General features: G+C 72.1%; 95 protein-coding genes and 1 riboswitch (2 of these 96 cut by a window edge). Of the genes, 64 read left to right on the top strand and 31 right to left on the bottom strand.

Going from position 1 to position 115,343, the window contains the following annotated elements:
- The 9 genes from ACTOQ1_RS06390 to rpe form a co-directional block, all read left to right on the top strand.
- Positions 1-1,407, top strand: the 3' portion of a protein-coding gene (locus tag ACTOQ1_RS06390) for a primosomal protein N' (protein ID WP_440065138.1). Its footprint begins 759 nt before the window's first position; only the last 1,407 of its 2,166 coding nucleotides appear in the window; its start codon lies beyond the left edge, outside the window; its stop codon occupies positions 1,405-1,407.
- Between the two features lie 64 nt (positions 1,408-1,471).
- Positions 1,472-3,115 carry a hypothetical protein gene (locus ACTOQ1_RS06385; RefSeq protein WP_440065136.1) on the top strand — a complete coding sequence of 548 codons (1,644 nt, stop codon included), beginning with the start codon at positions 1,472-1,474 and terminating at the stop codon, positions 3,113-3,115.
- 40 nt (positions 3,116-3,155) lie between these two features.
- A complete protein-coding gene (locus tag ACTOQ1_RS06380; protein ID WP_440065135.1) occupies positions 3,156-4,532 on the top strand; it encodes a hypothetical protein in 1,377 nt (458 codons plus the stop codon).
- A 250-nt stretch (positions 4,533-4,782) separates the two neighbouring features.
- Positions 4,783-5,331 (top strand): peptide deformylase, encoded by a 549-nt coding sequence (gene def / locus ACTOQ1_RS06375; protein ID WP_440065134.1) that lies wholly within the window; start codon positions 4,783-4,785, stop codon positions 5,329-5,331.
- Between the two features lie 5 nt (positions 5,332-5,336).
- Positions 5,337-6,266, top strand: a complete 930-nt coding sequence (fmt, locus tag ACTOQ1_RS06370) for a methionyl-tRNA formyltransferase (RefSeq protein ID WP_440065133.1) — start codon at positions 5,337-5,339, stop codon at positions 6,264-6,266.
- Positions 6,267-6,271: 5 nt separating this feature from the next.
- The gene (locus ACTOQ1_RS06365; RefSeq protein ID WP_440065131.1) at positions 6,272-7,885 is read left to right on the top strand and encodes an RsmB/NOP family class I SAM-dependent RNA methyltransferase; all 1,614 of its coding nucleotides are present in this window, start codon (positions 6,272-6,274) and stop codon (positions 7,883-7,885) included.
- A 168-nt stretch (positions 7,886-8,053) separates the two neighbouring features.
- Positions 8,054-9,907, top strand: coding sequence for an asparagine synthase (glutamine-hydrolyzing) (gene asnB, locus ACTOQ1_RS06360; protein WP_440065130.1), 1,854 nt, complete (start codon positions 8,054-8,056; stop codon positions 9,905-9,907).
- 114 nt (positions 9,908-10,021) lie between these two features.
- Positions 10,022-10,291: a twin-arginine translocase TatA/TatE family subunit gene (locus ACTOQ1_RS06355; protein WP_440065129.1), complete on the top strand. Its 270-nt coding sequence runs from the start codon at positions 10,022-10,024 to the stop codon at positions 10,289-10,291.
- 186 nt (positions 10,292-10,477) lie between these two features.
- A complete protein-coding gene (gene rpe / locus ACTOQ1_RS06350; protein ID WP_440065127.1) occupies positions 10,478-11,134 on the top strand; it encodes a ribulose-phosphate 3-epimerase in 657 nt (218 codons plus the stop codon).
- A gap of 226 nt (positions 11,135-11,360) precedes the next feature.
- On the opposite strand, the gene ACTOQ1_RS06345 is transcribed toward rpe, so the two are convergent.
- The 5 genes from ACTOQ1_RS06345 to ACTOQ1_RS06325 all read right to left on the bottom strand — a co-directional run bounded on the left by ACTOQ1_RS06345 (position 11,361) and on the right by ACTOQ1_RS06325 (position 17,349).
- Positions 11,361-12,419: an ABC transporter ATP-binding protein gene (locus ACTOQ1_RS06345; RefSeq protein ID WP_440065126.1), complete on the bottom strand. Its 1,059-nt coding sequence runs from the start codon at positions 12,417-12,419 to the stop codon at positions 11,361-11,363.
- Positions 12,416-13,417, bottom strand: coding sequence for an ABC transporter ATP-binding protein (locus tag ACTOQ1_RS06340; RefSeq protein WP_440065124.1), 1,002 nt, complete (start codon positions 13,415-13,417; stop codon positions 12,416-12,418). The genes ACTOQ1_RS06345 and ACTOQ1_RS06340 overlap by 4 nt, the downstream gene beginning before the upstream one ends.
- Positions 13,418-13,431: 14 nt before the next feature.
- Positions 13,432-14,412, bottom strand: coding sequence for an ABC transporter permease (locus ACTOQ1_RS06335; RefSeq protein ID WP_440065122.1), 981 nt, complete (start codon positions 14,410-14,412; stop codon positions 13,432-13,434).
- A 123-nt stretch (positions 14,413-14,535) separates the two neighbouring features.
- Positions 14,536-16,329 carry an ABC transporter substrate-binding protein gene (locus tag ACTOQ1_RS06330; protein WP_440065121.1) on the bottom strand — a complete coding sequence of 598 codons (1,794 nt, stop codon included), beginning with the start codon at positions 16,327-16,329 and terminating at the stop codon, positions 14,536-14,538.
- 18 nt (positions 16,330-16,347) lie between these two features.
- Positions 16,348-17,349 carry an ABC transporter permease gene (locus ACTOQ1_RS06325; RefSeq protein ID WP_440065119.1) on the bottom strand — a complete coding sequence of 334 codons (1,002 nt, stop codon included), beginning with the start codon at positions 17,347-17,349 and terminating at the stop codon, positions 16,348-16,350.
- Positions 17,350-17,691: 342 nt separating this feature from the next.
- Here ACTOQ1_RS06325 and ACTOQ1_RS06320 point away from each other — a divergent pair, with 342 nt between their 5' ends.
- The 6 genes from ACTOQ1_RS06320 (at position 17,692) to ACTOQ1_RS06295 (ending at position 24,906) form a co-directional block, all read left to right on the top strand.
- Positions 17,692-18,507: an oxygenase MpaB family protein gene (locus ACTOQ1_RS06320; protein ID WP_440065117.1), complete on the top strand. Its 816-nt coding sequence runs from the start codon at positions 17,692-17,694 to the stop codon at positions 18,505-18,507.
- Between the two features lie 132 nt (positions 18,508-18,639).
- Positions 18,640-18,770, top strand: a riboswitch (FMN riboswitch).
- A gap of 415 nt (positions 18,771-19,185) precedes the next feature.
- Positions 19,186-19,830: a riboflavin synthase gene (locus ACTOQ1_RS06315; protein ID WP_440065116.1), complete on the top strand. Its 645-nt coding sequence runs from the start codon at positions 19,186-19,188 to the stop codon at positions 19,828-19,830.
- 143 nt (positions 19,831-19,973) lie between these two features.
- Positions 19,974-21,191 carry a bifunctional 3,4-dihydroxy-2-butanone-4-phosphate synthase/GTP cyclohydrolase II gene (locus ACTOQ1_RS06310; protein ID WP_440065115.1) on the top strand — a complete coding sequence of 406 codons (1,218 nt, stop codon included), beginning with the start codon at positions 19,974-19,976 and terminating at the stop codon, positions 21,189-21,191.
- A gap of 58 nt (positions 21,192-21,249) precedes the next feature.
- On the top strand, positions 21,250-21,720 hold the full coding sequence (gene ribH, locus ACTOQ1_RS06305) for a 6,7-dimethyl-8-ribityllumazine synthase (RefSeq protein ID WP_440065113.1): 471 nt from the start codon (positions 21,250-21,252) through the stop codon (positions 21,718-21,720).
- Between the two features lie 134 nt (positions 21,721-21,854).
- Complete coding sequence (locus ACTOQ1_RS06300; RefSeq protein ID WP_440065112.1) at positions 21,855-22,313, top strand: PH domain-containing protein; 459 nt, start codon at positions 21,855-21,857, stop codon at positions 22,311-22,313.
- Between the two features lie 334 nt (positions 22,314-22,647).
- The gene (locus ACTOQ1_RS06295; protein ID WP_440065111.1) at positions 22,648-24,906 is read left to right on the top strand and encodes a glycoside hydrolase family 9 protein; all 2,259 of its coding nucleotides are present in this window, start codon (positions 22,648-22,650) and stop codon (positions 24,904-24,906) included.
- A 69-nt stretch (positions 24,907-24,975) separates the two neighbouring features.
- Here the strand turns inward: ACTOQ1_RS06295 and ACTOQ1_RS06290 are convergent, their stop codons facing one another.
- The gene (locus tag ACTOQ1_RS06290) at positions 24,976-25,644 is read right to left on the bottom strand and encodes a potassium channel family protein (protein ID WP_440065109.1); all 669 of its coding nucleotides are present in this window, start codon (positions 25,642-25,644) and stop codon (positions 24,976-24,978) included.
- Positions 25,637-26,977, bottom strand: a complete 1,341-nt coding sequence (locus ACTOQ1_RS06285) for a TrkH family potassium uptake protein (RefSeq protein WP_440065107.1) — start codon at positions 26,975-26,977, stop codon at positions 25,637-25,639. The genes ACTOQ1_RS06290 and ACTOQ1_RS06285 overlap by 8 nt, the downstream gene beginning before the upstream one ends.
- Before the next feature lie 206 nt (positions 26,978-27,183).
- Here ACTOQ1_RS06285 and ACTOQ1_RS06280 point away from each other — a divergent pair, with 206 nt between their 5' ends.
- The 4 genes from ACTOQ1_RS06280 to ACTOQ1_RS06265 all read left to right on the top strand — a co-directional run bounded on the left by ACTOQ1_RS06280 (position 27,184) and on the right by ACTOQ1_RS06265 (position 31,120).
- Positions 27,184-28,080 (top strand): AAA family ATPase, encoded by an 897-nt coding sequence (locus ACTOQ1_RS06280; protein WP_440065106.1) that lies wholly within the window; start codon positions 27,184-27,186, stop codon positions 28,078-28,080.
- A gap of 142 nt (positions 28,081-28,222) precedes the next feature.
- Positions 28,223-29,293, top strand: a complete 1,071-nt coding sequence (locus ACTOQ1_RS06275) for a vWA domain-containing protein (protein WP_440065463.1) — start codon at positions 28,223-28,225, stop codon at positions 29,291-29,293.
- On the top strand, positions 29,286-30,392 hold the full coding sequence (locus ACTOQ1_RS06270; protein ID WP_440065104.1) for an XdhC family protein: 1,107 nt from the start codon (positions 29,286-29,288) through the stop codon (positions 30,390-30,392). The genes ACTOQ1_RS06275 and ACTOQ1_RS06270 overlap by 8 nt, the downstream gene beginning before the upstream one ends.
- An 86-nt stretch (positions 30,393-30,478) precedes the next feature.
- Entirely contained in the window at positions 30,479-31,120 is a 642-nt protein-coding gene (locus ACTOQ1_RS06265) for a nucleotidyltransferase family protein (protein WP_440065461.1), read from the top strand.
- Here the strand turns inward: ACTOQ1_RS06265 and ACTOQ1_RS06260 are convergent.
- Positions 31,117-32,010: an endonuclease/exonuclease/phosphatase family protein gene (locus tag ACTOQ1_RS06260; RefSeq protein ID WP_440065103.1), complete on the bottom strand. Its 894-nt coding sequence runs from the start codon at positions 32,008-32,010 to the stop codon at positions 31,117-31,119. The genes ACTOQ1_RS06265 and ACTOQ1_RS06260 overlap by 4 nt on opposite strands.
- A 202-nt stretch (positions 32,011-32,212) precedes the next feature.
- On the opposite strand from ACTOQ1_RS06260, the gene ACTOQ1_RS06255 reads away from it, so the two are divergent.
- The 7 genes from ACTOQ1_RS06255 to ACTOQ1_RS06225 all read left to right on the top strand — a co-directional run bounded on the left by ACTOQ1_RS06255 (position 32,213) and on the right by ACTOQ1_RS06225 (position 38,509).
- Complete coding sequence (locus tag ACTOQ1_RS06255; protein ID WP_440065102.1) at positions 32,213-33,253, top strand: LLM class F420-dependent oxidoreductase; 1,041 nt, start codon at positions 32,213-32,215, stop codon at positions 33,251-33,253.
- 58 nt (positions 33,254-33,311) lie between these two features.
- Complete coding sequence (locus tag ACTOQ1_RS06250) at positions 33,312-34,460, top strand: M24 family metallopeptidase (protein ID WP_440065100.1); 1,149 nt, start codon at positions 33,312-33,314, stop codon at positions 34,458-34,460.
- A 25-nt stretch (positions 34,461-34,485) separates the two neighbouring features.
- Positions 34,486-35,046 (top strand): elongation factor P, encoded by a 561-nt coding sequence (efp, locus tag ACTOQ1_RS06245; protein WP_362848715.1) that lies wholly within the window; start codon positions 34,486-34,488, stop codon positions 35,044-35,046.
- Positions 35,046-35,456, top strand: coding sequence for a transcription antitermination factor NusB (gene nusB / locus ACTOQ1_RS06240; RefSeq protein WP_362676410.1), 411 nt, complete (start codon positions 35,046-35,048; stop codon positions 35,454-35,456). The genes efp and nusB overlap by 1 nt, the downstream gene beginning before the upstream one ends.
- 457 nt (positions 35,457-35,913) lie before the next feature.
- On the top strand, positions 35,914-36,672 hold the full coding sequence (locus tag ACTOQ1_RS06235) for a class I SAM-dependent methyltransferase (protein WP_440065098.1): 759 nt from the start codon (positions 35,914-35,916) through the stop codon (positions 36,670-36,672).
- 37 nt (positions 36,673-36,709) lie between these two features.
- Positions 36,710-37,948 (top strand): DNA polymerase IV, encoded by a 1,239-nt coding sequence (locus ACTOQ1_RS06230; RefSeq protein WP_440065097.1) that lies wholly within the window; start codon positions 36,710-36,712, stop codon positions 37,946-37,948.
- 147 nt (positions 37,949-38,095) lie between these two features.
- Positions 38,096-38,509 carry a DUF3040 domain-containing protein gene (locus tag ACTOQ1_RS06225; RefSeq protein ID WP_344747391.1) on the top strand — a complete coding sequence of 138 codons (414 nt, stop codon included), beginning with the start codon at positions 38,096-38,098 and terminating at the stop codon, positions 38,507-38,509.
- A 270-nt stretch (positions 38,510-38,779) separates the two neighbouring features.
- On the opposite strand, the gene ACTOQ1_RS06220 is transcribed toward ACTOQ1_RS06225, so the two are convergent.
- Genes ACTOQ1_RS06220 through ACTOQ1_RS06210 form a run of 3 tightly spaced genes read right to left on the bottom strand, consistent with a single transcriptional unit; the run spans position 38,780 to position 43,460 of the window.
- On the bottom strand, positions 38,780-41,233 hold the full coding sequence (locus ACTOQ1_RS06220) for a transglutaminase family protein (RefSeq protein WP_440065096.1): 2,454 nt from the start codon (positions 41,231-41,233) through the stop codon (positions 38,780-38,782).
- Positions 41,230-42,486, bottom strand: a complete 1,257-nt coding sequence (locus tag ACTOQ1_RS06215) for a DUF58 domain-containing protein (protein ID WP_440065094.1) — start codon at positions 42,484-42,486, stop codon at positions 41,230-41,232. Before ACTOQ1_RS06215 ends, ACTOQ1_RS06220 begins: the two co-directional genes overlap by 4 nt.
- Positions 42,483-43,460 (bottom strand): AAA family ATPase, encoded by a 978-nt coding sequence (locus tag ACTOQ1_RS06210; protein WP_350973957.1) that lies wholly within the window; start codon positions 43,458-43,460, stop codon positions 42,483-42,485. Before ACTOQ1_RS06210 ends, ACTOQ1_RS06215 begins: the two co-directional genes overlap by 4 nt.
- Positions 43,461-43,950: 490 nt before the next feature.
- Between ACTOQ1_RS06210 and mraZ the strand changes: the two genes are divergently transcribed.
- The 18 genes from mraZ (at position 43,951) to ACTOQ1_RS06120 (ending at position 65,990) form a co-directional block, all read left to right on the top strand.
- On the top strand, positions 43,951-44,382 hold the full coding sequence (mraZ, locus tag ACTOQ1_RS06205; protein WP_362848730.1) for a division/cell wall cluster transcriptional repressor MraZ: 432 nt from the start codon (positions 43,951-43,953) through the stop codon (positions 44,380-44,382).
- Positions 44,383-44,608: 226 nt separating this feature from the next.
- On the top strand, positions 44,609-45,601 hold the full coding sequence (gene rsmH, locus ACTOQ1_RS06200; protein ID WP_362676396.1) for a 16S rRNA (cytosine(1402)-N(4))-methyltransferase RsmH: 993 nt from the start codon (positions 44,609-44,611) through the stop codon (positions 45,599-45,601).
- A gap of 43 nt (positions 45,602-45,644) precedes the next feature.
- The gene (locus ACTOQ1_RS06195) at positions 45,645-46,115 is read left to right on the top strand and encodes a hypothetical protein (protein WP_440065092.1); all 471 of its coding nucleotides are present in this window, start codon (positions 45,645-45,647) and stop codon (positions 46,113-46,115) included.
- Positions 46,116-47,074: 959 nt separating this feature from the next.
- Positions 47,075-48,910: a peptidoglycan D,D-transpeptidase FtsI family protein gene (locus ACTOQ1_RS06190; RefSeq protein WP_440065091.1), complete on the top strand. Its 1,836-nt coding sequence runs from the start codon at positions 47,075-47,077 to the stop codon at positions 48,908-48,910.
- Between the two features lie 40 nt (positions 48,911-48,950).
- Entirely contained in the window at positions 48,951-50,495 is a 1,545-nt protein-coding gene (locus tag ACTOQ1_RS06185; RefSeq protein ID WP_440065089.1) for a UDP-N-acetylmuramoyl-L-alanyl-D-glutamate--2,6-diaminopimelate ligase, read from the top strand.
- Positions 50,496-50,507: 12 nt separating this feature from the next.
- Positions 50,508-52,142 (top strand): UDP-N-acetylmuramoyl-tripeptide--D-alanyl-D-alanine ligase, encoded by a 1,635-nt coding sequence (locus tag ACTOQ1_RS06180; RefSeq protein ID WP_440065088.1) that lies wholly within the window; start codon positions 50,508-50,510, stop codon positions 52,140-52,142.
- Positions 52,139-53,197, top strand: a complete 1,059-nt coding sequence (gene mraY / locus ACTOQ1_RS06175; protein ID WP_440065087.1) for a phospho-N-acetylmuramoyl-pentapeptide-transferase — start codon at positions 52,139-52,141, stop codon at positions 53,195-53,197. The genes ACTOQ1_RS06180 and mraY overlap by 4 nt, the downstream gene beginning before the upstream one ends.
- Before the next feature lie 40 nt (positions 53,198-53,237).
- The gene (gene murD, locus ACTOQ1_RS06170; protein ID WP_440065086.1) at positions 53,238-54,650 is read left to right on the top strand and encodes a UDP-N-acetylmuramoyl-L-alanine--D-glutamate ligase; all 1,413 of its coding nucleotides are present in this window, start codon (positions 53,238-53,240) and stop codon (positions 54,648-54,650) included.
- Complete coding sequence (gene ftsW / locus ACTOQ1_RS06165; RefSeq protein ID WP_440065085.1) at positions 54,647-56,017, top strand: putative lipid II flippase FtsW; 1,371 nt, start codon at positions 54,647-54,649, stop codon at positions 56,015-56,017. Before murD ends, ftsW begins: the two co-directional genes overlap by 4 nt.
- A 14-nt stretch (positions 56,018-56,031) precedes the next feature.
- Positions 56,032-57,120 carry an undecaprenyldiphospho-muramoylpentapeptide beta-N-acetylglucosaminyltransferase gene (gene murG / locus ACTOQ1_RS06160; RefSeq protein WP_440065083.1) on the top strand — a complete coding sequence of 363 codons (1,089 nt, stop codon included), beginning with the start codon at positions 56,032-56,034 and terminating at the stop codon, positions 57,118-57,120.
- A 121-nt stretch (positions 57,121-57,241) separates the two neighbouring features.
- The gene (murC, locus tag ACTOQ1_RS06155) at positions 57,242-58,648 is read left to right on the top strand and encodes a UDP-N-acetylmuramate--L-alanine ligase (RefSeq protein ID WP_440065082.1); all 1,407 of its coding nucleotides are present in this window, start codon (positions 57,242-57,244) and stop codon (positions 58,646-58,648) included.
- A 40-nt stretch (positions 58,649-58,688) separates the two neighbouring features.
- Positions 58,689-59,357 carry a cell division protein FtsQ/DivIB gene (locus ACTOQ1_RS06150; protein ID WP_440065081.1) on the top strand — a complete coding sequence of 223 codons (669 nt, stop codon included), beginning with the start codon at positions 58,689-58,691 and terminating at the stop codon, positions 59,355-59,357.
- 235 nt (positions 59,358-59,592) lie between these two features.
- Entirely contained in the window at positions 59,593-60,987 is a 1,395-nt protein-coding gene (gene ftsZ / locus ACTOQ1_RS06145; protein WP_440065080.1) for a cell division protein FtsZ, read from the top strand.
- 90 nt (positions 60,988-61,077) lie between these two features.
- A complete protein-coding gene (locus tag ACTOQ1_RS06140) occupies positions 61,078-61,782 on the top strand; it encodes a YggS family pyridoxal phosphate-dependent enzyme (protein WP_440065079.1) in 705 nt (234 codons plus the stop codon).
- A 120-nt stretch (positions 61,783-61,902) separates the two neighbouring features.
- Positions 61,903-62,406: a cell division protein SepF gene (locus tag ACTOQ1_RS06135; protein WP_329093101.1), complete on the top strand. Its 504-nt coding sequence runs from the start codon at positions 61,903-61,905 to the stop codon at positions 62,404-62,406.
- An 82-nt stretch (positions 62,407-62,488) separates the two neighbouring features.
- Positions 62,489-62,776 carry a YggT family protein gene (locus ACTOQ1_RS06130; RefSeq protein ID WP_440065077.1) on the top strand — a complete coding sequence of 96 codons (288 nt, stop codon included), beginning with the start codon at positions 62,489-62,491 and terminating at the stop codon, positions 62,774-62,776.
- Between the two features lie 49 nt (positions 62,777-62,825).
- Positions 62,826-63,683, top strand: coding sequence for a DivIVA domain-containing protein (locus ACTOQ1_RS06125; protein ID WP_329093103.1), 858 nt, complete (start codon positions 62,826-62,828; stop codon positions 63,681-63,683).
- 42 nt (positions 63,684-63,725) lie between these two features.
- The gene (locus ACTOQ1_RS06120; RefSeq protein ID WP_440065076.1) at positions 63,726-65,990 is read left to right on the top strand and encodes a hypothetical protein; all 2,265 of its coding nucleotides are present in this window, start codon (positions 63,726-63,728) and stop codon (positions 65,988-65,990) included.
- 206 nt (positions 65,991-66,196) lie between these two features.
- Here ACTOQ1_RS06120 and ileS read toward each other — a convergent pair whose 3' ends face one another.
- Positions 66,197-69,355, bottom strand: coding sequence for an isoleucine--tRNA ligase (gene ileS, locus ACTOQ1_RS06115; RefSeq protein ID WP_440065075.1), 3,159 nt, complete (start codon positions 69,353-69,355; stop codon positions 66,197-66,199).
- A 481-nt stretch (positions 69,356-69,836) separates the two neighbouring features.
- Here ileS and ACTOQ1_RS06110 point away from each other — a divergent pair, with 481 nt between their 5' ends.
- The 3 genes from ACTOQ1_RS06110 to ACTOQ1_RS06100 are packed head-to-tail and all read left to right on the top strand — an operon-like array spanning position 69,837 to position 71,786.
- The gene (locus tag ACTOQ1_RS06110) at positions 69,837-70,256 is read left to right on the top strand and encodes a TraR/DksA family transcriptional regulator (protein ID WP_362676368.1); all 420 of its coding nucleotides are present in this window, start codon (positions 69,837-69,839) and stop codon (positions 70,254-70,256) included.
- Positions 70,220-70,864 carry a signal peptidase II gene (locus tag ACTOQ1_RS06105; RefSeq protein ID WP_440065073.1) on the top strand — a complete coding sequence of 215 codons (645 nt, stop codon included), beginning with the start codon at positions 70,220-70,222 and terminating at the stop codon, positions 70,862-70,864. Before ACTOQ1_RS06110 ends, ACTOQ1_RS06105 begins: the two co-directional genes overlap by 37 nt.
- Positions 70,857-71,786 (top strand): RluA family pseudouridine synthase, encoded by a 930-nt coding sequence (locus ACTOQ1_RS06100; RefSeq protein WP_440065072.1) that lies wholly within the window; start codon positions 70,857-70,859, stop codon positions 71,784-71,786. The genes ACTOQ1_RS06105 and ACTOQ1_RS06100 overlap by 8 nt, the downstream gene beginning before the upstream one ends.
- A gap of 134 nt (positions 71,787-71,920) precedes the next feature.
- Here the strand turns inward: ACTOQ1_RS06100 and ACTOQ1_RS06095 are convergent, their stop codons facing one another.
- The 7 genes from ACTOQ1_RS06095 to ACTOQ1_RS06065 form a co-directional block, all read right to left on the bottom strand.
- On the bottom strand, positions 71,921-73,510 hold the full coding sequence (locus ACTOQ1_RS06095; protein WP_440065071.1) for a protein kinase domain-containing protein: 1,590 nt from the start codon (positions 73,508-73,510) through the stop codon (positions 71,921-71,923).
- A 43-nt stretch (positions 73,511-73,553) separates the two neighbouring features.
- Positions 73,554-74,930, bottom strand: coding sequence for an acetyl-CoA carboxylase biotin carboxylase subunit (locus ACTOQ1_RS06090; protein ID WP_440065069.1), 1,377 nt, complete (start codon positions 74,928-74,930; stop codon positions 73,554-73,556).
- The gene (locus ACTOQ1_RS06085; RefSeq protein ID WP_440065068.1) at positions 74,927-75,493 is read right to left on the bottom strand and encodes an acetyl-CoA carboxylase biotin carboxyl carrier protein; all 567 of its coding nucleotides are present in this window, start codon (positions 75,491-75,493) and stop codon (positions 74,927-74,929) included. Before ACTOQ1_RS06085 ends, ACTOQ1_RS06090 begins: the two co-directional genes overlap by 4 nt.
- Positions 75,486-77,171 carry an acetyl-CoA carboxylase carboxyltransferase subunit alpha gene (locus tag ACTOQ1_RS06080; RefSeq protein ID WP_440065066.1) on the bottom strand — a complete coding sequence of 562 codons (1,686 nt, stop codon included), beginning with the start codon at positions 77,169-77,171 and terminating at the stop codon, positions 75,486-75,488. Before ACTOQ1_RS06080 ends, ACTOQ1_RS06085 begins: the two co-directional genes overlap by 8 nt.
- Positions 77,168-77,506 (bottom strand): TcmI family type II polyketide cyclase, encoded by a 339-nt coding sequence (locus tag ACTOQ1_RS06075; RefSeq protein ID WP_440065064.1) that lies wholly within the window; start codon positions 77,504-77,506, stop codon positions 77,168-77,170. Before ACTOQ1_RS06075 ends, ACTOQ1_RS06080 begins: the two co-directional genes overlap by 4 nt.
- Before the next feature lie 366 nt (positions 77,507-77,872).
- On the bottom strand, positions 77,873-78,547 hold the full coding sequence (locus ACTOQ1_RS06070) for a response regulator (RefSeq protein ID WP_440065062.1): 675 nt from the start codon (positions 78,545-78,547) through the stop codon (positions 77,873-77,875).
- Positions 78,526-79,380 (bottom strand): sensor histidine kinase, encoded by an 855-nt coding sequence (locus ACTOQ1_RS06065; protein WP_440065060.1) that lies wholly within the window; start codon positions 79,378-79,380, stop codon positions 78,526-78,528. The genes ACTOQ1_RS06070 and ACTOQ1_RS06065 overlap by 22 nt, the downstream gene beginning before the upstream one ends.
- Before the next feature lie 647 nt (positions 79,381-80,027).
- Between ACTOQ1_RS06065 and ACTOQ1_RS06060 the strand changes: the two genes are divergently transcribed.
- From ACTOQ1_RS06060 to ACTOQ1_RS06020, 9 genes are all read left to right on the top strand, one after another.
- Positions 80,028-80,381 (top strand): SchA/CurD-like domain-containing protein, encoded by a 354-nt coding sequence (locus ACTOQ1_RS06060; protein WP_440065059.1) that lies wholly within the window; start codon positions 80,028-80,030, stop codon positions 80,379-80,381.
- Complete coding sequence (locus ACTOQ1_RS06055; protein WP_440065057.1) at positions 80,378-81,124, top strand: SDR family oxidoreductase; 747 nt, start codon at positions 80,378-80,380, stop codon at positions 81,122-81,124. The genes ACTOQ1_RS06060 and ACTOQ1_RS06055 overlap by 4 nt, the downstream gene beginning before the upstream one ends.
- On the top strand, positions 81,121-81,609 hold the full coding sequence (locus ACTOQ1_RS06050; RefSeq protein ID WP_440065055.1) for an antibiotic biosynthesis monooxygenase family protein: 489 nt from the start codon (positions 81,121-81,123) through the stop codon (positions 81,607-81,609). The genes ACTOQ1_RS06055 and ACTOQ1_RS06050 overlap by 4 nt, the downstream gene beginning before the upstream one ends.
- Positions 81,606-82,772 carry an FAD-dependent monooxygenase gene (locus tag ACTOQ1_RS06045; protein WP_440065054.1) on the top strand — a complete coding sequence of 389 codons (1,167 nt, stop codon included), beginning with the start codon at positions 81,606-81,608 and terminating at the stop codon, positions 82,770-82,772. Before ACTOQ1_RS06050 ends, ACTOQ1_RS06045 begins: the two co-directional genes overlap by 4 nt.
- On the top strand, positions 82,769-83,638 hold the full coding sequence (locus ACTOQ1_RS06040; RefSeq protein WP_440065053.1) for an SAM-dependent methyltransferase: 870 nt from the start codon (positions 82,769-82,771) through the stop codon (positions 83,636-83,638). The genes ACTOQ1_RS06045 and ACTOQ1_RS06040 overlap by 4 nt, the downstream gene beginning before the upstream one ends.
- Before the next feature lie 165 nt (positions 83,639-83,803).
- On the top strand, positions 83,804-84,049 hold the full coding sequence (locus ACTOQ1_RS06035; protein WP_440065052.1) for a phosphopantetheine-binding protein: 246 nt from the start codon (positions 83,804-83,806) through the stop codon (positions 84,047-84,049).
- A gap of 18 nt (positions 84,050-84,067) precedes the next feature.
- Positions 84,068-84,904, top strand: coding sequence for a cupin domain-containing protein (locus tag ACTOQ1_RS06030; RefSeq protein ID WP_440065051.1), 837 nt, complete (start codon positions 84,068-84,070; stop codon positions 84,902-84,904).
- Positions 84,901-86,163: a beta-ketoacyl-[acyl-carrier-protein] synthase family protein gene (locus ACTOQ1_RS06025; protein ID WP_440065049.1), complete on the top strand. Its 1,263-nt coding sequence runs from the start codon at positions 84,901-84,903 to the stop codon at positions 86,161-86,163. Before ACTOQ1_RS06030 ends, ACTOQ1_RS06025 begins: the two co-directional genes overlap by 4 nt.
- Complete coding sequence (locus ACTOQ1_RS06020; protein ID WP_440065048.1) at positions 86,160-87,431, top strand: beta-ketoacyl synthase N-terminal-like domain-containing protein; 1,272 nt, start codon at positions 86,160-86,162, stop codon at positions 87,429-87,431. Before ACTOQ1_RS06025 ends, ACTOQ1_RS06020 begins: the two co-directional genes overlap by 4 nt.
- Before the next feature lie 237 nt (positions 87,432-87,668).
- Here ACTOQ1_RS06020 and ACTOQ1_RS06015 read toward each other — a convergent pair whose 3' ends face one another.
- Complete coding sequence (locus tag ACTOQ1_RS06015) at positions 87,669-89,852, bottom strand: MMPL family transporter (protein ID WP_440065046.1); 2,184 nt, start codon at positions 89,850-89,852, stop codon at positions 87,669-87,671.
- Between the two features lie 121 nt (positions 89,853-89,973).
- Here ACTOQ1_RS06015 and ACTOQ1_RS06010 point away from each other — a divergent pair, with 121 nt between their 5' ends.
- Both ACTOQ1_RS06010 and ACTOQ1_RS06005 read left to right on the top strand, forming a co-directional pair.
- Positions 89,974-90,660, top strand: coding sequence for a response regulator transcription factor (locus ACTOQ1_RS06010; RefSeq protein ID WP_362676329.1), 687 nt, complete (start codon positions 89,974-89,976; stop codon positions 90,658-90,660).
- The gene (locus ACTOQ1_RS06005) at positions 90,660-91,832 is read left to right on the top strand and encodes a sensor histidine kinase (RefSeq protein WP_440065044.1); all 1,173 of its coding nucleotides are present in this window, start codon (positions 90,660-90,662) and stop codon (positions 91,830-91,832) included. The genes ACTOQ1_RS06010 and ACTOQ1_RS06005 overlap by 1 nt, the downstream gene beginning before the upstream one ends.
- A 73-nt stretch (positions 91,833-91,905) precedes the next feature.
- On the opposite strand, the gene ACTOQ1_RS06000 is transcribed toward ACTOQ1_RS06005, so the two are convergent.
- The 6 genes from ACTOQ1_RS06000 to ACTOQ1_RS05975 all read right to left on the bottom strand — a co-directional run bounded on the left by ACTOQ1_RS06000 (position 91,906) and on the right by ACTOQ1_RS05975 (position 98,931).
- Entirely contained in the window at positions 91,906-92,217 is a 312-nt protein-coding gene (locus ACTOQ1_RS06000) for an AzlD domain-containing protein (protein WP_440065043.1), read from the bottom strand.
- The gene (locus ACTOQ1_RS05995) at positions 92,214-92,894 is read right to left on the bottom strand and encodes an AzlC family ABC transporter permease (protein WP_440065041.1); all 681 of its coding nucleotides are present in this window, start codon (positions 92,892-92,894) and stop codon (positions 92,214-92,216) included. Before ACTOQ1_RS05995 ends, ACTOQ1_RS06000 begins: the two co-directional genes overlap by 4 nt.
- 23 nt (positions 92,895-92,917) lie before the next feature.
- A complete protein-coding gene (locus ACTOQ1_RS05990) occupies positions 92,918-93,751 on the bottom strand; it encodes an AraC family ligand binding domain-containing protein (protein WP_440065040.1) in 834 nt (277 codons plus the stop codon).
- The gene (locus ACTOQ1_RS05985; protein ID WP_440065039.1) at positions 93,748-95,727 is read right to left on the bottom strand and encodes a protein kinase domain-containing protein; all 1,980 of its coding nucleotides are present in this window, start codon (positions 95,725-95,727) and stop codon (positions 93,748-93,750) included. Before ACTOQ1_RS05985 ends, ACTOQ1_RS05990 begins: the two co-directional genes overlap by 4 nt.
- Before the next feature lie 45 nt (positions 95,728-95,772).
- Positions 95,773-98,340, bottom strand: coding sequence for a protein kinase domain-containing protein (locus tag ACTOQ1_RS05980; RefSeq protein WP_440065038.1), 2,568 nt, complete (start codon positions 98,338-98,340; stop codon positions 95,773-95,775).
- Positions 98,341-98,607: 267 nt separating this feature from the next.
- The gene (locus tag ACTOQ1_RS05975; RefSeq protein ID WP_440065036.1) at positions 98,608-98,931 is read right to left on the bottom strand and encodes a PadR family transcriptional regulator; all 324 of its coding nucleotides are present in this window, start codon (positions 98,929-98,931) and stop codon (positions 98,608-98,610) included.
- A 169-nt stretch (positions 98,932-99,100) separates the two neighbouring features.
- Here ACTOQ1_RS05975 and dnaE point away from each other — a divergent pair, with 169 nt between their 5' ends.
- Entirely contained in the window at positions 99,101-102,622 is a 3,522-nt protein-coding gene (gene dnaE / locus ACTOQ1_RS05970) for a DNA polymerase III subunit alpha (protein ID WP_440065035.1), read from the top strand.
- A gap of 149 nt (positions 102,623-102,771) precedes the next feature.
- On the opposite strand, the gene ACTOQ1_RS05965 is transcribed toward dnaE, so the two are convergent.
- Positions 102,772-103,527 (bottom strand): SDR family oxidoreductase, encoded by a 756-nt coding sequence (locus ACTOQ1_RS05965; RefSeq protein WP_440065034.1) that lies wholly within the window; start codon positions 103,525-103,527, stop codon positions 102,772-102,774.
- A gap of 681 nt (positions 103,528-104,208) precedes the next feature.
- On the opposite strand from ACTOQ1_RS05965, the gene ACTOQ1_RS05960 reads away from it, so the two are divergent.
- The gene (locus ACTOQ1_RS05960; protein ID WP_440065033.1) at positions 104,209-104,919 is read left to right on the top strand and encodes a sensor histidine kinase; all 711 of its coding nucleotides are present in this window, start codon (positions 104,209-104,211) and stop codon (positions 104,917-104,919) included.
- A gap of 28 nt (positions 104,920-104,947) precedes the next feature.
- Positions 104,948-106,153 (top strand): ATP-binding protein, encoded by a 1,206-nt coding sequence (locus ACTOQ1_RS05955; RefSeq protein ID WP_440065032.1) that lies wholly within the window; start codon positions 104,948-104,950, stop codon positions 106,151-106,153.
- 131 nt (positions 106,154-106,284) lie between these two features.
- On the opposite strand, the gene ACTOQ1_RS05950 is transcribed toward ACTOQ1_RS05955, so the two are convergent.
- Positions 106,285-108,645, bottom strand: a complete 2,361-nt coding sequence (locus tag ACTOQ1_RS05950) for a transglycosylase domain-containing protein (protein WP_440065031.1) — start codon at positions 108,643-108,645, stop codon at positions 106,285-106,287.
- A 52-nt stretch (positions 108,646-108,697) separates the two neighbouring features.
- A complete protein-coding gene (gene murA / locus ACTOQ1_RS05945) occupies positions 108,698-110,014 on the bottom strand; it encodes a UDP-N-acetylglucosamine 1-carboxyvinyltransferase (RefSeq protein WP_440065030.1) in 1,317 nt (438 codons plus the stop codon).
- Between the two features lie 107 nt (positions 110,015-110,121).
- Here murA and ACTOQ1_RS05940 point away from each other — a divergent pair, with 107 nt between their 5' ends.
- Entirely contained in the window at positions 110,122-110,673 is a 552-nt protein-coding gene (locus ACTOQ1_RS05940) for a hypothetical protein (protein WP_440065028.1), read from the top strand.
- 32 nt (positions 110,674-110,705) lie between these two features.
- On the opposite strand, the gene ACTOQ1_RS05935 is transcribed toward ACTOQ1_RS05940, so the two are convergent.
- Together ACTOQ1_RS05935 and ybaK are read right to left on the bottom strand one after the other, a co-directional pair.
- The gene (locus ACTOQ1_RS05935; RefSeq protein ID WP_440065027.1) at positions 110,706-112,094 is read right to left on the bottom strand and encodes an amidase; all 1,389 of its coding nucleotides are present in this window, start codon (positions 112,092-112,094) and stop codon (positions 110,706-110,708) included.
- Positions 112,095-112,276: 182 nt separating this feature from the next.
- The gene (gene ybaK, locus ACTOQ1_RS05930) at positions 112,277-112,777 is read right to left on the bottom strand and encodes a Cys-tRNA(Pro) deacylase (protein WP_440065026.1); all 501 of its coding nucleotides are present in this window, start codon (positions 112,775-112,777) and stop codon (positions 112,277-112,279) included.
- 99 nt (positions 112,778-112,876) lie between these two features.
- Between ybaK and hisD the strand changes: the two genes are divergently transcribed.
- Positions 112,877-114,184, top strand: a complete 1,308-nt coding sequence (gene hisD / locus ACTOQ1_RS05925) for a histidinol dehydrogenase (protein ID WP_440065025.1) — start codon at positions 112,877-112,879, stop codon at positions 114,182-114,184.
- Positions 114,185-114,316: 132 nt separating this feature from the next.
- Positions 114,317-115,343: the 5' portion of a histidinol-phosphate transaminase gene (locus ACTOQ1_RS05920; protein WP_440065023.1), read on the top strand. Its footprint extends 44 nt past the window's final position; only the first 1,027 of its 1,071 coding nucleotides appear in the window; its start codon is at positions 114,317-114,319; its stop codon lies beyond the right edge, outside the window.

The raw sequence follows: 115,343 nt of genomic DNA, 5'->3' as shown, positions 1-115,343 counted from the left end.
GGGGGCAGGGGCGCCCTCGTGGTGCTTCCCGACGGCAAGGATGTGGCCCTGCTCGACGCGGCCCTGAGCGACGTCCTGGAGCCCGGCGCGCACGTGGCGCTCACGGCCGACCTCGGGCCCGCCGAGCGCTACCGGCGGTGGCTGCGGGTGGCCAGGGGGCAGGTACGGGTCGCGGCAGGGACCAGGGGCGCGGCGTTCGCCCCGGTCAGGGACCTCGGGCTCGCGATCATCTGGGACGACGGCGACGACCTGCACTCCGAGCGGCTCGCCCCCTACCCCCACGCCAGGGAGGTCCTCGCCCTGCGCGCCCACCGGGCGCGGGCGGGCCTGCTCATCGGGGGGTACGCCCGTACGGCGGAGGCCACCCAGCTCATCGCGGCGAGCTGGGCCGGGCCCATCGTCGCGGCCCGCGGGACGGTCAGGACCAGGGCGCCGAGGGTCCGCCCGGCGGGGGAGGACGCGGAGCTGGCCAGGGACGAGGCCGCCAGGGCCGCCCGGCTGCCCAGCCTCGCCTGGCGGACCCTGCGCGCCGGGCTGGAGAGCGGCCCCGTGCTGGTTCAGGTCCCCCGGCGGGGCTACCTGCCCGCGCTGGCCTGCCAGAGCTGCCGGGCCCCCGCCCGCTGCGGGCACTGCGGCGGCCCGTTCGCGCTGCGCGCCGGCCACGTGGCCCCGTACTGCCGCTGGTGCGGCCGGATCGCCGGTGAGTGGCGCTGCCCGTCCTGCGGCGGTGCCCGGGTGCGGGCCCAGGTGGTCGGCGCCCGGCGCACCGCCGAGGAGCTGGGGCGGGCCTTCCCCTCGGTGCCGGTCAGGACGTCGGGCAGGGACGGGGTGCTCGCCACGGTCGGCGCGGGCCGCGCCCTGGTGGTGGCCACCCCGGGGGCCGAGCCGGTGCCCGAGGGAGGGTACGCGGCGGCGGTGCTGCTGGACGGCTGGGCGCTGCTCGGCCGGCCCGACCTGCGCGCCGCCGAGGAGACGCTGCGCCGGTGGATGAACGCGGCGGCCCTGCTGCGGCCCTCGGCCGAGCTGGTCGTGCTGGCCGACTCCTCGCTCGCCGCCGTACAGGCTCTGCTGCGCTGGGACCCGGTCACCCATGCCGAGAGGGAACTAGCTGACAGGACAGAACTCGGTTTCCCCCCGGCGGTGAAAATGGCGACGCTCACCGGATCCCCGGCCGCGGTCAGGGAAATGCTCGGCGAGATGACCCTGCCACCGGAGGCCCAGGTGCTCGGTCCCGTCCCGGTGGCCGCCCCCAAGGGGGATCAAGTGCGGGAACGCGCCATGGTGCGGATCGCGCGGGGCTCCGGATCGGCACTGGCCGCGGCGCTGAAAGGGGCCGCCGGAGTGCGCTCCGCACGCAAGGCTCCGGAGGTGGTCAAGGTATGCATTGACCCTCTAGATGTGATTTGAGTTGTTTCCCCGATTCGCGGTGCTGGCAGTAAGCCGTTAATTTTCCCCTGTGTCGATCGAATGGGTGAATCGGGCCGTAGACGACCTGCGCGCGTGGGGGCGTGCGCACGGCCTTGACGTTGACGTGGACGAGGTACGGCTGCTCTGCGACTACGCGAGTGACTATCTGGACGTGAACGAGCTGGGTGACTTCACCCCTGTCGCCTTCGAGGAGCTGCTGCTCAACATCTATCCGCGCAAGGTCATCGCCCCCCCGGAGAGCGCCCCGGAGACCGTCGCCGCCGCCCGTACCCTGGTCGACTTCCTGCTCGCCACCGAGGAGATCGGCGGCAAGATGGCGGTCCGGATGAGGAGCGTCCTCGACCGCATCGAGCCCGAGATGCCCATCGCCCTCGCCGACACCTCCCGGTTCGGCATGGCCAAGAGCCTCTTCAGCGCGATGGGCGCCGACTCGCTGGAGCAGGACGCCGGCAGCGCGATCCTCTCCGTCTCCGCGGTGCAGGAGGAACCCGCCGTCGAGCACTGCGACTGCCCCGGCTGCTCGCCACTCCCCGCCGTGCGCCTGGCCCCCCGCGAGGTGCTCACCCGGAGCGCCCTGCGGGTGCCGCTGATCGTCGACGCGCGCAGGCTGGTCCAGTGGATGCTCGCCGGGGGCCGCACCCCGACCGTCAAGGGCCGGCTCAGGGTCCGCGACGCCGCCGAGGCGACCGCCCAGCTCTCGGTGACCGACCCCGGCCTGCTGTGGGAGCTCGCGGTGCACACCGGCCTGGTCACGGTCGAGGGCACCGCCATCTTCGACGGCGAGGACTTCGACCCGCTCGACATCTGGGCCGCGACGGTCGAGTTCGTCGTCGAGAAGGAGACCGGCGGCGCCGTGACGGGCGACGTCTCCCTCGACGAGGAGCTCTACGGCCTGTGCGACATGCTCTACCGCCTCCAGGCGCCCGTGCCGATCCCCCTCGTCAAGGAGTACATGGAGGAGATCGGCCTGGTCGAGGGAGGCGAGATCGACATCCCCGAGGCCGTCAGGCGGCTCGCCTACTGCGGGATGGCCGAGCCGGGCGAGGAGTTGCTCGAGCTCACCCCGCTGGCCCTGTGGGGACTGCACGAGCTCTACACCGACCTGGGCATCGAGGCGCCCGAGGCGCCCGACCTGACGACCGCCGACGCGCCCGAGCTCATCGAGGGGCTGCTCTCCGGCATGCCCGCCGAGATGGCCGAGGCCGACATCGGGGGCTGGCTGGAGAACAGGACCCCGGCGCAGGCGGTCACCGAGCTGCTCGGCTCCGTCTCCGGCGCGCCCTCGGTCGCCAGGGGCGTCGCGGTGACGATCGTCGACCGTCTCGGCCCCGACGCCGAGGAGGCGGTGCGCGCCTTCCTGGAGGAGCCGGAGCTGCGCCCGCACGCCATCCACTGGCTGAGCACGCGAGGCCTGGCGGCCCCCGCCCTCACCCAGGAGGAGGTGCTCTGGATGAGCGTGGACATGCTCGCCCTGGCCATGCCCGCCGCCGAGGAGGATCCGGAGACGTTCGCCGAGAACATGTCCGCCTCCGGCCCCCCGTCACACGTGATCGAGGAGATGTGGCGGGTCGACCATCCCGAGGTCGTCGACGTCCTTGAGCTGCTCGGACGCTCCCTGAGAGATCACGGAGCGGCCAAGGCGGCCCGCAAGGCGGCTTTCAAGGCACGTTCCCGCGCCATCGGCTGAGCCGTGTATGCGTGAGGCGCGAGTGCAGTAAGTTTCACGGGTGGCAAAGAGCGGGAACAGTGGGAACGTCTTCGATATCGGCGAACTGCGCAGGCTGGTCGACGAGCTGGGAACGGCACCCCGCGAGCTGCGGGCGGCCGTTCTGGAGGAGTCCGTCACCGCCACGGGCCGCGAGTGCCCCCCGCGCGGCGACGCGCTGAGCTTCCCCCCTGTCGACCTCGCCGCCGACACGGAGCTGGCCGCGCTGGTGCCGCACGTGCCGCTGGTGATCGACGCCCAGCGCCTGGCCGCCTGGACCGGCGCCCGCCAGGTGACCCCCGAGGGCCTGCTGCCCGACCCGTTCGCGCCGTGCGCCGAGCTCGGCCTGCCGGGCCCCGCCCGGCTGCACCTGCTCTGGGTGGTCGCCGTCAACACCGGGATGCTCCGGATCTCCCGGGGCCGGGTGGCGCCCGGCCCGCTCGTGCTCTCTCCCGACCTGCCGCCCCGGACGCTGCTGGGGTTCTGGGACGGGGTGGTCATGGACGTCCTCGACCGCGCCGACGACGACCTCACCGGATCCCCGGTGATCGACGACCACCTGGCCGAGATGCTCGCCACGCTGTACGCCGTGCGCGAGGGGCTGTCCACCGCGACCCTGGTCAAGGGCATCCTGCAGTCGCACCAGGTGGCCTGCGGGGCCCGCCGGGCGGAGATGAGGGTGCTGGCCCGCGCGCTCCCGGTCCAACTGGAGTCGGCCCTGTCGCTCCTGGGCTACTGCGGGCTGGTCGAGACCTCGCGGGAGGGCCGGCCCCGGCTGACCCCGCTCGGCATGTGGGCCGTCCGCCAGGACCTGATGCGCGAGGGCCACGACGCGCCGACGGGCGCCGAGGTCGCCGTCTTCACCGACCTCGGCGCGGCCGAGCTGGTCGAGGCGATCATGAAGGGCTCGGCCGCGCCCAGCGCCGTCACCGTGTGGCTGGAGTCCCGCCATCCCGAGGCCGCCGCCCGCGAGCTGGTCAAGGTCGCCGCCTCGGGCACGGCCGGCCGCCGCGGCGCCGCGGGCACGATCCTGGAGGAGCTCGGCCCCGAGGCCGAGGCCCCGCTCAGGGAGGCGCTCTCCGAGCCCGCCATGTGGCGCTACGCCGCCTCCTGGCTGCACATCCGCGACCTGCCCGCGCCCGCCCTCACGCCCGCCGACAACACCTGGCTGGCGGTCGACTCGCTCGCCTCGCTCCTGGAGCGCGGCGACGCCTCCGAGGCGATCTGCGAGTTCGACGCCCTCGAACCCGGCGAGGACCTCGTCCGCGTGATCGAGGAGATGGCCCTGGTGGACCACCCCGACACCTTCGCCGTCCTGGACCTGCTTGGTTCCCGCCACGGCGACGCGGCGGTGGCCAAGTCCGCGCGCAAGGCAGCCATGAAGGCCCGCTCCCGCTGACCCGAACGGGTCTCCTCCCGCTCCCGGGCGGCGGCCCGCCGGGCCGGTCCCCGTGCCCGGTCCGAGAGAAGGTCCGTGCCCGGTCCGGGTGAGGATCCGGGGCCGCTCCGGGTGAAGGTCCGTGCCCGGTCCGGGTGAAGGCTCGGGGTCGATTCCGGAGAGAGCCCGTGCCCGGTCCGGGTGAAGGCCCGGGGAAGGCGGCCGCCGCCCTTAGACTGGGGCAATCCCCTGAAGCGTGAGGAGATCCCTGTTGGCCATTCAGCCGATCCGCCTTTTCGGCGATCCGGTGCTGCGCACTCCGGCCGAGCCGGTCAAGGACTTCGACAAGGAGCTGCGCAAGCTCGTCAAAGACCTCACCGACACGATGATGGACGCGCCGGGAGCCGGTCTGGCGGCGCCGCAGATCGGAGTCGGGCTGCGGGTCTTCACCTACTACGTGGACGACCAGCTCGGGCACCTGATCAATCCCAGCCTCGACCTGTCGGACGACAAGGACGAGGAGGGGGAGGAGGGCTGCCTGTCGTTCCCCGGCCTGTCCTTCCCCACGCCCCGGTCGATCCGGGCCGTGGCGACCGGTTTCACCATGCACGGCGAGCCGGTGACCCTCGAGGGCACCGACCTGATGGCCCGCTGCTTCCAGCACGAGACCGATCACCTGGACGGCGTGCTGTTCATCGACCGGCTGGACCTCAAGCAGCGCAAACTCGCCATGAAGGCGATCCGCGAGGCCGACTGGAACGGGGTGCCGGCCCCCGCGTTCAAGATCTCCCCGCACGCCACCCAAGGGAAGGCTCTGTAGGAACCTTGCGCCTGGTCTTCGCCGGAACCCCGGACACCGCCCTGCCCTCGCTGCGGGCCCTGATCGACTCGCCTCGCCACGACGTCGTCGCCGTCGTCACGCGCCCGGACGCCCAGTCGGGCCGGGGCCGCAAGGTCCATCCGAGCCCCGTCGCCGAGCTCGCCGAGGAGGCGGGCATCGAGGTGCTCAGGCCGCCCAAGGCGGGTGACCCGGAGTTCCTCGACCGGCTCAGGGAGCTCGGCCCCGACTGCTGCCCGGTGGTCGCCTACGGCGCGCTCCTGCCGCAGGCCGCCCTGGACATCCCCCGGTACGGCTGGGTCAACCTCCACTTCTCGCTGCTGCCGGCCTGGCGCGGCGCGGCACCGGTGCAGCACGCCGTGCTCCACGGTGACGCGATCACCGGCGCGGCCACCTTCCAGATCGTCAAGGAGCTGGACGCGGGCCCGGTCTACGGTGTGGTCACCGAGGAGATCCGCCCCGCCGACACCAGCGGCGGGCTGCTCGCCCGGCTCGCCGAGTCAGGCGCCGGGCTGCTGGCCGCCACCCTCGACGGGATCGAGGACGGCAAGCTGGAGGCCGTGCCGCAGCCCGCGGAGGGGGTGAGCCTCGCCCCCAAGATCGGCGTCGACGACGCGAGGATCGACTGGGCCGCGCCCGCCATGCGGGTCGACCGCCTGGTCCGTGCCTGCACCCCCGCCCCGGGGGCGTGGACCGAGTTCCGCGGCCAGCGCGTCAAGATCGGTCCGGTGCGACCGGTTCCCGACGCCTCCGGCCTGGCCCCCGGCCAGATCGCGGCGTCCAAGAACTCCGTCCTGGTGGGCACCGCCACCTACCCGGTCGAGCTGGGCGAGGTGCAGCCGCAGGGCAAGCGCCTGATGGGCGCGGGGGAGTGGGCCCGCGGCGTGCGGCCCACCGACGAGGATCGGCTGGCCTGAAGATCATGAGCAGTGGTAACGGCCGTAACGTCCCGCGCGGCGGGGATCACGGCCCGGCGGGCCGCTCACGCGGCGCCGGAGGCAGGGGCAGGGGCGGTGGCAGAGGCGGGCGCCCGCCCAAGCCGGTCCGCGACGAGGCGCGCAACGCCGCGTACGACCTGATGCGCGCCGTCGACGAGCGGGACGCCTACGCCAACCTGCTGATGCCCGCGCTGCTGCGCGAGCGCCGCCTTTCCGGGCGCGACGCGGGCCTGGCCACCGAGCTGGCCTACGGCACCCTGCGCGGCCTCGGCACCTACGACGAGATCATCGCGGCCTGCAGCGACCGGGCGCCGGAGGACGTCGACCCGCCGCTGCTCGACGCCGTCCGCCTGGGCGTGCACCAGCTGCTCAAGACGCGGGTCCCCCCGCACGCCGCCGTCGGCACCACGGTCGACCTGGTGCGGCTGCGGGTGGGCATCGGCGCCTCGAAGTACGCCAACGCCGTGCTGCGCAAGGTCTCCACCCGTTCCCTGGAGCAGTGGATCCCGATCGTGGCGCCCGACCCGGCCGACGACCCGGTCGGGCACCTGGCGGTGGCCCACAGTCACCCGAGGTGGATCGTCGACGCCCTGCGCGACGCGGTGGGCGGCGACTTCGACGAGACGGCCGCCCTGCTCGCGGCCGACAACGAGCGTCCCAAGGTGACGCTGGTCGCCCGTCCCGGCCGCTCGTCGGTGAAGGAGCTCCTCGACGCGGGCGCCGAACCCGCCAGATACTCCCCGTACGCGGCCTACCTGCCCGAGGGCGACCCCGGTGCGGTCCTCGCGGTGGCCGAGTCGCGCGCGGCCGTCCAGGACGAGGCCAGCCAGCTCGTCGCGCTCGCCCTGACGCGGGTCCCGGTGGAGGGATCCGACTCTCGCTGGCTCGACCTGTGCGCGGGTCCCGGCGGAAAGGCGGGCCTGCTCGACGCCATCGCGACCCGCGGCGACGAGGCGGGCCTGGGCGGCTCCGGTGCCGGGGTGCCCGTGCCGGCCGCGACGCCCGCCCCGGTCGCGGGTACGGCCTCGGTCACGGGCACGGTCACGGGTTCCGGCGCGCTCCCCGCCGCGGTCTCCGGTCCGGGAGCCGGGCCGGTGGCCTTCCCCGGCGGGGCGCGGCTGCTCGCCGCCGAGTTGCAGTACCACCGGGCGCGGCTGGTGTGGCAGACGACCCGGGAGGCCGCGGTGATCACCGCGGACGGCACCGCGCCCGCCTGGCGGCCAGGGGCCTTCGACCGGGTCATGCTCGACGCCCCCTGCACCGGCCTGGGCGCGCTGCGCCGCCGCCCCGAGGCCCGCTGGCGCCGCGATCCCCGGAGCCTCCCCGAGCTGGGCAGGCTCCAGCGCGCCCTGCTCGACTCGGCGATCGACGCGGTCCGGCCCGGTGGCGTCGTCGCGTACGTGACCTGCTCGCCGCACCTGGCCGAGACCGTCACCGTGGTCGGCGACGTCCTGCGCCGCCGTGACGACGTCGAGGCGCTGGACGCCCGCGACCACCTCCCCGAGGTGGAGGGGCTGGGGGAGGGGCCGTACGCGCGGTTCTGGCCGCACCGGCACGGCACCGACGCCATGTTCCTGGCCCTGCTGCGCCGCCGCTGAGCGGGGGGCGCCGGTTCCCGGACCCCGCTCCCCGGAGAGGGCCGCCGGGAGCGCCGGGAGCGCCGGGAGCATCGTCGCAGCTCAGGGCGCTCTACCTGGGCATATATGGGCACTTTGTGCTGTTCGACTGGATATAACTGCTTCCGAACGGGACGCGGGGGTGTCCAGATGTGCGGAATCTGTGGGTGGGTGGACTTCGAGCGCGATCTCCGGGAATCAGGGGCCGTCGCGCAGGCCATGACCGACACCATGGCCTGCCGCGGACCCGACGACGAGGGATTGTGGCTCGCCCCGCACGCGGCGATGGGTCACCGCCGTCTGGCCGTCATCGACATCGAGGGCGGACGCCAGCCGATGATCGCCGATGAGGACGGGCAACCGCTCGCCGTCCTCACCTACAGCGGCGAGATCTACAACTACGTCGAGTTACGCGCGGAGCTGACCGCCCACGGCCACCGCTTCCGGACGCGGAGCGACACCGAGGTCCTCCTGCGGGCCTACCTCGAATGGGGCGAGGGCCTCGCCGAACGGCTGAACGGCATGTTCGCCTTCGGGATCTGGGACACCCGCAAGGAGGAGCTGCTGCTCGTCCGGGACCGGATGGGCATCAAGCCGCTGTACTACTACCCGCTCCCGAGCGGCGTGCTGTTCGGCTCCGAGCCCAAGGCGATCCTGGCCAACCCCCTCATCGGGACGCCCACGGTCGACGCGGACGGCCTGCGCGAGCTGATCGCCTTCGTCAAGACCCCGGAACGCGCCGTCTACCAGGGCATGTACGAGGTCCGCCCCGGCCACACCGTCCGGGTGACCCGCGACTTTTTGTGCCGCCGCCCCTACTGGCGGCTGGAGGCCCACGATCATCCCGACGACCTCGCCACCACCGTCGGGACGGTGCGCGAGCTGCTGGACGACATCGTCACCCGCCAGCTCATCTCCGACGTGCCGCTGTGCACCCTGCTCTCCGGCGGCCTCGACTCCAGCGCCGTCACGGCGCTCGCCGCGCTCGGCCTGGAGGGGCACGGCGCGGGGAAGGTCCGGTCGTTCTCCGTCGACTTCACCGGATACAGCGAGAACTTCAAGCCCGACGAGCTGCGCGACACTCCCGACACGCCGTACGTGCACGACGTCGTGCGGCACATCGGCGCCGACCACACCGACATCGTCCTGGACTCCTCCGATCTCATGGACCCCGCGGTGCGCGCCGCGGTCCTGAGGGCGCGTGACCTGCCGATCGGCATCGGCGACATGGACACCTCCCTCTACCTGCTGTTCCGCGCCATCCGGGGCCATTCCACGGTGGCGCTGTCCGGCGAGTCCGCCGACGAGGTCTTCGGCGGTTACCGGTGGTTCTTCGACCCCGAGGCGGTCGCCGCCGACACCTTCCCGTGGCTGGTGTCCCCCGGGTTCGGGCGGTTCGCCGGGGTGGGGGCGCTCCTCGACGAGGACCTGACCCACAAGCTGGACATTCCCGGCTACCGCGCGGACAGCTACCGGCAGGCGCTCGACGAGGTGCCCCGGCTGCCGGGCGAGGAGGGTCTGGAGCGGCGCATGCGGGAGATCTCCTACCTGCACCTCACCCGGTTCGTGCAGATCCTGCTGGACCGCAAGGACCGCATGAGCATGGCCGTCGGGCTGGAGGTCCGGGTGCCGTTCTGCGACCACCGGCTGGTGGAGTACGTCTTCAACGCCCCCTGGGCGATGAAGACCTTCGACGGGCAGGAGAAGAGCCTGCTGCGCGCCGCCGCCGCGGACGTCCTGCCGCCCTCGGTCGTCGGGCGCCGCAAGAGCCCCTACCCCTCGACGCAGGACCCCTCATACGAGGAGGCCGTCCGCGCGGAGGCCTCCCGGCTGCTCGGCGACGGGAACCTGGCCGCCGCGCCGCTGATCGACCCGGACAAGGTACGGGCCGTGATCGACCGGCCCGAGGCGGCCGGTGGCCCCCCGGGCGGCCGGGCGTCGCTGGAGGGGCTTCTCCAGTTCAACGCCTGGCTGGAGAGGTACCGCGTCCGGGTCGACATCTGACCCGCGCCCCCAGTGCCCCCATGCCGCCCGCCCGCGGCGGCACCGCGCCGAACCCCGCCCCGGCCGGCTCCGGCCCCCGGGGACGGGGACGCACCACCGGAAGGAGGTCGCCTCATGGCCGACCTGGGACTGCCCGAGCTGCTCATCATCGTGGCGGTGTTCGTCCTGCTGTTCGGTTCCGCGAGGCTGCCCGAAGCCGCCAGATCGGTGGGCCGCTCCCTGCGCGTCTTCAAGACCGAGGTGAACAGGCCGGACGACGCTCCACCGCCTCCCGGCGAGACCGGCGAGACCGGAGAAACCGGAGAAACCGGAGAGGCCGACGAGACCGGAGAGACCGGCGGACGGGACGAGCAGCCGCTCGTTCCGCCCGCTTCCCCCGGGTGACCCCGGCCCCGGACCGTCGGCGCGGCCGGGGCGCGTGGCGGAGCCTCATCCCGTCGCGGCCAGCGGAGCCCCGGCGGGCACGGGGAGGAGGGCGACGGCGACGGCCGCGAGGTCTTCGCGCCTCGGCCCGGCTCCGCCCCACGGGGAGGACGGGCGGCGGGCCCTCGCCGCTAGAATCGGCGAATCATGGCCGTACAGATCTCGCCCAGCATCCTGTCCGCCGACTTCGCCCGCCTCGCCGAGGCGGCCGCGGCGGTGCCCAACGCCGACTGGCTGCACGTGGACGTCATGGACAACCACTTCGTGCCCAACCTGACCCTCGGGCTGCCGGTCGTCGAGTCCCTGCTCAAGGCGACCTCGACGCCACTCGACTGCCACCTCATGATCGAAGACCCGGATCGCTGGGCCCCCTCGTACGCCGAGGCGGGGGCCGGGAGCGTCACCATCCACGTGGAGGCGGCCAAGGCACCGGTTCGCACGCTGCGTCAGATCCGCCGGGCGGGCGCCCGCGCGGGCCTGGCACTGAACCCCGCCACCCCCGTCGAGCCGTACGAGGACCTGCTCGGCGAGCTCGACATGCTGCTGCTGATGACCGTCGACCCCGGTTTCGGCGGGCAGAGGTTCCTCGACATGGTGCTGCCCAAGATCCGCAGGACCCGCGAGCTCGTCGACCGGCACGGCGGCCAGGTGTGGCTCCAGGTGGACGGCGGCGTCTCCGACGAGACGATCGAGCGCTGCGCGGAGGCGGGCGCCGACGTCTTCGTGGCGGGCAACGCCGTCTACGGCGCCGAAGACCCGGCCCGCGCGGTCGACGGCCTGCGCGCCCTGGCCACCGGGAGCTGACCGGGAGGACGGGAGACCGGCCTGCGCGCCCTGGCCACCGGGAACTGACCGGGAGACCGGCCGAGCGACGATGGAACGACGAAGGGCGGGCCCGGACGGGCCCGCCCTTCGTCGTCGGAGACTCACCGCGACCTTCCGGCCCGGCGCGACCTTCGGAGGACCGCGATCGGACACGGCGGACCGGAGACGCGGGCAGGGGGACGCGGGCGGGGGCGGGGCGGCGCGGTCAGCCCTGCAGCGCCGGGTCCAGCACCACGTCCCGGCCGTGCACGGTCGGCTGCTCGGGGAAGTGGCAGGCGGTCAGGTGACCCTCCTTGTTCCCCTCCAGCCTGACCAGCGGGGGCTCCTCGGTCGCGCACTTGTCCTGGGCCTTCCAGCAGCGGGTGCGGAAGCGGCAGCCGGACGGCGGGTTGATCGGGGAGGGGACGTCCCCGGCCAGGCGGATGCGCTCGCGCGGCTCGGAGTCCTCCATCACCTCGGGCACCGCCGACAGCAGCGCGTGGGTGTAGGGGTGGCGGGGGCGCTCGTACAGGGAGGCACGGTCGGCGATCTCGACGATCTTGCCGAGATACATGACCGCGACCCGCTGGGAGAAGTGCCGCACGATCGCGAGGTCGTGCGCGATGAACAGGAACGCGATGCCCATGTCCCGCTGGAGCTGCTGGAGCAGGTTGACGACCTGCGCCTGGATGGAGACGTCGAGGGCGGAGACCGGCTCGTCCGCGATGATCAGCTTGGGGTTCAGGGAGAGCGCGCGGGCCACCCCGATGCGCTGCCGCTGGCCGCCGGAGAACTCGTGCGGGAAGCGGTTGAAGTGCTCGGGGTTGAGCCCGACGATCTCCAGGAGCTCCCGGACCCGGTTGTCCCTGCCGCCCGGGGGGTTGATGCCGTTGATCTCCATCGGGCCGCCGACGATGGTGCCCACCGTGTGCCGGGGGTTCAGCGACGAGTACGGGTCCTGGAAGATCATCTGGATCTCGGCCCGGATCGGCTTCAGTTCCTTGCGCCTGGCGTGGCCGATCTCCTGTCCGGCGTACTTGATGCTGCCCTCGGTGGGCTCCAGCAGCCGGGACGCCAGCCGTCCGGCGGTGGACTTGCCGCAGCCGGACTCGCCGACCAGGCCGAGCGTCTCGCCGGCGTGCACGGTCAGGTCGATGCCGTCCACCGCGTGGACCTTGCCGACCTGGTGCTTGAAGATGACACCGCCCATCACGGGGAAGTGCTTCTTCAGGCCGGACAGCTCCAGCAGCGCCTCGCCGCGGGGTTCACCGGTTGTCTCGCTCACTTTTGGATCTCCCTCTTCTGGGCGAGGGTCAGGTAGCACGCGTCGCCGTGGCCGCGGTGCGGGGACAGTTCGGGCCGCTCGGAGCGGCACAGCCCGGGACCGGCCAGCTCCATGTAGTCGCACCGGGGGTGGAAGGGACAGCCGGGCGGGACGTTGATCAGGCTGGGCGGGGTGCCGCGGACCGGCCGGAGCGGTATGTCCACCGAGGCGCTCAGGCGGGGCATGGAGGCCAGCAGGCCCCAGGTGTAGGGGTGGCGGGGCTCGTGGAGGACCTCCCTGACGGTCCCGCGCTCCACCGCCCGCCCGGCGTACATCACCAGCACGTCGTGCGCGGTGTTGGCGACCACGCCGAGGTCGTGGGTGATGAGGATGATCGAGGCCCCCGTCTGGTCCTGGAGCTCCTTGAGCAGGTCCAGGATCTGGGCCTGCACGGTCACGTCCAGGGCGGTGGTGGGCTCGTCGGCGATCAGCAGGTCCGGGTCGCACACCAGAGCCATCGCGATCATCGCGCGCTGCCGCATGCCGCCGGAGAACTGGTGGGGGTAGTCGTCCACCCTGGTCTTCGGCTGGGGGATGCCGACCCGCGTCAGCATCTCGATCGCGCGGTCCCTGGACTCGGCGCGGCTCGCGCCGGTGTGCTTGCGGTAGACCTCGGAGATCTGCTTGCCGATGGTGTGGTACGGCGAGAGCGAGGTCAGCGGGTCCTGGAAGATCATCGCGACCTTGTTGCCGCGCAGCTTCTCCATGGTGGACCGGGAGGCGCCGATCAGCTCCTCGCCGTCCAGCCGGATCTCCCCGCCGATCTTGGTGGTCTCCGGGTTGTGCAGGCCGAGCACGGTCAGGTTGGTCACCGACTTGCCCGAGCCGGACTCGCCGACGATGCCCAGCGTGGTGCCCTTCTCCACGTCGAAGGAGAGCCCGTCCACCGCGTGGACGACGCCGTCCTCGGTGTGGAAGTCGACGGTCAGGTCACGGACCGAGAGGAACGGAGTTGACACTTTCTTCAAGGCTCCTAGCTCAGCCGCACGCGGGGGTCGATGAAGGCGTACATGATGTCGACGATGATGTTGAAGACGACGATCGCGGCGGCCGCGACGAGCACCGTCGCCATCAGCATGGGCAGGTCGGAGTTGGTGACCGCCTTGACCGACAGCTGGCCGAGCCCCTGGAGGCCGAAGGTCTGCTCGGTGATGATCGCGCCGCCGATCAGCGCGCCGAGGTCCACGCCGAAGATCGTGATGATGGGGGTCAGCGTGCCGCGCATCGCGAAACGCATCACCACGCTGCGGCCGGACATGCCCTTGGCCCGCGCGGTGCGCACGTAGTCCTCGCTGAGCTGCTCCACCATCGTCGAGCGGGTCATGCGGGTGTAGTTGGCGGTGAAGATGATCGCCAGCACCAGCCACGGCAGCAACAGGCCGGTGGCCCAGCCGACGGGGTCCTGGGTGAACTCCACGTACTTGGGACGCCAGAAGATCTGGTTCTGGTAGACGAGGAAGTACAGGGCGAGGGTGCCGATGAAGTAGATCTGCACGGAGGCGCCGATGAGGGACGACACGCTGGCGATCTTGTCCAGCGGCTTGCCCTGCTTGAGCGCCGCGATGATGCCGGTGGCCACGCCGAAGGTGAGGAAGACGGCCGCCGCCCCGATGGTGAGCGAGATGGTCAGCGGGAGCCGGTCCAGGATCGTCTCGAACACCGGCGCGCGGTTGACGAAGGAGAAGCCGAGGCAGGGGGCGGGACAGTCCCCCAGGCCCCCGTAGTCGCGGCCGACGAAGATCCCGGCCAGCCAGGCCACGAACTGGGCGAACAGGGGCTGATCCAGTCCCAGGTTGTGCCGCGCCTGCTCCAGCAGCTCCGGCGGGCAGACCTTGCCGCAGGCGAGTCTCGCCGGGTCGGCGGGCACGGCGAAGAAGAGGAAGAACGTGACCGCGGAGATGATCACGAGGGTGACCGCGGCGCCGAGCATGCGGCGAGTGATGAATGGAAGCATTGCCTGTTTTCCCGAGGTGGCTGGGACCGCTGGGGCCGGGGAGGCCCCTGGCCGCGGCCTCGCGGGGATGTCGTCATCCCCGCGAGACCACGGCCGCCGGTTCTCCTACGGTTTCGTGAGCCGCTACGGCTTCACGAAGATGGTGTTGGGCGAGACGACCCACGACTGCGGGTCGATCTCGGCGCCGCCGACCTTGGAGCCGTGCAGGGTGTTGGCGATCCGGTTCTCGGCGACGACCAGCGGGGTGATCGTCTCCTGGATCTTCTTGTCCAGCGCCATCCACGCCTTGTTCTGGGCGTCGATGTCGGTCATGGCGGTGATCTCCTCCATCTCCTTGGTGATGGCCTCGTCCTTCAGGTGCGAGTAGTTCGGCGCACCGTCGGCGATCGGGCCGAAGATGACGGGCAGGACCGTCGTGCCGGACGGCCAGTCGGCGCCCCAGCCACCCCAGTAGAGGTCGAACTCGTTCTTCACCTTGCCGATGGAGTCGTAGTAGGTCTTACGGTCCAGGGGCTTGACCACGACCTTGATGCCGGCCTTCTCCAGGGCGTTCTTGATCACGACGGTGACCTGCTCCTGGACGGGCGTCTGGTTGTAGGCGTAGACGATGGTCGGCGTCGGGTTGGTCGACTCGGCGAGCAGCTGCTTGGCCTTCTCGACGTCGCCCTCGGGCTTGGCCTCCTTGCCGAACAGGTCGTAGGACTCGTAGCCGACCGTGGTGTTCTCGTTCAGGATCGTGGTGGGCAGCGCCGCCGCGGCCGGGCCGCCCATGACCTGCTGGATCTGCTTGGACGGCCACACGTGGTTGATGGCCTGGCGGATCTTGATGTCCTTCACCCGGTCAAGGTTGAAGTAGTAGTAGTTGCCGTACGGCGAGGGGCTCTTCATCAGGCGCGGGGCCAGGCTGGCGTCGCCGAGGACCTGCTGCAGACGCTCCGGCGGGACGGTCGCGTAGAAGGTGAACGCGGTCTGGTCCGGGCCGGTGTCGGCGATCAGGCGGTCGGTGATCTGCAGGTTCTCCTGGCCGAACTCCAGGCGCCACTTGTCGGGGTAGGCGCCGCGGATCGGGTCGGTGGCCGGGTCCCAGTTCGGGTTGCGCTCCAGCTCCATCGACTTGTCGACGACGTGGCTCTTGATGATGTACGGGCCGCTGGAGACGGGCTCCTTGTCGTACTTCTCCTTGGTGTCCTTCTCCTTGGGCACGATGCCGTAGCCGCCCATGGCGAAGGCGTAGTTGGCGTCGGCGTGCGGGGTCTTGAACTTGTAGACGATCGTCTTGTCGTCCGGCGTCTCGATGCTGTCAAGACGCTTGCCGTCGTACGGGCCCTGGTAGGCCTTCTTGTAGTCGACCTCGGTCAGCCACTGCTGGATGTAGGTCGGGCCCTGGGTGACGAACGGGGCGAACGTCCGCTCCATGCTCCACTTCACGTCCTCGGACGTGATCGGCGTGCCGTCCTGCCACTTCACGCCGTCCTTGAGGGTGAAGGTCCAGGTCTTGCCGCCCTCGGACGAGGTGCCCGAGTCGGTGGCCAGGTCGCCGACCAGCTTGTAGTCGCCGGGGCCGACGCGCTTGTAGCCGGTCAGGGTACGGCCGATGAGCAGGCCGAAGTTCGACATGGTGTTGACGTAGACCTGCGCGGGGTCGAGGTGGCCGATGTCGTCACGGTCGATCATCGTGACGGTGCCGCCCTTGACGACGCCCTCGGGCTCGATGGCCGGGCCCTTGGAGTCGTCGGCCGTGCCGACGGTGATCGTCGGCGGCTTGTAGGTCGCTGCGGGGGCCGCCGCGCCGGGCTCGCCGGACGCCGCGCCGCTGGGGGCCGCGGGCGCGCCCTGGTTGCCCTGGGCGCAGGCACCGGTGAGTGCGAGCGCGCCTATGGCGAGTACGGCCATCGCTGACCGCGTACGGACTTTCATCTTTCTCCTATTTCCGATCTAGCGCTTGAGCTTGGGGTCGAAGGCATCGCGGACCGAGTCACCCAGGAGGTTGAACGCGATCACGAAGATCAGAAGGGCGACACCGGGGAATATCAGATAGGTGATGTCGTTCTGATAGATCTCGGTGCCGCGGCGGAACATGCGGCCCCAGTCGGGGATGGGCTCGATCATGCCGACGCCCAGGAAGGAGAGCGCCGCCTCGGCCGTCACCAGCGCGGGGAGCAGCAGCGTCGACTGGATCAGGATCGGGGTCCAGAGGTTCGGCAGCAGCTCCTTGAAGACGATCCTGGCGGGAGAGGCCCCGGTGACCTTCGCGGCCTCGACGAACTCCCGCTCGCGCAGGGAGAGCACCTGGCCGCGCAGCAGCCGCGCGAGGCCGGCCCACTGGAACACGGTCAGCGCGATCACCAGGGTGACCGCTCGCAGCCAGATCGGCGTCTCCTCGTCCGGCCTGACGAACAGGTTCTCCACGACCGGCATGAACGCGATGATGAAGAGCACCGAGGGGAACGACAGGACGATGTCGATCAGGCGGCCGATGAAGTAGTCGGTCTTGCCTCCGGCGTACCCGGCGACGATGCCCATCACGATGCCGATCGCCGTCGCGATGACCGTCGCGGTCACCGCGATCGACAGGGAGGTCCTGATCCCGTAGACGAGCTGGGTGAACACGTCCCGGCCCAGGCCGGGCTCGATGCCGAACCAGAACTCCGAGCTGATGCCGCCGTTGGGCAGGATCGGGTAGCCGTAGTCGTTCAGCAGGCCCGGCATGTCCTGGCCGTACAGGACGTAGGGATCCTTGCCGTACAGCCAGGCGATGACCGGAGCGAGGAGCGCGACCAGGAAGAAGAAGATCACCACCGCGGCCGAGACGATGCCGGTACGGTCGCGTCGGAAGCGCAGCCACATCAGCTGCCCGGGTGAGCGGCCCACCGTCTCCGGTGTCTTCGCCGCCGGCACCTCCCCGGTCGTGGTCGTGGCTGGTGCAGGGATGGTCATCGTGCGGGGGCTCCCAACGAGCATGGTGAGCGGGATCCCTGGAACCATTGCAAAGCAGACCAGGACAATCAATGGTCTGGTCATTACTCATTTTTTTGTTGTATAACGTCCACCCGTTTGTGGCTGCAATTCCGTTGACGCAGATGGGGGGTGACGTGGGAGGATAGGGCTCCCGAAGGCTGGTATTCACGGATTTGTGACACATTCATGACGCGGCCGTGACGGCTTTGTCCGGGTCTGACCCTGCTTGTGTCACAAGCCCGATACAGTGTTACAGGCTTAATACGCGGGGTGTGTCGGACCGCTTCGCGGGGTAACCCTCCACTCGCCGGGAGGTGGAGCATGGATCACGGCCTGTTCGGACCCGATTCGGTGACCTGGAAGGTGATGGGCGAGCCGATCCTGCTCGTCGGGGGCTTTCGCGCGCTGCTCATGCAGGGCCTGCACCCCCGGGCGATGCGCGGGGTCGCCCAGAACTCGTCGCTCATGGATCCGGCCGAGGCGTGGTCCCGCTTCGTGCGCACCACCGAGTTCGTCCGGGTGCGCACCTACGGCACGACCAAGGAGGTCGCCCGCGCAGGGGCCAGGGTCAGGAAGATCCACGCGAGTCTCACCGCCCTCGACCTCGACACCGGCGAGCGGTTCCGCCTCGACGACCCCGACGCGCTGCTCTGGGTCCACGTCGGCGAGGTCGACTCCTACCTGTCGGTCGCCCGGCGCGCGGGAGTGCGCCTGACGGACGACGAGGCCGACAGGTTCGTCGCCGAGTGGCGTCGCGCGGCCGAGGTGGTCGGCCTGCGTCCCGAGGACGTGCCCGGCTCGGTCGGCGAGATGGACGACTACATCCGGGCCTGCCGCCCCGGCCTCTACTTCGCCCCCGAGGTGCCCCACCCGCTCCGGCGGTCGCTCAACGCGCCGCTCCCGGCCCGCCTGACCCCGCTCAAGCCGATGTTCCCCATGCTCACCGTGCTCGCCTTCGCGACCCTGCCGCGCTGGGCCCGCAGGCTGTACGGCCTGCCCGCGACCCCGCTGGGCGACCTGTGGGCGACGGCCTCCCTGCGGGCCCTGCAGACCGGGATCGGCCTGGTGCCCGCGCCGGTGCGCTACTCCCCGGACGCGCGAAGGGCGCGGAAGGCGGTCGCGGAGCGCGCGGCGTGATCACACCAAGTGCCCGCTTGTTCCACATCATGGAAGGTGTGTCGTCCGGTTTTCCGGACATGGCACACTGGTAGTGGTAGTGGAGGGTGAACCGTCCGCGGTGCGCCCTCCGCGAGAACGAGAGAAACAGAGCAGCGTGCTCCGGGGTCGGTGAAATTCCGAGCCGGCGGTTACAGTCCGCGACCCGGTCGAAGCCATCGACCGGTTGACCTGGTGAAACTCCAGGACCGACGGTTAAAGTCCGGATGGGAGGAAGCGCGCGAGCGGAGAGTGTCTTCGGGCACCCTCCGCTGATCGGGTGTATGCACCCGTTGATCCCCCGGGGCCCGCCGTGGCAAAAAGCTACTGGCGAGTAGGAGACCTCGGGTGACTGATCCGGCGCGGACGCGCCAGGCGGTCGGGCGTGCCCCTCACGGGCGCGGCGCCGTCGGCCCCCACCATTCCCCACATTCCCCACATTCCCCGTCCGGCCGCACCCGGTCCGGGCGCGGCGGCACATCCCTCTTTTCCGGCGCGCCCCGCTTTCCCGGCGCACGCCCTTCCGGGCCCCGTACTTACGGGCCCAGCGTTTCCGGGCCCGGTACTTCCGGATCCCGCGTTTCCGGGCCCCGTGTTTCCGGACCTCGGACGACTTTCCCGTGCCCGGACGTCCGGGCGATCCCCCAGAAGGAGCTGTGAATGTTCACCGGAATCGTCGAAGAACTGGGGGAGATCGCCGGGATCGAGCCGCTGAGCGACGCGGCCCGGCTGTCGATCCGCGGCAAGACGGTCACCGCGGACGCCGGGCACGGTGACTCGATCGCCGTCAACGGCGTCTGCCTGACCGTGGTGGACGTCGCGGGCGAGGTGTTCACCGCCGACGTGATGAAGGAGACCCTCGACCGCAGCTCCCTCGGCGCGCTGAGCCCCGGCTCCCCGGTCAACCTGGAGCGCGCGGTCCGCGCCGACCAGCGGCTGGGCGGCCACATCGTGCAGGGCCACGTGGACGGGACGGGTGTCCTGCTGTCGCGGGAGCCCGCCGAGCACTGGGAGGTTGTCCGGATCTCCCTCCCGCCGGAACTCGACCGCTACGTGGTCGAGAAGGGCTCGATCGCGGTCGACGGCATCAGCCTGACCGTCATGAGCGTGGGCTCCGGCGGCTTCGCGGTCAGCCTGATCCCCACCACCCTGAGCCTGACCACCCTCGGCGCGAAGCGGCCGGGCGACCCGGTGAACCTCGAGGTCGACGTGATCGCCAAGCACGTGGAGAAACTCGTCGGCGCGTACGCCCCGGCCGGTCGACCCGCCCAGGACGCCGCGACGGATCAGGGGGAAAGGCCATGAACCACCTCGCGACGGAATCCGAGGCCGCCGAGGCCGGGAGCCTTCGGAGAGACGGGACCGGAAGCACCGGACGCACCGGCGGGACGCGTCAACCGGCTCAAGGAGTACCGGTCGAGGGCCGGGCTCGTCATCGAGGAGACCTTGTGATCAAGCTGGACCCGATCGAGCGGGCGATCGCCGACATCCGCGAGGGCCGGGCCATCGTGGTCGTCGACGACGAGAACCGCGAGAACGAGGGCGACATCATCTTCGCCGCGTCCAAGGCCACCCCGGAACTGCTGGCCTTCACCATCCGGCACAGCAGCGGCGTGGTCTGCGTGCCGATGCGCGGCGAGGACCTCGACAGGCTCGGCCTGCCGCTGATGGTGTACGACAACAAGGAGCGCCTGCGCACCGCGTACACGATCAGCGTGGACGCCAGGGACGGGGTGAGCACCGGCATCTCCGCCGCCGACAGGGCCCGTACGATCCGCACCCTGGCCGACTCGGCGACCGAGCCGTCCGAGCTGGTACGGCCGGGGCACGTCTTCCCGCTCCGCTACCGGGAGGGCGGCGTGCTGACCCGGCGCGGCCACACCGAGGCGTCCGTGGACCTGGCCAGGCTCGCCGGGCTGAGCGAGGCGGGCGTGCTCGCCGAGGTCGTCAACGACGACGGCACCATGATGCGGCTGCCGGAGCTGCGCGAGTTCTGCGACGAGCACGACCTGGCGCTCGTCTCGATCGAGCAGCTGGTGGAGTTCAGGCGCCGGACCGAGCGGATGGTGACCAGGGTCGCCGAGACGCGGCTGCCGAACAGGTACGGCGAGTGGCGGGCCTACGGCTTCGCGAGCTCGCTGGACGGCGGCGAGCACCTGGCCCTGGTCCTCGGCGACATCGAGGACGGCGAGAACGTCATGGTCCGGGCGCACTCCGAGTGCCTGACCGGCGACGTGCTCGGGTCGCTGCGGTGCGACTGCGGGGTGCAGCTCGACCACGCCATGTCGCGGATCGCCGCCGAGGGGCGGGGTGTGGTCGTCTACCTGCGCGGGCACGAGGGGCGCGGGATCGGGCTGCTGGCCAAGCTCAGGGCGTACAGCCTCCAGGACACCGGCAGCGACACCGTCGACGCCAACCTGGAGCTCGGGCTGCCGGTGGACGCCCGGGAGTTCTCCAACGCCGGGCAGATCCTCGCCGACCTGGGAGTGAAGTCGGTCCGGCTGCTGACCAACAACCCGGCCAAGCTGCGCGGCATGGACGGCTACGGCATCAAGGTGCTCGGCCGCGAGCCCATGCCGGTGGCGATGAACCCGTACAACGAGAAATACCTGTCGGCCAAGCGCGACCGCCTCGGCCACGAGATTCCCAGGGAAGAGGAAGCATGAGTGAGCGAGCGGGCCAGGTGGAGCGGTACGGCCGCACGAGCGGGTACGGGGTGATCGCGTGAGCGGGGACGGGCGGCCGGTGGCCGGGGCCGTCGAGGCCGGGGGGCTGACCGTCGGCGTCGTCGCCGCCCGCTGGCACGAGAAGATCACCGATCAGCTCGTGGCGCGGGCCGAGCAGGCGGGCAGGGACAGCGGCGCGGCGGTGACCGTGGTGCGGGTGGCCGGATCGCTGGAGATCCCGGTCGTGGCGCAGGCCCTGGCCAGGAAGTACGACGCGGTCGTCGCGCTCGGGGTCGTGATCCGCGGCGAGACCCCCCACTTCGACTACGTGTGCGACTCCGTCACCTCGGGCCTGACCCGGGTCTCCCTCGACGAGGAGGTCCCGGTCGGCAACGGCGTGCTGACCTGCGAGTCCCTCGACCAGGCCCTCGACAGGTCGGGGCTGCCCGGCAGCCACGAGGACAAGGGCTACGAGGCCACCGTCGCCGCCCTGGGGACGGCGCTGCTGCTGCGGGAGCTCCGCGCCTAGCGCCGCCGTACGGGCCCGCCCCGCCGTGCCGTGTGATCGGCCCGGCGGGGTCGTGCGGTAGGTTTCCCTCGGCACCGTGACCAGCGGTCGCAGCCGTTCCGACCGGTGGTTTTCCAAAGGATCGTGATCTGAGAGTGAGCCCGGAGAGCGTCTCCCCGCCCCCGTTGCCCGTCGTGTGGCGGCCCAGGAAGGGCCGGATCGCGGCGTACGGCTTCGCGGGCCTGATCATGCTCGGCGCGGTGCTGATGGCGGCGTTCCTGTCCGAGCCGTTCACCCTGGCCGACAGGCTCGCGATGGTCGGGCTGGGCGGGGTGGTCGCCTGGGTCCTGCACCTGCTGGGGCGGGTCCGGGTGGAGGCCGACGAGGAGGGGGTCACCGTCGTCAACCCGCTGCGGGTGCATCGCTACGAGTGGCCCGAGGTGCTCGGGGTCTCCCTGGTCGACCACGAGCCCTGGGCGAAGATCGACTTCACCGACGGGGCCACGGTCGGCGCGATGGGCCTGCAGGGGTCGGAGAAGGAGCGTACGGTCCGTCAGGTCCGCGAGCTCGCCGCCCTCATCAGGGAGCGCGGCGAGGCGTCAGAGACCCGCTGAGCCGCCGTACGGGGGCTCAGGGCCCTTGGCCTGCCGGGCCTGCCGGGCCTGCCGGGCCTGCCGGGCCGAGCCTTCTCGGGAGTCCCGGCAGGCTTGGTGATGCGCGCGAGCGTGACCTCCCGGCGGGGGCGCGGGGATGCGTGCGGGTCGCGGGAAAAGCGGTCATGCCGAGGTTCTGCGAATCGCTGAAGCCCCATGAAAGTTACACGGTCATTCGCCCGAAGTATCGCTTCGAGCTGCACGAAATGCCTTCCTCGATGGAGGCGGCTGTCTTTTTCCGGCCTGATGGTTCCAAGATGCGAAGCCCACGCAGCTCAGGCCGAGAGGACTCCACGTGAACACGTCAGGCCGGATTCGGCTGTGGGCGGCGGCGCTGGCCGCAGCCATGACCGCGGCATCGATCACCGCGGTCGTCACCACAGGAACCGCCAACGCCCTTGTCCGACCGGCGCTCGGCCAGAACATCAAGGTCAACCAGGTCGCCTACGCGCCCGACGCGGCCAAGCAGGCGACCGTGATCAGCAACTCGGGATCGCCGCTGGCCTGGAGCCTGCTGAACGGTTCCGACCAGGTGGTGGCCAGCGGCACCACGACCGTCTTCGGCGCCGACTCCCCCTCGGGCGACTCCGTCCACAAGATCGACTTCTCGTCCTACACCGGGACCGGCACCAACTACGTGCTCACCGTGAACAACGAGTCCAGTCACCCCTTCGACATCGGCACCGCGGCCTGGAAGAAGCTTCCCTACGACGCGCTGGCGTTCTTCTACCACCAGCGCAGCGGCATCGCGATCACCTCCCAGTACGCCGGAGGCAACCAGTACGCCCGCGCCGCCGGCCACCTGAACGTCTCCCCCAACCAGGGTGACAACAACGTGCCGTGCCGCAGCGACTGCGGCTACCGGCTGGACGTGCGCGGCGGCTGGTACGACGCCGGCGACCACGGCAAGTACGTGATCAACGGCGGCATGTCCGCCTGGCAGCTGGTGAACACCTACGAGCGGGCCAGGAACATCCCCGGCGCCGACACCGGCGCCTTCGCCGACGGCACCATGTCCATCCCCGAGCGCGGCAACGGCGTGCCCGACATCCTGGACGAGGCCCGCTGGGAGATCGACTTCCTGCTGAAGATGCAGGTCCCCGACGGCCGCCCGCTGGCCGGGATGGCCCACCACAAGATCCACGACGCCAACTGGACCGGGCTGCCGCTGCTGCCCGCCCAAGACCCCCAGGCCCGGGTGCTGTCGGCGCCCAGCACCGCCGCCACCCTGAACCTGGCCGCCGCGGCCGCCCAGTGCGCCCGGGTGTGGGCGTCCATCGACTCCGCGTTCTCCGCCCGCTGCCTGACCGCGGCGGAGAAGGCCTACGCCGCGGCCAAGGCCAACCCCTCGCGGTTCGCCCCGGCCTCAGACGGCACCGGCGGTGGCTCCTACGCCGATGGCAAGGTGACCGACGAGTTCTACTGGGCCGCCGCCGAGCTGTACGCCACCACCGGCAAGCAGGCCTACCGCACCGACCTGACCTCCTCCTCGCTGTACTACGGGCGCAGTTTCACAAATGAGGGCGCCCTGTGGGCGGAGGTCGGCAGCCTGGGCGACATCACCCTGGCGCTGGTGCCCAACGGCCTGACCTCCTCCATCGGCCAGCAGTTGCGGGCCTCCTTCGTCTCGGCCGCCGACGGCCTGCTGAACGTGATGCGTGGCCAGGGCTACCCGGTGCCCTTCCGGTCGGCCGGCGGCGGCTACATCTGGGGGTCCAACAACCTGATCCTCAACAACGCCGTCGTGCTGGCCCTGGCCCACGACTTCTCCGGCGCCGAGCGGTTCCGCGCCGGGGTGTTCGAGACGATGGCGTACGAGCTCGGCCGCAACCCGACGGGCTACTCCTACGTCACCGGCTACGGCGACAAGCCCTCCCGTAACGTCCACCACCGGTTCTGGGCCAACCAGATCGACTCCTCCCTGCCCGTCGCACCGGCCGGCGCCCTGGCCGGCGGCCCCAACAGCGGCCTGGAGGACCCGGTCGCCCAGCAGCGCCTCAGCGGCTGCCGGCCGCAGAAGTGCTACCTGGATGACATCGACGCCTGGTCGGTGAACGAGGTCGCCGTCAACTGGAACGCGGTCCTGGCCTGGGTCGCCGCCTGGACGGCCGAAAAGTCCGGCACCGACGGCCCCACCCCCACCCCCACCCCCACCCCGACACCCACCCCCACCCCGACACCCACCCCCACCCCGACACCCACCCCGACCCCGACACCCACCCCGACACCGACCCCGACCCCGACCGGAAAGGCCTGCGCCGCGACCTACACCGTCACCAACCAGTGGCACGACGGCTTCGGAGCCAGCGTCGAGGTGAAGAACACCGGCACCGCCGCGCTCACCGGCTGGACCGTCGCGTGGACCTTCCCCAGCGGCCAGACCATCACACAGCTGTGGAGCGGCTCGCACACCGCGAGCGGCTCGGCCGTCACCGTGGTCAACCTGTCCTGGAACGGCGCGCTGTCTTCGGGCGGCGCCACCTCCTTCGGCTTCAACGGCGCCTGGTCCGGGGCCAACACCGCCCCCGCCGTGGTGACCTGCACCGCCCGGTAGGCGGCGCGGCGGGAAACCCGCCGGTGCGAGACGGAGCCGACTCCGGTCCGCACCGGCGCGTTCTCGCGCTCAGGTCTCCTCGGCGAACCGCTCCGCCTTGTCGGTCTCGCCCGCCACGAGCAGGGTGTCGCCGCCGTGGATCACCGTGTCGGAGGCGGCGTACGTGAACCGGCCGCCGGGTTTCTTGATCCCGACCACGGTGACCCCGTACTCGCTGCGGATGCCCAGGCTGCCCAGGCTCTTGCCGTCCGCCCACCGGGGCGCCATGGTCTTGATCAAGGCGTAGTCCTCGTCGACCTCCACGTAGTCGAGCATCCGCCCGGTGACGAGGTGCGCGACCCGCTCGCCCATGTCGTGCTCGGGCTGCACCACGTGGTGCGCGCCGACCCGATGCAGGATCCGGCTGTGCTGCAGGCTGATCGACTTGGCCCAGATGTCGGCCACTTCCAGGTCGGCCAGGATCGAGGTGGTCAGGATGCTCGCCTCGATGTCGGTGCCGATGCCGACGACGGCCCGCCCGAACTCCCCGATGCCCAGCTGGCCGAGCGCGTCGGGATCGGTGGAGTCGGCGCACACCACGTGGGTGAGCCGCCCGGAGAACTGCTGCACGTTCTTGGGGTCGCTGTCGACGCCGAGCACCTCGACGTCGCGGCCCACCAGCTCCACCGCCAGCGCGCCGCCGAACCGGCCGAGACCGATCACCACCACCGCGTCGCCGCGGTTCCTCTTGTCAACCAACGAGGGGACGCTCCTCCGGATATCGGAACCGACGGGTCTGGACGTGCAGTGCCAGCGCGGCGCCCAGGGTCACCGGCCCGAGCCGCCCGACGAACATCAGGAGGGTCAGGATCAGGTGTCCCAGGGTGCCGACGTCGGCGGTGATCCCGGTCGACAGCCCGACCGTGCCGAAGGCCGAGATCACCTCGAACAGTACGCGGTCCAGCTTGAACGGGGTCACCGTCACCAAGGCGAACGTGCCCATGGTGACCGACGCCACACTCAGCAGGGCGATCGTCAGCGCCTGGCGCTGCAGCTGCTCGGGAACGCGGCGGCGGCCCGCCGAGACGTCGGGCTCGCCGCGCAGCTCGGCCAGGATCACGAACCCGAGGAGCGCGAACGTCGTCACCTTGATGCCGCCCCCGGTGCTCGCGCTGCCCGCTCCGATGAACATCAGCACGTCGCTGATCAGCCAGGAGTTCTCGCTCATCTGGGAGGTGTCCACGGAGTTCAGGCCGCCGCTTCGGGTCATCGCGCTGTGGAACAACCCGGCCATGATCCGCAGGCCGGGGGAGAGGGCGCCCATCGTGCCGGGGTTGTTCCACTCGGTGGCGGTGATGGCCACCGCCCCGCCGAACAGCAGGACGGTGGTCATCCCCAATGTGATCTTGGCGTGCAGCGTCCAGCGGGACGGGCGGCGCCAGTTCTGCCGCAGCACTGCGTAGACGGGGAAGCCGAGACCTCCGGCGACCACCGCCGTGATGAGCGGGAGGCAGACCCACGGGTCGGTGACGAACCTCGTGATGCTGTCCGACCAGAGCGAGAACCCGGCGTTGGTGAATGCCGAGATCGCATGAAAAATCCCGTAATAGGCGGCGCGGCCGAACGGTTCCCCGTACCCGATCACGAAGCGGGCGGTGAGCACCGTGGCGGTCAGCGCCTCGGCGACCAGCGTGACCTTGGCGACCCCCGCGATCACCCGTCGTACGTCGCCGGGACCGAGGGTCTTGGTCTCGGCCTGGGTGTTGAGGCGGGCGCGCAGGCCGAGCTTTCCTGAGACGATCACCGCCAGGATCGAGGAGAGCGTCATGATCCCGAAGCCGCCGATCTGCATCAGCGCCAGGAGCACGATCTCGCCGAAGAGCGACCAGTGCGCCGCGGTGTCGTGCACGGCGAGCCCGGTCACGCACACCGCGGAGGTGGCGGTGAACAGGGCCGACGTCCACGAGGCGCTCTGGCCGTCCTCGACCGCGATCGGCAGCGAGAGCAGCCCCGTACCGGTGAGGACCACGGCCAGGAACGCCAGCACGACGGCTCTGGACGGGGTGTTGATCTGGTCGAGCAGGTTCTTCACAGGGGGTGACAATACTTCTTCGAGGGAGAGCGGCGGCGTTCCCGCCGGATTCCCGCCCGGCTCCCGCCGGCCCACCGGGTTTCGGGACCTCGCGAGCCACCCGCCGCGAGGCCGGCACCGGCGTGCCGCGGGATTCCCGGGGGAACGCCGGACCCGGGGAGGGTGTGATCACGCGAGGACCCGGTCTCCGGGCGTAGCCTGAGGTGGTGGTGAGGCGGACAATCGAGGCATCCGATGTGGAATCGCCCGCGCAGCTGGCGGAACTGCTCGACGAGCGGTCGTATCTGGCCGGTGCGGGGCTCGTCACGGCGGCCTTCCTCGCGCTGCGGATGGGCCGCCCGCTGCTGCTCGAAGGCGAGGCCGGAGTCGGCAAGACCGAGCTGGCCAGGACCCTGGCCGAGGTGTTCGGGGCACCGCTGATCCGCCTGCAGTGCTACGAGGGGCTCGACGCCTCCCAGGCGCTCTACGACTGGGACTTCGCCCGCCAGCTCCTGCACCTGAAGGCGGCGGAGGCGGGCGGTGTCACCGACGCCGCCCGGCTGGAGGGCGAGGTCTACGACCGGAGGTTCCTGATCGCCAGGCCGCTGCTGAGGGCGATCGAGACCCAGCCCGCGGTGCTGCTCATCGACGAGGTCGACCGGGCCGACGTGGAGTTCGAGGCGATCCTGCTGGAGGTGCTCTCGGACTTCGCGATCTCCGTCCCCGAGCTCGGCACGATCCGCGCCGCCCGGCCGCCGGTGGTCGTGCTGACCTCCAACCGCACCCGCGAGGTGCACGACGCGCTGAAGCGGCGCTGCCTCTACCACTGGCTGGAGCACCCCTCCTTCGAGCGGGAGGTGGCGATCCTGCGCAGGAGGCTCCCCGAGTGCTCGGGCAGTCTGGCCGAGCAGGTGGCCACGGCGACGGGACGGCTCCGCGAGGCCGATCTGATCAAGCCGCCGGGGATCGCGGAGACCCTCGACTGGACCGAGGCGCTCCTGGCCCTCGGCGCCCGCGAGCTCGACCCCGACGTGGCGGCCGCCTCGCTGGGCGCCCTGCTCAAGCACAGGGAGGACCACGAGACGGTGCTCGGGAACGGATTCTTCGGTGCGTCCCGGCGCTGACGGCCCTCCCCCCGCCGGAGTGCCCTCCGCCGCGGAGGGTTCCCCCGCGACGGGGATCCCCTCCGCCACGGGGGCTCCTGCCCCGGATTCCCCGGCTCCCACGGCTTCCCCGGCCGGGACCGGGGAGGACCTGGTGGCGGTCATGACCGGTTTCGCCAGGACCCTGCGCGCCGCGGGGGTGCCCGCCGACCACGAGCGGACCCAGAACCTGCTGCGCGCGCTGTCCCACCTGGACGCCTCCAGGCCCGACGACGTCTACTGGGCGGGCCGGGTCACACTGTGCGCCTCGGCCGACGACCTGCCCCGCTACGACCGGGTCTTCCGGGCCTACTTCGGGGGGCTGCGCGCGGGCCGCGCGAGAGCGGCGGCGGTCACCGTCACCCGGCACACCGCGGCGACGCCGGGGGTACGCCCCGACCGGGGGGAGAGCGTCGAGCCCCCGGCCCTCGCGGCGACCGCGAGCGCGACGGAGGTGCTGCGCACCCGGGACGTGGCCGAGATGACGGCGGCGGAGCTCGCCGAGGCGCACCGGCTGCTCGCCCTGCTGCGGGCGGGCAGGGAACGGCGCGCGTCGCGGCGCTTCCGGCCCGCCCGCAAGGGGCGGCTGGACGGCAGGGCGACCATCCGCGAGACCCTGCGCAGGGGCGGGGAGACGGCCGGGCTGCGTCACCGCGCGCGCCGGACCAGGCCCCGCAGGGTCGTGCTGCTGATCGACGTCAGCGGTTCCATGACCCCGTACGCGGACACGTTGCTCCGGCTCGCCCACGCGCTGGTCAGGTCGGAGCCGAGGGCCACCGAGGTGTTCAGCGCGGGCACCCGGCTCACCCGGCTCACCTCCGAGCTGCGCCACCGCGACCCGGCGGCCGCGATGGCCGCCGTCTCCCGGGCCATTCCCGACTGGAGCGGCGGCACCCGCCTGGGCGAGGAGCTCCGGCGGTTCCTGGCCCTGAACGACGCGGCCGGAGCGGTGGTGGTGATCGCCTCCGACGGATGGGAGCGCGGCGACGTCTCGCTGCTGGGGGCGGAGATGGCCCGGCTGTCCAGGACGGCCCACCGGGTGATCTGGGTGAACCCGCACAAGGGCCGGGAGGGCTACCGGCCGCTCACCGCGGGGATGCGGGCCGCCCTTCCCCACATCGACGACTTCGTGGCCGGGCACAGCCTGGCCGCGTTCGAGGAACTGGCGACGCTGCTGGGAGGCACGCATGCGTGACGTGTTGTCACAGATCCTGAGGTGGTGGGAGGCGGGAGAGACGTTCGGCCTGGCCACCGTGGTCGACACCTTCCGCAGCGCGCCCCGCCCGCCGGGGGCGTCCATGGCGGTGCTCGGCGAGGAGGCCGAGGGCAGCGTCTCGGGAGGCTGCGTCGAGGGCGCCGTCTACGAGCTGGCCCGGGAGGTGGTCTCCTCGGGCGCGCCCGTCCTGCAGCGGTACGGCGTGAGCGACGACGAGGCCTTCTCCGTTGGGCTGACCTGCGGCGGCATCCTGGACATCCTCGTCGAGCCCGTCTCGAAGGAGACCTTCCCCGAGCTGGGGGCGGTCGCCGCCTCGGTGCTGCGGCGCGAGCCGGTGGCGGTGGCGACCGTCCTGTCGGGGCCGGGCGTGATCGGCACCCGCCGGGTCATCTGGCCGGACCGCTCCTCCGGCTCGCTGGGCGTGACCCGGCTGGACGACGCGGTGGACGACGACGTCCGGGGCATGCTGGCGCAGGGGCTGACGGGCGTCCGCAGGTACGGGGCGCGGGGACAGCGGCGGCTCGACGAGCTGTCGGTCTTCGTCCAGTCCTTCGCGCCGCCGCCCCGGATGCTGGTCTTCGGCGCGATCGACTTCGCCGCCGCGGTCGCCAGGGTCGGCAAGTTCCTCGGCTACCACGTGGTCGTGTGCGACGCCCGGCCGGTCTTCACCACGGCCAAGCGCTTCCCCGAGGCCGACGAGGTGATCGTCAAGTGGCCGCACGACTATCTCACCTCGACCGTCGTGGACGAGCGGACCGCGATCTGCGTGCTCACCCACGACCCCAAGTTCGACGTCCCCCTGCTCGAGGTCGCCCTGCGCACCCCGGCGGGCTACGTCGGCGCGATGGGCTCGCGCCGCACGCACGAGGACCGGCTGGCCAGGCTCGCCCAGGCGGGTCTGGGGGAGGCCGAGCTGAAGAGGCTCCGCTCGCCGATCGGGCTGGACCTGGGCGCGCGTACGCCCGAGGAGACGGCGATCTCCATCGCCGCCGAACTGATCCAGCTGCGCTGGGGCGGCTCCGGCCGGCCGCTGACCGACGGTTCCGGCAGGATCCACGGCGAGGGACCGGGCGCGTGAGCGAGGAGGCGGAGACACCGGCGGGGACACCGGCGGCGATCCCGGCGGGGGGCGGGGAAGGGGACGCCGAGGGGAGCGCGCAGGAGATCCCCGCGGGATCGGCGGGCGGGCGCCCGCCGGTCGCCGGGCTGCTGCTGGCCGCCGGGTCGGGCTCGCGGCTCGGCACTCCCAAGGCGCTGGTGGAGTTTCGCGGGGAGCGGCTGGTGGACCGGGGGATCAGGACGCTCCACGACGGCGGCTGCCGTCCCGTGGTCGTCGTGCTCGGCGCGGCCACCGTACGGGTGCGGGGCGCGGTGACCGTCCACAACCCGCGGTGGGACTCGGGGATGGGCTCCTCGCTCAGAGCCGGCCTGGACGCGGTCCCCGCGACCGCCGAGCACGTGGTGATCGCCCTGGTGGACCAGCCGTTCGTCGGCCCGCGGGCGGTGCGGCGGCTCGTCGACGCGGCGGCGGAGGGCGCCTCGGTGGCCGTCGCCACCTACGGCGGCGCGCGGCGCAATCCGGTGCTGATCGCCAGGGAGCACTTCGGGGAGGTCGCCCGGCTCGCGACCGGCGACGCCGGCGCCCGCCCGTTCCTGAGAGCCCATCCCGAACTGGTGGTCGCGGTCCCCTGCGACGACGTCGCCGACCCCGCCGACATCGACACCCCGGCCGACCTGTCCGCGCTCCTGGCCGCTCGGGCTCCCGGATCTCCGGGCGGCCGGGCGGACACCAGGCCGGACGGCTAGGCGGCCAGGCGCAGCGAGGCGACGGCCGCGCGGTGGTCGCTGCCCGCGGCCCGCTCGACGCCCGCCCTGGTGGCGACCATGCCGCGGTAGAGGATGTGATCGGGCCGGGTGACGGGGAAGGACGCGGGCCAGGTGAAGCCGAATCCCGTACCGGCCTCCTGCTGGGCGTCCGACAGCGGCGGCACCAGGCCGGAGCGCTTGCGGTCGGTGGTGGCGGTGTTGAGGTCGCCGAGCAGCAGCAGGTGCCGGCTGTCGTCCCTGTCGACCATCCTGCGGGCGTGGGCGAGGGTCTCGTCGCGCTGGGCGGTCTGGCCGGGCCGGGCGGAGGCGAGGTGCATGACGTACACGGTCAGCCTGCCCTTGGGGGTGACGACCACCGCGCGCAGCGCCCGCGCCCAGTCGAGGCCGATGTCGGCCTTGCGGGCCTCGGCGATCGGGAACCGGCTCCACAGGCCGACCGTGGCGATCCGGTAGCGGTAGGGGAAGCGGTCGTTGAGGACCTTCGCCGCCGGGCCGCCGACGGTCAGCTCCTGCACCGCGACCAGGTCGCGGTCCCTGGAGACGGACCGTATGGCGTCGGCCGAGTCGGCGTTGGTCGCGCCGACGTTGAGCGTGGCGACCGACAGGTCGCTGGGCCCGCCCGGCGGGCTGCGCAGCAGCGTCGGGCCGAACATGAGGCCCCACACGGTCGCCGGGACCATCGCGGCGAGGATCACCTGCCACGAGCGGGTGGCCAGCGCGCAGACCAGCAGGACCGGCACGGCGACCCCGAGCCAGGGCAGGAGGCTCTCCAGCACGGGTGTGAAACCGCCCAGCTCCGGCAGGAGCCGATGCCCCCCGAGGATCAGGGCGAGCGCTCCCGCCGTCACGATGATCGACCGCCTCAGCACATCGCTCCTCGTCCACCCTCCGGCGGTCACCTGCCCCCGGAACGCCAGCCCTTCCGGGGTCCCCTACCCCGGAATGCGTAGGCTACCGGCCCGGCGGCGACGGCGCGGGGCTTGGTGCTTCGGCGGTGAGTCGATAACCTTTGTTGCCGAGACAACGGAACAACATTCGGTTTCGTCGGCACCGCGGAAGGACGATCTCACGATGCGCATCGGTATGGCCCTGAACTACTCGGGGGGCTTCAAGGAGACGGTGGCCGAGCTGGCCGACTACGAGAAGGCCGGTCTCGACATCGTCTTCGTCGCCGAGGCCTACAGCTTCGACGCGGTCAGCCAGCTGGGCTACATCGCCGCCAGGACCGAGAGGCTGCAGATCGCCTCCGGCATCCTGCCGATCTACTCCCGCACCCCCGCCCTGCTGGCCATGACCGCCGCGGGCCTGGACTACGTCTCCGACGGCCGTTTCACCCTCGGCCTGGGCGCCTCGGGCCCGCAGGTCATCGAGGGCTTCCACGGCGTCCCGTACACCGCGCCGCTCGGCCGCACCCGCGAGGTCATCGAGATCTGCCGCCAGGTCTGGCGGCGCGAGCGCCTGACCTACGAGGGCAGGCACTACACCGTCCCGCTCCCCGCCGGCCAGGGGACCGGCCTGGGCAAGCCGCTGAAGCTCATCAACCACCCGGTCCGCGACCGCATCCCCGTCGTGATCGCCGCCATCGGTCCCAAGAACGTCGAGCTGTCCGCCGAGCTGGCCGAGGGCTGGGAGCCGATCTTCTACGTGCCGGAGAAGGCCGCCGACGTGTGGGGAGCCTCCCTGGCGGCGGGCAAGGCCAGGCGGGACCCGGCGCTGGGCGAGCTGGACGTGATCGCGCAGGCCCCGCTGGCCATCGGCGACGACGTCTCGGGCTGGCTGGAGCTGGGCCGCCCGATGGCGGCCCTCTACATCGGCGGGATGGGCGCCAAGGGCAAGAACTTCTACAACGACCTCGCCCGCAGGTACGGCTACGAGAAGGAGGCCGAGCAGATCCAGAACCTCTACCTCGACGGCAGGAAGGACGAGGCCGCCGCGCTCGTGCCGCACGAGCTGCTGGAGAAGATGTCCCTGATCGGCCCCGAGGGGCACGTCCGCGAGCGCCTGCAGGCCATGCGCGAGTCGGGCGTCACGACCGTGAACGTCGCCCCGCTGGCCGGCACGCACGAGGAGCGCGTCCGGCTCATCGAGAAGGTCAGGGAACTCGCCTCCTGACCCGTCTCGCCGGCGGACGGGCGCGCATCCGGTCAAAGCGGTTAATAGCATGCGTGTCATGACCGCCACCCACGCCCGTCGCCGCGCGAACCTCGCGGCCCTGCTGCCCGCTCACGAGGCGGACGCGATCCTGGTCACCGGCGGCGTGAACGTGCGTTACCTGACCGGCCTGGCCAGCTCCAACGCGGCCGTCCTGGTGCGGGCGGACGCCACCGCCACGCTGGCCACCGACTCCCGCTACATCGGGGCCGCCCGGCGCGCCTGCGCCGACATCGAGGTGGTCGAGGAGTCCGACGTCGCCGGGGCCCTGCTGCCGGGGAGCGGCCGGACGGGCATCGAGGCCGACCACATGTCCGTCGCCGGCTACTTCCGGCTGGGCGGGGAGGCCCTGCGCCTGTCCGGGGTGGTGGAGTCGGTGCGCATGGTCAAGGACGACGCCGAGCTCGACCTGATCCGCACCGCGTGCGAGATCACCGACCGCGCCTTCGCCGAGGTCCTGCCCGAGCTGCGCCCCGGGCCGACCGAGAAGGAGGTCGCCAGGGCGCTGGAGCGCCGCATGATCGAGCTGGGCGCGGACGGGCTCGCCTTCGACTCGATCGTCGCGAGCGGGCCCAACGGCGCGATCCCGCACCACTCGCCCGCGGACCGGCCGCTGGAGCGCGGGGACCTGGTCACCATGGACTTCGGGGCGCTGTACCGGGGTTACCACGCCGACATGACCAGGACCGTGGCGATCGGCGAGCCCGCGGGGTGGCAGCGCGAGCTGTACGACCTGGTCCAGGCCTCCCAGCGGGCCGGCGTCCTGGCCGCGAGGGCCGGCGCGGCGCTCCACGAGGTGGACGCCGCCGCCCGGGACCTGATCGGGGAGGCGGGGTACGGGGAGTTCTTCAGGCACGGCCTCGGCCACGGCGTCGGGCTGCAGATCCACGAGGCGCCGTTCCTGTCCCCGAGAAAGCCGGAGGACCGCCGGGGAAGGCCGGAGGGCCACCCGGGGGAACCCGAGGACTCCCCGCAGCAGGAACGGTCTTCACGAGAGCCGGAGCGCGACCATGGGCACGCTAGACTTGAGGATCGAGTTCCGGTAACCGTTGAACCTGGGGTTTACCTTCCCGGCAGGGGCGGCGTCCGCATCGAGGACACGCTCGTGGTGCGCGATGGCGGGCCGGAACTTCTCACACGGACGACCAAAGAGCTGCTCGTCCTTTAAGAGCGGCCGTACGCAGGAGAGACTAGTGGCGACGACGAACGACCTCAAGAACGGCCTGGTGCTCAAGCTCGACGGCGGTGAGCTCTGGGCCGTCGTGGAGTTCCAGCACGTCAAGCCCGGCAAGGGCGGCGCGTTCGTCCGTACCAAGCTCAAGAACGTGCTATCGGGCAAGGTCGTCGACAAGACCTTCAACGCGGGCGTCAAGGTCGAGGTGGCCAACGTCGACAAGCGCGAGATGCAGTTCTCCTACATGGACGGCGACGACTACGTCTTCATGGACACCGAGAACTACGACATGCTCCACGTCACCAGGGTGGCGGTCGGCGACGCGGCCAACTACCTGCTGGAGAACATGCTGGCCACCGTGGCGATCAACGAGGGCAACGTCCTCTACGTCGACCTGCCCGCGGCCGTCGAGCTGATCGTCGCCGAGACCGAGCCCGGCCTCCAGGGCGACCGCTCGACCGGCGGCACCAAGCCCGCCACGCTGGAGACCGGCGCCGAGATCAAGGTGCCGCTCTTCATCACCACCGGCGAGAAGGTCAAGGTCGACACCCGCACCGGCGATTATCTCGGCCGCGCCTGATGTCGGCACGGGGCAAGGCGCGCAGGCGCGCGCTGGACATCCTCTTCGAGGCCGAGGCGCGCGGCGAGGACCCGCTCGGCGTTCTCGCCGAGCGCCTCGCGCGGGCCGAGCCGCCCGTGAACGAGTACACCACGACGATCGTCGAGGGCGTGTGCAGGCACCGGGCGCGCATCGACGAGCTGATCACCACCTACTCCGAGGGCTGGACGCTCGACCGCATGCCGGCGGTCGACCGCAACCTCCTGCGCGGCGGCACCTACGAGCTGCTGTGGATGCCCGACGTCCCCGAGGGCGTCGTCATCAGCGAGTGGGTCAGCCTGGCCTCCGAGCTGTCGACCGACGAGTCGCCGCAGTTCGTCAACGGCCTGATGGCCCGTTTCAAGCAGCTCAAGCCGTCCCTGGCGCTCTAGACGCCGCCACGGGGAGCCCGGAGCCCCGGTCTCCCCGCGCGGTGCCCCCTCCGCCGGAGGTGTCCCCTTTCCTCCGGGCTTGCCCGCGGGGGCGGTCCGCGCCCGGAAAAAGACTCGATCAAGCGCGAGTATGGATAAGTCCTTGGGCCGCGCCGGGGGGCGCGCGACGTAGGCTGGGCTTGTCGTTGGACATTCAGGATGAACACCCTGTCCTTCGGGCAAGAAGGAAACCCTTCTCGCCCTGCCGGTTCAACCCGTTAGGGTTGGGGTGTCCCGCGGCAGTCAAGTGGGACTTGTGGTTTCAAACGCGGCAGGGCGTGCCGTGTCTGCGCGGGGAGGCTTCGGGGTTACCCGGGCCGGCGAACCGCGAACCGACAGACTCGACCGGCGGTCGGGTGCTGAAATCCGGGGCTCTCGGGCCGTGGAGGACGTCAACGTACGAGGAGGCGATCTGAAGTTGCACGCCGTAGGCATCTCACGGCAGCCGGGCACCCCCGCGGTCCGCACAGCGGTCGTGTGGGACGTCCTGAGTGCCGTGCTGGCCGAGCGGGTGGCCGCGACAGGCCGTGAGCGGCTCGACATCGTCGACGCCGGAGGCGGTACGGGGGGTTTCGCCGTTCCCCTGGCCGACCTCGGGCACGCCGTGACGGTCGTCGACCCCAGTCCCGACTCGCTCGCCGCGCTGGAGCGTCGCGCGGCGGAGGCGGGGGTGGAGGTCCGTGCCCTGCAGGGCGACGCCGCGGACCTTCAGGAGCTGCTCCCGACCGGCGGCACCGACCTGGTGCTCTGCCACAGCGTGCTGGAGTACGTGGAGGACCCGGCCGGCGCGGTGAAGGCCATGGCGGGCCTGCTGCGCGAGGGCGGCGTGATCAGTGTCCTCGCCGCCAACCCGCTGGCCGCCGCGCTCCACCGCTCCATCGCCGGCAGGTTCGACGAGGCCCGCCAGGTGCTGGACGACCCCGAGGGCCGGTGGGGCGACCGCGACCCCACGCCCAGGCGTTTCACCCGCGAGGCCCTGGAGCGGCTCCTCGCCGAGACGGGCTTCGCGCCCGGCGAGGTCCACGGTGTGCGGGTCTTCGCCGATCTGGTGCCCAGCAGGCTGCTCGACGGCGAGCCCGGAGCCGCCCGCGCCCTGGTCGCCCTGGAGCAGGCGGCGGCGGCGCACCCGGTGCTCCGCGACATCGCGACCCAACTGCACGTGCTTGGCCACCGGTGAACGCCGCGTCGAACGCCTGTTCCCGTAGGATGGCGCTGTGTCGAGAAAGCAGCAGATACCGCGCCCGGGCTCCGATCTGGGGGCGGACGACACCGGCTGCCCGATTCTCCACGTCGACATGGACGCCTTCTACGCGGGCGTCGAGCTGCGCGACCGTCCCGAGCTCCGGGGCACCCCCGTCATCATCGGCGCGCCCGGGGCGCGCGGGGTGGTGCTCAGCGCCACCTACGAGGCCCGGAGGTTCGGGGTGCACTCGGCCATGCCCATGACCCGGGCCAGACGGCTCTGTCCCCAGGCGGTGATCATCCCGCCCAGCCGGGGCAAATACTCGGAGGTCTCCCGGCGCGTCATGGAGATCTTCCAGACCTTCACCCCCGAGGTCGAGCCGATCGCCTCCGACGAGGCGTTCCTCGACGTCGGCGGGGCCCGCAAGCGTCTCGGACCGCCGACGGCGATCGCCCGGATGATCCGTGAGCAGGTCGAGCGCGAGCAGGGCATCACCTGCTCCGTCGGGGTCGCCAACAGCAAGTTCGTGGCCAAGCTCGCCTCCCAGCACTGCAAGCCCGACGGCCTGTTCGTGGTGCCCGCCGACAGGGTGGTCGACTTCCTGCACCCGCTCCCCGTGGCGGCGCTGTGGGGCGTCGGGGAGCGCACCGAGCAGTCACTGGCCCGCCTCGGCATCAAGACCGTCGGCGACCTCGCCCGGGTCCCGGTGGACACGCTCCAGCGGGAGCTGGGCCAGGCGGCGGGCGCGCACCTGTCGGCGCTCGCCTGGGGGCGCGACGAGCGCCCGGTGACCCCGGACGTCCCCGACAAGAGCATCGGCGCGGAAGAGACTTTCGCCACAGACATCGCCGATCCCGCGGAGATCCGCAGGGAGCTGCTCCGGCTCTCGGAGCGGGTCGCCGCCCGGCTCAGGAAGGGCGGCAGCGTCGGCCGCACGGTGAGCGTCAAGCTCCGCCGCGCCGACTTCACCACCCTCTCCCGGTCGCGGAGCCTGCGCGAGCCCACCGACGTCGCCAAGATCCTGTACGACGTCTCCTGCGCCCTCTACGCCGCCTCCGGCCTGGAGAACGTCCGCCTGAGGCTGGTCGGCGTACGAGTGGAGAACCTCAGCCCGGCCGCCGGGGCGACCCGGCAGCTCGGTCTCGGAGAGCGCGAGACGGGCTGGCGGGAGGCCGAGCAGGCGATGGACAGGGCGGTCCGGAGATTCGGCCATGATGCCGTCCTTCCGGCCTCCCTTGTTCGCCCTCCGTTTGATGGAATAGATCCATGATTCCGCCTCCGGTTTGGACTACGTTGGACGTTTTCTTTCGTCTACGTCTACAGCCTCGTATTCTGGGGATAACCGACCGCGAGGTTCGGACACCCCGTGTCGTCCGTCACCGTCTTCCCCGTCCTGGGGCTGTCCTTGGGAGGCGCCGTGCCGCTCTCTGAGCACGAGCAGCGCTTGCTCGACCAGATCGAGCAGGCCCTCTACGCCGAGGACCCGAAGTGGGCCAATACCGTCAGGATCAGTGATCCTCGCAGTCACTACAGGCGCCGCCTGGTGAAGGCCTTCATCGGCTTCATCCTGGGCGTCGTCCTGCTGATGGTCGGCGTCGTGATCAACAACGTCCCGCTCGGCATCCCGCTCGGCGTCGGCGGTTTCGTGGTCATGCTCGCCGCATGCCTGTGGGGTCTGTCCAGCTGGAAGCGGATGAACGGTTTCGGCGAGGCCAACGCGGCCACGCCCGCCGATCAGCCGCGAGGCAAGGGAGGGCGCCGTGCCGGCTCCCGCCAGAGCTTCATGGAGCGAATGGAGGAGCGCTGGCGCCGTCGACACGACGAGCGCTAGCCCGGCAGGGCCCGCCGCCGCCCGCGGCGGCTCCTTCCCTGACGGATCCCCCTGTGCCGACGAGGGTCACTCGCGGCGTGCGAGCGGCCCGCGTCATCCACCGGCCCCTCGTTCACCGAGCCCCCCGCGCGCTCGTCGATCGGTCGTTCGCCACCCAGTCCTGAGGGTTACTGTTCCGTACCCTCCCGACGGCCGAGGATCCCGGCCCGGGGCCCCGATCGTCGTCCCCGGTGATCGGGACGCGGTCGTGCGTCCCGATCACCGGGGGCGCTAGGCGCCCTTCCTGGCGGGCCTGCGGAGCCGGATGTTCTCCAGACGGTCGAAACCGTCCAGCACCCGTCCGCCCAGCGCCCGCATCCGCAGCAGCGTGGAGGGCGGCAGCAGCACCGCTCTGATCCGCCTGCCGCGGGTCGCGGTGGCCGCCAGCGCCCGCCGCACGCTCCGCATGTCCTCGCGCAGGGTACCGATCTCGCCCGGGGTCCTGGCGTAGAGCGTCCTCTCCACCGCCGCGGCGATTCTCGCCAGCGCGGCGGCGGCCTCCGGCTCGAACACGTACTGCTCCGCCAGCCGCCCGGCCAGCGCGCGCGGGCTCTCGCTCGCCTGCCGGGACATCCCGTAGTCGCACAGGGCGTCGTCGAGCTCGGCCCACGCGGCCGTCACCGCCGGATTCCGGCGGGCCTCCCTGATGCCCGCCTTGACCTCCGCGGGGGAGGCGGTGCCGCCGGGATCCGGAGCGGCCGGATCCCGGCCGGCCGGGTCCCCGGCCCGCCGTGAGTAGGACCTGCCGCGGTGGACCCGCAGCTGCCAGCGGATCAGCGCGGGGATCAGCGCGACCAGCAGCGCGATCGCGACCCCGATGCCGATCTTCGCGGCGAGCGGCATTCCCTCGTCCACCGGGGCGAACACGCCGCCGGACTCCCTGTCGAGGATCTCGTCGCGGCGGTCGTTCGCCGGCCCGGCCGGCGAGTCGGAGCCGGTGGGGTCCGACGACGGTGCCGCGCTCGGCTCGTCGGGGGTGTCCGGCGCCACCTCGGGGCGGGTGTAGGACGGCACCGTCGCGCTGCCCTGGCCCGCTCCGCCCGCCGGGGTGGGCTCGAAGCGGAGCCACCCGGTCCCCTCGAAGTACAGCTCGGGCCAGGCGTGCGAGTCGTGGGTGCGGACCTGCCACCCTCCGGAGGTGACGCTGCCCCCGGTGTAGCCGATGGCGACCCGGGAGGGGATGCCCAGAACGCGCGCCAGCACCGCCATGGAGGCGGCGAACTGCTCGCAGTAGCCGGTCCTGTTGCGGATCAGGAAGTCCGTCAGCGCCGGGCCGTTGTGCCCCTGGGTGGCCAGGCTGTAGGTGAACCCGCCGCTCTCGGTGAAGAACTCCTGCAGCTGGATCGCCTGCTCGTACGGGCTGGCGCCCCGCTCGGTCTCCTGCAGGGCCAGCTGCCTGATCGCGTCCGGCAGGCTCTCCGGCAGCGTCAGGTACCGTTCCCTGATCGCCGTCGCGGGCGGGGCCGCCGTCTTGAGCCGGTCGGCCGTGGGCTCCGGCTCGGCGGTGACGGCCTGGTACGTCAGGCCCCCGGCGGTGTTCCGCGTGGAGAAGACCATGAGCGTGTCGCGGTCGGGCCGCCAGTCGCCCGCCACCGTGACCTTGGACGCCGGGTAGGGCAGAGGGAGGAAGCTCAGCCTCCTGACCTGGTCGCTCACCGTGATGGTGAGGGTCGCCGGGGTGACGGGCACGCTCGCGCCCTGGCCGGGGGGCGGCGGCATCGGCGCGTCGGACGTCCGGTCCTCGGGGCGGCCCCTGGGCTCCGACATCGTCCACTGCTCGCCGTCGAAGATGTCGAGCGAGTACATCCTCAGGTAGCGCGGCGTGCTGTCGCTGGCCTTGTAGGTCAGGACGGTGGAGTTCTCCGGCAGCGACAGCTGGCCGCGCAGGTTGACCATGGGGTTCGGGATGCTGATCGAGTTGCCGCCGCCCCTGCCGTTGCCCACGCCGAAGCCGAACAGCGGGTTGGGCTCCATGGTGGGCAGCAGCGCGGGCAGCAGGACGGCCAGCACGATCGCGGCGAAGCCGATGCGCTTGCCGGAGAGCCGCAGGGCCCCGCTGTCGGAGGGCGCGGGCCGGGTGACGGTGAAGGACGACGTGCGGCGCACCAGCACCGCGCGGCCCCAGTGGCTGACCCGCTCGCGCCCGTCGGCGACGAGGACTCCCAGGTAGCCCAGGGCCCCGATGATGAACGCCGGCCAGCTGATCGGCTCGGCGATCACCGCCGCCGGGACCACGAACAGCGCCAGCAGCGGCAGTCCGGTGAGGGCCGCCCTGCGCAGCCGCGCGGCCAGCAGGTCCACCAGGACGGCGATCAGGCCGACGCCGCCGCAGGTGAGCAGGACGATGCCGGTGCTGTCGGGCACCGGGGCGGCGAACCGCTGGATGTCGGCGAAGCCCGTCGTGAGCAGCCTGTCCAGCCTGGCGACCGAGTCCCAGGTGGGGACCACCCTCGCCCACGCCTCGTCCCCGGCGAACACCGCCGTCAGGTAGATCCACACGCCCAGCACCTGCGCGGGCGGCGCCAGCCAGCCGGGCAGCGTGTAGTGGCCGGCCAGCACGCCGATCCCGGCCACGACCAGGATGACGCCCAGGCTCGACCAGAACCAGGCACCGCCCTGGAAGAGCGGGTAGAGCGCGATCGCGACCGCTCCGGTGGCCACGCCCGACGCGATGGAAAGTCTCATGAGCCACCCCTGCTCGCCGCGAATCGTCCGCGTTGCGCGACGTCCTGCCACACGCTCGCGACGGAGGCGCCGGCGGGCAGCCGCACGACGCGCCAGCCCGTTCCGGTGAGCACCGACCGCGCCGCCTGGAACTCCTCGTCCTCGCCGAGTTCGGGATGCTCCCATCCCTCCACGTCCAGCATCACGGCCACGCCGGTCACGTTGCCGTGCCTGGCCCTGGACAGCTCCTGAGCCTGGTCGAGGTCCATCTTGCCGAGCACGGCCACGATCAGGCCGTCGCCGCCGCCCTGCCGCAGCGCGCCGACGCCGTACTCCAGCGACCGCGCCGTGCTGGCCCGTACGACGGCCAGGGTGTCCAGCAGCGACAGGCTCAGCCCGCTGTCTGTGAGGTGCTCGGCCCCCTGGTCGGTGACCAGGCGCAGGCCGAGACCCTCGTGGGCGAGGTGCACGCCGATGGAGGCCGCGGCCGAGACCGCCGCCTCGAACGACGAGCGCGGGCCCTCGCCCCGGTGGGCGTAGCGCCGGGTGTCCAGCAGCAGCGCGCCCCTGCTCTGCCACTGCTGTTCCTCGCGCCGCACCATCAGCTCGCCGTGCCTGGCGGTCGAGCGCCAGTGCACCCGCCGCAGGTCGTCGCCCTGGCGGTACTCGCGCGGCGCGACGTCGTCGTCCCCTGCCGCCGCCACACTTCTGGTACGGCTGTCGCCGCCGCCCGTCCACTCGCCGGCCAGGCGGACGTGGGGCAGGGCCACCACCTGGGGCGTGACCATCAGCGTGTCGCTGATGGTGAACGACCTGGTCAGCTCGACCAGGCCGAAGGGGTCGCTGATCCGGATGGAGAGCGGCCCGATGCCGAAACGCCCGCGCAGGTCGGAACGGACCCGGTAGTCGATCTCCCGGATGCCCTGCGCCTCCACCCGGTCCAGGACGAACCTGGGGCGGGCGCCGAGGGCGTAGGGAACGGTGTCCTCGATCATCAGCAGGCCGGTCGGCAGCCGGGTGACGTTCTCCAGCCGCAGCGTCACGGTGGCCTCGCTGCCCACCTCGGTCCTGGGCGGGTCCAGGCGCCGGGCGCAGCTCAGCCGGTAGCGGGTGCGGGCGACCACCATGGCCGCCAGCAGCGGCAGCGAGATGACCAGCACGCCGATCCTGAGCAGGTCGTGCTCGCCGAGGATGAAGGCGCACAGCAGCGCCGCGACGCCGGACGCGAGAAAGGACCGGCCGCGGGCGGTGAGCGCCTTGAGGCCGGAGGTCACCGGGCCTGGGCCTCGGGCACGGGCACCCGGCGGACCAGGTCGGCGATCACCTGCTCGGGCGGGCGGCGCTGTCCCTGGGCCTCGATGCTGGGCAGCAGCCGGTGTGCCAGGACGGGGACGCACAGTTCCTGCAGGTCGTCGGGGATGACGTAGTCGCGGCCCGCGAGCGCGGCGTGCGCCCGCGCGGCCCTGACCAGCTGCAGGGTCGAACGGGGGGAGGCGCCCAGCCGCAGGTCGGGGGACTGGCGGGTGGCGGTCACCAGGTCGATCGCGTACTTCTTGATCGGCTGGGAGACGTAGACCCCGCGCACCGCCTCGATCAGCGCCTTCACCTGCTCGGTGGTGGCCACCGGCTCCAGCTTGTCCAGCGGGGAGGCGGCGCCGTGCACGTCGAGCATCTCCAGCTCCGCGGAGGGCGCGGGGTAGCCCATCGCGATCCGGGCGGTGAACCGGTCGCGCTGCGCCTCGGGAAGGGGGTAGGTGCCCTCCATCTCGATCGGGTTCTGCGTCGCGATCACCATGAAGGGGGAGTCCAGCCGGTAGGTCGCGCCGTCGACGGTGACCTGATGTTCCTCCATGCACTCCAGCAACGCCGACTGGGTCTTCGGCGACGCGCGGTTGATCTCGTCACCCACCACGATGTTGGCGAAGACCGGGCCGGGCTTGAACTCGAACTCCCTGGTCTGCTGGTTGTAGGCGCTCACTCCGGTGATGTCGCTCGGCAGCAGGTCGGGGGTGAACTGCACGCGGCGCACCGGGCAGTCGATGGACCGCGCCAGCGCCTTGGCGAGCATGGTCTTGCCGACTCCGGGCACGTCCTCGATGAGGAGATGCCCCTCGGCGAGCAGTACGGTCAAGGTCAGGCGGACGACGTCGCTCTTGCCCTCGATCACCGATTCGATCGACTGGCGGATCCGGTGCGCGGTGACGACGAGATCATCGAGCTGTGGTGAGACGTCATGGGTTACTGCCACCAGGCCTCCATGAGGGTGCGGCGGTTGCGCGCCGGGGGGTTGCCGTTGCGGAATCTTTGCGATCCCGTAACTCATTCTGCTTACCGACACTACGGCGCCGTGCGTTCCCTCGGCGACTTTATGCGGTCATCAGGGCTGATTCCGGGTAAACAGCCCTAGTGTGTGCCGCCGCTGTCGCGGTCCTGTACGGGTGGCGTGCCGATCCGGTGACGGGACGGGGTTCGGCCTTCCATCATTCTTCACCGCGCTCCGGTTTATTTCATGATCTTTAGCCTATTCGGCGGGCTTACCCGACACGCCCAGGGCGTACGAGGGGCCGCTTACCCCCTCCACTCCGCACCACCCCATTTGAACTGGGGAAATGGCGGTGAAACCCGTCGTGAAGAGGCGTGGAATCAGTTGACGGTGGAGAGAAGTGGAGTATGGTGGTGCGCAGTGGAGGGCAGGGCTGTGACGCCTGGCGCTCCGCTGGGCACGGGAGGTGAGGCCGGTGTTCCTCGGCACCCACCACCCGCGTCTCGATGACAAGGGACGGCTGTTCCTGCCGGCGAAGTACCGCGAGGAGCTGGCGGAGGGTCTGGTGATCACCAAAGGCCAGGAGCGCTGCCTCTACGTCTTTCCCGTAGAGGAGTTCCAGCGCATAACCGAGGCTCTGCGCACCGCGCCGGTCACCGCCAAGGCGGTCCGTGACTACAGCCGTGTCCTCTTCGCCAGCGCGTCCGACGAGGTCGCCGACAAGCAGGGCCGGATCACCGTTCCACAGGCTCTGCGCGAATACGCCAGCCTGCGCCGCGACTGCGTCGTCATCGGAGCCAACACCCGGCTGGAAATCTGGGACGCGCACGCCTGGAGCGCCTATCTGGCCGACCAAGAGCAGGCTTTTGCCGATCTGTCGGAGGAGGTGCTGCCAGGGATTCTGTGACTCCACGGTCGACTCATCGGTAAAACGTCGTTCGGCGAGGTCTCCACCCGCAACCACCTGCCCGTCAGCTGATGCACCTTCCCCGGTGTCAGGTGACGGGCGGACACGCGGGTGCGGATGGGGACCTGGCCGGACGGCCCCGGGGGTGGGGGCCAGTTTTCAAGACACCGGTGAGCGTCCGCCGCGCGTCCACGGGACGAGGCGGGAAAGAGGGGGGTTGCGCTTCATGCGCGCCGAGAACCACAACCATGATCTCCAAACGCCTGGGGGTCACGTCCCCGTCATGCTCGACCGGGTGCTGGAGTTGCTCGCTCCGGCGCTGGCCCGCCCCGCCCCCGTCCTGGTCGACGCCAACCTCGGCCTCGGCGGCCACGCCGAGGCGCTGCTCGCCGCGCACCCCTCGCTCCACCTGATCGGGATCGACCGCGATCCCACCGCCATCGAGCGTTCCACCGCCAGGCTCGCCCCGTACGCCGACCGGATCACGCTGGTCCGCGCGGTCTCCGACGAGCTTCCCGAGGTGCTGGCCGAGGTGGGTCGCCCTCGCGTCGACGCGGCGCTGTTCGACCTGGGCGTCTCCTCCCCGCAGCTGGACGAGGCCGAGCGGGGTTTCGCCTACTCCTACGACGCGCCGCTGGACATGCGGATGGACCGCGACGAGGAGCTGACGGCCGAGGTCGTGGTCAACACCTACCCGGCCGCCGAGCTGATCCGGATCCTGCGGGATTACGGAGAAGAACGATTCGCCCCGCGTGTCGCGCACTTAATCATCAAGGAAAGGGCCAGAGAGGCCATAACGTCTACCAAGCGGCTTGCGGAGATCGTCAGGACGGCGATCCCGGCCGCTACGCGCAGGACCGGGGGAAACCCCGCAAAAAGGACTTTCCAGGCGTTGCGGATCGAGGTGAACGCGGAGTTGACGGCGCTGGAACGCGCGCTCCCAGCCGCGCTCGACGCATTGACGCTGGGCGGGCGCGTCGTCGTGCTCGCATACCACTCCCTTGAGGACCGGCTGACGAAGCAGGTCATCACCGCGCGGACCAGGGACACCGGCCCTCCCGGCCTGCCGGTCCCGCTGCCGGCTCACCAGCCGCGGTTCGCGCTCCTGACAAGGGGAGCCGAGCTTCCGAGCGAAGAGGAGGTGGCCCGCAACCCGCGGGCGGCCTCCGCCCGGTGTCGGGCGGCAGAGAGGATCCGTGAGGCAGTTGACGAGGAGTGAGACAGACGTCCGTCGCGCCGCGCCCAGCCGCGGCGCGCGCCCTGTGCGCGTCCCCCGCGCGGTGCCGCAGGGATACGGGACCAGGCCGGCCAGGCCGGCGCCCGCCGTCGCTTCGGCCGCGCAGGTCAAGGCCGCGGCACCCGGGGCCGCAGGGCCCCCCGCGGCCCGTCGCGCCCGGCCGCCGAGGGCTCCCTTCCTGCTGCTCGTGGTCGGCCTGCTCTGCGGCGGCCTGGTGAGCCTGCTGCTGCTGAACGCCGTGCTCGCCCAGGACTCCTTCAGGGCCAACGGGCTGCGCAAGGAGATCAGCGACCTGCGCATCCAGAAGGAGAGCAAGAAGAGCGCCAACATGCGGCGGGAGATGCCGGACGCGGTGGCGAGGAGCAACGAGCTCCAGGGACTGGGGCCCGACTGGGACACCGCGCGCGTCATCGACCCCGACAGGCCCGCCGTCGGGGTCGCCGGCGACGTCCAGACGCCCGCGGGGCAGGAGCGAGCGCCGGGCACGGGCCAGTGAGGGAGACCGGCGGCCAGACCGGCGGCCCGGGCCCCGGACAGGGCCGCGGCGGTTCCACCGGAGGGCCGGCCGGAGGCTCGGGCCGCCGCTCGCCCGGCGGCCCCGGCCGTACGGCCAGGCCCGGCGGTTCCCCCGACGTTCCCGGTAAGCCCGGACGGCCCGGTTCCGGTGACGCCGGGGCTCCCGGCGTGCCCGGCGGCCCCCAGGGGCCCGCCCCGCGCAGGTCTCCGGTCTCGGGCACTCCCGGTTCGCCCGGCAGGCCGCCCGGTTCCGGAGCCGCCGGAGGTTCCGGCCGCGCGGGTTCCTCCGGCGGGGCGCGGGAGGCCGAGGGGCCGGGCAGGTCCGGTTCCGGCCGTGCGGGTTCCGCCGGCGGGGCGGGCTCCCCGGGCAGGCCGTCCGCGGGTTCCGGCAGGGGGCAGGGGGCCGACGGGCAGGGCAGGCCGGGCTCCTCCAGGGGGCGGCCGTCCCCGGCCGACGGTCCCGGTAAGGGGCGGGGAACCGGCAGGCCGCCCGCGCCGGGCGGATCCGGCCGGGCGTCCGCCTCCGGCAGGTCCGGCAGGCCGCCGGCCCCGGAAGGCTCCAGCGGGTCCGACAGATCGGATAAATACGATAAATCGGCCAGGTCGGGCAGGCCTGGCTCCCCGGCGAGGCCGTCGGCCGCGGGCCCGTCCGGCAGGTCCGGCTCCCCGGGCAGGCCGGGCCCCGCCGGCAGGTCCGGTTCCGGCGCGCGACCGCCCGCTCCCGACGGGCCGGGCAGGGCGGGGCGGCCGGACGGCAGGGGCGCTGTTCCCGGCGTTCCCGGCGTTTCCGGCGCTCCCGGCAGGCCCGCCCGCCCCGAGGCGCCGGGCAGGACCTCCGCCTCCCGGCCGGGCCGCCCGCCGGGTCCCGAGGCGCCGCGCGGGCCGGTGCGGTCCTCGCGGTCGGAGGAGCCGCCGGACCCGCTGGGCTGGGTACGGTCCGTGCCGAGGCGCGGGCCCGGGCGGCCCGGGGATCGCGAGCACACCCGCACGGCGACGCGCGGCGGCGGTGGCAGGCCGCCGCGGCCCCCGGCGCGCCCGTCCGCGGTGCTGCGCCTGGGCAACCCCCGCAGGCGCATCGGCATCGGCCTGATGGCGATGACCTTCGTGCTGTCCATCTTCGCGGGGCGGCTCATCCAGCTCCAGGGCCTCGACTCGAAGGTGTACACGGCGGAGGCGGCCAAGCAGCGCGTGCAGGGTGAGAAGCTGCCCGCCAGGCGAGGCTCGATCACCGACGTCAACGGCCACGAGCTCGCGCTGACCCTGGAGGCCCGCGAGATCTTCGTGGACCCGTCCGAGGTCTCCGCCGCGCAGCGCGACCGGGTGGCCACGATCCTGGCCAAGGAGCTGGGCACGCCCAAGGAGTCGATCGCCGCCAAACTGGCCCAGAGCACCAGCCACTACCAGCAGCTCGCCGCGGCCGTCGACCCGGCGCTCGCCCAGCGGATCATGACGTACGACCTCAAGGGGGTCGGCAGCAAGCACCGCTACCGGCGCGACTACCCGGGCGGCGACCTGGCGGGCACCCTGCTGGGCTTCGTCGGCACCGACGGCACCGGGCTGGCCGGGCTGGAGAGCACCTACGACAAGCTGCTCGCGGGCCGCGACGGCGAGCAGATCATCGAGACGGGCGCCATGGGGCAGCGCATCCCGATGACCCGCAGCACCGTCCGGGCGCCCGTCGAGGGCAGGGACCTGCGGCTCACCATCGACCGCGACGTCCAGTGGGCCGCGCAGAAGGCGATCGGCGAGCAGGTCGAGGCGACCGGGGCGCGCACCGGCAGCGCCATCGTGATGGACACCCGGACCGGCCGGGTGATCGCCATGGCCAACGCGCCCGAGCTCGACCTGAAGAACTGGATGAACTCGCCCGGCGCCGACCGGGTCAACCGGTCGGTCACGGACGTGTTCGAGCCGGGCAGCACCAACAAGGTCATCACCGCCGCGGCGGCCCTGGAATCGGGAGCCGTGCGGCCGGACAGCCTGTTCACGGTCGACGACGAGATCAGGTGCGCCGACCGGGTGCTGAAGGACTCCCACCCGCACCCCACCGAGCGCCTGACCTTCTCCGGCATCGTGGCGACCTCCAGCAACGTGGGCACGATCCTCGCCACCCAGAAGATCGGCGACGAGAAGCTCCACTCGATGCTCCAGCGCTTCGGGTTCGGCACGAAGCCCGGCACCGGGCTGCCGGGGGAGGAGGCCGGGCTCCTGCCCGACTGGAAGAGCTGGTCGGGCAGCCAGCGCTGCACGATCGCGTACGGCCAGGGGGTCTCGGTGACGGCGCTCCAGACGGCCAGCGTCTACCAGACCATCGCCAACGGCGGGGTGCGCGTCACCCCGCAGATCGTGGCCGGCACCACCGGGGAGAACGGCGTGTTCACGCCGTCCCCGCCGGGCAAGCAGACCCGGGTGGTCGGCGAGCGCACCGCGCGGGAGGTCGCCACCATGCTGGAGGCCGCCGTGAGCGAGCAGGGCACCGGGAACCTCGCCGCGATCGACGGCTACCGGGTGGCGGGCAAGACGGGTACCGCGATGCGCTACGACACCAGATGTCAGGGCTACTGCGGATACACCGCGACATTTGTTGGTTTCGCCCCCGCGGACAAGCCCCGGCTGGTCGTCCTGGCGGTCCTCCAGGACCCCCAGGAGGGCTACTACGGCGGGGAGATCGCCGCCCCGGTCTTCAAGAAGGTGATGACGTTCGCGTTGAAGAGCGGGAAGATCCCGCCGACCGGAACCAAGCCGTCCCCGGTGCGGATACGCGCCGGAGAGTGACGAGTGAAGGTACGCTCTCGCCGTGCATCCCCCGTCGTCAATGCGACCCTCAACCAGTTCACCCCGTCCGCTCTCGGGGCTGGCGAGCCTCATCGGCGCGCCCTCGGGCACGTCGCGCGCTCCGCTGGCCGCGGTGTCCGGGATCACCATCGACTCGCGCCAGGTGTGCCGGGGAGATCTCTACGTCGCGCTGCCGGGGGCCACGGCCCACGGGGCCGACTTCTCCGCCCAGGCCCTCGCCGCGGGTGCCAGCGCGATCCTGACCGACGAGGCGGGCAGGCGGGCCGCGGTCGCGACCGGCCTTCCCGTCCTCGTCGTGCCCGATCCGCGCGCCCTGCTCGGGCAGGTCTCCGCCTGGGTGTACGGCAACCCGGTGGCCGACGTGATGGTCGTCGGGGTCACCGGCACCAGCGGCAAGTCCACCGTCACCTTCATGCTGGAGGCCGGGCTGCGGGCCGCGGGGCACACCCCCGGGCTCGTCGGGGGCGTGGAGATCCACGTCGGTGAGCTGCGCTTCACCCCGAAGCTCACCACGCCGGAGGCCAGCGACCTGCAGGCCCTGTTCGCCCTGATGCGCGAGCGGGGCGTCACCGCCGCGGCCATGGAGGTCTCCAGCCACGCGCTGGCGCTCGGCCGGGTCGACGGGGTGTTCTACGACGTGGCGCTGTTCACCAACCTGTCCCAGGACCACCTCGACTTCCACCGCGACCTCGACGACTACTTCGCGACGAAGGCCCGGTTGTTCACCCCCGAGATGAGCCGCGTGGGGGTGGTCAACATCGACGACGCCCACGGGCGGGAGCTCCGCGGCATCGCGAAGATCCCGATGACCACCTTCTCCGCCGAGGGCGCCATCGAGGCCGACTGGCGGGCCGTGGACGTGCGCCTGGGACCCGAGGGCAGCACCTTCACGGTCGTGGGCCCCGGAGGCGTCGAGGAGGCCGCGTCGGTCGCGCTGCCCGGGCCCTTCAACGTGGCCAACGCCCTGGGCGCGATCGTCGCGCTGGTGGAGGCGGGTGTGCCGCTGCGGGCCGCCGTGGCGGGCGTCGGTACGCTGGCGGGGGTTCCCGGCCGGATGGAGCGGGTCCCCGGCGGCGAGGACTTCCAGGCCATCGTCGACTACTCGCACAAGCCCGGCGCGGTCGAGTCGGTCCTGCGCTCGCTGCGCGAGGTCACCGAGGGCAGGCTCATCGTCGTGCTCGGCTGCGGAGGTGACCGTGACCGTGGTAAACGCCCAATGATGGGAGAAGCCGCCGCAAGGTTGGCAGATGTGGCTATTCTCACCAGCGACAACCCCCGCTCCGAGGACCCCCTGCGGATCCTCGCGGAGATGATGGACGGAGTTCTCGGCGTGTCCCAGGACGGGCGCGCACATGTGATCATTGAGCCGGACCGCGCCGCGGCCATCGACCTGGCCATCGGCCGGGCGGGTCTCGGTGACGTCGTCGTCGTGGCCGGCAAGGGCCACGAGCAGGGCCAGTACGTCGGCGACCAGGTGCTTCCTTTCGACGACAGGCAGGTCGTGGCCGACGCGATCGTCAGGCGCAGGAACCGCACCGGGCGCCGAAGCACGTATGGAGAGTAGGGAAGACGCATCATGATCCCGTTGCCGCTGGCCAGGATCGCCGAGATCACCTCGGGGGCCCTCGCGGGCATGGCCGACCCACGCGCGGTGGTGCGCGGCCCGGTCGTCACCGACTCCCGCGCCGTCGAACCGGGGTCGCTGTTCGTCGCGATCAAGGGCGAACGGGTCGACGGGCACGACTTCGCCGCCCAGGCCGTCGCGGCCGGGGCGGTCGCCGTGCTGGCCTCCCGGCCCGTCGACGCCCCCGCCGTCATCGTCGGCGACACCGTGGCCGCCATGACGGCCCTGGCCACCGCGGTCTGCGCGGCCCTGCCGGCGACCACGGTCATCGGCCTCACCGGCTCCGCGGGCAAGACCACCACCAAGGACCTGCTGGCCAGGCTCACCGCCAGGATCGGCCCGACGGTCGCCACGGCCGGCTCGTTCAACAACGAGATCGGCCACCCGCTGACCGTCCTGAAGTCCGGCGAGGACACCCGCTACCTGGTGCTGGAGCTCGGCGCGAGGAACGCGGGGCACATCGCGCACCTGACCCGCGTCGCCCCGCCGACGATCGGCGTGGTCCTCAACGTCGGCACCGCCCACCTGGGCGTCTTCGGCGGCAAGGAGGAGATCGCCAGGGCCAAGGGCGAGCTGGTCGAGGCGCTGCCCGCCGAGGGCGTGGCCGTGCTCAACGCCGACGACCCGTTGGTGGCCGCGATGGCCGGGCGCACCGGCGCCCGCGTCACCTGGTACGGCCGGGCCGAGGGCGCGACCGTGCGGGCCGAGAACGTGACCGTCGACGAGCGCGGACGTGCCTCCTTCACGCTGCGCACCCCCTCGGGCGCCGCCCCGGTGGCCTTGCGCCTGTACGGCGAGCACGCGGTGGAGAACGCGCTGGCCGCCGCCGCGGCCGCCTACGAGCTCGGCCTTCCGGTCGCCACCATCGCCGAGGAGCTGTCGGAGGCCGAGCCCCGCAGCCGCTGGCGGATGGAGGTCACCGACCGCGCGGACGGCGTGACCGTGATCAACGACGCCTACAACGCCAACCCCGACTCCATGCGGGCCGCCTTCGGCACCCTGGCCGCGCTCGCGGGCGACCGCCGCCGCTTCGCGGTCATCGCCGCCCTGCGCGAGCTGGGTGACGAGAGCGTCGCGCTCAACGAGGGCCTGGGGCGCCTGGCCGGGGGCGCGGGCCTGGCGGGCCTGTTCGTCGTCGGCCCCGACGCCGACCCGGTCCTGGCCGGGGCCAGGGCCGCCGTACGGGCCGCGCGGGAGGCCGCGGGGCCCGTACCGGCCGGTGTCCCCGCCGCCCCCCTCGCGCACGCCGGAGCGGTCTCGCACGCGGTCGCCCCGCACGGGGAGCCGCCGGGCGGCGCGGGCGAACCGCCGGGCACCGGCACGGCCGGCCGTCTCGCGCCCGTCGCCGCGTTCGGCGAGACCGCCGAGGCCGCCGAGAACGCTGCGGACGCTGCGGACGCCCAGGACGCCGCGGCCGGCGGCGGGGTTCCGGTCGCCACCCGGGTCTCGCACGCCGCCGACGCGGCCCAGGCGGGCGCGGAGCTGTCGGCGATGCTGGCACCTGGCGACGTCGTACTGGTCAAGGGACCGCGCGCCGCGGGCCTCGAACGCGTGGCCGCGGCGCTGCTCGGAGGTGACCGCCGATGAGGGAGATCCTCGTCGCGGCCGCGGTCAGCCTGCTGCTGTCCATGCTGGGCACGCCGCTGGCGATCCGCCTGTTCTCCCGGCGCGGCTACGGGCAGAGCATCCGGGAGGAGGGACCCTCCGGCCACCACGACAAGCGCGGCACCCCCACCATGGGCGGCACCGTGATCGTGATCGCCGCGCTGGTCGGCTTCGCCTGCGCCCACCTGTACAGCTTCACGCCCCCCACGGTCTCCGCCGTCCTCGTGCTGTTCCTGATGACGGGACTGGGCGCGGTCGGCTTCCTCGACGACTTCATCAAGATCTACAAGCAGCGCAGCCTCGGGCTGCGGAGCGGTGCCAAGGCGCTGGGCCAGCTCATCGTCGGCGCGGTCTTCGCGGTCCTGGTGACCCGTTTCCCCAACGCCTACCTGATCACCCCGGCCGAGACGCGCCTGTCGTTCCTGAGGGACTTCGGCCCCTCCATCGGCCTGATCGGGTTCACCATCTGGGTGCTGATCATGATCGTCGGCTTCTCCAACGCGGTGAACCTCACCGACGGCCTCGACGGCCTGGCCAGCGGCGCCACCGGTGTGGTGCTGGCCTCGTACGTGCTGATCGGCAACTGGCAGCTGCGCAACAGCTGCACCACCCAGCTCGGCCCCAACTGCTACTGGGTCCGCGACCCGCTGGACCTGGCCGTGGTCGCCGCCGCGGTGCTCGGCGCGCTCGTCGGGTTCCTGTGGTGGAACGCCCCGCCCGCGAAGATCTTCATGGGTGACACCGGCTCGCTGGCCCTGGGCGGCGTGCTCGCCGGGCTGGCCATCACCACCAGGACCCAGCTGCTGCTGATCATCCTCGCCGGGATGTGCGTGCTCATCACCATGTCGGTGATCATTCAGGTCGGCTTCTTCAAGATGACCGGGAAACGGGTCTTCAGGATGGCCCCCCTCCAGCACCACTTCGAGCTGAAGGGCTGGGCGGAGACGACCATCGTGGTCCGCTTCTGGCTGATCGCCGCCCTGTGCACCGCCGCCGGGATGGGGATCTTCTACGTGGAATGGATGCCCAGGCTGTGAGCGAGCGGACGAGGCGGGCGAGCGCGGCCGGGGAGGGCGCGTGATCTGCGTAGCGGGGCTGGGGGTCTCGGGCACCGCCGTGGCCCGCACGATGGCCGGGCGCGGCGAGAAGGTCGTCGTCCTGGAGGGCCGGGACGGAGAGCGGGCCAGGGCGATCGCCGGTGAACTGGCCGCGCTCGGCGTCGAGGTCCGCTTCGGCGAGCCCGCCGAACCTCCCGAGAGCACCTCCCTGATCGTCACCACCGGCTGGCCGCCGCACCACCCGCTGCTCGCCGCCGCCGCGGCGGCCGGCATCGAGGTGATCGGCGAGGTCGAGCTGGCCTGGCGGATCCGCCCCGAGGGCGCCGCCCCCTGGCTCGCGCTGACAGGCACCAACGGCAAGACCACCGCGGTGCGCATGCTCACCTCGATGCTCCTGGCCGCGGGCCACCGGGCGCTCGCCGTCGGCAACGTCGGCACCCCGGTGGTGGAGGCCGTCACCGGGCCCTCGGACGTGCTGGCGGTGGAGCTGTCCAGCTTCCAGCTGCACCGCGCGCCGGGCATCGCCCCGTACGCGGCCGCGGTGCTCAACGTGGCGCCCGACCACCTCGACTGGCACGGCTCCATGGAGGAGTACGCCCGCGTCAAGGGGGAGATCTTCGCCAGGGCCGGGACGGTCGTGCACAACGCCGACGACGAGTGGGCGGCCCGTCTCGCCGCGCCGTACGAGGACGCGGCGCGCGCGGCCGGGCGCGGCGGCGCGGTGCGGAGCGTGGGCTTCACCCTCGGGGTGCCCCGGCCCGGCCAGCTGGGCGTGGTCGAGGACCTGCTGGTGGACCGGGCGTTCGTGGCCGAGCCGGAGAGCAACGCCGAGGAGCTCGCCTCGCTCGCCGACGTCCGCCCGTTCGCCCCGCACAACGTGGCCAACGCGCTCGCCGCCGCGGCCCTGGCCAGGGCCTACGGGGTGCCCGCCGCCGCCGTACGCCAGGGGCTGCTGGACTTCGTGCCCGACCCCCACCGGATCGCGCACGTGGCCAGGGTCGCCGAGGTCGACTACGTGGACGACTCCAAGGCCACCAACCCGCACGCCGCCGCCGCCTCGCTGGCCGCCTACCCGTCGGTCGTCTGGGTCGCCGGAGGGCAGCTCAAGGGCGCCGACGTCGGCGAGCTGGTGCGCCGTGCCGCGCCCCGCCTGCGCGGCGCGGTGCTCCTGGGCGCCGACCGCGAGCGAATTCGCGAGGCTCTGGCGCGACACGCCGGGAATGTTCCGGTGGTGGAGGTCGCGGGGCAAGACACTGGGGTCATGGACCGTGTCGTCACCGAAGCCGCCAGGCTCGCCGCCCCCGGAGACACCGTGCTGCTGGCCCCGGCCGGCGCCTCTCTGGACATGTTCGCCGGTTACCCCGCCCGAGGGGAGGCGTTCGCCCGGGCCGTGCACCGTCTCGCCGAGGGGCACGACGGGGGAGCGGCGTGAGCGCGACCACCCACGAAGGCGCGCCCGCCCACAAGGGAACGCCCGCCCACAAGGGAACGCCCGCCCACAAGGGTGCGCCCGCCCGGGAAGGCGTGCCCGCCCGGGAGGGCGCGCCCGCGCGCCCCGATGGGTTCCGCGAGCACCTGCTCGCCTTCCGCGAGCTGCTGAACCGGCCGCTGACCTCGTACTACCTGATCCTGGGGTGCAGCGCCCTGCTGCTCACCCTCGGCCTGATGATGGTGCTGTCGGCCTCCAGCATCGAGGCGCTGCAGGAGATGGGCGACCCCTTCTACTGGTTCTTCAAGCAGTCGATCTCGGCCGCGCTCGGCCTCCCGCTGATGTGGATCTGCGCGCAGCTGCCGCCGAGGTTCTTCAGGCTCGCCGGATACCCGCTGATGGCGCTGGCGATCCTCGGGCTGGTGCTGGTGCTGTTCGTCGGCACCTCCCAGCTCGGCGCCCAGCGGTGGATCGACCTCGGGCCCATCTACCTGCAGCCGTCCGAGCCCGCCAAGCTCGGGCTGATGCTCTGGGGCGCCGACCTGCTGGCACGCAAGGCGCGCAACGGCCTGATCGAGTGGCGCAGCCTGTTCATCCCGCTGATGCCGGGCACCGCCATCCTGGCCGTCATGGTCATGCTGGGCAGCGACCTCGGCACCACGCTGGTACTGATGATGATCTTCCTGTCGCTGCTGTGGGTGGTGGGGGCGCCGCTGAAGCTGTTCGGCGGGATCCTCGCGGTGGCCGTGCTCGCGACCATCGTCATGATCAGTACGGAGGGGTACCGCTCGGAGCGGATCACCGGGTGGCTCGACCCGTGGGGCAACGCCCAGGGCTCGGGCTTCCAGGCCGTGCAGGGACAGATCGCCATCGGCAGCGGCGGCTGGTTCGGGCTGGGCCTGGGCTCCAGCAGGCAGAAGTGGAGCTGGATCCCGCACGCCGAGAGCGACTTCATCTTCTCCATCCTCGGCGAGGAGCTCGGCCTGATGGGCACGCTCGTCGTGGTGGCCCTGTTCGGGCTGCTGGGCTACGCGGGACTGCGGGTGGCGACCAGGGTCAAGGACCCGTTCGTCAGGCTCGCCTCCGCCGCCGCGGTCGCCTGGATCGCGGGCCAGGCGATCGTCAACATCGGCGCGGTCATCGGCGTGCTGCCCATCACCGGCATCCCGTTGCCGCTGGTCTCCTACGGTGGATCGGCGCTGCTGCCCACCCTCGCCGCCCTCGGCATGCTCCTGTCGTTCGCCAAGCACGAGCCCGGCGCCCGCGAGGCTCTCGCGGCCCATGGCCCCGGACCGGTGGCGCGGGGCCTAAGCTGGCTTGGCCTGGGTGGTCCGGCCGGAAAACGACGGCCGGGCCGCGGAAGACGATAAGCGAAAGGACCGACATGAGGGTGGTCCTCGCCGGTGGCGGGACGGCCGGTCATATCGAACCGGCGCTGGCTCTGGCCGACGCGTTGCGCCAACTCGACCCGAACATCGGGATCACCTGCCTCGGCACCGAGCGCGGTCTGGAGACCAGGCTGGTGCCCGCCCGGGGATACGACCTGCAACTGGTGCCCGCGGTGCCGCTGCCCCGCGCCCTGACGCCCCAGCTGCTGAGCGTGCCCGGCCGCCTGGCCGGCGCCATCAACGCGGCCGCCGGCATCATGGACCAGGTCCGGGCCGACGTCCTGGTCGGCTTCGGCGGCTACGTGGCGACCCCCGCCTACCTCGCGGCGCGGCGGCGCAACGTGCCGATCGTGGTGCACGAGGCCAACCCGCGCCCCGGCCTGGCCAACCGGCTGGGCGCGCGCCTCACCGAGCACGTGTTCACCGGGCACCCCGACACCCCGCTGAACCGCGCCGAGCACATCGGGATCCCGCTCCGCAGGGAGATCGTCAACCTGGACCGGCTGTCCATGGGCGACAAGGCCCGGTCCTGGTTCGGCCTGGAGGCCGACCTGCCCACGCTGCTGGTCACCGGCGGCTCCCAGGGGGCCCGCTCGCTCAACCGGGCGGCCCTGGCCGCCGCCCCCGCGCTGCGCAGGGCCGGGGTGCAGGTGCTGCACGTCATCGGCCCGAAGAACACCCTGGAGGAGGAGCCGCCGCCGGGCGACCCGCAGTACGTCGTGCTGCAGTACGTCGACCGGATGGACCTGGCCTACGCGGCGGCCGACTTCGCCCTGTGCCGCAGCGGCGCGATGACCTGCGCCGAGATGACGGCCGTGGGCCTGCCGGCCGCGTACATCCCGCTGCCGCACGGCAACGGCGAGCAGCGGCTCAACGCCACCCCGATTGTGCAGGGCGGCGGCGGCCTGATGATCGACGACGCGGAGCTGTCGGCGGAGTGGATCGTCCACAACGTGCTGCCCATCCTGTCCGACCCCGATCGCGTGGGCACCATGTCGGAGGCGGCCTCCAGGATGGGCAGGAAGGACGCCGACGTGACGCTGGCGCGCAGGGTGCTGCAGATCGCGGCGCGGGGGAGGGGCTGAATGGGCACGGAGGGATCACGGAGCGGATCCGGCGCGCCGGGCGCGAGGCCGGGGAAGACGGAAGACGGCCGGACGCGGCGCGGACGCGCCCGCGCGGCGAACGAGGAGAAGTGAGCGGCCGATGAGCCTGGTCAAGCTGGTGGATCCGGTCGCGGCCGGCGACCTGGGACGGGTCCATTTCATCGGGATCGGCGGTTCCGGGATGTCCGGGATCGCGCGCATCCTGCTCAAGCGGGGCGTGCCGGTCTCCGGCAGCGACGCGCGAGGCTCGGACATGGTGACGGAGCTGCGGGATCTGGGGGCGAGGGTCCACATCGGCCACGCCGCCTCGCACATCAAGCACGTCGACACCGTCGTGGTGTCCACCGCGATCCGCGACTCCAACCCCGAGCTGGGCGAGGCGCTGCGCCAGGGCCTGCGGGTCATCCCCAGGGCCGCGGCGCTCGCCTCCGTGATGGCGGGCAAGACCGGTGTCGCGCTGGCCGGCACCCACGGCAAGACCACCACGACCTCGATGCTCACCGTGGCGCTGCAGAAGTGCGGCATCGACCCCTCGTACTGCGTGGGCGGGCAGCTGGTGACGACGGGCCTGGGCGCCGACGAGGGTTCGGGCGAGGTGTTCGTCGCCGAGGCCGACGAGAGCGACGGCTCCTTCCTGATGCTCGCCCCCGACATCGCCGTGGTGACCAACGTCGAACCCGACCACCTGGACAACTACGGCGACCCGCGCGCGGTCCACGACAGCTTCGCCAGGTTCGTCGAGCGCGTCACCGGCACCATGGTCGTCTGCGCCGACGACCCCGGCTCCGCCGCGCTGATCCCGATCGCCCGCGCCCGCGGCCTGAAGGTGATCACGTACGGTGAGGCGGAGGACGCCGACCTGCGGGTGAGCGGGATCGTCCCCGAGGGGCTGGGCATCACCTTCACGATCGCGGGACGCGGGGAGGTCAGGCTCGCGGTGCCGGGCCGCCACAACGCGCTCAACGCCGCCTCCGCCATCGCCGTGGCGGGTGAGCTGGGCGTCTCCTTCGACGAGATCCGCGACGGCCTGGCGGCCTTCACCGGTGCCAAGCGCCGCTTCGAGGCGAAGGGGGAGGCGGGCGGGGTGGCGGTCTTCGACAGCTACGCCCACCACCCGACCGAGCTCGCCGCCGACCTGCGCGCGGCACGGGACGTGGTGGCGTCCTTCTCCGGCGACGGCAGGGTCATCGCGGTCTTCCAGCCGCACCTGTACTCGCGCACGAGGTTCTTCGCCGACGAGTTCGGCGCCGCGCTCGGGCTGGCCGACGAGGCCATCGTCCTGGACGTCTACGGGGCCCGCGAGGACCCCGAGCCCGGCGTGTCGGGCGCACTGGTGGCGGGCAAGGTGCCGCTGCCCGCGGAGCGGGTGGCCTACGCCCCCCACCGCGACAGCGTGCCGGCCCTGGTGGCGGGCCGGGCCAGGCCCGGCGACATCGTCCTGACCATGGGCGCGGGCGACGTGACGGAGCTGGGCCCCAGGATCGTGGCGGAGCTGGCCGCGCGGTGACCCACGTCGGCGGGCGCGGGTCGCCGGAGGGGGAGTGGCGATGAACGGGGTCTGGCGGTCGGCCTTCCTGGCCCTGCTCACCGTGGGGGTGGTGGGCATCGCCGCGTGGCTGGTGTTCTTCTCCCCGGTGCTCGGGGTGCGGGACATCCAGGTGGCCGGCAACGCGGGCCTGTCCGCCGAGCAGATCCGGCGGGCGGCGGAGGTGGCCGCGGACACGCCCCTGGCCACCGTCGACGTGGCCGAGGTCGAGGGCAGGGTCGGCAGGATCCCGCAGGTCGAGTCGGTGACGGTCAGCCGCGGCTGGCCGGGCACCCTGCGGGTGGAGGTCGTGGAGCGCGAGCCGGTCGCGGTGGTACCGGTCGGTGAGAGGTCCGCGCTGATGGACCGCCACGGGGTGGTCACCGAGGTCAAGGACGTCGCGCCCCCGGCGCTGCCGGTGCTGCGGGTCTCGCGCCCCGGCCCGGCGGATCCGGCGACCGCGGCGGCGCTCACCGTCATCACCGCGCTGCCGGAGAATCTCGCCCGCAAGGTCGCGGAGGTGCTCGCGCCGTCGGCGGAGACGGTCTCGCTGCGCCTCAAGGACGGCCGCGCGATCGTGTGGGGCGGCGGTGACCGTCCCGCCGACAAGGCGCGGATCCTTGTTACGCTGCTCAAGCGCCCGGCCGACACCTATGACGTCAGTTCGCCTGACGTCGTGACGGTCAGGTGATCTCATCGGATGGCGGGCGTTCCCGGAGCGTTCCCGGAAAAGGGCGGCCCGCGACACGCTGAACGCGCTGCGGCGCGGTTAGTTGACCCGCCAGGAGCGCAACTCCTACTGTCCGTATCACTCCTCAGGTTGACATAAAGCTAAATCTCAACTTGAGGGTGAGGGTTTTGGAAACGACGGCACGGGCCCCGTGCCGCATGAAATTGCAAGTCAACGAGCGGAAAGGCCCCTCGTCGTGGCAGCACCGCAGAACTACCTCGCGGTCATCAAGGTTGTAGGAATCGGCGGAGGCGGAGTCAACGCCGTCAACCGGATGATCGAGGAGGGACTCAAGGGCGTCGAGTTCATCGCCATCAATACCGACGCCCAGGCGCTGCTGATGAGTGACGCCGACGTCAAGCTCGACGTCGGGCGCGAACTCACCCGCGGCCTCGGCGCGGGAGCCAACCCCGAAGTCGGGCGCAAGGCGGCCGAGGACCACCGCGAGGAGATCGAGGAGGTCCTCAAGGGGGCCGACATGGTTTTCGTCACGGCCGGTGAGGGTGGCGGCACGGGCACCGGCGGCGCCCCGGTGGTGGCCAACATCGCCCGTACGCTGGGCGCGCTGACCATCGGTGTGGTGACCCGGCCCTTCAGCTTCGAGGGGCGGCGCAGGGCGATGCAGGCCGACGCCGGCATCGAGACCCTCCGCGAGGAGGTCGACACCCTCATCGTGATCCCGAACGACCGGCTGCTGTCGATCTCCGACCGGCAGGTGAGCGTGCTGGACGCCTTCAAGGCGGCCGACCAGGTGCTGCTCTCCGGTGTCCAGGGCATCACCGACCTGATCACCACGCCCGGCCTGATCAACCTCGACTTCGCCGACGTGAAGTCGGTCATGTCCGGGGCGGGCTCCGCCCTGATGGGCATCGGCCACGCCCGCGGCGACGACCGCTCGGTCGCGGCGGCCGAGATGGCCGTCTCCAGCCCGCTGCTGGAGGCCAGCATCGACGGCGCGCACGGCGTGCTGCTGTCGATCGCCGGCGGCTCCGACCTCGGCCTGTTCGAGATCAACGAGGCGGCCCAGCTCGTCTCCACCGCCGCCGCGCCGGACGCCAACATCATCTTCGGTACGGTCATCGACGACGCCCTCGGCGACGAGGTGCGCGTCACCGTGATCGCGGCCGGGTTCGACGAGCCCGCTCCCGAGCCCAAGCCGCTCGCGCAGCCGGCCGCGCGCCCGCAGTCCGTCTCGCGCCCGGCCCAGCCGCCCTCGGCGACCCCTCAGGTCCGCCCGCTGGCGCCCACGGTCAAGGCCGAGCCCCGTCCCGAGCCCCGTCCCGAGCCCAGGGTGGAGCACGCGCCGCCCGCGCCGATGCGGCCGGTCTCCAGCCCGCAGTCCGCCCCGGCGGAGCCGGCGCCCCAGCCGCAGCAGATCTACCCGGTCCAGCAGGCGCAGTCCTCGGCGGAGCACGCCGAGCCGCACCGCGTGGAGGAGCCGCACTCCCCGCCGTTGTCGATCCCGCGCCCGGCTCCCGAGCCCTCGCAGCCGACGCCGATCTCCGCCAGGGCCACCGACCCCGCCCGGCGCCGGCCGGTGATCTTCGAGGAGCAGGAAGAGGAACTGGACGTCCCCGACTTCCTGAAGTGACATCTCTCACGGTGGGGGCGGTGCCGGACCGCCCGGCCGTGCCGGGAAGAATGGGCTCTGCCGGTTTGCCAGTGTCCGAGCGGCGGAGATGTGACGGAAACAACACGACGTGACGAGATCGCGGCCGGGCTGGCCCGGGTCGAAGCGGAGATCGCCGAAGCCTGCCGGGCCGCCGGCCGTCGCCGTGAGGAGCTGACCCTCATCGCGGTGAGCAAGACCTACCCCGCCTCCGACGTGCGGTTCCTTGCCGAACTCGGGATCACCGACGTCGGGGAGAACCGCGACCAGGAGGCCTCCGCCAAGGCGCGCGAATGCGCCGGGCTCGGTCTCCGCTGGCACTTCGTCGGCCAGTTGCAGACCAACAAGGTCCGCTCGGTGGTCGGCTACGCGGACGTCGTCCACTCGGTCGACCGCCCGCGCCTGGTCACCGCGCTGAGCAGGGAGGCCCTCGCGGTGGGACGCCCGGTCACCTGCCTGGTGCAGGTCGCGCTCGACGGCGATCCCGGCCGGGGCGGGGCGAGGCCCGGGGAGGTGGAGGCACTGGCCGATACCGTCGCCGCGGCGGAGGGGCTGGAGCTGGGCGGGGTGATGGCGGTCGCGCCGCTGGGCGAGGAGGCGGGCGCGGCGTTCGCGAGGCTGAGGGAGATCGCGCGGTCGGTCCAGAAGACCCACCCGGGCGCCGATGTCATCTCGGCGGGAATGAGCGGGGACATGTCCCAGGCTATCGCCAACGGCGCGACACACCTGCGTGTTGGTACGGCGTTGCTCGGTCGCAGGAAGCCCTTCGTCAGGTAATGTCCCTTCAAGTGGGCCTTGGCGTCCGCGTATCCGGACAGCGGTCGAACGGTGGTGAGCTCAAGGCGGTCGGGCTGGCCCCTCGGGCACATCTGAAGTAAGACGGAGGAAGAAGTAGCGATGGCCGGCGCGATGCGCAAGATGGCGGTCTACCTCGGTCTTGTTGAGGACGACCGCTACGAGAGATACGACAGCTACCCCGACGACGAGTACGAGGAGTTCGACGACGCGCGCCGCGAGGGCGACGAACGCCCTGGCACGGTCCACGACCTCCAGGACGACACCGATCCCGGCGTGCCCGCTCCGAGGCCCGCGACGGCCCTCCTGGAGCGCCGTACGACCGATCTGGCGCGCATCACCACGCTTCACCCTCGTACGTACAACGAGGCGCGGACCATCGGCGAGCACTTCCGTGACGGCACCCCCGTCATCATGAACCTGACCGAGATGGTTGACAGCGACGCCAAGCGGCTCGTCGATTTCGCGGCAGGTCTTGTCTTTGGCCTACACGGCAGCATCGAACGTGTTACCAACAAGGTGTTCCTGTTGTCCCCAGCCAATGTCGAGGTGACCGCCGAGGACAAGGCCCGAATCGCGGAACGCGGATTCTTCAACCAGAGCTAGAGTTCCACCATGAACAGTGACCGGCCCGACAGGTCCCGACGGGACAGAGGACGGCAGAGCGGAGTGGAGGCGGGTACGGACCGTGGGGATCGTTAGCGGGACCTTGGTCTTCATCCTGTCCATCTATCTCATCCTGCTGATCGGCAGAATGATCTTCGAGACGGTGCAGGCGTTCGCACGTCAGTGGCGCCCCACCGGCATCGTCCTGGTGCTGGCGGAAGCCGTGTACACGGTGACCGATCCACCTCTCAAGTTCCTCCGCCGTTTCATTCCACCACTCCGGTTGGGTACGGTGGCCTTTGACCTAAGCTTCACAGTGCTGTTCATTGTGGTCTTGGTCTTGATCCAACTCGTGTCCGCGCTTCGTTGATCGGGTACCGTCCCCCCGGACAGACTCCAAGCGCGCCAAGGAGACCGAAATGCCGCTGACGCCCGCCGACGTGCGGAACAAGCAATTCAGTACGACCCGCCTTCGGCCGGGTTACGACGAGGAAGAGGTAGACGCCTTCCTCGATGAGGTCGAGTCCGAGTTGGACCGTCTCATTCAGGAGAACGAGGAGCTCCGCGCCAAGCTGGCGGAGTGCCTGCGGGGCAAGGTCCCCGGCGGTATGGGCATGGCCATGGCGCCCGCCCCCATCGCCGAGCCCAAGCCCGAGATGATGATGCAGCAGCCGGAGCCGATGCGCGCTCCCGAGCCGGTGCAGCATCAGCAGCCCGTTCCCGTCGGAATGGGAATGCCTCCGGCCGAGGACAACATGGACACCGCGGCCCGGGTGCTCGCCCTCGCGCAGCAGACCGCCGACCAGGCCATCGCCGACGCCCGCCGGGAGGCGGACGAGACGGTGACCCGGGCGCGCCGCGAGGCCGACGACATCCTCGGCAAGGCACGTCGCCAGGCCGAGCAGGTCATCGGTGACGCACGTGCCCGAGCGGAGACGCTGGAGCGCGACGCGCAGGAGCGGCACCGTCAGGCCATGGGCTCCCTGGTGCAGACCCGCGACGAGCTCGAGCGCAAGGTCGAGGAGCTTCGCAGCTTCGAGCGCGAGTATCGCAGCCGTCTGAAGCTGTACCTGGAGAACCAGCTTGCCGAGCTGAACGTGGCTGCCGAGGGCAGCGGCGGGTTCCCGATCGTGAGCGGGCCTCCGGCCATGTCCCACGCGGTGCCTCAGGGCGGTCAGCCGACCCTCCAGAGCGCGCCCAACCCGTTCGGCGGCGACCCCTCGCAGCATTCTGGCGCCTTCCAGGGCGTTGACGGTCCTCACAACGACCGCCGCTAAGGTGTCGGGTCATCCCCTTGACCCGCATCCGGGAGTCTCTCTGTGATCCTCATCAGCGCCGGTTTGGTACTCACGGCCATCGTCCTGCTCATCGCGGGGTTCGTGTTGGCCAAGCCGTTCCTGGTCATATGGTCGATCGCGGTCAGCATGCTGTCCGCAGTCTTCCTGGTGATCGGGGCGTTGTTGCGCCGCCACGAGTTGTTCCCCGGCGGGGACGCCGGGGCCTCTCAGCCCCTTCCCCCGAAGGGACCGATGCCGGCCGGGCCGCTCCCCGCGCCGCACGGTATGCCGGGCCACCCGCACGGCATGCAGCCCCAGATGCCGAACCAGCCTTCCGCACCGCAGCAGATGATGGTGCGGCACGGGATGCCGCAGGTGCCCGCCGCTCCGACCCAGCCGCGACGCGGCCCGGTGGCCGGGCCGGCCACCGCCGCCGCGGCGAGGCGGGGCGCCCTGGACCCCGAGGCGATCGTGCTGGTCATCCCCGGCCGCAAGCGTTACCACGTCGCGGGATGCCGCCAGCTGGCCGGCAGGGATCATGAGGAGCTCACCTACGAGGAAGCGCGGGAGGAGGGCTTCACGCCCTGCACCACGTGCCTGCCCGCCGACGCCGGCTCCGGGCCCCAGCAGCGGGAGACCTCGCCCGGGGCACGCAAGCCCGAAGCGCCGCTGAACGTCTCCCACGAGTCCGGCTCCCTCGGCGACGCTCGCGAGCCGGGCCCGCAGGAGGCCACCGCCCGCTTCACCTCCCCGTACCGTCCCGTGCAACCCCCCGTGCAGCCCACGGCCCCGTCCGGCGGGCAGCAGGCCCCCGGAGCGCGGCCCGAGTCCCAGCGGCCCGAACACCGACGGCCCGACCACCAGCGGTCCGAATCTCAGCGGTCCGAGTCGCAGCGGCCTGAAGCTCAGCGGTCCGAATCTCAGCGGTCCGAGTCGCAGCGGCCTGAAGCTCAGCGGTCCGAACCTCAGCGGTCCGAGTCGCAGCGGCCCGGGAGCGATGCCACGCAGGCCCGCTTCGAGGCTGCGCAGACCATGAGCGAGTCTCCGGCGTCTCCGGTCTCTCCGGCGTCCTCGACGTCTCCGGCCGCCGGACGCGACGCCGCACCCGCCGGGCCGGAAACCTCCGCGACCGGGCGCGAGAGCACCGCGTCCCGCCAGGAGACCGTGTCCCGGCAGGAGATCCAGCGCTCCCCGCAGGAGCCCGTCGTCCCGGTCGCCCGGCCCTACGTCCAGTCTCCCGAGCCGCAGGGGCGGCCTCAGGAGGCCGCGAGCTCCCCGGCCCGCCCGGCGGAGCAGCCGACCCGCCCGGCGATCCGGCTGCCGAAGGTCCCCGAGATCCCGCACGCCGCGTCCGAGGCCACCAGCTGGTTCAGCCGCGACGTGGTCGCGCAGGCCTCCGGACAGGAGAGCGCGGAGACCTCCGCGAAGACCGACTCCGCGAAGGCCGGGTCCAGGACCGCCGCGTCCGGCCCGGACCGGCCCGCCGAGACCGAGCCCGCCGTCTCCGGCTCCTCCGGGACGCCCGCCACGGCCGCGAGCCGGGCCGAGGCGCCCGAGTCCGAGCCCGACGAGCCGGGCACTGCCGGGGTCGCGTCCGCGAAGCCCGGATCCACCGGGTCCGGGCACGCCGAGGCCGAACCCGCCGGGCCCGCCAAGACCGGGCCCGTGAAGGCCGAGGCCGCAGAAAGCGGTCCGGCCGAGGCGGGGTCCGCCACCGCTGAGCCCGCGAAGCCCGAGACCGCCGGTGGGAAGACCCACGCCGGGGCCGTCTCCGGCGGCGAGGCCTCCACGGAGGCGGAAGCCGAAACCACGACCGCCGCCGGGCGGGAGGCGGCCGCCGAGGGGGGCGCCCCCGAACCGGTGGAGCCGGCCGAGACCGCACCCGGGCGCGCCGGGCGGCAGGTAGCGGCCGACTCCACCTCCGCGGAACCCGTTCCGGCCCCCGAGGCGGCTCCGGCCGGCGGGACGTCCGAGGCCACCGCGACCGGGGCACCCGCCACCGGTTCCTCCCGCGGTGACCGTGACGCCCGCGACGACCGTGACGCCTCCGATGACCGCGGCGACGACACCTTCCCCGGCGGTGTCCCCGCCGTCGAGGACCGGACGCGTCCCGCGCCCCAGGAGCGGGAGGAGGGCGGCGAGACGGTCACGGTCATCGTCGGCACCCTCCGCTTCCACGATTCCGACTGCCCCCTCGTCAAGGGCGCCAGCATCGGCGGCAGCGGCATCGAGACCATGCCCAGGGCCGAGGCCGAGAAGGCCGGGCTGAGCAACTGCCCGATCTGCCGGCAGAACCGCCGGACGTGAGCTGACCGGACCGGGCACCGGGCCGGTCACCTCAGGGCCATCCGTACCACCCGGGCATCGGGCCCGTCACCGTCGTGAACCAGGACGGCCGGGGTTCCCGGGAGACATTCCCGCGACCCCGGCCGTTTTCGATCTCACCGGCCTTCCCCGGCCGGCCTGAACGGGTCTGACCGGTCCTGACGGTCGGACCCGTTCGAACAACCGGTTCAGACCGTCGTCGTCGTGCGGCGGAGCTGGAAGGTCAGGCCCAGCTCGGCGTCGCTGTGGGCGGGGAGGTCGTCGGCGCCGCCCTCGGTGAGGGAGAGGGCGAGGACCTCGTCGGCCACCGCCTGACCCTGGGTCCGCAGAGCCTCGGCCAGGTCGGCGTCACCGGTGGACCACCACACGTCGATCCGGTCGGTGATCGACAGGCCGGTGGACTTGCGGGTGTCCTGGAGCAGGCGGATGACGTCGCGGATCAGGCCCGAGCGGCGCAGCTCGTCGGTGATGGTCAGGTCGAGGGCGACGGTCTCACCGGCGCCGGCCTCCACCGCCCAGCCGGACCTGGGCTGCTCGGTGACGATCACGTCGTCGGCGCCGAGCTCCACGGTGCCCAGCTCTCCCGCGTCCACCGAGACCGGCGAACCGGTACGGAGCGCGCGGGCGAGCTCGGCGGGGTCGGCGGCGGTGACGGCCGAGGCGACGAGCTTGGTCTGCGAGCCGAACCGCTTGCCCAGCGCCCGGAAGTTGGGCTTCACGGTGAAGGACACCAGGTCCGCCCCGATCCCGGACAGGTCCTCCAGGTCCTTCACGTTGAGCTCGTCGGCGATGAGCTCGCGCAGCTCCGGGGGGAGCGCGGCCCAGCCGGGGGCACCGACCAGGGCGCGGCCGAGCGGCTGGCGGGTCTTGACCCCGCTGGAGGCGCGGGCCGAGCGGCCCAGCTCCACCAGGCGGCGGACCAGCGCCATCCGCTCGGACAGCTCCGGGTCCAGCAGCTCGCCGTTGACCTCGGGCCAGGTGGCCAGGTGGACCGAGGAGGGGGCGTCCGCGTCGCGGAGCACGTCCCAGACGTAGTCGGTGGTGAACGGCACCACCGGTGCCATCAGCCGGGTGACGGTCTCCAGGCACTCGTACAGCGTGGCGAACGCCGCGGGGTCACCGGTCCAGAAGCGGCGCCGGGAACGTCGCACGTACCAGTTGGACAGGTCGTCGAGGAACTCGGCGAGGCGCCGCCCGACGCGGGCGGTGTCGAAGACGTCCAGCGACGAGGTGACCTCGGCCACGGTCCGGTGCAGCTCGGCGAGGGCCCACCGGTCGATCAGCGGGCGCTCGTCGTACGCGGGCGCCTCGGCGAGCCGGGACGGCGACCAGGACTCGGCGTTGGCGTACAGGGTGAAGAACGACGTGGTGTTCCAGTAGGTGAGCAGGACCTTGCGGACGATCTCCTCCAGGGCGCCGTGTCCCACCCTGCGGGCCGCCCACGGTGAGCCGGAGCAGGCCATGTACCAGCGCAGCGCGTCGGCGCCGTGCTGGTCCATCAGCGGCATCGGCTTGAGCACGTTGCCCAGGTGCTTGCTCATCTTGCGGCCGTCCTCGGCCAGGATGAGGCCGAGGCAGAGCACGTTCTCGTACGAGGACCTGCCGAAGACGAGCGTGCCGACCGCCATCAGCGAGTAGAACCAGCCGCGGGTCTGGTCGGTGGCCTCGCAGATGAACTGCGCCGGGTAGGCCTTGGCGAGCATCTCCTCGTTCAGGTACGGGGCGCCCCACTGGGCGAACGGCATCGAGCCGGAGTCGTACCAGGCGTCGATCACGTCGGGCACCCGGCGCGCCTCGTTGCCGCAGGTGGGGCAGGGCAGCGTGACGTCGTCCACGTAGGGGCGGTGCGGGTCGAGCGCGGAGACGTCCTGGCCGGACAGGCGGCCCAGCTCGTCCAGCGAGCCGACGCAGGTGACGTGCGACTCGTCGGCCGTGCAGATCCACAGGGGCAGCGGGGTGCCCCAGTAGCGCGAGCGCGACAGCGACCAGTCGACGTTGTTGCGCAGCCACTCGCCGAACCGGCCCCACTTGATCGTCTCGGGGTACCAGCTGGTCTTCTCGTTCTCGGCGAGGAGCTGGTCCTTGATCGCGGTGGTGCGGATGTACCAGGCGGGGAGGGCGTAGTAGAGCAGCGCGGTGTGGCAGCGCCAGCAGTGCGGGTAGCTGTGCTCGAAGTGGCTGCCCCGGTAGAGCAGGCCGCGCGTCCGCAGGTCGGCCGTGAGCCCCTCGTCGGCGTCCTTGAAGAACTGGCCGCCGACCTGGGGGACGCTGTCGAGGAACCGGCCGTCGGGGCCGATCGGGTTGACCACGGGAAGCCCGTACCGCTTGCAGGTCGTCATGTCGTCGGCGCCGAAGGCGGGCGCCTGGTGGACCAGGCCGGTGCCGTCCTCGGTGGTGACGTAGTAGCCGAGCACCACGTAGTGCGCGCCGGGGATGTCGACCAGGTCGAACGGGCGCGTGTAGGTGGTGTGCTCCAGGTCGGAGCCCTGGAAGGCGGCCAGCACCTCGGCGCCCTCGCCCAGCGCGGCGGCCAGCAGCGGCTCGGCCACCACCAGGACCTCGTCGGACCCGGCGGGGCGGGCCGCGACGTAGGTCACGTCGGGGTGCACGGCCACGGCGGTGTTGGAGACCAGGGTCCACGGGGTGGTGGTCCAGATCAGCAGCGAGGCGCCGAGGTCGGCGAGCGGTCCCGAGGTCGCGGGCATGCGGACGTAGACCGACGGGCTGGTGACGGTCTCGTAGCCGCCCGGCTGGCCCAGCTCGTGGTCGGACAGGCCGGTGCCGCAGCGGGGGCAGTACGGGGTGATGCGGAAGTCGCGGGACAGCAGGTCCTTGTCGAAGATGACCTTGAGCGACCACCAGACGGACTCCACGTAGGCCGGGTCCATCGTGCGGTAGGCCTGGGACAGGTCGATCCAGTACCCCATCCGCTCGGTCATCTCCTCGAAGGCGTCCACGTGCTTCAGCACGGACTCACGACACCTGTCGTTGAACTCGGCGATGCCGTAGGCCTCGATCTCCTTCTTGCCGGAGAGGCCGAGTTCCTTCTCGACGGCGACCTCGACGGGCAGCCCGTGGCAGTCCCAGCCCGCCTTGCGGGGCACGTTGAAGCCGCGCATCGACTTGTAGCGGGGGAAGAGGTCCTTGAAGACGCGGGCCTCGACGTGGTGGACGCCGGGCATGCCGTTGGCGGTGGGCGGACCCTCGTAGAAGACCCAGTTGGGACCGCCGGCGTTCTGCTCGACCGAACGCTCGAAGATCTTGCCGTCCCGCCACCGGTCGAGCACCTTGTGCTCGAGCGCGGGAAGATCGACCTGCGCGGGAAGAGAGCGGAAATAGGCGGACATGATGGGCTGGACCTCCACGCTGGAACCGGCTGTGGCGTGGAGGGACGAGGCCGTTGGGGCCCCGCGGTACCACCCTCCTTGACCTCGCGTGCGCGCGAGGCCCTCTTCCTTCGGTCTGCTGCCGGGTCTACTGGGCCGCCGCGGGCCTGGTGTCGGGTCGTCGCGGCCGTTCTTCCGGCGGCTCCGGGGTGATCGTGCCTTCGCGCCTCGCCCCGGGCTCGCACCGTCCCCGGGTCGCTCGTGCGAGGTGATGCGGAGGTTGCTGTCCCCATCAACGCCTTGCAGGCTCACACGATAACGCACCCGCCCCCCTGGAAGCTTCCCCATATTGAGGTCCGCTGGGCGGAATCAGGGGGAAGCGACCGGATGTTACGTGAGTGGTAAAGAATGCGGCGGGTCGTTTGCCGTTCTGTTATGGGAGACCTAAGCTGCCCGCACCGTTTACCACATTGGAGACGGTCCATCGAGCAAGGAGGCCGCCATGGCCGCGACCGTGCGCGCAGACAACAGCGCGGTGGCGCCGTCCCAGGACGGTGCCGTCGTCACCTGGTCGGCCGAGGAGCTCAAGGAGGTCCGCGGGCAACTGGCCACGGAGATCCACGAGCTCACCGAGGAGATCGCCAAGGCCGAGACGGAGATCGCGTCGAGCGACGTCACCGACGGTGCGGGAGACGATCAGGCCGACGCCGGAGCCCGGACGTATGAACGCGAGCGCGAAATCGCCCTTACCCTGAACTCGCGCGACCTGGTCGCGCAGAACGAGCGAGCGATCGCCCGGATCGACGCGGGGACCTACGGAGTGTGCGAATCGTGCCATCAGCCGATCGGAAAGGAGCGCCTTCAGGCGTTTCCGAGGGCGACGCTGTGCGTGGCCTGCAAGCAGCGGGAGGAGCGCCGCTGACGGGCGACACCGAGGAGGGGGCGGTCCCGGCCGCCCCGCTCCCTGGACGGCGGATCGCCGTGCTCGCGACGATCGTCCCCATCGTCTACGCCCTCGACCTCGTCACGAAGACCCTCGTGCTGAGGACCCTGGAGGGCAGGGAACCGTTCGTGGTCATCCCGGACCTCCTCCAGTTCCGGGTGATCTTCAACTCGGGGGCCGCCTTCAGTCTCGGCACCGGGATGACGATCATCTTCACCTGTGTCGCGGCCGCCGTCGTGGTGGCGATCCTGCGCACCGCGCGCAACCTGCGCAGCCTGCCCTGGGCGATCACGCTGAGCCTGCTGCTCGGCGGGGCGCTCGGCAACCTCACCGACCGGATCTTCCGCTGGCCCTCGGGCTTCGGCCCCGGCAGGCCCTCGCCGCTCCAGGGGCACGTGGTCGACTTCATCGAGACCTTCCCCGGTCACTTCCCGGTCTGGAACATCGCCGACTCGGCGATCGTCTGCGGCGGGATCCTGGCGGTCCTCCTCGCCTGGCGGGGTTACCAGATCGACGGCACGCGCGACACGGGAGCCGCGAAGACCACGAAGGACACGAAGGAAAGCAAGGAGAACAACGATGGCTGACCGGCGAAGCCTCCCCGTCCCCGACGGGCTGGAGGGCGAGCGCCTCGACGCCGCCCTGTCACGCCTGTTCGGCCTCTCCCGCACGCGCGCGGCCGAACTGATCGTCGCCGGCGACGTGCTGGTCGACGGATCGACCGCGATCAAGTCCGACCGGGTACACGGCGGCGCGTGGCTGGAGGTCACCCTCCCGCCGCCGCCCACCACGCCGATGCCGGTGGCCGAGCCGGTGCCCGGCATGCACATCGTGTACGAGGACGACGACATCGTCGTCGTCAACAAGCCCATCGGCGTGGCCGCCCACCCGACCACCGGCTGGACCGGGCCCACCGTGATCGGCGGCCTGCTGGGCACCGGCCACCGGGTGGCCACCAGCGGCGCGGCCGAGCGCCAGGGCATCGTGCACCGGCTGGACGCCAACACCACCGGCGCGATGGTCGTCGCCAAGAGCGAGCACGCCTACTCCCACCTGAAGCGCGCCTTCAAGGAGCGTACGGTCGACAAGCGCTACCACGCGCTGGTCCAGGGTCACCCCGACCCGCACCGCGGCACCGTGGACGCGCCGATCGACCGCCATCCCGTGGGGGACGGCCGCTGGGCGGTCGTGGCCGGGGGCAAGGACTCGGTCACCCACTACGACACGATCGAGGCGTTCCGCGCGGCGTCGCTGCTGGACATCAAGCTGGAGACGGGCCGCACCCACCAGATCCGGGTCCACATGTCGGCGCTGCGCCACCCGTGCGTCGGCGACATGCTGTACGGGGCCGACCCCACCCTGGCCGCGCGCCTGGGGGTGAGCCGGCAGTGGCTGCACGCGGTCTCCCTGGCCTTCGAGCACCCCTCCACCGGCGAGTGGGTCTCCTTCAGCACCGCCTACCCCGACGATCTGGCCAACGCCCTGACGATCGTCGCCGCCGAGTCCTGAGGCGGTCCGCCGTTCCCGGGTGATCCACCGGGTTCGGACGGCCGGGACCGGGTGGTGATCCTCCGGGTTCTCCGCCCTCGGGGCCTCGGGGCTCCGCCGGTCCCCGGACCTTCCCGGCCCCGCCGGGCCCTCCCCTAGCGGGCCGCCCCGGCCCTCCCGATCTCGCCCTCGCCTCCGGTGCCCGTCTCGAGCGCGGCCGTCCCGGCGTTGGGGTCGACCTGGTCGGGTGAGTCACCCTGCTGGCCCTCGCCCGGGGTGTCGTCCTGCCCCGAACCCTCGTCGGTCCCCCCGCCCTGGTCCTGCTCCTCGCCCTCCCCCTGGTCGGCGGGATCCTCCTCGGGCTCGTCCGGGGGTGCCTGCGTCGGCTTGTCCGTCGGTTTCCTCGTCGGCTTCTCCGTCGGCCTGTCCTGCGGGGCGGGGTCGCCGTTCTGCGGCCTCTCCGGGGCCGGACGGCCGGAGGTACCGCCCTCGTCGTTCCGGGCGGGGGCGTCGCGCGCGGGCACCTTCGCCTGCTCGGGCTCGCCCGAGGGCTTCCCCTCGCCGGGTGCCACGCTCGCCGAGGTCGACGGCTCCTTGGGGATCGGGGGCGAGGAGTTGGAGGCGACCCACGCCAGCCCTCCCGCGCTCGCGGCGAGGGCGACGGCCGCCGCGACCAGGGCGGCCATCGCCGGGCGCCGCCGTCTCGGAGAGGCCGAGGCCGGAACCGGCTCGGGTCCGGAGCCGGGCGGTGCGGGGGGCGGCGGGAGCGGTGCGGCTCCCGCCGGGGTGGTGGGGACGCCGTCCGGGACGGCGGCGAACGCGGGGATCACCGCGGAGGGCCCGGTCGACGGCCCGGCCTGCGTACCTGCCGGCGGCTCGACGGGGATCCCGGCCGGAATCTCGATGGGCATGGTCGGCTGCGGCGCGGTCCCGTTCACCAGCGAGGTCAGCTGGATCTGCACCTCGCGGGCGGACATGCGCCGCGCCGGATCCTTGTGGAGCAGGCCGTGGATCACCGGGGCGAGCGGCCCGGCGAACCGCATCGGCGACGGCTCCTGGTGCATGACGGCGCTGAGCGTCGCCAGCGGGTGAGCCCGCTCGAAGGGGGAGCGTCCCTCGACGGCCACGTAGAGCGTCACGCCGAGCGACCACAGGTCGGAGGCGAACTCGGCGGGTCCGCCGCTCGCCCGCTCCGGCGCGATGAACGCCGGGGTGCCGATGAGCGAACCGGTCCTGGTGATCGACGAGTCGCCCTCCAGGACGGCGATGCCGAAGTCGGTGAGCACGGCCCGCCCATCGGCGGCGATCAGCACGTTGTCCGGCTTCACGTCGCGGTGCAGGACGCCCGCGTGGTGGGCGGCGAGCAGCGCGCCCAGCACCTCCAGCCCGATCCGCGCCACCCGCATCGGCGGCAGCGGCCCGTCCTCCCTGATCACCGCTCCGAGCGTGCGGGAGTCGACCAGTTGCATGACGATCCAGGGGCGCCCCTGCTCCTCGATCACGTCGTAGACCGTCGCCACCCCGGGGTGGCCGATCCGCCCGGCGGCACGGGCCTCCCTGAGGGTCCGTACGGTGAAGACCTCGCGTTCGGGACCGGTGAGGTCGGGGGAGGGGATGACCTCCTTGACCGCCACCTCGCGGCCCAGGACCTCGTCGCGCGCTCGCCAGACCGTTCCCATGCCTCCTCGGCCGATGCGTTCGAGCAGGCGGTAGCGGGCTCCGATGATCCCCTGAGAATCGGTCATGTGGTGGCGAGTACCCCGGATTTACGTCAGCATTCAGAAAAGTTTACGCAGACCAGCGTATATGTCCCCGCTCGCTCATGAACGTGTCCACAAATCCGGTGCTGTGCTCACCCGCGGCGAACCGCGGTTGTGCGAGCAGCTCGCGCAGCAGCGGGATGGTGGTGGCCACCCCCGGCCCCTCCACGGCGAACTCGGCGAGCGCGCGGTCGGCCCTGGCGATGGCCTCCCGCCGGGTGGGCGCCCAGACGACCAGTTTCGCGATCATCGAGTCGTAGTCCGGCGGTATCGTGTCGCCCTGGGCGAATCCGGAGTCGACCCGCACGCCGGGCCCGCCGGGCGGGCGGAAGACCGTCAGGCGGCCGGGGGCGGGACGGAACCCCGCGCCGGGGTCCTCGGCGTTCACCCGGCACTCGATGGCCGCGCCGGTGAAGCGGACCTGCTCCTGGGTGAAGGGCAGGCGCTCGCCCGCGGCCACCCGGATCTGCTCCCTGACCAGGTCTACGCCGGTGAGCATCTCGGTGACCGTGTGCTCGACCTGGATGCGGGCGTTGATCTCCATGAAGGTCGCCTCCCCGGCCGGGTCGACCAGGAACTCCATCGTCCCCGCGCCGGTGTAGCCGACGTGCCGCGCCCCGGCCACCGCGTACTCGCCGAGCAGCCCGCGGACCTTCTCGGGCAGCTTGGGGGAGGGCGCCTCCTCGACGAGTTTCTGGTTGCGCCGCTGCAGCGAGCAGTCGCGCTCTCCCAGGTGGACGACGGTCCCGGCGGAGTCTCCCAGCAGCTGCACCTCCACGTGGCGGGCCACCGGCACGAACCGCTCGATGTAGACGTCGCCGTTGCCGAACATCTGCCGGGCGAACGCGGTGGTGCGCCGGTGGACGTCGCGCAGCTCGGCCCGGTCGCGCGCCACCTCGATGCCCCGCCCGCCGCCGCCCGCGGCGGCCTTCACGATGACCGGGTAGCCGATCTCGGCGCCGATCCGCTCGGCCTCGGCCGCCGAGGGTACGGCGCCGTCGCTGCCGGGCAGGACGGGCAATCCGGCCTCGGCCATCAGGGAGCGCACCCGCGCCTTGTCGCCGACGCACTCCATGACCTCGGGGGTGGGGCCGACGAAGGTGATCCCGTTGTCCGCGCAGACCCTGGCGAAGTCGGCGTCCTCCGACAGGAAGCCGTAGCCCGGGTGGATCGCCTCCGCCCCGGTCTGCAGGGCCGCCTCGATGACGGCGGGCACGGAGAGGTAGCTGCGCCGGGCCGGGGCCGGGCCGATGTGGACGGCCCTGTCGGCGTAGGCCGTGAACCGGGCGTCGCGGTCGGCGGTGGAGTACACGGCGACGGTCTCGATGCCCATCTCGCGGCAGGTCCTGGCCACGCGCAGCGCGATCTCGCCTCGGTTGGCGATGAGCATCCTCGCGAAACTCATGCGTCGTCCGTCCGCAGCCGTACCAGGACCTGCCCGTACTCCACCGGCTCGCCGTCGCCCGCGACGACCTCGACGACCTCGCCCGCGCGTCCGGCGACGACCGGGTTCATCAGCTTCATGGCCTCGACGATGCCGATCGTCTGATCGGCGTCCACCCGGTCGCCCGGCTGCACGAAGGGCGGGGCCCCCGGCTCGGCGGCGACGTAGAAGGTGCCGACCAGGGGAGCGGTCACCGCGTGCGACGAGGAGTGCTCCCGCGAAGCGTCGAGGGGGCCGGTCTCCGCCGGTCGCGCGGCCTGCCCGGCGGCGTCCACGGCGACGGGCCTCGGGTCCGGCGCGGCGGCCTGCGGGAAGGCCCAGGTCACCTCCAGGGCGCACTCGCCCAGGCGCAGGGAGATGGCCGCCACCGGGCCGGGAACGGTCTTGACGAGGTTGCCGACCTCCTCGCGCAGCAGCCGCATCGCCGCGTGCGCGTCCTCCTCGGAGACCGGTCTCCCCGCGGTCTCGGAGTCCGGTCTCCGGGCGGTCTCGTGGGCCGGTCTGCCGGCGATCCGCTCATCCACCTTCGATCACTCCCAGCCCGCGGAACCGCTCGTGGCGGTGCTTGCGCAGCTCGTCGCCGCTCAGCCCGGACAGCTCGCGCAGCGACTCCAGGACGGCCGCCTTGAGCGCGTCCATCGCCGCCACCGGATCCTCCTGCGCGCCGCCCCGCGGTTCGGGCACGACCCCGTCGACGACGCCGAGCCGCAGCAGCTCCGGCGCGGTGATCCGCAGGGACTCGGCCAGCTCGGGAGCGTGCGAGGGATCGCCGTACAGGATCGTCGAGCAGCTCTCCGGGCTGATCACCGAGTAGACGGCGTGGCGCAGCATCAGCACCCGGTTGGCCATCGCCAGGGCCAGCGCCCCGCCGCTGCCGCCCTCGCCGACCACGGTGGCGACCACCGGGACCGACAGCTCCGACATGCCGGCGAGGCACTCGGCGATCGCCCAGGACTGGCCGCGTTCCTCGGCTCCGACGCCCGGGGCGGCGCCCTGGGTGTCGACGAGGGTCACCACCGGCAGGCCGAGCCGGTCGGCCAGCGACATCAGCCGCAGCGCCTTGCGGTACCCCTCGGGGTGGGCGAGGCCGAAGTTCCTGGCGACCAGCTCCGAGGTGTCGTGTCCCTTCTGGTGGCCGACGACCATCACGGGCCTTCCGTCGATCAGGCCGGTGCCGCCGACGATCGCCGGATCGTCGCCGTGCGTGCGGTCCCCGTGGAGCTCCACGAAGTCCGAGCACAGGTGCCAGATGTAGTCGAGGGCGGTCGGGCGCCGGGTGTCGCGGGCCAGCCGCACGGTCTCCTGGGCGGTCGGCGCGCCGGACAGCTCGCCCGGATCGCGGATCACCGCCGCGGGCCCGCCGGGAGGCGGCCCCTGGGCGTGTCCTTCCCCGGTCCGGCCGGTCGTGGACAGCAGCCGGGCGAGCAGGGGACGCAGGCCGTCGCGGGGCTCGACCCGGTCGAGCATGCCGCGCCCGGCGAGATACTCGGCGCTCTGGAAGCCCCGGGGGAGCTTCTCCCGGGTCGCCGAGGCGATGACGCGCGGCCCGGCGAAGCCGACGAGCGCGCCGCGCTCGGCGATCAGCACGTCCCCGAGGGTGGCGAACGAGGCGGTGACCCCGCCGAAGGTGGGGTCGGTCAGCACGCAGACGCTGAACACGCCCGCTCGCCGCAGGCGCCGCATCGCCTGGGCGGTCTTGCCCATCTGCATCAGGGACAGGCCGCCCTCCTGCATGCGGGCGCCGCCGGAGGCGATGGCCAGGACCAGCGGGACGCGCTCGTCCAGCGCCTGCTCGCAGGCGCGGGTGACGGCCTCGCCGACCGCCGACCCCATGCTGCCCCCGAGAAAGGAGAAGTCCATGACGGCGACGACCACGCGGTGGCCGCCGACGGCGGCGGTGCCGTGGAGGACGGCGTCGTCCAGGCCGGTGCGCCCGCGCGCCCGGGCCAGGCGCTCGGCGTAGGGCAGGGAGTCGGCGAAGCCCAGCGGGTCGCCGCCGCGCACCTGCGGGGCGGCGCGGAAGGAGCCGTCGTCCACCAGGGTGCGAAGCCGCTCGACGGCGTTCAGCCGGTGGTGGTGACCGCACTCGGGGCAGACACGCTGCGTACGGGCCAGGCGGGGGGCGTACACGATGGCGGCGCAGCCGGGGCAGCGCGCCCACAGTCCGGGCGCGGTGGCCGGTGCGGCGGGTGAGATCGTCACAGGGCGCGCTCCTCGGGAGTCCAGTGGTAGAACCGCCGCGCCATCGCGTCGGCGGGGCCGCGCCAGGTGTCCGGGTCGTACGGCCTGATGTGCGGGTCGAGGTCCTTGCTCAGCCGCAGGAAGTCCTCCCGCCCGCGGGCGAGCGCCATCGCCTCGGCGGCGGAGCCCTCGAACTCGACGTGGTGGAAGTAGAGGTCCCGGTAGAGGAACAGGTCGCGGCGCGTCACCCCGAGCGCGCGGGGGAGCTCGCCGGCGTCGGACTCGCCGAAGAGGCGGGAGACCTCGCCGGAACCGCCGGGACTGAGGCGGGCGACGATCAGGATCTGGTCGGGCACGGGCACTCCTCGGTGGCCGGTCGATCGGGTCCGTCTCACCGTAGGAACCCGGCCCGGCCGGTGTCGCCCGCCGCCGGCGTGAACCCGGGGCTCCTCCGGGGAGGGGACCGTCTCCTTCCCCGAGGGGAGCCGGCCGCGTTCGTGAGCCCGGAGGGGAGCCGGCCGCGTTCGTGAGCCCGGAGGGGAGCCGGCCGCGTTCGTGAGCCCGGAGGGGAGCCGGTCCGCGTTCGCGTGGTCTCGGAGGACCGGTCCGCGTTCGCGAAGGTTCCCCGAGGGGAGCCGGTCCGTGTTCGTGAGGGCGGGCCGGACGCGAGGCGGGCCGCCTCCCCGGGGGGAGACGGTCCGCCTTCGCGCACCGGAGCCGCGTCAGCCCCGTGGGGTGGCCGCGACCAGGCCGTTCTCGTACGCGAAGATCACGATCTGCACCCGGTCGCGCACGCCGAGCTTCTGGTAGAGGTGCTGGACGTGCGACTTGATCGTGCTGTCGCCGAGGACGAGCGCGCGGGCGATCTCGTCGTTGCCGTATCCCCGTACGAGCAGCTGGAACACCTCGCGCTCCCGCTCGGTGAGCTGGTCGAGCACCGCGGTCGGCGCGGCCGAGAGCACCGGGCGCCTGGCGAACTCGTCGATGAGCTTACGCGTCACCGAGGGCGACAGCAGGGCGTCGCCCTCGGCGACCTCGCGCACGGCGTCCAGCAGCCGGTCGGTGGGAGTGTGCTTGAGGATGAAGCCGCTGGCACCGCTGCGCAGCGCCTCGAAGACGTGCTCGTCCTGGTCGTAGATGGTCAGGATGACGACCTTCGCGGGATAGGCGGCACCCAGCTTGCAGATCTCCCTGGTGGCGGTGATGCCGTCCATGCGCGGCATGTTGATGTCCATCAGCACGACGTCCGGGCGGAGTGTCTTGACCGACTGCACCGCCTGCACCCCGTGCCGTGCCTCCCCGACCACCACGATGTCCGGCACCGCGTCGAAGATGGCATGCAGGCCGCTGCGGATCAGCGGCTGGTCGTCGGCGATCAGGACGCGGATCTTCCGCATGGCTCGTCCTCTCTGAAGATGGCGGGAGTCACCGGAATGACGGCCCGGGTGACGAATCCGCCCCCGGTCAGCGGTCCTGACTCCAGGTGACCTCCCTGCTCGGCGACGCGTTCCGACAGGCCCCGCAGCCCCGTGCCGCCGCCCTGCCTGCGAGGAAGGGGCATGGCCACCGCCATCACACCGGGGGAGCGCGTCTCGTTGACCACCGAGACGCTCAGCTTCTCGCCGAAGCAGACCTCCAGGTGGACCGGGCCGGCGTTGTGCTTGAGCGCGTTCGTCAGGGCCTCCTGGGCGACGCGGAACGCCGTCCTGGCGACCTCGGGCGGTACGTGGCGTTCGGCGGCCACGTTGCGCAGCCGTACGGCCAGGTCGGGAAAGGGAAAGCGCCCGGCGAGCTCGGTCAGCCTGGCCGACAGGGGCACGCCGTCGTCGTGGCGCCGCGGCTCCTCCCCCGGGGGGAGGTCGTGCCCCCCTCTCGGAGGAGGCGGCTCGTGCCGCAGGTCGGTCAGGGTCCCTCGCAGGTCGGTCAGGGTCGCCTGGACCGTCTCCTCGATGATCTGGGCCACGTGGTGGGCCGTCGCCGGTGAGCCGGTCAGCCGCCGGGCCTGGAGGGCGATCACGGTCAGGCCGTGTCCCACCCCGTCGTGCAGGTTGCGGGCGATTCGGCGCCGTTCGCGCAGTGCCGCGGCGCTCTCGCTCCTGGCCAGTATGGACTTGGTGTGCCGGCGGGTGCCGAGTGTGAACGACACGACGGCCAGGAGCGCCGCCACCGTCGAGCACAACAGGTCGGTCCAGCTCAGCTCTGAGACGAGATAGCCGAGGAAGGTGCTCATCGAACCCACCCCGTTGGGATCCGCTGAGATCGGCTACTCGCTAAACATGAGAGGTGCTTGCATTCTTGGGTTGTTTTGCCCCGTCGTTCCCCCATGAAAGGTGAGCGTAGTCAGAAAAAGTGACTATATCAAGCAAATCATATGGGCTGTCACAGACTTCATTAAGATTCTATTCTTTGACTATTGAGGACGTCTGCCGGACCCCTGCCGGAGCCCTCGTGGCGGCACGTCGAGGGACCTAACAGCCTCCCGTCAGCTCATATCACCAGCGCCTGTGTCGCCCGACCGTTCTATGGGTTCTCACAGAAGCAGCTCAGAGATCCTTAAGGTCTAATGGGATAAATCGGGTTATCTGCGAAGGCTTGAGGTGTCGATGAAATATCCGTGAATTACGGCGTCCACATTTCACTTAATAAGGATTTCAATCAAGCGTAAGCAGCCGGTTGCTTGGGTGAATGTGATTCTGTTCCGCGCGGCCGGAGGCCGGGGATCTCCGGTGAGGAGCGGCGGGCTCCCGCCCGTGGCGGAGAGGGCCCCACCGCCGGGGGAGCGCAGGTCCGGCCGCGTGGCGGAAGACAGCCCGGCCCCTCGCGAACAGGCTGGTCCCAGAAGGCGGCGGACGGCCGCCCCCGATCCAAGGAGGCCCGATGCAGCGCTACGCGATCACCTTCCAGATCAGGCCCGGCGCGGAGGCGGCGGTGAGGGAACTGCTGTCGAGCTACGACCCCCCCGAGTGGGAGACCCCCGACGGCACCCGGCTGCTGAGCACCTCGATCTTCATGAAGGACACCACGGTCATCCGTGTCATCGAGATCGACGGCAACCTGCCGAGCGTGATGGCCCACCTGTCCAGGCAGCCGGGCATCCAGCGGCTGGAACGCGAGCTGGACACCTACCTCGCGGTCCCGCGCGACATGAGCGACCCCGAGGGCGCGCGAGCCTTCTTCCTGTCGGCGCTGATGGACCACGTGACCACCCGGGTCGCGGAGCCGGTCCGATGACCGCCCCCGTCTTCCTGATCACCGGCGCGACCGGGCAGCTCGCCGAGGCCGTGATCGAGCTGCTCGGCGCCCGGGGGGACCGGCTGCTGCTCATCGGCCGCGACAAGGACCGCCTCGCCCTGCTGGAGCGGCGGCACGGCGTCACGGGGCGGATCGAGACGCTGGCCACGGACGTCTCCGATCCCGAGGGCGCCCGGCTGGCCGCCGAGGAGGCGGTCAGGCGCTTCGGCCGGCTCGACGGCCTGGTCCACATGGTCGGCGGCTTCCGGGCCGGGCCGCTGTTCCTGATGGACACCGGCGTCTACGAGCAGATGCTGCGCGACAACTTCCTGTCGGCCGTCACCGCCACCCAGGCGATCCTGCCGCACCTGACCGAGGGGGCGCGGCTGGTCTACTTCAGCACCCCGCTCGCGGACGAGCCGCTGCCCGCCCTGTCGGCGTACGCCGCCGCGAAGGCGGCCCTGGTCGCCTGGGTGCGCTCCATCGCGCACGAGGTGAAGCGGAGCGGCATCCACGCCAATACGGTCGTCATGACCATGGCGGACACCCCGGACAAGCGCCGGGAGCGCCCGGGGATGAACTTCGACCACACCGTCACCCCGGACCTGGTCGCCAATGTCGTGGCCTTCCTGACCAGCGAGGCCGCGGACGGCCTGTACGGAAGCAGCGTGCCGGTGCTGGGCAGGTTCGAGTTCAAATCCGAACTCGGCGGACCGCCGCCCGGTGTGGGAGGCCCCCGGTGAGGGCCCGGATCGTCTTCCTGGTCAGGGTGCCCGCCGAGCGGCGGGAGGACTTCCTGGCCGCCTACGAGAAGATCCGGTACCAGGTGTCCGGCGGCGTACCCGGGCACCTCAACGACCAGGTCTGCCAGTCGCTCACCGACCCCGAGCAGTGGCTGATCACCAGCGAGTGGCGCCGGCCGGCCGACTTCCTCGCCTGGGAGGCCACCGAGGAGCACCGCGAGCTCGTCCGGCCGATGCGGGAGTGCATGACCGAGGCCCGCTCCCTGCGCTTCCTGGTCCGGGCGGAGACGGCGGCGGGCGCGCCGGTGGGGGACGAAGCCTCGGCGGGGGAGGGGGCGGACGCCCCGCCCGGAGCGGAGCCCCTGGTGGAGCCCCGAGTGGAGCCCCGAGTGGAGCCCCGAGTGGAGCCCCGAGTGGAGCCCCGAGTGGAGGCGGCGCCCCTCGTGGAGCCCCCCGCGGCGGCCGTCGAGCGAGGCCCCGCGTGAGGGTGGTCGTCGTCGGGGGCGGCATCGGCGGGCTGACCGCGGCGCTGGCACTGCGGGCCGCGGGAGCCGAGGTCAGCGTGCACGAACGCGCTCCCGGGCTGCGCGCGGCACAGGCCGGACACGGGCTGGTGCTCTGGCACAACGCCGTGCTGGCCCTGCGCGAGCTCGGGCTGGAGCCCGGGGTCCGCAAGGCCGGGCACGAGCTGCACCGGCACCTGTTCAGGGACGCGCGCGGCCGCCGGATCGCGGAGTGGTCCATGGCGCGCATGGCCGGTCCCCTCGGCGCACCCGTCTACAGCGTCAGCCGTCCCGAGCTGCACGCCCTGCTCGCCGGCCAGGTGGGGGACGACCTCGTGACGGGCTCCCGGTTCACCGGCCTCACCGTGACGGGCGACCGTGTCGTGGCCCGGTTCGGCGACGGCCGCGAGGAGCGGGCGGACCTGCTCGTCGGCGCGGACGGGCTGCGCTCGGCCGTACGTGCCGCGCTGCTCCCCGGAGACCCGCCGCCCCGCTACGCCGGGTTCACCGCCTTCCAGGGAGTGATCCGGCTGCCGGGTTCCGGGGTGCCCGCGCACACCTTCCTCAGCACGTGGGGCCGCGGCCGGTGGTTCGTCTGCTACCGGCTCGACGGTGACCACGTCTACTGGGACGGGGTCCTCGGCGACCGGGTCGCCCCGAGGCTCGGGGTGAGCACCCTCGACATGCTGGCCGCGGAGTTCGCCGGCTGGCCCGACCCGATCCCCGGCCTGATCGCGGCCACCGGGGCGGACGACGTCACCCCGGTGCACGTCTTCGACCGGCCCCCGCTGCGGCGCTGGAGCCACGGCCCGGTGACGCTGCTGGGGGACGCGGCCCACCCCATGACGTTCAACCTCGGCCAGGGCGCGGGCCAGGCGATCGAGGACGCCCTCGTGCTGGCCGACGAGCTCACCGGCGGGGACGTGCCGCGGGCGCTGGCCGCCTACGAGGCCCGGCGGGTGGACCGCACCACCCGGATGGTCCGGCGGTCGCGGGTCAACGGCGAGCTCACCCGCTGGAGGCACCCGGTCGCCTGCGCGGCGCGCGACGCGTTCATGCGCCTGACCTTCGACCGGCTGGTCTACCGCGAGACCTACCGGCTCACCATGGCCATCGACTTCATCGGCGACAGGAGCGAGGAATGACCCGACCCACCGGAGAACCCGGCCTGCCCACCGGCGTGAGCCGCACCGCGGTGGTGATCGCCCAGGCCAGGGAGGCCGAGAGCACGCGGCCCGACCGGCTCTTCGACGACCCGCTGGCGGGTCCGCTCGCCGACGCCGCGGGGCGGATCACCGGGATCAGCGAGGCGGGCCGCCGCGCAGGGGAGCACTTCGTCCTGCGCACCCGCTTCTTCGACGACCGGTTGCGCGAGGCCGTGTCCGCGGGACCGCGGCAGGTGGTTCTGCTCGCCGCCGGCCTGGACACCCGCGCGTTCCGGCTGGAATGGCCCGAGGGCACCCGCCTGTTCGAGGTCGACCTGCCGGACCTGATCTCCTTCAAGGAGAAGGCGCTGGCCGGCCAGGGGGCCCAGCCCGCCTGCGACCGTACGGTCGTCCCCGCCGACCTGCGCGAGGACTGGCCGGCGCCGCTGCTGGCCGCGGGCCTCGACCCGGACGAGCCGATCGCCTGGCTGATCGAGGGCGTGCTGATGTATCTCACGCCGCGGGACGGCGCGCGCGTCCTCGGCCGGGTCTCCGAGCTGTCGCCCCCCGGCAGCAGGCTCGCCGTCGAGCACGTCAACCGGGCGTACGTCGAGCTGCCGCAGATGCGGCCCGCCATGAGCAGGCTCGCCTCCACCCAGGCCGCCTGGCGGTCCGCCGTGGAGGACCCGCGGGCGTGGCTCGCCGGGTACGGCTGGCGCGCCTCGGTGACCCACCAGGCCGACCTCGCCCGCGAGCTGGGCCGTCCCGTCCCCGCGATGGCGGACCCGCGGGCGGTCGGCGCGGCCCGGATCTGGCTCGTCGACGCCGTGCGCGACGACATCCGGCACCCGGCGACACCGGCCTGATCCTCCCGCGACACCGGCGGGCACCTCGGGGACATCGACCGGCACTTCCGCGAGACCGGCGGGCACCTCGGGGACATCGGCCCGCGCTCCAGAGGCACCGACCCGCACTTCCGCGACACCGACCCGCACTTCCGCGACACCGACCGACGACAGGAAACGACGACGATGCCATTCACCGAAGAGAACGTGCGCGAACTGCTGCTCGCCGTGGGCCTGGACCCCGCCACCGGGGACGACGCCCTGGAGCTCAGTTTCGACGAGCTGGACCTCGACTCGCTGGCCCGGGTGGAGATCGCCACCCGGATCCAGGACCGGTTCGGGGTGGACGTGGAGGAACAGCTGACGGCCGAGGCCACGCCGTCCCTGATGAGAGAACTCGTGACCGAGCGGCTGGCGGCGGCCGGCGCCTGAGGGGGGAGAACGCACATCATGATCGGGCACACCGACAACGCGATCGAGATCGACGCGCCCATCGGATTCGTCTGGGACCAGACGAACGACGTCCAGACCTGGCCGGAGCTCTTCTCCGAGTACGCCAAGGTGGAGGTGCTCGCCGAGTCGGACGACTCGGTGACCTTCCGGCTCACCATGCACCCCGACGAGCAGGACCGCGTCTGGTCCTGGGTGTCGGAGCGCTCCTGGGACCGCGACACCTGGACGGTCCGGGCACGCCGGGTGGAGACCGGGCCGTTCGAGTTCATGAACATCACCTGGGTCTACGAGGAGCTCGGCCCCGACCGCACCCGCATGCGCTGGGTGCAGGACTTCCACATGAGGCCCGAGGCCCCGGTCGACACCCGGGGGATGACCGACCGGATCAACGCCGGCTCCGCGGTCCAGATGTCGCTGATCAAGGAGAAGGTGGAGCGGCGGCGCCGCCGCGTCGTGGGCTTCCACGACGTGCCGTCCAACACCAAGCGCGGCGGCGACCTGCGCACCCTGGTCTCCCCGGCGACCTGCGGTTCCTCGTCGGGCTTCTGCGGAGCCGTGCGGCTGGCGCCGGGTGAGGGGGTCTCCGAGCACTACCACCCCTACTCCGAGGAGTACGTGTTCGTCGCGACCGGGACGCTCAGGGTGGACCTCGACGGCGAGCCGCTCATCGTCGGCGCCGAGCAGGCGCTGCTCGTCCCCCGCCAGGTCAGGCACCGCCTCACCAACGTCGGCGAGGACGACGTGCTCGTGGTCTTCCAGCTCAGCCCGCTCGCCCCGAGGCCCGAACTCGGGCACGTGGACACCGAGCCCTATCCGGGGAAGGCGGGAACGTGAGACGGGTCGTCGTCACCGGCATCGGGGTGATCGCCCCGGGCGGGGTGGGCCGGGAGGAGTTCTGGAACCGGATCGTCGACGGCAAACCGGCCGTCCGCCGGATCACCGCCTTCGACCCGTCCCCGTTCCGCTCCCAGATCGCGGCCGAGGTCGACTTCGACCCGGCCGCCCACGGGCTCACCCCGCGCGAGACCCGGCGGATGGACCGCTTCACCCAGCTCGCCGTCGCCTGCGCCGACGAGGCACTGGCCGACTCCGGCCTCGACCTCGGCGCGGCCGACCCCGAGCGGGCCGGGATCAGCCTCGGCTCGGCGGTGGGGGCCACCATCACCCTGGAGCAGGAGTACGTGGTCGCCAGCGACCGCGGCAGGGACTGGGAGGTGGACCACCGCCACCTCAAGCCGTTCCTCTACCAGTCGCTGGTGCCCTCCAGCGCGGCGGCCGAGCTCGCGGTCCGGTTCGGCGTGAACGGTCCGGCCGCCGTCGTCTCGACCGGCTGCACCTCCGGCATCGACGCGATCGGCCGGGCCTACCGGCTCATCCAGGACGGCGAGGCGGACATGATGATCACGGGGGCGTCGGACGCGCCGATCTCCCCGATCACCGTGGCGTGCTTCGACGCCATCCGCGCCACCAGCCCGAGCAACGGCGAGCCCGAGACGGCCTCGCGGCCCTTCGACGCCGGGCGCAAGGGCTTCGTCCTCGGCGAGGGCGCGGCGGTGCTGGTGGTGGAGGAGCTGGAGCACGCCCGCGGGCGCGGCGCCCGCGTCTACTGCGAGGTCACCGGCTACGCCGCGCGGGCCAACGGTTTCCACATGACCGGGTTGCGGCCCGACGGTCTCGAACTGGGCGAGGCCATCGGCGACGCGCTCGGCCAGGCCGAGCTCAACCCCGAGGACATCGGCTACGTCAGCGCCCACGGGTCGGGGACCAAGCAGAACGACCGGCACGAGACGTCCGCCTACAAGCGGAGCCTCGGCGACCATGCCCGGCGGGTGCCGATCAGCTCGATCAAGTCGGTGATCGGCCACTCGCTCGGCGCGATCGGCTCGATAGAGATGGCCGCCTGCGCCCTGGTGCTGCAGCGGGGCGTGGTCCCGCCCACCGCCAACCTGACCGTTCCCGACCCCGAATGCGACCTGGACTACATTCCCCTGGTCGCACGCGAGGTGACCGCCAGGCACGCGCTCTCCGCCGGCAGCGGCTTCGGCGGCTTCCAGTCCGCGATGATCTTCTCCGAGCCGGGGGCGGGCCGATGAGCGACCGTTCTCTGAGCCGGGGCGAGCCGATGAGCGACCGCAGAGCCGTGATCACCGGGATCGGTGTGGTCGCCCCGACGGGAATCGGCGTGGTCGAGCACTGGGAGGGGTCCCTGACCGGGCGGAGCCGGATCGGCCCGGTGACGTCGTTCGACGCCACCGGGGCGCCGATCAGGCTGGCGGGGGAGGTCACCGGCTTCGACGAGCGCGAGTTCGTCGACAGCAAGCTGCTGGTGCAGACCGACCGGTGGACCTGGTTCGCCCTCGCCGCCACCGAGCTCGCCCTGGCCGACGCCGCCCTCGACCCCGCGAGGGAGGACCCGTTCGACCTGTCGGTGGTGACCGCCGGGGCCTCGGGAGGGAACGCCTTCGGGCAGCGGGAGATCCAGGCGCTGTGGAGCAAGGGTCCCCGGGCGGTGAGCGCCTACCAGTCCATCGGCTGGTTCTACGCCGCCAGCAGTGGCCAGCTGTCCATCAGGCACCAGCTCAAGGGCGCCTGCGGGGTGCTGGTCGCGGACGCGGCCGGGGCGATCGACGCGCTGGCCGAGGCGGCCCGGCTGATCCGCAGGGGCACCGAGGTCGTCGTGACCGGGGGCACCGAGGCGCCGCTGTCGCCGTACGCGCTGGCCTGCCAGGCCGGCGAGGCGACGGTCGGCCGCGGGAGCGACCCGGCCACGGCCTACCGGCCCTTCGCTCCCGACGCGGGCGGCCACGTCCCCGGCGAGGGAGGCGCGATGCTCATCGTGGAGGACCGGCACAGCGCCTTCGGCCGGGGTACCCCCACGGTCTACGCCGAGATCGCCGGGACCGCCTCCACCCACGACGCCCACCACGTGGCCGACCCGGCACCCGGCCACCGCCAGTACGCCAGGGCCATGCGCGAGGCGATCGCCCGCGCCGGGCTCGGCCCTGACGACGTCGGGGTGGTCTTCGCCGACGGCGCCGGTGATCCGGTCAGGGACGCCCAGGAGCTGGCGGCGCTGCGGGAGGTGTTCGGCGGCCGCCGCGTGCCCGTTACGGTGCCCAAGACGATGACCGGTCGCCTGTGTTCCGGCGGCGCGGCGCTCGACGTCGCGTGGGCGGCCCTGTCCCTGACCGGCGGGGTGATCCCGCCGACCGTCGTCACCTCCGGCACCGCCGGCAGCGCCGTTGTCGAGGGCGTGGACCTGGTCACCGAGGCCAGGGTCGTGAACGGGTTGTCGGCCGCGCTGGTCGTGGCCCGCGGTTCCGGCGGCTTCAACTCCGCGGCGGTGCTGACCGCCGTCTGACGGGCCGGGTACCGGAGGGACTCGTGAACGGCCACCGCTCCCCGGGGCGGTGGCCGTTCCGCTGTCCGGCGGCGGGTGCCTTCCGCGGCGGCGTCGTCCCGCCGACGGGCCGGGGGAGATCGGGGAGATCGGTGGGATCGGGGGAACGCGGGAACGGCCGTCGCCTCTCGCGGGCGACGGCCGTTCCGCTCGACGTCCGGCGGACCGATGGCCCCGGACCCTGGACCGGTTCGGCCCCTAGACCGGTTCCGGGATCCGGACCGGTTCGGGGTTCTCCCCCCTCAGCGGCGAGGGCTCCACCCGCAGGAGCCGCGCGGCCCAGACGGGCAGCCACCAGTTCCACCGGCCCATCATCGCGACCACCGCCGGGACCAGGATGCCGCGGATCAGGGTGGCGTCCAGGAAGATGCCCAGGGCGAGGCCGCTGGCGAACACCTTCACGTCCAGCTCGGGGGTCATGGCCAGCGCGGTGAAGGAGATGAACAGGATCAGCGCCGCCGAGGTGACCAGCCGCCCGGTGCGGCCCACGCCCTCGATCACCGCGTACTCCGTGCTGCCCGACCTGTCGTACTCCTCGCGCATCCTGGCCAGGATGAACACCTCGTAGTCCATGCTCAGGCCGTACAGGAAGGCGAAGATGGTGAGCGGCACGAACTCGCCGATCGAGCCGGTGGGCTGGATGTCCAGCAGTTCCCTGGTCCCCCAGCCGAACTGCCACAGCACCACCATCGCGCCGATCACCGCGCCCAGCGAGAGCAGGTTCAGGACGATCGCCTTCAACGGCAGCAGCAGCGAGCGGAACGCCCGTGCCAGCATGACGAACGTGACCAGCGCGATCAGGCCGAGCATCCAGGGGAACGCCCCGTAGGTGCGCTCCTGGAAGTCCATGCTCTGCGCCGCGTTGCCGCCGACCCGCGTGCCGGCCGGTGCCGCCTCGCGCACCCGGGTGATGGTCGCCTCGCCCTCCTCGGTGCCGTTCTCCGCGGCCGGGAGCACGGTGACGACGGCGGTGCCGTCGCGGCGCCAGGACGGGCCGTCGGGGGCGAGCACGGCCGACACGCCCTCCACGCCCCGCAGCCTCTCGGCGGTCCGGGCGGGGTCGCCGGTCACCAGGACGTCGAACGGGGTGATCGAGCCGGTCGGGACGCCCGCCTGGCGCAACGCGGACAGCCCTTCGTGGCCGGGTCCCGAGGTCAGCAGGTTCCTGCTCTCCGGCAGGCCGAGGTTGACGCCCAGGGCGGTCACCGTCAGCGCCACCAGCAGCCCGCCGGTGAGCAGGGCGGCGGGCCATCGCAGCCGCACCACGCCGCGCGCCCACGCCGACCAGGCCCGCCCGGCCCGTGCCTCGCGCCGGAAGGGGGGCTCGTCCCGGCCGTCGCGGGCGCGCCTGCGGTCGAGCCGCTGCCCGGTGAGGGCGAGCAGCACCGGCAGCACGGTCAGCGTCGTGGCCACGCTCACCGCCGCGATGATCATCCCGGCGAGGCCGAGGCTGCGCAGGAACGGCACCGGCAGCACCACCATGGTCACCAGGCCGATCGCGACCGCGACGCCGCTGAACAGCACCGCCCGCCCCGCGCCCGCCATGGCCCGGTGCACGGCCTCGTCGCCTCTGTGCCCGCCCGCCTGCTCCTCCCGCCAGCGGGCCACCAGCAGCAGCGAGTAGTCGACCGCGATGCCCAGGCCCAGCAGGGGCATCGTGGTGAGGGCCACGTCGTGCACGGTCGTCACCAGCGTCAGCGCCAGGATCACGATGAACGACACGAAGATGGACAGGACCGCGATGAGAAGCGGTACGAAGGCCAGCGCCGAGCGGAACACCAGCAGCAGGACGAGCACCGCGGCGATCACCCCGATGCCGATCTTGGCGGGCACGTCCACGCCGCCCGCGTCCACGCTCGGCGCGAGGGTGTCCAGCCCCGTGACGTGGACGCTCGTGCCCGGCGGCAGCGCCGGGGTCATCGCCTCGACGATGACCGGGCTCTCGTCCGGCGTCTCGCCGAGGCCGCCGCCCGGCGGGCTGCCGTCGGAGTAGGTGCCGGGGAAGACCAGTCCGAACGTGGTCCGGCCGTCGGTGCCGACCAGCCGGGGGTCGCCGGTGCTCGCGTACGAGACCACGCGGGCCTCGGGAAGCCTGGCGGAGACGGCGGCGAAGGCGCGGCCGAGGGTCTCCTTCCGCTCGTCGGCGCGCATTCCCTCGGGGAGCACGACCACCGGGACGAACGGCCGCTGGTAGCCGCCGTTCCCGTAAATTCTGACAATTTCCTGATTGGCATCGAAAGCGGGCATTCCCGGATGTGAGTATTCCTCGGAGAGCCGCTGAATCGCGATCGGCGTCGCGCCCATACCCACCAGGAATCCCAGCACGGCCAGCAGGGCGACCAGCCCTTTGCGTCGCAGTACGAAAACCGAGATTCTCTCCATGCCACCCAGTGCAACAAAAAGATCTTCGATGCCTGTGTGCCCGTCCTTAGAGCGGCATGTGAATCGCTCTTCACAGAGTTTTCTATGGTCTTTCCAAGATCCTCTGGGTGAGACTTGTCAGGTGAGCCGCATACTGGTCGTAGATGACGAGCCATACCTCGCCGATCTGGTCGCAACCGCCCTTCGCTACGAGGGGTTCGAGACGGCGATCGCCGGAACCGGTGCCGCGGCGGTGTCGCTGGCCGAGACCTTCGATCCCGACCTGATCGTCCTGGACGTGATGTTGCCCGACGTGCTCGGCACGGAGGTCTGCCACCGGATCAGGATGACGGGTTCGCAGGTGCCGGTGGTCTTCCTCACCGCGCTCGACGCCACCGAGGACAAGATCGGCGGACTGACCGTGGGGGGTGACGACTACGTCACCAAGCCGTTCAGCCTGGAGGAGCTGATCGCCAGGATCCGCGCCGTGCTGCGCCGCACCCAGCGGGCCGGTGCCGAGGGCGGCAGGGTGACCTTCGCCGACCTGGTCATCGAGGAGGACGCCCACGAGGTGTGGCGCGACGGCCGCCGCGTCGACCTCACCCCGACGGAGTTCAAGCTGCTGCGCTTCCTGGTGGCCAACGCGGGCAAGGTCGTCTCCAAACGGCAGATCCTGGACCACGTGTGGGAGTACGACTTCGGCGGCAACGACGGGGTGGTGCAGACCTACATCAGCTACCTGCGCCGCAAGGTCGACGCCTCACACCCGCCGCTCATCCACACCGTGCCCAGGGTGGGATACGTCGTGCGCCTGCCCAGGGAGGACTGATGTCGCTGCGGACCCGCCTCGTGCTGACCGTCGTGGGCCTGGTCGCCCTGGCTCTCGGGACGGCGGCGGGGGCGACGTTCGGCGCGCTGCAGGACTGGCGCGGCCACGGCAGCGCGCGGCTGCTCGCCCTGACCACCCCCGAGGCGCTGGTGGCCGCCTCCGACGAGCTGACCGAACGCGTCGCCCTGGTGATGATCGGCTCCTCGGCGTTCGCGCTCGCCTGCCTGACCCTGCTCGCCACCCACCTGATCCGCCGGGGACTGCGCCCGCTGGACCGCATCGTCGAGACCGCGGCGGCCATCGGCGACGGCAACCTGGAGCGCCGCATCGAGGCGGCCCCGGCCACCGGGGAGGTGGGCCGTCTGGGCCACGCGCTCAATCAGATGCTCGCCCAGATCGAGGAGGCGTTCCGCGAACGGGAGGCGTCGGAGGACCGGCTGCGCCGTTTCGTCGCCGACGCCTCCCACGAGCTGCGCACCCCGATCGCCTCCATCCGCGGCTACGCCGAGCTGTTCAGGCGCGGCGCGGCCACCCGGCCGGAGGACCTGGCCAAGGCCATGCGCAGGATCGAGGCCGAGGCCACCCGGATGGGCTCCCTGGTCGACGAGATGCTGCTGCTGGCCCGCCTCGACCAGGGCCGTCCCCTGGAGCGCTCCCCGGTGGAGCTGACCTCGCTCGCCGCCGACGCGGTGGCCGACACCCTCGCCATCGAGCCGCTCAGGCCGCTGTCGCTGGAGTGCGAGGGACCCGTCGAGGTGCCCGGCGACGCCGCCAGGATCCGCCAGATCGTCGGCAACCTGCTGGCCAACGTGCTCAGCCACACTCCCGAGGGCACCCCGGCGGTCGTCAGGATCCGGGTGGACGGCGAGCACGCCGTGGTCGAGGTGGCCGACGAGGGACCCGGTCTCACCGAGGAGCAGGGCGCCCTGGTCTTCGAGCGTTTCCACCGGGCCGGTCATCCCCGTGACGGCGCCCGCCAGGGGGGTGCGGGCCTCGGGCTGTCCATCGTCGCCGCGGTCGCCGCCGCGCACGGCGGCGACGCCACGGTGACCTCACGCCCCGGCGCCGGCGCCACCTTCCGCGTACGGTTCCCGCGCGGCACGGGCGGCCCCGGCACCGACCGGGACGCGGCGCGAGGTGACGACCTCGGCTCGGCGGGGGCGCGGCGGTGACGACCTCAGTTCGGCGGGTGGCGTGATGCGGCGGTGACGACCTCGGCTCGGCGGGGGCGCGGCGGTGACGACCTCAGTTCAGCAGGTGGCGCAGCGCGGCGGTGACGACGGCCGCCGCCGCGAGGACGACCAGGAACGGGGCGCGCAGCAGCAGGGCCACGACGGCGGCGCCCATCCCCGCGGTGCGCGGCCAGTCGAGGTGCAGCGCCTGCCCGTCGCCGAAGGTCTGCACCGCGATCAGCGCCGCCAGCAGGGCCACCGGGACCAGCGTCGCGAAGCGCTGCACCCCGGGGTGGTCGAGGACCCGGCGCGGGGCCGACAGCCCGGCGAGCTTCAGCGCGTAACAGGCGGCGCAGGTGGCGACGACGGCCCACCAGATGGTCACTTGGGTCTCCTCAGGATCACCGCGAGCACGGCCACGGACGCGAGCAGCACGGGCACGCCCGGCGGGGTGAACGGGGTCGCGGCCAGCGCGACCGCCGCGCCGCAGCCCGCGATCAGGCGCAGCGCGCGGGCCTCGGCGCCGCTCCCGGTGAGCCGGGGCCACAGGATGGCCAGGAACGTCGCGGGACCGACCGCGTCCAGGCCGAACACCGCGGGGTCGGCCACCCAGGAGGTGCCCAGCGCGCCGACCAGGGTGGTGGCGTTCCAGGTCAGATAGAGGCTGACGAAGGTGACCAGGAACGCCGTCCTGGCCGACTCCTCGTCCGGCTGGGCCAGGGTGACCGCCGTCGTCTCGTCGATCACCCCCTGGGCCGCCAGCGGCCGGCGCCAGCCCCGGATGTCGAGCACCCCGGCCATGCGGAGGCCGTACAGGCTGTTGCGGGCGCCCAGCAGCATCGCACCGGCCGTGCCCGCGACCAGGTTGCCGCCGCCCGCGACGACGCCGACCAGGGCGAACTGCGAGGCGCCGGTGAAGGCGAACAGGCTCAGCACGCACGCCTGCGCCACGCTGAGCCCCGCGGTGACGGCCGCGGCGCCGAAGGCCACCCCCGCCAGGCCGACGGCGATCCCCACGCCCAGTCCGTCCCTGATCGCGGAGGAACGAGTGGTTGTTTCCATGGCAGGTGAGCTTAAATCCGGTTTCAAGCCCCGGTCTTGTACGTTCCTGCGCGCTGGTACGCGGCCGGCGGCACGCCCACCGTCCGGGTGAAGTGCCTGCTCAGGTGGGCCTGGTCGGTGAACCCCACATCCCCGGCGACCTGCGCGGGAGGGGTGCCGGCCTGGAGCAGCCTCCGGGCCCGGATGATCCGCAGCGTGTTCAGGTAGGCGTGAGGGGGAAGCCCGGTGGCCGCCTTGAAGGCCCGGATCAGGGTGAAGGGCCTCGCGTCCACCGCCCGCGCCAGGTCCTCGATCGTGGGCGGGTCGACGAGCCGCTCGTGCAGGATCTCCCGGGCACGCCGCACCGCCGGGTCGTCGTCCCGGCGCGGCGCGCCCGCGGGGCGGCGGGAGGCGTGCCGGCTGAGCAGGGCGGCGAAGGCCGTGCGGGCCAGCGTCGAGGAGGCGAGGTCGTCGCCTCCCTCCGCGGCGTCGTGCGCGGCCCGCAACAGCGCGACGGTGGGCCGGTGGTAGGTGACGGTCTCGGGGAAGCAGGGCGTGCCGTGCCCGGCCATCAGCTCGGCGGCGATCCCGGAGACGAACTCGACCGAGGGGTACAGCACCCGGTAGGACCACCCGCCGGGGACGCCCGCGTAGCCGTCGTGCGCCTCCTCGGGGTTGAGCGTGCTGAGGCTGCCAGGGCCCGCGCGGTGCAGGGTGCCCCGGTAGGCGAACTCCTCCACCCCGGACAGGACCAGCGCGATCGCGTAGCCCTCGTGCGCGTGCGGCGGGAAGCGGTGGGTCACGTATCTGGCCTTGAGGAGGTCCACCCCCGGCAGGGCCGGGGTGCGCCAGAAACGCGCCCTCTCCAGGCCGCTCATGGCCGGAAGGTCCTGGTGAACGTGTCGAAGAACGAGCGGTCCCACCTGGACGCCGGGCTCTCCCAGTAGATCGCGTACGGCTTGTCGGCGAGGGTGCGGAAGCCCCGGTCCAGGACGCGGGTGCGGACCCCGTTCTTGAGGTAGGTGAACTCCCAGTCGGCGGCCGGCACCCCCCGGTACACCAGCGCGGTGATGCCGATCCGCCGGTAGCCGGGCCAGACGTTGTCGGCCGTCCCGGCCTTCTCCACCTTCTGCCAGTGCCTGACCGGGTTCTTCTCCGGGTCGTCGGTCGACTCGATCCACAGGAAACCGCTCGCGCCGGGGGCGCGGAACTCCACCCTGTCGCGGCCGGCGAACCGCTTGACCCGCCAGTTCCCGGGCACCGCGACGGAGAAGCCCATCGGGTCGCGGTGCAGCCGCCAGCCCGCGGGGAGGGTCCTGGCCGGACGCGGCGTCACCGTCGGGGCCGGCTCCGGGGTGGGGGTCGTCTCCTGCGGCGGAGTGGGGGTGGGGTCGGTGATCGGAGGCGTGACCTCGGCCTGGCCGTCACCGGCGCCCACCGTGGTGTCCGTCTCCTTGAGGAACAGCCACCCGCCGAGCCCGATCGCCACCGCGAGCGCGGGCACCCCGGCCAGGAGCGCCAGCCGCCCCGCCCTCGCCCGCCGCACGGGCTCGGCCCCCGCGTCCGCGGGCTGCTCCCGCCCCCGCCGGGAACCGGGGGGCGAGGGCTCGTGACCGTGGGCCTGCTGTCCGGGATGCGTGTACGGGGGCTGTTCGTGGTACGGAGGCTGCTCGGGGCGCGCGTACGGAGGCTGCTCGGGGTGCGTGTACGGGGACTGCTCGTGGCGCGCGTACGGCTCGGGGGGCGTGTACGGGGACTGTTCGGGCCACGTGCGCGGGGCCGGGGAGTGGGACCCCTCGGGCTGCGTGTGCCCGGCCGCGTACGGCGACCGCCCCGGGTGCGTGGGCGCGGCCGGGTGCGGCGGCCGCCCCGGGCCGCTCGGGGAGTCCCCGTACCCCGGCTGCCACGCGCCCCGCGCCGGGTCCTGACGCGGTGGCGGGTCGGCGCGCGGCGGGTCGGTGTGGAACCCGGGGGAGGCGGGGGCGGCAGGGGAGGCGTACGCCCGCTGCCCGGGGTGCGCCGTTCGCCCGGAGACCGGCCCGGCGGAGGGGGAGGAGGCGCGGCCGAGCAGGGCCTCGACCTGGTCGGGGACCATCCGGGCGGCGGGGTCCCTGGCCAGCATGCCGAGGATCGCCGTCGGCAGCGGCCCGGAATGGGCCATGGGGCTGGGCTCGCCGTGCAGGACGGCCATCATGGTGGCGGCGGCCGTGGCCCGCTCGAACGGAGGGCGGCCCTCCAGCGCCGCGTACAGCGTCGCGCCGAGCGACCACAGGTCCGACTCGGGGGTGGCGGGCAGCCCGTGCAGCCGCTCGGGCGGCAGGAACGCCGGGGTGCCGACCATCGCGCCCGTACGGGTGATGCCGGTCTCCTGCGTCATGGAGGCGATGCCGAAGTCGGTCAGCACCACCCGGCCGTCGTCGGCCAGCAGCACGTTCTCCGGCTTGACGTCGCGGTGCAGCACCCCCGCGGCGTGCGCGGTCCGCAGCGCGCCCAGCACGTGCAGCCCCACCGAGGCGACCCGCTCGGGAGGGAGCGGCCCGCCCGAGCGGACGATCTCACCCAGCGACCGGGACCGGACCAGCTGCATGACGATCCAGGGACGCCCGTCCTCCTCGACCACGTCGTGCACGATGACCACGGAGGGGTGGTCGAGGCGCCCGGCGGTCCTGGCCTCGCGGATGGTGCGCCGGTTCAGGTCGGTGCGCGCGGCCTCGTCGACGCCCCGGTAGCGGACCTCCTTGACGGCCACCACCCGGTCGAGGAGCTCGTCGTGGGCGCGCCAGACGATGCCCATGCCGCCCTCGCCGATGTGTTCGAGCAGCCGGTAGCGGCCCGCCACCTTTCTCTCCGCCATCCCCGCCCTCCCAAGCTCACTGACCGCGGGCGGTAGGGCTCCCGCTCACTTTTTCGAGGAGAAGGTCGCGGTGAACCCCTCGAAGAGGTGCATGTTCTTCTTCCAGTCCTTGGCCAGGGTATGCCAGTAAATCGCATACCCCCGGCCGCCCTTGGTGACGAACCCCCGGTTGATCACGCGGGCCTTGCCCGAGCTGGTGTTCCAGGTGAACTCCCAGTCGGCGGCCTTCTCCATGTACTTGACGTTCGCGATCCGGACCCGCTGGTAGCCGGAGAAGTTGCCCCGGACGACCCTCTCCTGGTTCTCCCAGTCCTTCTTCGGGTCGGGGCCCGCCTTGTCGACGTACTCGACGAAGACGAAGCTCGTCCGGTCGGGACCGCGGAACCACACCTGCTTGCCGGGCCGTTTCTCCATGGCCCACCCCTTGGGCAGGCCGATCGAGAAGCCGTTGCTGTCCTTGTGCATCTTCCAGCCGGAGGGGAGGGGGGACTTCTCCTCCGTCTTGGTGGGGCTCGGGCTGGACGAGGGAGACTCCGACGGGGACGCCGAGGAGGACGGCGGCGACGTCTCCGGATCCGGCGAGCCCTCCGCGGTCGTCTCGGCGGTGCCGCTCGGGGCGTCCGACGCGCTGGACGCGCTCGGATCGCCCGGCCTGGCCTGCGGGGTCTCGTCGCCGTCGCCGCTGCGCAGGCCGAGCCAGCCGGCGATCCCGCCGACGACGAGCAGCGCGGGCAGCAGCACCAGCAGCCCCCGCCTCACCGGGGAGCCGCCCGACTCTCGCGAGGCGAGCGTGTCGTGGTTCCCGGCGTAGGCGGGCGAGGGCTCCTCCCACGGAGCGGGCTCGGCCCTGGAGGCGGAGACGGGCGCCGCGGCGGGCTCCGGCCTCGGCGCGGGCTCGCGCCCGACGGGCGGGAAGGGGTTGGGGCGCGCGGCGGGCTTCTGGCGCGCGGCTCCCGGCTCCCCGGCCGGCGGGGCGTCCTCGCGGCTCGCCCGGGGTGCGGGCTTCTTCCCGGCCGTGGAGCCGGGAGCCGCCGCGCCGGGGGACGCGGAGGACGCCGTGCCCGGCTTCGCCTCGCGGGCCGGCGCGACGCCGGCGGCGGGTTCGGGCTTCGGGTCGGTGGCGGGCCTCGGCTTGGGGGCGAACCTGGGCAGGACCGGGGACGCCGGGGACGCCGGGGACGCGGCCGCCGCCCCGGGCCTGGGGCCGGGCTCGGGTTCCGGGGTGGGTTCGGGCTTCGGAGTGGTGGCGGGCCTCGGCTTGGGGGCGAACCTGGACAGGATCGGCGGTGCGGCCTCGGCGGGGGCCGCAGGGGGTACGGGCGCGCCCTTGCCGGCGGGACGGCTCGCCTTCGAGCCCGCTCCCGCCTCGGAGCCCGATGAACCCGCTCCCGCCTCGGAACCCGGTGAGCCCGCCCCGGCATCCGGGACGGGGGAGCCGGCTTCGGCCGCGGCTTCGGAAGCCTGGCCGCCCTTCGCGGCGGGTGCGTCCTTCGCCGGTGCCGGCGCGGCCTTCTCCCCGGAACCGGCCGCCCCGGAACCGGCCGCCGCGGAGGCGGGCTGCCGCCGTGCGTCCGCGGCGGGCGCCTTCGCGGCGGCCTTCCGCTGCTCCTGCTCCTCGCGGCGCGCGGGCGGGGAAGAGGCTTCCTTCTTCGCACCCGGGCGTGCGGCGTCCAGCTTCGCGCCCGTCTCGGGGACGGCGCCGGGCTGGAGGCCGATCCCGGGGTCGGTCTCGTCCGCCGGGTTCACGGCCGGCATGACGGCGGTCCTGGCGGGCCGGTCCCGGTCGCCCTCGCCCTCGGCGACCCTGCGCAGCAGCCGCTCGGCCTCCTTGTAGGGCATGCGCAGCGCCGGGTCCTTGCGGAGCAGCCCTTCGAGGACCGGGGCCAGCGGCCCGGCGTGGAGCGGGGGCTCGGGCTCGTCGTTCAGGATGGCGTGCATGGTCGGCAGCGCCCCGCCCCGGTCGTGCGGCGGCTTGCCCTCGACGGCGGCGTACAGGGTCGCGCCGAGCGACCACAGGTCGGACTCGCGCTGCGCGCTGCCGCCCTTGATGCGTTCCGGCGGGATGAACGCGGGGGTGCCCGCGATGCCGGTCATGGTCAGCGCGGTCTCGGCCTCGAGGGTCGCGATGCCGAAGTCGGTCAGCACCACCCGGCCGTCGTCGGCCAGCAGCACGTTCTCCGGCTTGACGTCGCGGTGCAGAACTCCCTGGGCGTGGGCGGCGCGCAGCGCCTCCAGCAGCTTGAGGCCGATCTCCGCGACCCGCTGCGGCGGCAGCGGCCCGTCCTGGCGCAGCACCTTGCCGAGGGAGCGCGACTCGACCAGCTGCATGACGATCCAGGGACGCCCGTCCTCCTCGACGACGTCGTGGACGACCACCACGTTCGGGTGCGTCAGGCGCCCCGCGGCACGCGCCTCGCGCTTGGTGCGCCGGTTGAAGTCCTCCTGGTTGTCCTCGCCGAGCATGTCGGCGTAACGGACCTCCTTGATCGCGACCTCACGGTCGAGGAGCTCGTCATGGGCCCGCCACACGATGCCCATGCCACCCCGGCCGATGGCTTCGAGCAGCTGGTAGCGGGAGGCGACACGGCGCCCCTCGGGCTGTGCTTCGGCCATCAACCGGCTTACCTCCTTCTGAACCCCCGAATACTCTCATAGCCCGGTAAAGTGATCGACTCACCCGCCGGAGAAAAGTCCACATCCTGAGATCTGATGTCCAGTACGTGGCGGATGTCGGGAAGATGATCGAGAATCGGCCGCATGACCTGCCACTTTACGTTCAACGGGCCCGCTCCGGGGGGCCGATCGTGACAGTGTCGAACCATCGACCGGTCTGAGCCGGAACGGGTCACCGGGATCATCGGGGTCATCCGGTCATCCGGGTCACAGGGCGCCCGGCAGGAGGTCGAGCCGGCGCCGGGCCGTGGCGGCGAGGCGGGTCAGCCGGGCGGTCTCCTCGGCCAGGACCGTGCGGCCCTCGCCCCTGAGGTCGTAGTAGCGCCGGTGGCGGCCGTCGACGACCTCCTCCTTGACGACGCCGATCAGGCCCTCGCCCGACAGGCGCTCCAGGGCGCCGTAGAGGGTGCCCGCGCCGAGCCGCACGCGGTCCTCCGACAGCTCGCGCACCGTCTTGATCACGCCGTATCCGTGCAGCGGGCCCTCGGACAGGGCCAGCAGGATCAGGTAGCTCTGCTCGCGTAGCGCCATGGGCGACATATATCGTTACCCGTACTGTGAGTCAAGGGTAGGCCTCGCGCCGGGAGCGTCCGGGGCGCCGCCGGGGGAGAGGCGACCCGGAGCGCATGAGTCACTTTCGAAACTCAGATTTGGATACGCTTTCCCCGCCGACGGTGCGACTAGGGGAGGACGGGGCCGCATGTCAGACTCGTTTGTGCATCTGCACGTTCACACGGAATACTCCATGCTGGATGGAGCCGCCCGTTTGAAGCAGATGTTCAAACAGGTCGGTGACCTGGGCATGCCGGCCATCGCGATCACCGACCACGGCAACATGCACGGCGCCTACGACTTCTACAAGCAGGCGACCGGTGCCGGGATCAAGCCGATCATCGGCATCGAGGCCTACGTCGCCCCCGCCTCCCGGCACCAGAAGAAGCCGGTGCTGTGGGGCGAGCCGCACCAGAAGCGCGACGACGTCTCGGCGGGTGGCTACTACACCCACATGACCATCTGGGCGAAGAACGCCACGGGCCTGGGCAACCTGATGAAGCTCTCCTCGCGCGCCTACACCGAGGGCTTCGTCCGCAAGTGGGCCCGGATGGACGCCGAGATCCTCGCCGAGCACTCCGAGGGCCTGATGGCCACCACCGGCTGCCCGTCGGGCGAGGTGCAGACCCGCCTGCGCCTGGGCCAGTACGACGAGGCGGTCGCGGCGGCGGCCAGGTTCCAGGACCTGTTCGGCAAGGACAACTACTACCTGGAGATCATGGATCACGGGCTCGACATCGAGCGCCGGGTCCGCGACGGCCTGACCCGCATCTCGCGCGAGCTGGACATCCCGCCGCTGGTCACCAACGACTCCCACTACACCTACGAGTCGGACGCGACCTCGCACGACGCGCTCCTGTGCATCCAGACCGGCAAGCAGCTGTCCGACCCCGACCGCTTCCGCTTCGACGGCAGCGGTTACTACATCAAGAACGCCGACGAGATGCGCGCCGTCGACTCCTCCGACCTGTGGGCCGAGGGCTGCCGCAACACGCTGCTGGTCGCCGAGAAGGTCGACCCGACCGGCATGTTCGGCTTCAAGAACCTGATGCCGACCTTCCCGATCCCCGAGGGGGAGACCGAGGAGAGCTGGTTCCGCAAGGAGATCTGGCGGGGCATGGAGCGGCGCTTCCCCGAGGGCGTCGACGAGGAGCACCGCGCCCAGATCGAGTTCGAGATGAACGTCATCCTGCAGATGGGGTTCCCCTCCTACTTCCTCGTGGTCGCCGACTTCATCATGTGGGCCAAGAACAACGGCATCCGGGTCGGACCTGGCCGCGGTTCGGCGGCGGGCTCGCTGGCCGCGTACGCGCTGGGCATCACCGACCTCGACCCGCTGCCGCACGGCCTGATCTTCGAGCGGTTCCTCAACCCCGACCGCGTCTCCATGCCCGACGTCGACATCGACTTCGACGAGCGCCGGCGCGGCGACGTGATTCGCTACGTGACCGAGAAGTACGGCGCCGACAAGGTCGCCATGATCGCCACCTTCGGCACCATCAAGGCGAAGGCTGCCATCAAGGACGCGGCCCGCGTCCTCGGGCACCCGTACGCGCTGGGCGACAAGGTCTCCAAGGCGTTCCCGCCCGCGGTGATGGGCAAGGACATCCCGCTGTCGGGCATCTTCGACAAGGACCACCCGCGCTACAACGAGGCGGGCGAGCTGCGCAGGCTGTACGAGGAGGACGTCGACGTCAAGTCGGCCATCGACCTCGGCAGGGGCCTGGAGGGCCTGATCCGGCAGACCGGTGTGCACGCCGCCGGCGTGATCATGTCCTCGGAGGTGCTGACCGACTACATCCCGATCATGCGCCGCGACTCCGACGGTGTGATCATCACGCAGTTCGACTATCCGACCTGCGAGACGCTCGGCCTGCTCAAGATGGACTTCCTGGGCCTGCGCAACCTCACGATCATCGACGACTGCCTGAAGGCCATCGAGGTCAACACCGGCACCAAGATCGATCTGCTCGACCTGCCCCTGGACGACGTCAAGACCTACGAGCTGCTGGCCAGGGGTGACACGCTCGGCGTGTTCCAGGTCGACGGCGGCGGCATGCGCTCGCTGCTGCGGCTGATGCGTCCCGACAACTTCGAGGACATCTCGGCGGCGCTCGCGCTGTACCGGCCGGGTCCGATGGGCGCCAACTCCCACACCAACTACGCGATGCGCAAGAACGGCCAGCAGGAGATCACCCCGATCCATCCCGAGCTGGAGGAACCGCTCAAGGAGATCCTCGACACGACCTACGGCCTGATCGTCTACCAGGAGCAGGTCATGGCCATCGCGCAGAAGGTCGCCGGGTTCTCGCTCGGCAAGGCCGACCTGCTGCGCCGCGCGATGGGCAAGAAGAAGAAGTCGGAGCTGGACAAGCAGTACGAGTTCTTCGAGCAGGGCATGAAGGACAACGGCTACTCGGCCGCCGCGATCAAGGCCCTGTGGGACATCCTGCTGCCCTTCTCCGACTACGCCTTCAACAAGGCGCACACCGCCGCCTACGGCCTGGTCTGCTACTGGACCGGCTATCTCAAGGCCAACTACCCGGCCGAGTACATGGCCGCCCTGCTGACCTCGGTCAAGGACGACAAGGACAAGTCGGCCCTCTACCTCAACGAGTGCCGCCGCATGGGCATCAAGGTGCTCCCGCCGGACGTCAACGACTCCGACTTCGACTTCACCCCGCGCGGCACCGACGTCCGGTTCGGCCTGTCGGCGATCCGCAACGTCGGCGGCAACGTGGTCGACGGGATCATCGCCGCGCGCAAGGAGAAGACCCGCTTCGCCGACTTCAAGGACTTCCTGCGCAAGGTTCCCATGGTGGTCTGCAACAAGCGGGTCATCGAGTCGCTGGTCAAGGCCGGTGCCTTCGACTCCTTCGGGCACGTGCGCAAGGGCCTGGTGATGATCCACGAGCAGGCCGTCGACAGCATCATCGGGATCAAGAAGAACGAGGCCCAGGGACAGGACTCCCTGTTCGGCGCCGTCGAGGGCGCCGAGGACGAGACCTTCGACGTGCAGATCCCGCTGGGCGAGTGGGACAAGAACACCCTGCTGCAGTTCGAGCGGGAGATGCTCGGCCTGTACGTCTCCGACCACCCGCTCTTCGGCGTGGAGCACATCCTCGCCTCCGGCGCCGACTGCTCGATCGCCTCGCTGCAGGACGAGCACCGTACCGACGGCCAGGTCGTCACCGTCGGCGGCATCCTGAGCGGCCTGCAGCGCAAGGTCACCAAGAAGGGCGACACCTGGGTCCTGACCCAGCTGGAGGACCTGGAGGGCGCGATCGAGGTGATGATCTTCCCGTCCGCGTACCAGCTCTGCGCGACGGTGCTCGCCGAGGACGCGATCGTGTTCGTCAAGGGGCGCCTGGACAAGCGCGAGGACGTCGGGAAGATCATCGCGATGGAGGTGACGGCCCCCGACCTGACCCGCGAGGCCGGAGGCCCGCTGGCCGTCAGCCTCGCCCTGGCCCGCTGCACCCCGCCGGTGGTCGGCCGCCTCAAGGAGGTGCTGACCGCGCACCCCGGTACCACCGAGGTGCACCTGCAGGTCCACAACGGCCCGAAGACCACGATCGTGCGCCTCGACGACCGCCTGCGGGTGTCGCCGTCCCCGGCCCTGATGGGCGACCTGAAGCAGCTCCTCGGCCCCGCCTGCCTCGGGGCCTGAGAGCCCGCGGGTCCGCGTCCTCACCCGGAGGGCGGGCGGCCGGTGGCCGTGCGGGCGCCGGACGGCGTGGTTCCGCCCCCTGCGGCACGGTGAGCGCCGCCTGTCAGGCGGTTGATCTCAACGTGGGCATGGAGCCGCCTTTCGTCGGTCTACTTCCCGGTGGCGTGCCGGTCGAGCCAGTCGCGGTAGCGGATCCGCCCCAGGGAGGCGCCGTCATCGGGCACCAGCGTGCGCTCGCCCGGCACGCTGCCGAAGTAGTGCGCCCGCGGGTCGGTGACCACCTCGCGCGGGTCGCCCCAGGTGGCCAGGGCCTCCCGGAAGAACTCGTCCATCCGGAACCGCTCGGGCCCGCCGACTTCCACCATGCCGTTCAGCGGCGATCCCACCGCGACCCGGCCGACCGCCTGGGCGACGTCATCGCCCGCCATGGGCTGGAAGAGCACGGGGGCCATCCGCACCTGGTCGCCGTCCGTGGCCTCGTCGGCGATGCGCCGGACGAACTCGAAGAACTGGGTCGCGTGCACGAGCGAGAAAGGGATCGACGACTCCGAGATCAGCTTCTCCTGGGCGATCTTCGCTCGGAAGTAGGCGTTCCCCGGCGGCCGCTCCGTACCCACCACCGACAGCGCGACATGGTGGCCGACACCGGCCTCCGCCTCCGCGGCGAGCAGGTTGCGGGTGGAGGTGGTGAAGAACTCCATCACGGCGGTTTCCTCGAAGGAGGGGGAGTTCGACACGTCGATCACCACCTGCGCGCCCTTCAGCACCTCGGCCAGCCCTTCGCCGGTGAAGGCGTTGACTCCGGTGTTCGGCGCCGCCGCCACCGCCTCGTGACCGTGCTCCCTCAGCTTCGTCACGAGCTTCGACCCGATGAGACCGGTCCCGCCGATTACCACGATCCTCATGCTGAACCTTCCTGTCCGCCGGGGCGCTTGCTCGCCCTCGGTCCCCAGCTAGGACAGGACGGCCTTCCGGCCTGTGACAGATCCCGCGGAAAGTTTCCAGTGCCCGCGCCGTCCGCGCCGTCCGCGCGGCCCGCGTCGAGGTGTGGCCGGGCCGGCCCTTGCAGAAGGCGTTACTCACCGATGACGGACGGCGGGCGCGGTGTGCCGTGGCTTTCACCGTCCGAGGGCACGGTGCGGACGGCGAGCCTCAGGGACCGGCCGAGGCCGATCACCGTCTGACGGAGCCACCCGCCGCCACGATTGTTCGCGTACCTGTCACAGGACGATGACCTGCGCTGTCATGACTCATGACGGACGGCAACGCGTGTCCGGGGGACAGAGGTTCGCCACGAACGTCTGTGGTCCGCGGGACCGGCGTGATCGGGTCCATGCCATGACGAGGCTCGCCGTGCAGGGCCCCGGGCGGTGGCCGCCCCACCGGACATCGCCGTCAACGGTGTGCCGGGTCTGCCCCGCGACGGCCATCGGCCGATATCCCCCACCAAATCGCATATCCCCCACGAAATCGCATGAAAGGAAGTCTGTGTCTTGACAGCACACTCAGGACCCCGTTTCGACCGCGGGGCTCCCCTCCAGGCTGGTGAAGGCCGGATTGCGCAGACGATTCGGATCCCCTCGGACATGGTGCGCGAGCTTCAGCGTGAACTGCAGAAAAAGCAGCGTTTCGCGTCCGACGCCTCGCACGAGCTACGCACGACGATCGCGGGTCTGCGCACGGAGTTGGAGGAGGCCCGCCTGCATCCCGGCGAGACCGACCTCTGCGACCTGCTCGCCAACGCGCTGAGGAACGTCGAGCGGCTGAACGCGATCATCACCGACATGCGCATCCTCGCCGAGATGGAGGCCGGCCCGCCCAGCGAGCCGCAGCAGGTCGATCTCGCCGAACTCGTCCATGACGAGATCGGCCGCAGGACCGACTGCATCGCGGTCCGGCACCGGCTGGAAACCGGGGTGACCGTTGTGGCCATCCCGATCCGGATCAGCCGGGTGCTCACCAACCTGCTGGACAACGCCCAGCGGCACGCCCACCAAATGATCGAGGTCCGGGTGAGCCGCGACGGCGACAGCGCCGAGCTGACGGTCACCGACGACGGCGAAGGAGTCGCGGAATCCGAACGGGAACACATCTTCCAGCGCTTCACCCGCCTGCAGGCCGCGCGCCGGCTCGACCACACCGGCACCGGGCTGGGTCTGGCCATCGCCCGCGACATCGCCCAGGCCCACATCGGCAGCCTGCATGTCCGGGAGGCCGAGACCGGCGGCGCGTGCTTCGTGCTGCGACTGCCCCTGGCAGGTTCGGTTGCCCCGGTGGGCACACCGCTGGATCCATGAGCTCACCGAGCGTCGGAAGAGGACTCTGATGGCACACGACATCAACGTCGCCGCCCTGTTCACGGCCGTTTCCGGCCCCTGCCTGGTCATGACACCGGATATGATCATCGTGGCCGTCAACCAGACCTATCTCGACCTCTGCGGACGCCGGCGGGAGGACGTGCTGGGCCGGCATGTGTCCGACCCGTTTCCCCAGGACCGCACCGATCCCGGTTACCGGTGCGCGCTGCAGCACCTCGAAGCGTCGCTGGACCAGGTTCGTGCGGCCGCCGAGGCGGTCCCGCGGAAGTACACCGCGGTGCCCTCCGGCGGCGCGCCCCGGAGCCGGTACGGGAACATGATCGACTCTTCCGTCCTCGGCCCGGGCGGAGCGGTGGTGCTGTTCGTCCACCGCACGCAGGAGGTGACCGACCTCGGCCGACAACCCCCGCGTGCGGGTTCGCCCGGGCTCGGACCGGACTCGGGCGAGAAGGCGGTGGAGCCGGTGGAGCCGATGGAGACGCGGCTCTGCGCACGCTCCACGAAGCTGCGGAAGCTGGACGAGCAGGTCAGGGAGGCCAGAACGCACACGGAGCACGTGCTGGCCCGGCAACGTCAGTTCGCCGCCGACGCCTCACACGAGCTGCGTACGCCGCTCGCCGCGCTGCGCGTGCAAGTCGAGGCGGCGCAGCTGCACCCGGACGACATCTGCCTGCCCGACCTGCTGAACCACGTGACGAACGACCTTGACCGGTTGGAGAGCATCGTCGACGACCTGCTCCTGCTGTCCACGATCGAGTCCGACCTCGACAGAACGCGGGAGGAAGTGGATCTGACCGCCCTGGTCGAGACGGCGGCGGCCCGGTGGGCCGACGGTCATGACGTACGGCTCAACGTCGAGCCGGCGGTGACCGTGGAAGCCGCGCCCTGGCAGCTCGCCCGTTTGCTCGCCAACCTGCTGGACAACGCCCGGCGTCACGCCACCCGCAGACTGCAGGTCGACCTGCGCCGCGCGGGCGGCCACGCGGAGCTGGCGGTGGCCGACGACGGGAAGGGAATCGCCCCCGCCGACCGCGAGCGCGTGTTCCAGCGATTCGTCCGCCTGGACACCGCCCGCAGCCGCGGCCGCGGAGGCACCGGCCTGGGCCTGGCCATCGCCCGCGACATCGCCCAGGCCCACCGGGGCAGCCTGCACGTCGAGGACGTGACCGAGGGCGGCGCCTGCTTCGTGCTCCGCATCCCGCTCGTCCGTTAGGGCGTGCCGGACGGTTCGAGGTGGCGGAGCCGGGGCATCAGGGCGCTGTGCGGCCCGTCCGCGGCGGCGACTCGCGGCTGACGATCTCCGTCACCGCAGGTCAGAGGTGTCCGTGGGAAATCTCCTCATCGCTACCGGAACCCCCGGCGGGGGGCGCGGTACCGGCGGTGCGCGCCGTTGTCGCGATACCGGCGCTCCTCCCGGTACGTGCGCTCCTCGCGGAAGCGGCGTCCGCGGTCCCCCCGGGCGCCGTGATCCCCTCGGGCGTCGCGGTCCTCGCGTTCCCCTCGGGCGCCGCGACGCCTGCCGTCCTCGCGGCCCTCGCCGTCCTCGCCCTCCTCCTCGCGTTCCCTGGCCAGGGCCTCCTCCATGCCGGGGGTGAACCCGCCGCCGAACCGGCCCATGTCGGGGTGGTGGAAGCGGGTCTCGCGCGTACCGTCGAGAGCCGCCGACATCGACGAGACCCAGATCGGTCCCGGCAGGGAGGCCCCCTGGACCGCGCCGAAGTACTCGTCGCCGATCTCGACGTTGGTCAGCGGGTAGCGGTAGGAGCCCCGGATGTCGCCCACGCTGACCGCCGCGGCCAGGTCAGGGGTGTAGCCGGCGAACCAGGCCGACGTGTAGCCGTTGTTGGTGCCCGTCTTGCCCGCGGCCGGGCGGCCGATGCTCTGGCCGGTCATGGTGCCCTTGGTGAACACCCCTGCCAGGAGGTGGTTGACCGCGTCGGCCACGTCGCGCTCGATCGCCCGCGAGCAGCTGGGCGGGATCTTGAAGCGCCTGCCGTCCCGCTCGACGATCTCGACGATGGCCATCGGGCGGCAGTAGCGGCCCCGCGCCCCGAACGCGGCGAACGCGGCCGCCACGGTCACCGGGTCCATCTCGTTCACGCCGAGGGTGAAGGTCGGCACCTCCCGCAGCGGGGTGCCGTCGGCGCGGGCGATGCCCATCGCCCTGGCGGTCGTGACGACCGGGCACAGGCCCACCCGCTGCTCCAGCATCATGTAGAAGATGTTCACCGACTTCCAGGTGCCGGTGGACAGGCTCTGCGGGCCGCCCTTGCCCTCGCCGCTCGCGTTGAAGATCTCCGCGCGGGGGTCGTTGACCTTGCGGCCCCGGCAGTCGGTGAAACCGCTGTCGGGCACGAAACTGCCGGGCGTCATGAAGCCCTGGTCGAACCGCCAGCCCTGGGCCAGCGCGGTCGCCAGGGTGAACACCTTGAACGTCGAGCCCGCCTGGAAGCCCTGGCCACCGCCGTGCGCCATGTCGGCGACCAGGTTGTAGGTGGTGTCGGGGCCGCTTTTGGTGCCGGCGGTGTTGTTGCCGGTGCTGCCGCCGCCGCTGTTGCTGCCGTACCTCTTGCTCGCCGCCATGGCCCGGATCCGCCCGGTGCCCGGCTGGATCATGGCCTCGGCCGCGACCTCGGTGTCCTTCCTGCCGACCCGCGCGGCGATGGCGCGTTGCGCGGCCCGCTGCGCCTTCGGCGCCAGGGTGGTGCGCAGCACGATGCCGCCCCTGGCCAGGCGGCGCTCCCGCTCCGCGCGGGTGTGGCCGAAGGCCGGGTTGGTCAGCAGCTCCCGGTGCACGTAGAGGCAGAAGTAGGGGTAGACGCTCCCCTCGCAGCCGCCGGGTTCGGGCTTGAGGCGGATGGCCAGCGGGCGCCTCTTGGCGGCCTCGGCCCGCGCCGGGGTGACGTACGACAGCTGGGCCATCCGGTCCAGGACGATGTCCCTGCGCTCGCGCAGCCGCTCCCTGCGCTTGGCGTCCAGCGACGGGTCGGTGGCGTACGGCGTGCGGACCGCGCCGGCCAGCGTCGCCGCCTGGGGCAGGGTCAGCCGGGCGGCCGGGACCGAGAAGAACCGCTGGGCGGCGGCCTCCACCCCGAAGGCGCCCGCGCCGAAGTAGGCGATGTTGAGGTAGCGCTCCAGGATCTCGGCCTTGCTGTACTTGCGCTCCATCGCCAGCGCGTACCGCAGCTCGTTGATCTTGCGCTGGATGCTGGGTGCGCGGGCCTGGGCGCGCTCGGTGTCGCTCTCGGAGTTCTCGACCAGGATGTTCTTCACGAGCTGCTGGGTGAGCGAGGACCCGCCCTGCCGCACCTCGCCCGCCTTGGTGTTGGTGATCAGGGCACGCAGGGTGCCCTTGACGTCCAGGCCCGCGTGCTCGTAGAAACGCGAGTCCTCGATCGCCACGATCGCGTCACGCATGACGGGGGCGACCTGGGCGAGCGTCACCACCGTCCGGTTCTCCGTGTAGAACTGGGCGAACCGCTTGCCGTTCCTGTCCAGCAGCACGGTGCGCTGGGGGAGCGGGTTCTCCCGGGGGCTCGGGGGCAGGTCGGTGAGGGTCCTCGCGACGTTGTTGACGGTGAGCCCGGCCGTGCCGACCAGTGGCAGCGCGGCCAGGGCGGCCAGCAGCCCGCCGAACACCCCGCAGGCCACCAGCCGGCGCAGGCACGCGCCGGGACCACGTCTCACCTCTGGGCGCGATGTCACGCATAGTAACGTGCGGCCGGGTGATCACCCACAAACACCCGATTGCCAATCCTTACCCGTCCTGCACCTTTTCTCGACTGATCTTCAGCCCGAGCGAGGCGAACTGCTCGAACGGCCGGTGGTAGCCCCGCTCGATGTGGTGCACCCCGCGCAGCGTGGAGGTGCCCTCGGCCGCGGCGGCGGCCAGCACGGCCGAGAACCCGGCCCGGATGTCGGGCAGCGTCACGTCGGCGCCGCTCAGCCTGGACACGCCGCGCACGACCGCCGAGTGCTTGGCGTTGGTGTCGTGGTAGCGGCAGGCGGGGCCGCCGAGGCAGACGTCGAACACCTCGATCTCGCAGCCCATCTTCTGCAGCGCGGGCACGTAGACCAGGCGGTTCTCGAACACCGTCTCGTGCAGCACCGACATGCCCTGGGCCTGCGTGAACAGCACCATCAGGGGGGTCTGCCAGTCGGTCATGAACCCCGGGTGCGTGTCGGTCTGCACCGCCGCGGCCCGCAGCCCGTGCGGCGCGGACGCCGACAGGTAGTCGTCGGTGATGTCGACCTCGGCGCCCATCCTGGCCAGGGTGGTGATCGCGGTCACCAGCCGGTCCTGCGGGCAGCCGTGCACCCGCACCTGCCCGCCGGTGATCAGACCGGCCGCCAGGTAGGAGAACGCCTCGATGCGGTCGCCGTTGAGCCAGGTGGAGGCGCCGTGCAGGTGCTCCACGCCCTCGATCACGATGCGCCGGTCGGGGCTCAGCTCGATGCGGGCGCCCATGCGCTGCAGGAACAGGGCGAGCTCCACCACCTCGGGCTCCATCGCCGCGCCCTTCAGCACGGTCTTGCCCTCGGCCAGCACCGCCGACATCAGGATCGTCTCGGTGGCTCCGACGCTGGGGTAGGGCAGTTCGATCCGGGTGCCGCGCAGCCGCTTGGCCTTGGCGTACACCCCCGTGTCGCTCACCTCGACCTCGGCGCCCATCGCGCGCAGCGCCTCGACGTGGAAGTCGACGGGCCGGCGGCCGATCGGGTCGCCGCCCACCAGCGGCACGAACGCCTCGCCCGCCAGGTGCAGCAGCGGGCCGAGCATCAGGATCGGGATCCTGTTGAGACCGGTGAACGCCGCGGGGACGTGCGGGTTGATCTGCTTGCCAGGGGCGACGGAGATCTCCCCGGCGCTGATCTCCACGTCGATGCCGAGCGCACGCAGCATCTGAGCGGTGATCCCCACCTCGCCCACGTCCGGGGCGTTCTGGATCGTGCTCTCACCGGTGCCCAGCATCGCGGCGACCATGTGCTTGGAGACGCCGTTCTTGGAGCCGCGGACCTCGACATCACCGCGCAGCGGCCCGGAGGGTTCGATCAGCCATACCTCTTCATTCACCCCGCCAGAGTAACGGGATTCGGTCGAAGCCTCGGATGGCGCCGGGCCGAGGGCTATGTAACATCGGGCACATCTGCACAGAGGGTGAGGGAACCATGGTGCGCGGCGTGCGTGACTTTGTGATCACCGTGCTGGTGCTCGCGCTGACCGGGGTCGTCGCCGGGATCCTGTGGTCGCTGGCGGCGCCGCGCCCCCCGTACGTCGCGACGAGCCAGGGACCGCTGCTGGCGGACCCCTCCACGCAGGCGCTGATCGCCGCCGACGGCTGGTTCGCCGTGATCACCGGCGCGCTCGGGCTCGTCTGCGGAGCCGTCGGTTACAGCGTGTCGCGCGGGGGCCGGCCGCTGCCGGTGGTGGTGGGCCTGGCCGCGGGCGGCCTGTGCGGCGCGTACCTGGCGCTGGTGGTCGGGGAGGCGGTCAACCTCGGGGCCGTGAGCGTCGCCGCCTCGGGGACGTCCAGGCCGCTGATCGCGGGACCGCTGGTGCTGACCGCCCGGGGGGTGCTGTTCGCGTGGCCGACCCTGGCCGCCGGCCTCTTCTTCGCCCTGGAGGGCATCGCGGGTTACCGCGACTCCCCGCTGCGCCGCCCGTTCGGCGGGAACGACCCCTACGGGCCGCTGTCGTCGTATGACATCAGCGGCCGGATCGGCGACCGGTAGGCGCCGCGCCGGAGTCAGAGGGGGCCGGGGTCTCAGAGGGGCGGCCTGCGCGAGCCGTGGCCGGTGGCGCGCTCGAACGCGTGGGCCAGTCGTAGCACCGCCATGTCGGTGAAGGGACGCCCGATGATCTGCACGCCCACCGGCAGCCCGCCGGGGGTGAACCCGCACGGCACCGACGCCGCCGGGGCGTGCAGCACGCTGACCCAGTAGGCCGAGCGCATCCACGCCAGGTAGTCGGGCAGCGTCTCCCCGTTGATCTCCGAGACGTACGGGGCGTCCACCGGGAACGGCGGCACCTGGCTGACCGGCGCGATCAGGAAGTCGTAGGTGTCGAAGAAGGAGTTCATCCGCTGGTAGAGCCCGCTGCGCAGCCGCTCCGCGCGGGCCAGGTCGGCGCCGGTCACCTCGCGGCCCCGCTCGACGTTCCAGCGCACGTTCGCCCCCAGGCTCTCCGGCGGCAGGTCGCCGTAGGACAGCGCGTAGTACCACGCGCGGTAGATCCGGAAGGCGTCCTCGGCGGCGGACAGGTCCAGATCCACCCGCTCCACCCGCGCGCCCAGCTCCGCGAGCGCGGCCGGGGCGTCCGCGGTGACCTTGGCCGTCTCCGCGTCGACCGGCAGCCCGCCCAGGTCAGGGCTCCAGGCCACGCGCAGCCCGGTCAGGTCGAGGTCCAGCGGCCCGGCGAAGGCGGAGCCGCTCCCGATGATCGACAGGGGGGAGGCGGCGTCGAACCCCGCCACCGCGCTCATCATCAGCGCCAGGTCCTCCGCGGTACGGGCCATGGGGCCAGGCACGCCGAGGGTGAACCAGGCCGCGACGGGCGACGGGGAGGGGACCCGCCCCGGGGTGGGCCGCAGCCCCGCCACGTTGCAGAAGGAGGCCGGGTTGCGCAGCGAGCCGCCCATGTCGGAGCCGTCGGCCAGCGCCACCATGCCGGTCGCCAGCGCCGCCGCGGCCCCGCCGCTGCTGCCCCCGGCCGACCTCGACAGGTCGTAGGGGTTGCGGGTGGCGCCGAAGATCTCGTTCACGGTGTGCGAGCCGGTGCCGAACTCCGGGGTGTTGGTCTTGCCGACCGTGATCGCCCCGGCCTCGCGCATCCGCCGCACGATCGGCGCGTCGGTGTCGGGGACGTGGTCGGCGAAGATCGGGGAGCCGTACGTGGTGCGGATCCCCGCGGTGTCGGCCAGGTCCTTGTGCGCGACCGGCAGGCCGTGCAGCGGCCCCCGCCACCGGCCGCGGGCCAGGTCCCGGTCGGCCTCCTCCGCCTCCCGCCTGGCACGCTCGGCCACCAGCGTGACGATCGCGTTGACCTGCGGGTTGACCTCCTCGATCCGCCGCAGGTGCGCGTCGAGCAGCTCGACCGCACCGACCTGCCTGGTACGCAGCAGTTCGATCATCTCGGTGGCGGTCAGGTAGTGCATCTTCCCCCCGGACGTCCCTGGTCAGGTGTGTTCTGTCGTACCGAGTCTGACCGAAGGTCACCGCGCGCCGCGTCGGCAACCTTCGACAGGACCTGGCGGGGGGAGCGGGTCCGTCTTGCGGGACCTCGCGAGGCGGGTCTTGCGGGACTCGTGAGGTGGGTCCTGTGGGGCCCGCGAGGTGGTCAGCCGGTTTTTCCGATGGGGGCGGTGACGGCCTGGGTGAGCCGGACCAGCTCCGAGGGGGCGGTCTCGATCTGCAGCCCGCGCCGCCCGGCGGAGAAGTAGATCGTCGCGAAGCCGAGCGCGGAGGCGTCGACCACGGTCGGCAGGCGCCTGCGCTGCCCGAGGGGGCTGATGCCGCCGACCACGTAGCCGGTGACCCGCTCGACCTTGGCCGCGTCGGCCATCGCCGCCCGCTTGCTCCCCAGCGCCGCCGCGAAGGCCTTGAGGTCGAGCTTGCCGGCCACCGGCACCACCGCGACGGCCAGCCCGCTCTCCACCTCGGCCACCAGGGTTTTGAAGATCTGCCCGTACGGCACCCCGAGGGCGTCGGCCGCCTCCTCGCCGTAGGCCTGCGCGTTCGCGTCGTGCTCGTAGGGATGCAGGGTGAAATCGACCTTGGCCTGGGCCAGGGCCACCGTCGCGGGGGTTCCCTGCCCGCCCTTGCTCTTGCTCTTGCTCACCGGGGAAGCGTAGCGGCTGGTTAAAATCTACATAGTAAAGGCACCGTCCGGATGATGGACGGGACGATATCGGGTGGCGGACCTCCGTAGACTGAACGGGTGATTTCGCGTACCGACCTGCGAGGGCCTCTGCCCGAGGACCTTCGCGACGTGCTGCCCCGTGCCGACCTCGACGTCGAAGCCGCCCTGGAGAAGGTGCGGCCCATCTGCGAGGACGTGCATCATCGCGGGGTCGCCGCCGTGCGCGAGCTGACCGCCAGGTTCGAGGGGGTCGAGCTGGAGTCCACCCGGGTGCCCGCCGAGGCGATCGCCGGGGCTCTGGAGAGGCTCGACCCGAAGGTCAGGGCGGCGCTGGAGGAGTCGATCCGCCGTGCCCGTCTCGTCCACCGCGACCAGCGGCGCGCCGACGTCACCACCCAGGTCGTGCCCGGCGGCACCGTCACCGAGCGCTGGGTGCCCGTCGACCGCGTGGGGCTGTACGTCCCCGGCGGCCGGGCGGTCTACCCCTCCAGCGTGGTCATGAACGTCGTTCCCGCCCAGGAGGCGGGGGTGCCCTCCCTGGCGGTCTCCTCGCCCGCGCAGCGCGAGTTCGGCGGGCTGCCGCACCCGGCCATCCTGGCGGCGTGCGCGCTGCTCGGCGTGGACGAGGTCTACGCGGTCGGCGGCGCCCAGGCGGTGGCGATGTTCGCGTACGGCACCGAGGAGTGCCCGCCGGTCACCATGGTCACCGGCCCCGGCAGCATCTGGGTCGCCGCCGCCAAGCGCCTGCTCAAGGGGCGCATCGGCATCGACTCCGAGGCCGGTCCCACCGAGATCGCGATCCTCGCCGACTCCACGGCCGACCCGGTGCACGTCGCCGCCGACCTGATCAGCCAGGCCGAGCACGACACGATCGCCGCCGCCGTGCTCGTCACCGACTCGGTGGAGCTGGCCGAGGCCGTCGAGCGGGAGCTGCCCCGCCAGGTCGCCGCGACCAAGCACGCCGAGCGGATCACCGAGGCCCTGTCGGGGCGCCAGTCGGGCATCCTGCTGGTCGACGACATGGAGGCCGGGCTGCGCGTCGTCGACGCGTACGCCGCCGAGCACCTGGAGATCCACGCCGCCGGGGCGCACGGGCTCGCCGCCCGGGTGCGCAACGCCGGAGCGATCTTCGTCGGCTCCTACGCGCCGGTCTCGCTCGGCGACTACATGGCCGGCTCCAACCACGTGCTGCCCACCGGCGGCTGCGCCTGCCACTCCTCGGGACTGTCGGTGCAGACGTTCCTGCGCGGCATCCACGTCGTCGACTACAGCCGCGAGGCCCTCGCCGGTGCCGCCGCCCACGTGTGCGTGCTGGCCGACACCGAGGACCTCCCGGCGCACGGCGCCGCGATCCGCGCGCGTTTCGACTGGGAGGTGCCCTCGTGAGGACCTCCCGGCCCGTGCCCACCGGGCGAGCGGCGATCCGCGCGCGTTTCGACGGGGAGGTGCCCTCGTGAGGGCCTTCCCGACGGTGCCCACCGGGAATGTCCATGCCCGATTCGACGGGGGGATCCCGGCGTGAGACTCGAAGACCTGCCGATCCGCGACGACCTTCGGGGGCGCACGCCGTACGGTGCCCCCCAGATCGACGTCCCGGTCAGGCTCAACACCAACGAGAACCCCTACGGGCCCTCCGCGTCCCTGGTCGCCGGTCTGGCCGAGGCCGTACGCGCCCGGGCGGGCGAGCTCAACCGCTACCCCGACCGCGACGCGCTCGCCCTGCGCGGGGAGCTGGCCGCGTACCTGGGGCACGGCCTGGCCGTGGAGCAGGTCTGGGCGGCCAACGGCTCCAACGAGGTGCTCCAGCAGATCCTGCAGGCCTTCGGCGGCCACGGCCGCGTCGCGATGGGCTTCGAGCCCTCCTACTCGATGCACCCGATCATCACCACCGGCGCCTCGACCGAGTGGATCTCCGGGGCGCGCGAGGACGACTTCGGGATCGACCCGGACAAGGCCGTCGCCGCGATCGAGGAGCACCGGCCTGACGTCGTCTTCCTGACGTCGCCCAACAACCCGACCGGCACCGCCCTGGACCCGGCGGTGATCGCCAGGATCGTCGAGGCCGCGCCGGGCATGGTGGTGGTGGACGAGGCCTACTTCGAGTTCGCCCGCACCGGCACCCCGTCGGCGCTGACCCTGCTGCCGGACAACCCCCGGCTGATCGTCACGCGGACGATGTCCAAGGCGTTCGCCATGGCCGGGACCCGGCTCGGCTACCTGGCCGCCCACCCGGCGGTGATCGAGGCGCTGCTGCTGGTCCGGCTGCCGTACCACCTGTCCACGCTCACCCAGACGGCGGCGCGGGTCGCGCTCGCCCACGGCGCCGAGTTGCTCGGTGCGGTCGACGCGCTGCGGGCCGAGCGGGACGCCACGGTGGAGTGGCTGCGCGGCCGGGGGCTGACGGTCGCCGACTCGGACGCCAACTTCGTGCTGTTCGGGCTCTTCGAGGACCGGCACGCGGTGTGGCGGGGCATGCTGGATCGCGGGGTGCTGATCCGCGAGGTGGGACCGCCCGAGTGGCTGAGAGTTTCGATCGGTACCCCTG

Source organism: Streptosporangium sp. OZ121 (assembly GCF_051918885.1).
GTDB lineage: Bacteria > Actinomycetota > Actinomycetes > Streptosporangiales > Streptosporangiaceae > Streptosporangium.
The sequence above is the reverse complement of the archived record's forward strand: the minus strand, read 5'-3'. Positions and strand labels throughout refer to the sequence as shown.

Excerpts from the sequence above, each read along its gene's own strand:
- murC (WP_440065082.1), top strand. The coding sequence starts at position 57,242 with ATGAGCCTGGTCAAGCTGGTGGATCCGGTCGCGGCCGGCGACCTGGGA.
- ACTOQ1_RS06030 (WP_440065051.1), top strand. The coding sequence starts at position 84,068 with ATGATCGGGCACACCGACAACGCGATCGAGATCGACGCGCCCATCGGA.
- ACTOQ1_RS06090 (WP_440065069.1), bottom strand. The coding sequence starts at position 74,930 with ATGAGTTTCGCGAGGATGCTCATCGCCAACCGAGGCGAGATCGCGCTG.
- ACTOQ1_RS05980 (WP_440065038.1), bottom strand. The coding sequence starts at position 98,340 with ATGGCCGAAGCACAGCCCGAGGGGCGCCGTGTCGCCTCCCGCTACCAG.
- ACTOQ1_RS06020 (WP_440065048.1), top strand. The coding sequence starts at position 86,160 with ATGAGCGACCGTTCTCTGAGCCGGGGCGAGCCGATGAGCGACCGCAGA.
- ACTOQ1_RS06110 (WP_362676368.1), top strand. The coding sequence starts at position 69,837 with ATGGCCGCGACCGTGCGCGCAGACAACAGCGCGGTGGCGCCGTCCCAG.
- ACTOQ1_RS06315 (WP_440065116.1), top strand. The coding sequence starts at position 19,186 with ATGTTCACCGGAATCGTCGAAGAACTGGGGGAGATCGCCGGGATCGAG.
- ACTOQ1_RS06270 (WP_440065104.1), top strand. The coding sequence starts at position 29,286 with ATGCGTGACGTGTTGTCACAGATCCTGAGGTGGTGGGAGGCGGGAGAG.
- ACTOQ1_RS06005 (WP_440065044.1), top strand. The coding sequence starts at position 90,660 with ATGTCGCTGCGGACCCGCCTCGTGCTGACCGTCGTGGGCCTGGTCGCC.
- ACTOQ1_RS06180 (WP_440065088.1), top strand. The coding sequence starts at position 50,508 with ATGATCCCGTTGCCGCTGGCCAGGATCGCCGAGATCACCTCGGGGGCC.
- ACTOQ1_RS06035 (WP_440065052.1), top strand. The coding sequence starts at position 83,804 with ATGCCATTCACCGAAGAGAACGTGCGCGAACTGCTGCTCGCCGTGGGC.
- ileS (WP_440065075.1), bottom strand. The coding sequence starts at position 69,355 with ATGTCCGCCTATTTCCGCTCTCTTCCCGCGCAGGTCGATCTTCCCGCG.
- ACTOQ1_RS06335 (WP_440065122.1), bottom strand. The coding sequence starts at position 14,412 with ATGCTTCCATTCATCACTCGCCGCATGCTCGGCGCCGCGGTCACCCTC.
- ACTOQ1_RS06055 (WP_440065057.1), top strand. The coding sequence starts at position 80,378 with ATGACCGCCCCCGTCTTCCTGATCACCGGCGCGACCGGGCAGCTCGCC.
- ACTOQ1_RS06150 (WP_440065081.1), top strand. The coding sequence starts at position 58,689 with ATGAACGGGGTCTGGCGGTCGGCCTTCCTGGCCCTGCTCACCGTGGGG.
- ACTOQ1_RS05995 (WP_440065041.1), bottom strand. The coding sequence starts at position 92,894 with ATGGAAACAACCACTCGTTCCTCCGCGATCAGGGACGGACTGGGCGTG.
- ACTOQ1_RS05935 (WP_440065027.1), bottom strand. The coding sequence starts at position 112,094 with ATGCACTACCTGACCGCCACCGAGATGATCGAACTGCTGCGTACCAGG.
- ACTOQ1_RS05985 (WP_440065039.1), bottom strand. The coding sequence starts at position 95,727 with ATGGCGGAGAGAAAGGTGGCGGGCCGCTACCGGCTGCTCGAACACATC.
- ACTOQ1_RS06015 (WP_440065046.1), bottom strand. The coding sequence starts at position 89,852 with ATGGAGAGAATCTCGGTTTTCGTACTGCGACGCAAAGGGCTGGTCGCC.
- ACTOQ1_RS06365 (WP_440065131.1), top strand. The coding sequence starts at position 6,272 with ATGAGCAGTGGTAACGGCCGTAACGTCCCGCGCGGCGGGGATCACGGC.
- ACTOQ1_RS05965 (WP_440065034.1), bottom strand. The coding sequence starts at position 103,527 with ATGAGGATCGTGGTAATCGGCGGGACCGGTCTCATCGGGTCGAAGCTC.
- mraY (WP_440065087.1), top strand. The coding sequence starts at position 52,139 with ATGAGGGAGATCCTCGTCGCGGCCGCGGTCAGCCTGCTGCTGTCCATG.
- ACTOQ1_RS05975 (WP_440065036.1), bottom strand. The coding sequence starts at position 98,931 with ATGGCGCTACGCGAGCAGAGCTACCTGATCCTGCTGGCCCTGTCCGAG.
- rpe (WP_440065127.1), top strand. The coding sequence starts at position 10,478 with ATGGCCGTACAGATCTCGCCCAGCATCCTGTCCGCCGACTTCGCCCGC.
- ACTOQ1_RS06255 (WP_440065102.1), top strand. The coding sequence starts at position 32,213 with ATGCGCATCGGTATGGCCCTGAACTACTCGGGGGGCTTCAAGGAGACG.
- ACTOQ1_RS05990 (WP_440065040.1), bottom strand. The coding sequence starts at position 93,751 with ATGAGCGGCCTGGAGAGGGCGCGTTTCTGGCGCACCCCGGCCCTGCCG.
- ACTOQ1_RS06070 (WP_440065062.1), bottom strand. The coding sequence starts at position 78,547 with ATGCGGAAGATCCGCGTCCTGATCGCCGACGACCAGCCGCTGATCCGC.
- murG (WP_440065083.1), top strand. The coding sequence starts at position 56,032 with ATGAGGGTGGTCCTCGCCGGTGGCGGGACGGCCGGTCATATCGAACCG.
- ACTOQ1_RS06325 (WP_440065119.1), bottom strand. The coding sequence starts at position 17,349 with ATGACCATCCCTGCACCAGCCACGACCACGACCGGGGAGGTGCCGGCG.
- ACTOQ1_RS05960 (WP_440065033.1), top strand. The coding sequence starts at position 104,209 with ATGGTGCGCGAGCTTCAGCGTGAACTGCAGAAAAAGCAGCGTTTCGCG.
- ACTOQ1_RS06095 (WP_440065071.1), bottom strand. The coding sequence starts at position 73,510 with ATGACCGATTCTCAGGGGATCATCGGAGCCCGCTACCGCCTGCTCGAA.
- dnaE (WP_440065035.1), top strand. The coding sequence starts at position 99,101 with ATGTCAGACTCGTTTGTGCATCTGCACGTTCACACGGAATACTCCATG.
- ACTOQ1_RS06125 (WP_329093103.1), top strand. The coding sequence starts at position 62,826 with ATGCCGCTGACGCCCGCCGACGTGCGGAACAAGCAATTCAGTACGACC.
- ACTOQ1_RS05955 (WP_440065032.1), top strand. The coding sequence starts at position 104,948 with ATGGCACACGACATCAACGTCGCCGCCCTGTTCACGGCCGTTTCCGGC.
- ACTOQ1_RS06040 (WP_440065053.1), top strand. The coding sequence starts at position 82,769 with ATGACCCGACCCACCGGAGAACCCGGCCTGCCCACCGGCGTGAGCCGC.
- ACTOQ1_RS06355 (WP_440065129.1), top strand. The coding sequence starts at position 10,022 with ATGGCCGACCTGGGACTGCCCGAGCTGCTCATCATCGTGGCGGTGTTC.
- ACTOQ1_RS06220 (WP_440065096.1), bottom strand. The coding sequence starts at position 41,233 with ATGAGACTTTCCATCGCGTCGGGCGTGGCCACCGGAGCGGTCGCGATC.
- nusB (WP_362676410.1), top strand. The coding sequence starts at position 35,046 with ATGTCGGCACGGGGCAAGGCGCGCAGGCGCGCGCTGGACATCCTCTTC.
- ACTOQ1_RS06100 (WP_440065072.1), top strand. The coding sequence starts at position 70,857 with ATGGCTGACCGGCGAAGCCTCCCCGTCCCCGACGGGCTGGAGGGCGAG.
- ACTOQ1_RS06330 (WP_440065121.1), bottom strand. The coding sequence starts at position 16,329 with ATGAAAGTCCGTACGCGGTCAGCGATGGCCGTACTCGCCATAGGCGCG.
- rsmH (WP_362676396.1), top strand. The coding sequence starts at position 44,609 with ATGCGCGCCGAGAACCACAACCATGATCTCCAAACGCCTGGGGGTCAC.
- ACTOQ1_RS06185 (WP_440065089.1), top strand. The coding sequence starts at position 48,951 with ATGCGACCCTCAACCAGTTCACCCCGTCCGCTCTCGGGGCTGGCGAGC.
- ACTOQ1_RS06060 (WP_440065059.1), top strand. The coding sequence starts at position 80,028 with ATGCAGCGCTACGCGATCACCTTCCAGATCAGGCCCGGCGCGGAGGCG.
- asnB (WP_440065130.1), top strand. The coding sequence starts at position 8,054 with ATGTGCGGAATCTGTGGGTGGGTGGACTTCGAGCGCGATCTCCGGGAA.
- ACTOQ1_RS06135 (WP_329093101.1), top strand. The coding sequence starts at position 61,903 with ATGGCCGGCGCGATGCGCAAGATGGCGGTCTACCTCGGTCTTGTTGAG.
- ACTOQ1_RS06250 (WP_440065100.1), top strand. The coding sequence starts at position 33,312 with ATGACCGCCACCCACGCCCGTCGCCGCGCGAACCTCGCGGCCCTGCTG.
- ACTOQ1_RS06320 (WP_440065117.1), top strand. The coding sequence starts at position 17,692 with ATGGATCACGGCCTGTTCGGACCCGATTCGGTGACCTGGAAGGTGATG.
- ACTOQ1_RS06065 (WP_440065060.1), bottom strand. The coding sequence starts at position 79,380 with ATGAGCACCTTCCTCGGCTATCTCGTCTCAGAGCTGAGCTGGACCGAC.
- ACTOQ1_RS06275 (WP_440065463.1), top strand. The coding sequence starts at position 28,223 with ATGACCGGTTTCGCCAGGACCCTGCGCGCCGCGGGGGTGCCCGCCGAC.